The following is a 115,343-nucleotide window of genomic DNA, read 5'->3' on the forward strand; positions in this document are numbered from 1 at the left end:
TAGCGTAAAACTTCCGGATTTTAAGGGGTTCTTATCTCAGGAAATAGAATCAAACCGAAACATTACATTTGAATTAGAACATTATAATGGGCGTAATTACAATGCGGGTATCTATCGACAATTTGTGTTGTTTCCTCAACAAGCAGGAGAATTAACCATTGAACCTGCTCGTTTTGATGCATCCATTGCCAAAGCTGTACGTTCAGTCGACCCATTTGATGCCTTCTTTAACGGAGGAAGTAATTATGTGGAAGTAAAGAAAACCCTTTATACACCTAAAGTTAAAATAAATACAAATGCATTACCTGCCGGAAAACCTGCGGGTTTTAGTGGTGGAGTAGGGAACTTCAGTATAACATCGTCGATTAATAGTAATGAAATAAAAACGAATGATGCTATCACCATCAAATTGGTTATTTCAGGAACTGGAAATCTTAAATTGATTTCTAATCCTAAAGTAGAATTCCCAAATGATTTTGAGGTATATGATCCCAAAGTAGATAATAAAGTTAGATTAACAAGAGACGGCAATACCGGAAATAAAGTTATTGAATATCTGGCTATTGCCAGACATCCCGGAACTTATAAAATTCCAGGAGCTACATTCAGCTATTTTGATATAAAATCTAAAGCCTATAAAACCTTGAAAACCGAAGATTATGAAATTAAGGTTGAAAAAGGAGAGGGGAATGCCGATCAAATTGTTTCTAACTTCACAAATAAGGAAGAAATTAAGGTGTTGGGAGAAGATATCCGCTTTATAAAAAGAAATGATGTCAATCTTCATTCTGTAGGAGATTTCTTTTACGGTTCACTTACCTATTGGCTATTCTACATTATACCATTAGCAGTTTTCATAATATTCTTTATTGTACATCGTAAACAAGCTATAGAGAATGCAAACGTAGCTAAGGTTCGTACCAAGAAAGCTAATAAAATAGCAGTTAAGCGCTTAAAAGTAGCCGGTAAATTACTTGCTGAAAACCAAAAAGAAGCTTTCTATGATGAAGTATTAAAAGCTTTGTGGGGATATATTGGAGATAAACTAAATATGCCTGTATCTAAGCTTTCTAAAGATAATATCGAAGAAAAATTAATTAAACGTGGTGTTAGTGAAGAACTGATAAAAGAGTTCCTGAATGCTTTAAATGAATGCGAATTCGCTCGCTTTGCTCCGGGTGATGAAAATCAGGCTATGGATAATGTGTACTCTGTAGCACTCAATGTAATTAGTAAAATAGAAAACTCAATCAAACACTAACAATGCAGGATTTTATTATGAAAAAAATATTATTGTTTACCTTGAGCTTATGTATAGCTGTTTGTTCCTTTGCTCAGGAATCATGGAATCTGGATCAGGTAAAAGCACAAGCCGATAGTGCTTACATGAATAATGATTATGCTACAGCTGTTCAACTCTATGAATCTATGTTAGAGCATGGGGAAGCAGCAGAAATATACTATAATTTAGGTAATAGCTATTATAAATCAGATAATATAGCGAAAGCCATATTGAATTATGAACGCGCATTACTATTAAATCCAAGTAATGATGACATTCAAGCTAATCTTGAAATTGCGCGTAGTAAGACTGTAGACAAGGTGGAGGAAGTACATGAGATTTTCTATATCAGCTGGATTAAATCTTTAATTAATACAGCAAGTATAGATACTTGGGCTAAATGGGCCATTACGTTTTTTATTCTTTTCATACTTGCCATGTATTTCTTTATCTTCTCCAAGCAATCATTGTTAAAGAAGTTAGGTTTTATAGGAGGAATTGTTTTTCTTCTGTTTACAATTTGCAGTAACTCATTTGCATCCTATCAAAAAAACATTTTGCTGAATAGAAATACAGCCATAGTCGTTACTCCAAGTGTTACTGTTCGAAGTACTCCTGACGGAAGTGGTACTAGTCTATTTATTTTACATGAAGGTAGAAAAGTCAAAATAAAGGATAATTCGATGAAAACATGGAAAGAAATCACGCTTGAGGACGGCAAAGTGGGTTGGATTGCTGCATCGGATATCGAAATTATTTAAAATTGCCCCATCTGATAAACAGTCTTTTTTTATCAAAAATATATATAAATAATTTGATTTATCCTTTTTTTTTCCTAAGTTTATAGCGTGATACTTTTAGTATATAGTATTAACCAGTTAAATTTAGGTAATCATGAGAACAATAACTTTCAATGAACTTCGTAAGATCAAAGACTCATTGCCAAACGGTAGTATGCACAGAATAGCTGATGAATTAGGGCTTAGTGTCAGCACAGTCAGAAACTTCTTCGGTGGTCACAATTTCAAAGAGGGGAAAAGTGTCGGAATACATCTTGAGCCTGGTCCGGATGGGGGGCTTGTGATGATTGATGATACAACAGTCTTGGATCGGGCACTGAAGATATTAGATGAACTAAATATAGAAATGCAAAAAGAAGAAACTACCGAAGCAGCTCAAGTCTAAAAAATATATGAATAATAAAAATCCCAATTGTAACAAGTTAATAAACAATTGGGATTTCTTATATATTATCATTTCAATATCTCATTAAATAAAAGAAATCTTATGGAAGAAAAATTAGTAACTTTAGCCATTCTGACTTATTCAAAAGCTCAGATTCTTAAAAGTGTACTGGAAAATGAAGGTATAGAAGCATATATTCATAATGTTAATCAGATACAACCGATCATTTCATCAGGAGACGTGTTCGAATCAAAGAAAGTGATTTACCACGTGCATTGAAGATTATTGAAAGTTCAGCATGGCTCTCAGAGGATGTAGTAGGAGAGAAGGAACCCGAAAATAAGTTTCTGGGCACTCCCAAAATATTAGTACCTATCGACTTTTCCGATTATTCGATGAAAGCATGTGAGATAGGATTTAATTTTGCCCAAACAATAGATGCAGAAGTAATTCTGTTACATGTATATTTTACGCCCATATATGCTTCATCATTACCTTACGGAGATGTTTTTAATTACCAAATTGCAGATGAAGAGAGTTTGAAAAACATCATTCAGAAGATTAATCACGACATAAATGAACTCTCCAATAAGATAAAGGAAAATATTCAAATAGGTAAATTCCCAGATATTAAATTCCAATGCTTATTGCAAGAAGGCATTCCGGAGGAAGAAATATTAAGATATTCCAAGGAGGAACATCCGCTGTTAATTATCATGGGAACACGTGGTAAGAATCAAAAAGATATTGATCTAATTGGTAGCGTAACTGCCGAGGTTATAGACCGAAGCAAAGTTCCATTGGTTATCAAATAAGAAGAGTGCCTTACTTCGACAAGTGGATAAAAACACATTGAGGGGTAAGGTCTTTTTTATATCATTATTCTAATTAAACATAATACGAATTATATTTTTTCATATTGTTATAATATAACTCTTTGATTCTGAAATAGATACGAAAAAAGGGATCTGCTTTTGTAGATCCCTTTTCAAATTTATTTTTTTATCATTGAATTTACAGTCCTAAGATTTTTTCCATCTCTTCGAACTCTTTACCCATATTCAAATTATAATAAATTCTATAAAGTCCATTTGCCCAAAGTCCGCTTTCATCTGGCTTCAATTCTCTAACCTTTTCATAATAAGGTCTTGCCAACTCGTAGTATTTCTTAATTTCAGCCTGATCTTTAGCATATTTAGGACTATTTATATCAGTAGTTGCTTTATCAGAATAATCTTGCGCTAACTGACAATAAACCAAACCTAAATTTGAATTAGCTTCTGCATTATCAGAATCTAATTCAATTGTTTTCTTATATGCTTCAATAGATTTATCATAATCCTTCATATTATGATAAAGGTAACCTTTTACATAATAATTGAAAGGACTGCTAGGATCAGTAGCGATCATCTTATCTACGAACTCCATTGCTTCACCATATTTTTCATTTTTGCTGTAGTAATCAATCAAATTACCAAAGAAATACTGATGAGTTGGAAATTTCTGCAAACCGGTTTTCAATGTTTCAATCCATTTAATAGAGTCTTTAACAGTACTTTCTTCTGCACTATATGCCACTGCCGAAAATTCTAAAACGAATTTACCTACTTCCGGGTCTTCTACTGCATAAGGAGCATACTTTAAAACTGCAACATAATCCTTTTGTTTAGCAGCAGCTAAAGCAGCATAATATGCAACTTGCGCAAGAAGAGTATCATTTGCCAGAATATTTTCTCCCTCGAATATAGGATGCGAAGGCCCGTCAATATACATAGCAAAGAATTCTAATGCTTTTTTATTACCTTCGTCGTCACCTTTATTGAAATATTGAATTCCTCCATTAATAAGATTGGCACGCTCTGGTTTCAGATATCCAGCATTTGTTTTTCTATATTTATTTTTAATTTTACCTTTTTCATTAGGTACTTGTGCCAAATCATCGCATTTTAAAAAGTAATTATACATGCCCAAAGCGCTATTATATACACCAAGTTCATCATAAGGTTTCTTTAAATATGCTTTCTCCATTTCCTTCTCATTGTACTTCTTTTCAATAAGACCAGCTACATCCCAAGTATCTGCATTATCTTTAGTTTCGGGATTTTTCAGTGCTCCGGAAATAAGGTCTCTCGCCTTTTTTAAATCTGGTTTTACTTCATTTAAAATAGCTTTAGCCTCTTTCACAGCTTTAATTTGACCAAAAGAAAGAGTCGTTGTCACCATTAAAGCAATTAAAAATAATACTCTTTTCATAATCTTTTAAATTAGTAATTAATAATATTATGTGTGCCTATTCTTCGTTATTTTCGTCGATATTCTCATTCACATCTTCTCCTTCAGGAAGTTCTTCCTCTTGTTCGGATGTTACCTTACACACAGAACCAATCTGATCGTTTCGTTTTTCAAGATTAATTAAACGAACTCCTTGTGTAGCACGTCCCATAATACGAACATCTCCCACCTTCAAACGAATAGTAATACCTGATTTATTTATAATCATTAGGTCATTTTCATCGGTTACTGACTTGATGGCAACCAATTTACCCGTTTTATCTGTAATGTTCATGGTTTTAACACCTTTACCACCACGGTTTGTCTTACGATAATCTTCCAGTTCAGAACGTTTTCCATATCCTTGCTCAGAAACTACCATAATAGATTCAGTTTCAGGATCTTTAATACAGATCATTCCTACTATTTCATCTTCACCATCTTCATCAAGTATCATACCGCGAACTCCGGTAGCTGTACGTCCCATTACACGAACTGCACTTTCATGGAAACGTATTGCACGACCATTACGGTTGGCTATAACTATTTCGTTGTTTCCATTCGTCATACGTACTTCAATAACCTGGTCGTCTTCACGAATAGTGATTGCATTCACCCCGTTTTGACGTGGACGAGAATACTGTTCCAGCAATGTCTTCTTTATTACACCTTTCTTAGTACAGAACAATACATAATGACTGTTGATAAATTCAGTATCTCCTAAATTCTTCACACGCAAATAAGCATTTACTGCGTCGTCAGAATCGATATTCAATAAGTTCTGAATAGCACGTCCTTTGGAATTCTTAGTTCCTTCCGGTATTTCATACACTTTAAGCCAGTAGCATTTACCCTTCTGAGTAAAGAACATCATGGTGTTATGCATAGTGGCCGGATATATATGCTCTACAAAGTCTTCATCCCTTGTTTCAGTACCTTTGGAGCCCACTCCGCCCCTATTCTGAGAACGGAATTCAGCTAATGGAGTACGTTTAATATATCCCATGTGCGAAATTGTTATAATCATCTCATCATCGGCATAGAAATCTTCTGGATTGAATTCTTCGGAAGAATAAACGATCTCCGAACGACGTTTATCGCCATATTTAGCTTTAACTTCCAACAATTCTTCCCTGATAACCTCTTTACAACGTTCTTCATTGTTCAGAATTTCTTCGTATCCGGCTATTTGCTTCATTACTTCATCATATTCTGCATGAAGCTGATCTTGCATCAGACCAGTTAACTGACGCAAACGCATTTCAACAATAGCGCGGGCCTGTATTTCTGTCAGTTCAAATCGCTCAATCAAGTTATTTATTGCATCTGCCGGCGTTTTGGCAGCACGAATAATACGAATAACTTCGTCAATATTGTCAGAAGCAATGATTAAACCTTCCAGAATATGAGCACGTTCTTTGGCCTTGCGAAGATCATATTGAGTGCGACGAATAACCACTTCATGTCTATGTGCCACAAAGTTGGAAATCATATCAAGCAAATTCAATGTTTTTGGACGACCATTTACGAGTGCTACATTATTCACCCCAAATGATGTCTGCAAAGCAGTCATCTTATAGAGTTTATTCAATACCACACTTGCATTAGCATCGCGTTTAATATCAATAACGATACGCATACCTTCGCGGTCGGATTCATCATTTGCATTCGAAATACCCTCTATTTTCTTATCATTAACTAAATCTGCAATGTATTTAATTAACTCAGCCTTATTTACATTATAAGGTATTTCAGTAACAACTATCTTATCATGATTATTTCCGGTTTCTATTTCTGCACGTGCACGCATAATTACGCGCCCACGACCGGTTAAATACGATTCGCGTACTCCGCTTATTCCATAAATAAAGCCACCTGTCGGGAAATCGGGAGCTTTTACATACTCCATCAGTTCTTCAACTTCTATATCTTGATTGTTAACATAAGCAATACAAGCATCGATTACTTCCGATAGATTGTGAGGTGGCATATTGGTGGCCATACCTACAGCAATGCCCGATGCCCCATTAATCAACAGGTTTGGTATACGGGTAGGCATTACTTTAGGTTCTGACAGTGTATTGTCAAAGTTTGGCTCAAAATCTACAGTTTCTTTATAAAGATCCTGCATCATTTCTTCACCAAGCTTATTCAGGCGGGCTTCTGTGTAACGCATAGCTGCCGGACTGTCGCCATCAACCGATCCGAAGTTACCCTGCCCGTCAACCAAAGGATAACGCATTGCCCATTCCTGAGCCATACGTACCATGGCAAAATATACGGATGAATCGCCATGTGGGTGATATTTACCCAATACTTCACCTACAATTCTGGCGGATTTTTTATATGGTTTATCTGAAGTATTTCCCAGTTCCATCATTCCATAAAGGATTCTCCGATGAACGGGCTTAAATCCATCTCTAACATCAGGAAGAGCACGAGATACAATCACAGACATCGAATAATCGATGTACGATGACTTCATTTCTTCCTCAATGTTAATCTTTATAATTCTGTCTTGTTCAAGCATTTAAAAAGATTATTAATTATACATTTTTGGGCTTATAAAAAACCTCGCTAAATTACTGCTTTTTTACGATATACAAAAGGGTTTCGGAGAAAACTTTCCCCTATAAATAATGACATTTTTAAGATTATAAAAGATTTTTCGTTGTATACTATCTGATAAGATGAAAATTTAATAATAAAATTCAATTAGTTAACAAGCGAAATAATTTACATATTTTGAATTGATTCAAATTTTATCTATGAGTGAGGATATACCCTTCTATTACTTACACTACAAAGGTATCAACTACGAGATTTTGTCAAGAGCATTTCGATATCTTAAGAATGACAATCGATCGATTATCAGAAAATAGTATTAAAATCTCTTCCAGAAGAATTGTGGGTATAATTAAAGCTTATTGCTTTTCAAACCCCTTCAATATGAGCATCTAGCACTAAATCCCCAATCATAAAGGGCTAAACTTCCAGACATATAGCTCTATATGTTTTGCAATATAGGGCTAAATGACAAAAACTACAGGGCTATATATCTGGGAATTTAGTGCTAAATGCTGGCATAGTTAATCATCGTCAAAAAACTATTGCTTTTCTGATAGTAATAAGAAGATTGCTTATCTTTATATAAAGATATCTCATCACATATAATTAACGAGAAGTAAATATTCAATATAAAATAAGTATTTTTCTTGTCTTCTATATTGATATATTGATATCTACATCACCCCTTCACTTTATTTTAAATTAAATAAAAACAGAAGAGTTATTTGATCAATTATGGCACGATGTTTGTTACATCATTATAAAACAATAAAATAGTGCATATAAACAGAAATATATTATATTTGTATTGAACAACAACTAAACCTTTTAATATAAGGAGATATTTATATGAATAATCAATTCTCACAGAAAGTTTCGGAAATCATCATATATAGCAAAGAAGAAGCCAATCGCTTAAAAAATGGCTATATAGGACCGGAGCATCTATTGCTCGGGTTGATTCGCGGCGGTGAAGGAAAAGCCGTCGAAGTCTTGTCAAGACTCAATATTGACTTTGCTGATATAAAGACACGCATTGAAGCTATATTAAAGAAGTATCAAGATGAAATGCTACTTCCAAATGCGGACATACCTTTATCTAACGAAGCAGCCAAAATACTGAAAATGTGTATATTGGAAGCTCGATTATTGAAAAAAGATGTAGCTGACACAGAACATATTCTACTCGCTATACTTAAAGATAAGAATAATGTGGCTGCCAACGTTTTAGAGGAAAACGACGTGGATTACAAAAAAGTATTTGAACAAGTATCGTTGCAACCTGATATTACCTCGGGCATGAGTTTTGACGATGAAGACGACGACGATATGGACGCACCTCATTCCGAAGGTCGTCAACAAACCGCTGCTCCAAAGAAACCGACTAATGAAACTCCCGTACTGGACAATTTTGGTACGGATATGACAAAAGCGGCCGAAGAAGGCAAACTTGACCCGGTGGTAGGAAGAGAGCGCGAAATAGAACGTTTGGCGCAAATTTTGAGTCGCCGTAAAAAGAATAATCCGGTACTGATAGGTGAGCCGGGAGTTGGAAAATCTGCCATTGTTGAAGGATTAGCTCTCCGCATTGTTCAGAAAAAAGTATCGCGTATCTTATTCGACAAACGTGTAGTGGCTTTGGATATGGCTTCTGTTGTAGCAGGAACAAAGTATCGTGGCCAGTTTGAAGAGCGTATACGTTCTATACTTAATGAGTTACAGAAAAACCCGAATGTAATCTTATTTATAGATGAGATACATACAATTGTAGGTGCAGGTTCTGCTGCCGGCTCTATGGATGCTGCCAATATGTTGAAACCTGCTTTGGCACGTGGGGAGATACAATGCATCGGCGCTACCACTCTTGATGAATATAGGAAAAACATTGAAAAAGATGGTGCTTTGGAGCGCCGTTTCCAAAAGGTATTGGTAGAGCCAACTACTCCGGAAGAAACATTGCAGATTCTTCGAAATATTAAAGAAAAATATGAAGATCATCACAATGTTACCTATACAGATGCCGCTTTAGAGGCTTGTGTGAAGTTAACCGACCGTTATATCACGGATCGCAATTTCCCGGATAAAGCAATTGATGCACTCGATGAATCAGGATCACGCGTTCATTTAACTAATATCAATGTACCTAAAGAAATAGAAGAACAAGAGCATCTGATAGAAGAAGCCAAAATAAAGAAAAATGAAGCTGTAAAATCTCAAAATTATGAACTTGCCGCCAGTTTCAGAGATAAAGAAAAAGAACTTTCTTCTCAACTGGAAGTAATGAAAAAAAATTGGGAGGCAAAACTCAAAGAACATCGTGAAATTGTTGACGAAGAAGAAATTGCAAATGTCGTTTCAATGATGTCCGGAGTACCTGTACAGCGTATGGCTCAAGCAGAAGGCATCAAATTATCAGGGATGAAAGAAGATCTGAAAGCAAAAGTAATTGCTCAAGATACTGCCATTGACAAGTTAGTGAAAGCTATACTACGTAGCCGTGTTGGCTTGAAAGACCCTAACAGACCTATTGGGACATTTATGTTTCTGGGACCTACCGGTGTTGGTAAAACACACTTAGCAAAGGAATTAGCCAAATATATGTTCGGATCATCTGATGCCTTAATACGCATTGATATGAGCGAATACATGGAGAAATTTACCGTGTCTCGTTTAGTCGGAGCACCTCCGGGATATGTTGGTTACGAAGAAGGTGGACAATTAACAGAGAAAGTTCGTCGCAGACCTTACTCAATCGTATTACTTGATGAGGTAGAAAAAGCACATCCTGATGTATTTAACCTCTTGCTTCAGGTGATGGATGAAGGACGTTTGACTGACAGTCTTGGCAGAATTGTAGACTTCAAAAATACCGTTATTATCATGACTTCCAATATTGGTACACGCCAGTTGAAAGACTTTGGTAAAGGTGTAGGATTTGCTGCTCAGATACGTACGGATGATATGGAACATTCGAGAAGTGTGATACAAAAAGCTTTAAATAAATCTTTTGCTCCCGAGTTTCTGAATCGTGTTGATGAGATAATTACCTTTGATCAACTACCTTTGGAAGCTATCAAGAAAATTATCGACATTGAGCTGAAAGGACTTTATGACAGACTTGAATCTATTGGGTACAAATTGGCCGTAGAAGATAAAGCCAAAGAATTTATCGCCATCAAAGGATATGATGTTCAATATGGTGCACGCCCATTGAAACGAGCCATACAGACATACCTGGAAGATGGAATTTCTGAACTAATAATATCTTCTTCGTTAAAAGAGGGCGATACAATTAATGTCTCTTTAAACGAAGAAAAGGGTGAATTGGATATGAAAGTAAAGTCTGTTAAGAGCAGAAAAAAGGAATAAAAAAGAGTTTGTAATACGTCAAAATGTCAGGCCAATTGGTCTGGCATTTTTTTTGCAATTCGTTGTATGGAAAATTAATTATAAATTAAATAAACTATGAGTAAGCAAAAAGGTAATATTGGGGTTACTACGGAAAATATTTTCCCCATTATCAAAAAGTTTTTGTATAGTGATCATGAAATCTTTCTTAGAGAATTAGTTTCGAATGCTGTAGATGCTACCCAAAAGCTAAAAACACTGGCATCCATGAGTGATTTTACAGGTGAATTGGGCGATCTTGCTGTTCGCGTTTCATTAGGAAAGAAAACAATCACCATTTCCGATCGTGGTATCGGACTTACAGCCGAAGAAATTGATAAATATATCAATCAGATTGCCTTCTCGGGAGCTAATGATTTCCTTGAAAAATACAAGAATGATGCAAATGCCATTATAGGTCATTTCGGACTTGGTTTTTATTCAGCTTTTATGGTATCTAAAAAGGTTGAGATCATTACAAAATCATACAGAGAAGGTGCCCAAGCTGTTAAATGGACTTGCGATGGAAGCCCTGAATTCACTCTGGAAGAAGTTAAGAAAGAAGATCGCGGAACCGATATTATTCTTTATATTGATGATGAATCTAAAGAATTCTTAGAAGAAGATCGCGTATCCTCGTTATTGAAGAAGTATTGCAGCTATTTGCCTACCCCCATTGCATTCGGCAAAAAGAAAGAGTGGAAAGATGGCAAACAAGTAGAAACCGAAGAAGACAATATCATCAACAATACTAATCCGCTTTGGACACGTAAACCAAGCGAATTAACAGATGAAGACTATAAGAAATTCTACCGCGATCTTTACCCAATGTCTGATGAGCCTTTATTCTGGATTCATTTAAATGTGGACTATCCATTCCATCTGACAGGTATCCTCTACTTCCCAAGAGTTAAATCAAATATTGATCTGACAAAAAATAAAATTCAGCTATATTCTAATCAGGTATATGTTACAGACTCTGTAGAAGGTATAGTTCCCGACTTTCTTACGCTTCTCCATGGAGTTATCGACTCTCCGGATATTCCATTGAACGTATCTCGTTCTTATCTACAAAGCGATTCAAATGTGAAGAAGATTTCAGCTCACATAACCAAGAAAGTTTCAGATCGCTTACAATCTATCTTCAAAAACGACAGAAAGCAATTTGAAGAAAAGTGGAATGATCTTAAAATATTCATCAACTACGGAATGCTTACACAAGATGATTTCTACGAAAAAGCACAGAAATTTGCTTTATTCACAGATACCGACGACAAGCATTATACTTATGAGGAATATAAAGCATTAATCAATGATAATCAAACAGATAAAGATAAAACTCTTGTTTATTTATATTCAAGCAATAAGAATGAGCAATACAGTTATATCGAAGCTGCTACCAATAAAGGATACAATGTATTATTGCTCGACGGACAATTAGATGTAGCATTAGTCAGCATGTTGGAACAGAAATTTGAGAAATCTCGTTTCACCCGTGTAGACAGTGATATTGTCGACAATCTAATCGTAAAAGATGAACAAAAGGCTGATAATTTGGCATCTGATAAGCAAGAAGCCTTGTCTGCTACATTCAAAAGTCAGCTTCCTAAAATAGAAAAAGTTGAATTTAGTGTAGTTACACAGTCTTTGGGCGAAAATAGTAACCCTGTAATGATTACCCAAAGCGAGTATATGCGTCGTATGAAAGAAATGGCCAATATACAAGCCGGCATGAGTTTTTACGGTGAAATGCCCGATATGTTCAACTTGGTATTGAATGCTGATCATAAATTAATTAAAAATGTTCTGGAAGACGGAGAAAAAGCATGTGCTACTGAAATTTCTCCCATAAACGAGGAAATGGCACAAGTTGACAAGCGTCGTAATGAGTTAAGAAAAGAACATGAGAATAAGAAAGATGAAGAAGTTCCAACTGCCGAAAAAGACGAATTGAACAATTTGGATGGCAAATGGGATGAACTGAAAAATAAAAAAGATTCTGTGTTTGCTCAATACGCCACAAATAATAAAGTGGTTCGTCAGTTAATAGATTTAGCCCTTTTACAAAATAATATGTTGAAAGGAGAAGCTCTTAACAACTTCGTAAAACGAAGCATAGATCTGATCTGATTATAATCAGAATACTAATAAATATAAAAAGAGCGTTATACAACAAAGTATAATGCTCTTTTTATTGGAATAAAACCAAAGCTTTTGAAAACTATTTTCTATATTTGAGCCACAAAGCAATAGCAGCATTGTAATATGAAAAAGGTACTCTTAACTATACTGTTTTTTTTACTCCAGATTCCTACTCTACATGCACAAAAAGTAGGTTTGGTACTTAGTGGAGGGGGTGCTAAAGGAATGACTCATATTGGCATTATCCGTGCTTTGGAGGAAAACAATATTCCAATCGATTATATAACAGGTACTTCCATGGGGGCAATTATCGGCTCCATGTATGCCATGGGATATTCTCCTGATGAAATGGCTGAATTAATTTCTTCTGAAGATTTTAAGCGCTGGTACACTGCTGTTGTCGAAGAGGATTACAGGTATTATTTCAAATCTAACAGACAAACTCCGGAATTTTTTAATATTCGCATGTCTCTTAAAGACTCCCTCAACCTCAAACCGCAAATATTGCCTACACACATTGTAAACCCCATTCAAATGAATTTGGTTTTTATTCAGTTGTTTGCATCGGCTACAGCGGCATGCCAAGGGAGTTTCGACAATCTGTTTGTTCCATTTCGCTGTGTAGCGGCCGATGTATACAATAAAAAACAGCTTATTTTAGGAAATGGAGATCTGGGAGATGCTGTACGCGCCTCTATGAGTTTCCCTTTCGTTTTTAAACCCATTCCTATAGATGGCGTTCTTGCTTACGATGGCGGAATCTACAATAACTTTCCTGTAGATATTATGCAAGATGAGTTCAACCCTGATATAATTATAGGTTCTGTAGTTGCTAAAAATCCTCCTAAACCCAAAGAAGACGATTTGATGAGCCAGATTGATAATATGGTGATGCAAAAAACCGATTACACGATGGCCGATTCTCTTGGTGTGCTCCTGACCTTTAAATATACGGATGTTACTTTATTAGATTTTCATCGTCTTGAAGAACTTGAAAAGATAGGTTATGATAAGACTATGAGTATGATGGACTCCATAAAATCCAGAATTCCTCGCAGAGTAAATGCAGATAATATACGCCTGAGAAGAATGGTGTATCGCAGTAGCTATCCTGAATTACGTTTCAAAAATTTGTATATTGAAGGAGCCAACTCTCAGCAACAATCTTATATCAAAAAAGAATTCAGAGAATCAGAGAACGAAATTTTTGATTATGAAGACATAAAACGCGCTTATTTCCGCCTATTATCCGATAACATCATATCCGAAATTATTCCTAAAGCTGTTTATAAAAAAGAGGAAGACATCTTTGACCTATACTTAAAAGTCAAAATGGAACATAAATTTTCGCTTAAATTTGGAGGTAGTGTATCCACTACAAGTTCTAACCAAATTTATGTAGGATTAAGCTATCAAGACTTAAATTATTATTCGAAAGAGTTCATGTTAGACGGTCAAATCGGTAAAGTATATAATAATGCACAGTTTATGGCCAAAGTTGATTTTCCGACTTCTATACCGACCTCTTATCGACTTATAGCATCTCTTACAACATTTGATTACTTTAAGAATGATAAAATATTCGGTAGAAACAAACCAGCCTTCAACCGCAAAGATGAACGATTTATAAAACTATACCTGGCACTTCCTTTTTTATCGAGTAAAAGAGCTGATTTCAGTATCGGTTTAGCTGAATTTAAAGACCGATACTTTCAAAATAATGTTATCAACTTTGAAGAGGACAAATATGATAAAAACTCTTATATGCTTTTCGGAGGGTCTATCAGTATCAATGGAAGTACATTAAATAGCAGACAATATGCAACCAGAGGATATCGCGAATTCCTTACTGCTCAAATATATACAGGTAAGGAGAAATATATACCAGGATTAACCACCCTTGATCCGAGTCTTCCTTTTAAAAAGCATCATGCGTGGTTACAATTGTCTTATTTGCGAGAAGATTATCATAAAATAAGTTCCAAATTCACTTTGGGAAGTTATGTGCAAGCCTTATATGCTTCGAAAAATTTCTCCGAAAATTATACGGCTACTCTTTTGCAGGCAGGAGAATTTGCTCCCACTCCTTATAGTCAACTAACTTATAATGAAGCTTTCCGGGCAAATCAATTTGTCAGCGCAGGAATAAAACCAATCTATCACTTAAATGATTTATTTCATCTAAGAGGAGAATTTTATGGTTTCATGCCTATTTATCCAATAGAAAGGAACAGTTTAAGCAATGCTTATTACGGAAAAGCATTCTCTAAGTTTGAATACATTGGAGAGGTATCTGTTATTTGTCAGCTTCCTTTTGGTACGATTGCTGCCTATCTCAATCATTTCAGCTCACCGGCGAAGGAGTGGAATGTAGGGCTAACCATCGGTTGGCAGCTATTTAATAACCGTTTCATCGATTATTAATAAAAAAAACAGGAAAAAGATTTGTATAATTACAAAAAAGCCCTATCTTTGCACCCGTTAAAGAAATGGCCGCGTAGCTCAACTGAATAGAGTAGCTGACTACGGATCAGCCGGTTACAGGTTTGAATCCTGTCGCGGTCACCATTCAGAAACAAAAACGGTCGCGTAGCTCAACTGAATAGAGTAGCTGACTACGGATCAGCCGGTTACAGGTTTGAATCCTGTCGCGATCACAAAGATCCTCTGCATTTGCAGGGGATTTTTTGTTTGTTCGCCCAGCATGGATATATTGACAGGCCGTAACAAGATTCTTTCACGGCCGCAACAAGTTTTTTCTACGGCCGTGACAAAACTCTGCCGCGGCCGTGGAAAAAACTGACATAAGAAGTTATGTGATAAATATGTGATTCATTTCCGAATCAACACTTAATATTCAAGTTGTTCAATACCTTTCTGATTGCCTCGAAAGTAGTAATGCGAGTAGGTACCAATGGCAAACGAAGTTTATTTTCAATCATTCCCATCGCGCTTAATATTGATTTTACTCCGGCGGGGTTCCCATCAACAAAAAGCAAATCAAATAGCTCAGTAAAACGATGATGTATTTGCAGAGCATTAGCATAATCTCCTTGCAGTGCTAATCGGGTCATGCGACTGAATTCTTTGGGAAATGCATTACCTATAACAGAAATCACACCTACAGCTCCTAAAGTGATTAAAGGAAAAGCTACACCATCATCACCAGATATCACATCAAAGCTCTCCGGCTTATTTTTAATGATATCATCCATCTGGCTGATATTGCCTGAGGCTTCTTTAATAGCTATAACATTTTTAAATTCACGAGCAATGCGCAATGTAGTGGCCGCTGTCATATTGACCCCTGTACGCCCAGGAACATTATATAACACAATTGGAAGTTCTGTAGCTTCAGCAATTGCTTTATAATGCTGATAGATACCCTCTTGTGATGGTTTATTGTAATAAGGAACCACAGATAATATGGCATCAACCCCGGTGAAATCGTCGTTTTTTAGCTGTTGAACAAGAGCACGGGTATTATTTCCACCTACACCTAACAAGATAGGAACTTTTCCATTGACACGTTCAACCACCAGCTCTTTGATTTTCTTTTTTTCTTCTTCTGTCAATGTGGGGGTTTCGGCAGTGGTACCAAGCACGCATATATAATCGGCATTGTTTTGCACCAAATAATCTACCATACGAATCAAAGCATCATAATCTATGCTTTCATCTTCTTTAAATGGAGTAATTAAAGCTACTCCCATTCCTTTCAATCGAGTTGTATGTATCATGACTCTTATTAATCCCTCTTTTTTGAATTAGTGGCAAAAGTACGATTATTTTTATTTATTTCTCGTATTATCATTGCATAAATTCAGATAAACTTAGTTTTTTGTGTCAAAATCATAACGAGAGAGGAATTCATCTTCACTAAGAATCTCTACTCCGAGCTTTTGAGCTTTCTCAAGTTTGGCGGGTCCCATATTATCGCCGGCTAATATAAAGCTTGTTTTGGACGAAATACTTCCCACATTCTTTCCACCATTCTTTTCTATCATCTCTTTATATTCATCTCTGGAATGATGCATAAACACCCCACTGATAACAATAGAAAGTCCTGAAAGCTTATTTGTATAGCTGCTCATATCTTCCTCGGAACGACTAAATTGCACTCCGGCATTCTTCAGAGCATCTACAAGTTCTCTGTTGGAAGGATTAGAAAAATAAGCAATAATGCTTTGTGCTATTTTGGTTCCAATCTCATCTACGTTCGTTAATCTTTCAAGATCGGCATTTTCAAGTTCTTCGATATTGGCAAATGAACGACTCAGTTTTTTAGCCACAGTTTCACCTACAAATCGAATACCTAAGGCGAATATCGTTCTTTCGAAAGGTACTTCTTTACTGTTGTTAATGCCTCGGATGATATTTTCAGCAGATTTTTCGCCCATTCTTTCCAGACCTTTTATATCATCTACGGTTAATTTGTATAAGTCGGCTGTATTCTTTATCAATCCAATTTTATAGAAAAGATCTACTGTTTCAGGTCCTAAACCATCAATATTCATGGCTTTACGACTGATGAAGTGTTCTATCTTACCTTTTATTTGAGGGGGACAAGCTGTTTCGTTGGGACAATAATGAGCCGCTTCTCCTTCATAACGAATTAATTTACTGCCACATTCCGGGCAAACGGTGATAAAATGCACCTTTTCGCCTAACATAAAACTTCGTGCAGCCATATCGACCTCTGTTATTTTCGGTATAATTTCTCCTCCTTTTTCTACATATACCATATCACCAACATGTAAATCGAGGTTTTCTATAATATCTGCGTTATGCAAAGAAGCACGTTTCACTACGGTACCCGATAATTGCACTGGCTCCAGATTGGCTACCGGAGTAATTGCACCTGTACGCCCTACCTGATAAGTGACCTTATTTAAACGAGTTACAGCACGTTCTGCCTGAAACTTATAAGCAATGGCCCAGCGAGGAGATTTAGCTGTAAAACCAAGATTCTTTTGCTGAATTAAGTTATTTACCTTTAAAACAATGCCATCTGTAGCTACCGGAAGATTCTTTCTTTCTATATCCCAGTACTTTATATATTCCAAAACCTCTTCCAACGTTTTACATTTACGCATGGTATCGGGTGTTTTGAATCCCCATTTAGCTGCTTCTTGCAAGTTCTCGTAATGACCATTGCAAGGCAATTTTTCGCCTAAAAGATAGTAAAGGTATGCATCGAGCTTTCTGGAAGCCACAACAGAAGAATTCTGTAATTTCAAGGTACCCGAGGCTGCATTACGCGGATTAGCGAAAAGAGCTTCTTCACGCGCTTCTCTATCTTTATTAAGTGCTTCGAAAACTTTCCAGGGCATTAATATTTCACCTCGTATTTCAAAAGAGGAAGGATAAGTATTACCATGAAGCAATAAGGGAATGCTTCGAATTGTTTTTACATTATCGGTTACATCATCACCTTTTTCACCATCTCCACGAGTAACCGCACGAATCAATCTGCCGTTCTCGTAGGTGAGGGAAATGGATGTTCCGTCATATTTCAATTCACAACAAACCTCAAAATCTTCATTCAGAGTCTTATAAGCCCGATCATAGAAATCTCGCACTTCCTCTTCGGAATATGTATTTGCCAAAGAAAGCATGGGGTATTTATGAGCTACCTGAACGAAATTTTTGTTTAAATCGCTACCAACACGCATCGTAGGAGAACTTTCGTCTTGATATTCAGGGTATTGCTGTTCCAGATCTTGCAATTCCCTCATTAAATCGTCAAATTCCTTATCGGATATTTCGGGCGTATTTAATACATAATAATTATAGTTGTGCTTGTGAAGATCTGCACGTAATTGTTCAATTCTATCTTTTGGAGTCATATAAAGCCTGATTGTTTTAGGCAAAAATACATGTTTATCTTTGAATATTCGTAATTTTGCAAAAAATTAAAAAGCATGCGTATTGATATTATAACTGTTTTGCCCGAAATGATTGAAGGATTCTTTAATTGCTCAATCATGAAACGTGCTCAGAATAAAGGACTTGCCGAAATACATATTCATAATTTAAGAGATTATGCGGTCGATAAACACCGTCGGGTAGACGACTATCCATTTGGAGGATTTGCCGGCATGGTGATGAAAATAGAGCCCATAGAGAGCTGCATTAACAAACTGAAAGCTGAAAGAACCTATGATGAAGTGATTTTCACAACTCCGGATGGGGAACAGTTCGATCAGAAAATGGCTAATACTTTATCCTTATCGGGTAATCTCATCATTCTTTGTGGGCATTTTAAAGGTATTGACTATCGTATACGCGAGCACTTAATAACCAAAGAAATCAGTATCGGCGATTATGTACTTACAGGAGGCGAACTGGCAGCGGCAGTGATGGCTGATGCCATTGTGCGCATCATCCCCGGAGTTATTTCCGATGAACAATCAGCTTTATCCGATTCCTTTCAGGATAATTTGTTGGCAGCACCCGTCTACACACGTCCTGCAGAATACAATGGATGGAAGGTTCCTGATATTTTACTTTCAGGCCATGAGGCTAATATTAAAGAATGGGAACTGCAACAATCTTTGGAGCGAACAAAAAGATTAAGACCGGATTTGCTAGAAGAATAATTTTGAGAAAAGAAAAGAGGCATGAAAAAAAATGAATCATACCTCTTTTTTTATTTAGTCGAGAATAATGTTTTTCTATCACACCTCAAGTGCACCTATAATCTCTGTAATAGACTTGTGATTATGCTTATCTAAGTAATCATTTACACCATCAATTACTTTCATGGTAACTGTCGGGTCTATAAAATTTGCTGTACCAATTTGAACAGCAGATGCACCTGCCAAATGAAACTCAACGGCATCTCTCCAATTCATTATACCGCCCAATCCAATGATTGGAATTTTTACCACTTTAGAAACTTGCCATACCATACGTAATGCGACCGGTTTTACGGCGGCTCCGGAAAGACCTCCTGTAATAGTGGACAGTACAGGACGTTTAGTATCCGCATTGATAGCCATCCCTAACATTGTATTAATTAAAGAAACACTATCCGCACCCGATTCTTCGACCGCACGAGCTATTTCGGTGATGTCGGTAACGTTGGGCGAGAGTTTTACGATAAGTGTCTTTTTGTAAGCAGAACGCACGGCTTTAACAACTTCTGCTGCTCCAGATGCAGTGACTCCAAAAGCCATTCCACCTTGCTTCACATTGGGGCAAGAGATATTTAATTCTATAGCAGGAATTTTGTCAAGTTCATTAATGATTTCAGCCGTTTTTACATAATCTTCAATGGCGGAACCGGAAACATTCACAATTATATTTGTATCGATCTCTTTTATACGAGGATATATTACATTTGCAAAGTGTTCTACTCCCTTATTTTGCAGTCCAACCGCATTTAGCATACCCGAAGGAGTCTCTGCCATCCGAGGATAGAAGTTTCCTTCACGCCTGTGAAGAGTAGTACCTTTAACTATAATACCACCTATTCGCGCTATATTAATAAAATCGGAAAACTCTTCTCCATATCCAAATGTACCTGAGGCCGTCATTACAGGATTATTCAATTTTAATCCACCAATATTTACATTTAAATCTGCCATAGTAGTTTATTTATATTAAAAACAGGACCTTCTGTACACACACATAGATGACCTTCCTGAGTGTTTTCAACACAACACAAACAAGCACCTATACCACATGCCATTGTGTTTTCTAATGACACTTCACAGTTGATATTATTCGCTTTGGCATATTTAGCCACGGCTACCATCATAGGTTTAGGACCACATGTATAAATTTGATCAAATTTTATTTGCTCTAATATAGAATGCTGAGTTACATAACCTTGTTCTCCGTAACTTCCATCTTCGGTAGTAGTATATACATCTCCATAAGCGGCAAAAAGGTCTAATTGAAGCAAATCTTTTTTACTTCGGGCTCCCAACAGAAAAACAGGTTTAAAACCTTGTTTAGAGAGTTGTTCTCCCAAGAAAAGCATAGGAGCAGTACCTACACCGCCACCTACTAATAGAAGCTTATCTGACGTTTTTTGGGGGGTAGTGAACGTATTTCCCAAAGGAAGCATTACATTTAAGAGATCACCACTACGTAATTCAGCCAAACGCTTGGTTCCGTCTCCAACAAGTTGTACCAGAAACCAGACCTCGTTTAATTTTTTATCTACAAAATTAATAGAAATAGGACGGCGTAAAAAAGTAGTAGGAGATCCGTCAATTCTTAATTCAGCAAACTGCCCCGGAAGCATATTGGGCAAGTTATCCTGAGAAGTCATTTTAAGCAAAACATTGGTATCGTTGAGCTTAACATTCTCTTTGACCATCAGGTCCAAAATAAATTTCTTCATGTAATAGAGAAAGTATATTAATTGTATTCAGACAACAAAGATACGCTAAAATGATCTACCCAACAGAGTTTATACCTTATTTTTCACCCTTAAAGATTTCATAAGTATTATCATCAAAGAAAATTCTTATTTCAGTAATTTTTCTGGGAGGCCTTTCTATATATCTAACTTCCTGTATAACAGTCTCTTTTGAGATGTTTTCAGCCTTTTCTAATGCCTTTTCCTTGCGATTTTTCGAATCATCTGATGAATCGGTCGGATTTATAGGATTCTGATCAAATAAAGAAGGTAATATTCCTTTGTTTTCTTTATTAAGTTCTTTATTTAATATAGAAGGTGATGAAAAAGGTATATTTTTAGATGAATCCGAAATTTCACCAGTACCATATAATAACCACTCCAAGTTTATATGGCTATATGCTTGATGAACTTTCATTATTACATCTAAGCTTGGTTTATTTCGTCCATTAAGAATATGAGAGAGAGTAGATTGCTGAACTCCAATGCTTTCAGCAAATGTTCCAGACTTCATATTCTCATTCTCCATGATTAAATTAATCCTATCTTTTATGTCCATAAATTCATATTTTACATATATAATGCATAATGCTGAAAATGCTGATACAAATGTAATGATAAGATTTCACAAAAGCAAATTCATAATTCACAAATATAAATATCACAAATCTAATCACTATTCACATTTGTAGCATTGTGGAAATGTAAAGATACGAATGTATAATAATCTCAACCCAAAAACAACTTAAAGTAAAACTTTAATTATATGGTATATAACATTCATTATATGCACATTAGAATAAACAAATAATGATTATTTATTTGATTTCACAAATGTAACAGTTACATAAATGGCAAATATAAAGTAACACTTTAAACACCGTATTAGTATATAGCTGATTTTAAGGTACTTAATTATTCAATATAGAACAGTTAAATACAAATGGGATCATTATAGAAACTATAATACAATAATGAACAAACCGATATATAAATTTGTATTATTCTACGATTATTCATGTATACATTTGTAATATTAGCATGTTTACGCTTGTAAACAACGCGCAGTATACATTTGTATTAGTAATATTGTTCTATATGCAACTATTATTACTCTTGTAATTTGAAGAAATCTACAAATTCGCCCCCTTTGGTTCTACTTGGTTAACAAGCATATCAATTCTCCGACTACCACCTCATACAGTCTGACTACACCGCATTAATGTGGTTAGGTAAATCTGAATAAAAAAAATTACCTTGTCCTTTTTTGAGTGAATAGTCTCTTCTGAGTTTTTTAACCACTCTATTTTTCATTTTTTACGTGTAAAGGGTCAGATGAAAGAGAATATCGAAAAATAGGAGCCTTTAAAATCGGATAAATCACTGAATATTAAATATTTACCCCCAATTTTAATACTTTAAAAAAAGTATGTTCCAGAAAATTTATGGCTAAGAATAATATAAAGAAGACTTTAACTAACAAAATGAAAGTTTTAGCATCAAATATAGAATTCAGAATATAGGAGCTTCATCGAAAAGTTTATCATTTTTGGCAAATAGCATGAAAGCTTCTAAATAATTAAAGATGTAAAAAATGAGAAACTACTTATTCGTAAAAAAAGGTTCGTAAAAAAAGAAGAGAAGAAGGGAATTTGAATAGAGAAAAAGACATATTAAAACGGAGAAAATTCAAATAAAAAATCGTAGAATAAAATGGCTTTCTATTGTAAAGGATTATTCTGCATAAAGCAATATACTAAAAGAAAATCTTATAGAAAAAACAGACATATACCTAAGCATAATCTGGCTTTACCTTTCTAATGAAAGGTAATTACAAGCAAATGGAAGAAAAAGCCTTCCGTATTAATGTAGAATTTTAAACACCAATTCTCTTAAAATATCAGCATCTGACATTGAAGAATTCCCTACTCCTTTAGATTTAGCATCAGCATATCTTATTTCTCCAACAATTTCCATAACCTTTACTCCATTGAATTTTCTCATACCAGCAACATAATCTTTAGCCTGCCATGGAGTACGAAGCCCTAACATAGCAGCTATTCCCTGATCGGATTTATCGGGAGCATAATAAGCCAACATTAAATTTGAAAAGAAACCAAATAATAAAGAAAGTGTCATTTGAATTGGATTTGTCTTTGGATTTTCTTCAAAGTATTTTATTATTTTATTAGCTTTCAATATGTCTTTTTCAATCAAAGCACTGCGCAATTCAAAATTATTATAGTCTTTACTAATACCAATGTTTCTTTCTATAAGCTCAGGGGTAACACGAGTTTGTCCGGCAGGAAGTGTAATCGCCAGCTTTTCCAATTCTCCGGTAAGTCGGCTGAGATCTGTCCCCACAAAATCAGCGAGCATGGCTACAGCTTTAGGCTCTATATCAATTGTTTTTTGTCTAAGATAAGAAGTGATAAACGCTGGTAGTTGAGCTTCTTTTATCTTTTTAGATTCGAAAAGCACCCCGGCTTTCTCTATTTCTGCGGATATTTTTTTACGTCTGTCTAATGTTCCATGTTTATGGCAAAACACCAATATGGTAGAAAGCAAAGGTTTTTGCAAATAATAAACCAATTCATCTATATTACGCATAGATTGTGATTCTTTCACCACAACTACCTGGTAATTAGACATCATCGGATAACGTTTAGCAGCATTTATTACGGTAGAGATATCAGTATCCATTCCATAAAGTACCGTTTGATTAAACTCTTTTTCTTCTTCCGTAAGTATACAATCAATGATATAATCAGAAATCTTGTCAATAAAGTAAGACTCCTCTCCCATCAAATAATATACCGGCTGGTATTTACCTGCTTTCAAATCTCTGATTATATCATCGTATGTAAGTTCTTGCTTTGCCATAAATTAGGATAAATGTATTTACCAATCAAATTTTAGATGTTTTACTGTCTTCTGCTTATCAATTATCATTCGAAGAGAAGCAATTCCCATTTCCACATGCTCCTGAACAAATGTTTTGGTTACAATTGTATCGCTCTTTTCGGTTTTTACACCTTCCGGAATCATAGGTTGATCGGATACCAAAAGCAACGCTCCGGTGGGAATATGATTGGCAAACCCAACACTAAATAGTGTAGCAGTTTCCATATCTACAGCCATAGCCCGGGTGGTACGCAAATACTCTTTGAAAGCGTCATCATGCTCCCAGATACGACGGTTGGTGGTATAAACTGTCCCTGTCCAATAATCAAGCCCATTGTCACGGATAGCCGATGATACAGCACGTTGCAACATAAAAGCAGGAAGAGAAGGCACTTCGGGAGGAAAATAATCATTGGATGTACCTTCACCTCGAATAGCCGCTATCGGTAGAATCAAGTCTCCGATTTTATTTTTTTTATCAATACCCCCGCATTTCCCCAAAAACAAACAAGCTTTAGGTTTTACAGCGCTCAATAAATCCATAATGATAGCTGCATTAGGACTACCCATACCAAAATTAATAATGGTAATTCCCTCTGCAGTGGCAGATATCATATTAGCGTCTTTACCATGAATCGGAACATCAAATATCTCCGCAAATATTTCTACATACTTATTGAAATTAGTCAACAAAAAATATTTACCGAAGTCTTCCAGGTTTCTTTTTGTGTAGCGAGGAAGCCAGTTTGCTACAATTTCTTGCTTTGTTTTCATTATAATCCATTAAATTTGTGTTCCTGAAATTACAGGAATCATTATTTAACTTACAAAAATAATAAATGTTATCGTTAAACCTACCTGAATGTAGCACGAAAGTTATTCTTCAAAACGGGAAAGAAGCAATTTTTGATATTATTCGCAAACGATATGTTGCGTTAACTCCTGAGGAATGGGTGCGACAGCATTTTGTCCATTTTCTTATTTCGCACAAAGGCTATCCTAAATCACTAATGGCGAATGAGGTAAAAGTTAAACTCAACGGTACTTGTAAACGCTGTGATACTGTTTTGTTCGGAAAAGATTTATCAGCACGGATGATTGTAGAATATAAAGCTCCTTCGGTAGAAATCACCCAAGCAGTGTTTGATCAGATAACCCGCTATAATATGGTATTAAAAGTCGAATATCTGGTGGTTACCAATGGATTGGATCATTATTGTTGCAAAATAAACTACTCAGATATGAGCTATAGCTTTTTGAGAGAGATACCTCAATACGAGGAGTTAAAAGATAAGAGTTAAAAGAAAAAAGTAAAGAGAGGAAGATAAAAGTTACTGAATTAAACTTATACTTTCCTCTCTTTACTTTTAACTATTATATTTTAGTTCTTAACTTTCCTTGCTTCTGCTTGTTCTCTTCTTTACCGGTGCTTCTTCTTTTACCTCTAAAGTAATTCCAGCCAATTCCGGGTCAATCATGATACGACCGCAATATTCGCAAACAATGATTTTTTTACGAGAACGAATATCCAACTGTCTCTGAGGTGGAATTTTATTAAAGCAACCACCACAAGCATCACGCTGAACATATACAATTCCCAATCCGTTTCTTAAATTCTTGCGAATACGTTTAAAAGATTGAAGTAAACGAGGTTCAATGGTTGTTTCCAGATTTTTAGCTTTTTCTCTGAGTTTTTCTTCCTCTTGCTTAGTTTCAGAAACGATTTCATCCAACTCGTTTTTCTTTTGTTCCAAATCTTTCTTTCTTTCTTCCAAAGCTTCGGCACTGGCAACAATTTCTTCCGATTTTATTTTTTCCTCTACAGTAAACTCTTTGATGCGTTTTTCGCAAAGTTCCACTTCCAAGTTTTGGAATTCGATTTCTTTAGTTAAGAAGTCATATTCGCGGTTGTTACGAACATTTTCCTGTTGGTCCTGATATTTTGCAATTGTAGCTTTAGCTGTTTCTATTTCAATTTTCTTAGCAGCGATTGCTGATTTCAGTTCTGAAACTTCTGCTTTAATTTTATCTATACGGGTTGACAGACCTGCAATTTCATCTTCAAGGTCTTGCACTTCAAGTGGTAATTCTCCGCGTAAAGTTTTAATCTTGTCTATTTCTGACAACATTGTCTGCAACTCGTACAAAGCTTTGAGCTTTTGTTCCACTGTCAACTCTTTCGGATCAGTGTTTTTAGTTTCTTTTGCCATTTAATTTATAAATATTTAATAGGATTCGTATTTACTTTACTATAATGAAGGTCGAAGTTTGGCAATAGCCCTTTTATAATGGAATAAAAAATTTCTTTTGTATATTGTTCACTTTCGTAATGTCCGATTTCAGCTATCAGCAAATCCGATTCATGACCAAAATATTCATGATACTTCATCTCTCCAGTAATAAAAACATCTGCTTGTCGAGCTATGGCTTGAGGAAGTAGGAAGGCACCGGAACCACCACAAAGAGCTACTTTCTCTATTAATCGGCCGGATAGTTTATTATGTTTCAGACAATCTACTTCAAAGATTTTCTTGACGCGTTTTAGAAAATCGAGCTCCGTTTCCGGCTTTTCTAATTCTCCAATAATACCGGAACCTGCCTGTTTCCAGGAGTTCTTTAAGGGATAGAAATCAAAAGCAGGTTCTTCATAAGGATGCGCAGTTATCAAAGCCTTCAATACTTGCGACTTTTTATATGCAGGAAGTATGGTCTCTATACGCAATTCATTTTCGCGATGCAATTCACCAACGGAACTGATATGACCGCAACCTGCATTAAAAAGGGCTTCGCGAACAATTTCACTTTGCGCAACCGGAACAAATGTTACTAATTTAAGTAAACTGTCTTCTTTTTCGGACAGGAAACTTATATTTTTCAATCCGATTTTCTCTGCTATTTTGTAATTGACTCCGCCCACAGCGTTATCCAAATTGGTATGGGCAGAGTAAACAACTATATCATTCTTGATAGCTTTCATGATACAGCGTTCCACATAATCCCTTCCGGTAATGGATTTATAGCCTCTAAAAATTAGCGGATGATGAGATATGACAAGATTGCACCCTAATGAAATAGCTTCATCAAGTACAGATTCAGTAACGTCAAGACACAACAAAGCCCCTGTTGTTTCCGCATCTGTTAGTCCGATTTGCATGCCGGCATTATCAAATCCGTCTTGCAAGGGCAGAGGCGCGAACCGTTCAAGGGCGCTTACTACTTCTTTAATTTTCATTATTATAGAAAATTGAAATGCAAATATACATATAAAGACTGAGAATCCACTCAGGAGCAACAACAATTACTTGTTTTTTTAACTTTAAGCGTATAAAAAGTCATGGTTTTAGCATCTATCAGGAGCAATTTATTGGTAAGCAGCTCTCCTACTCCCGTAAAGTATTTTACCACTTCCGTAGCTTGAATGCTTCCAACAATTCCAGCCACAGCACCTAAGACACCTATTTCGGATGACGTTGCCACATCACCTTCTGCCGGAGGTTCAGGAAAGGCACAACGATAACAGGCACTTTCCGGAAGAATAGTCATAACCTCCCCTTTCATTGCTGTAACCGCGGCATGGCAATAAGGTGTTTTAGTCTTCACACATATATCATTAATAAGGAATTTGGTATCATAATTATCGCTGCAATCCACAATGAAATCATAATTCCGGGCTAAGTTTTCTCCATTTTGAGCTGAGAATAATTCTATATATGTATGAAATTTGATATCCGGATTTAGCTTTTCTAATTTTTCTTTGGCAGAGTCCACCTTATAATTATATAGATTTTCTGTATAGTGCAGAATCTGGCGTTGAAGATTAGATATATTCACCTTGTCACTATCTATCATACCAATTGTTCCCACTCCGGCCGCTGCCAAATAAAAAAGAACCGGAGAACCCAAGCCCCCCACTCCTATTACTAACACTTTGGCATTCTGCAATTTATCCTGTCCTTCTTTTCCAAAACCGGGTATCAGAATGTTACGATAATATCTCTCCATTATTTTTTATATTTGTAATGACCGATTATTTTAAAACTGAATAAACAATCTTCCACTACTTGTCCATACCCAATGTTGTGAATAACCTTATATCTGTTGCCTGCTGCATTCTTCTCCTTGACGACTAGCCCTATATGTGTCATTCCATTTGAAAGTCGCCAGCAAACAACATCGCCGGGATTATAATCTTCTCCTTTTTCCGACATTGGAAGAATGGTTCCTTTCCGAGAGAAAAATGTCATTAAATTAGGAACCCGTCGATGATCTATATTGGTATCCGGCTTCTTGAGTCCCCAAATCTTGGGATAAAGAGAAAAATTAGCCCTCATATCCGTATGAACTTCTTTTTGCAAATCTATATTTTCCAAACGGTATGTCCGGATTATTACATCGGTACACACTCCTTTAGATGAAGCTACGTCTCCATTGGGATAAGATATTCGTGTATATGCCGGATCATAAACCACGTTAGGATTTACAATTTTCATGGCTGCATCAGCCAAACGGGAATAAAAATCTTCTTGGGCAACCAGATTAAAAACGAAGACCCAGCCAAAAATAAGTAAGACAGATAATCTTTTTCTCATGACTTTTATTTGCTTGAAGAATGATTATAAGCGATTTATATTATTTCGAACCGCAGAGTTTCGCAGATTAACGCAAAGTTAATATTTATATATAATAATACATAAAACTCTGCGTTAATCTGCGAAACTCTGCGGTTTAAAAAGTAAAAAATATGATTATTAAAGCCTGATTATTGCAAGCTAAGATCCCAATCTTTCCAAATCACTTCATATCCCTGTTTCTTTACAGCACTCAATACTTCCTCTGGAGTGCGTCCGTCATTTATCTCAAATTGTTCCAGTTCATTTTTATAAACGGCATATCCTCCGGGATCAGTTTTAGAGCCTGCACTTAAGGAAGTTATTCCTAAAGTAGTCATACAATCTCTTAATCTGCTTTCTTCTCGGGTGGACATAGCTATCTCAATATCATGGTCGAATATCCGGAAAGCAAAAACTAATTGTGCAAATTCTTTATCACTCATAATTACATTCGGTTGAAAACCATTTCCCATATAGGGGCGCATTCGTGGAAATGATAAAGAATATTTCGTCTGCCAATATGTTTTTTGAAGATATCGAAGATGAAGAGCCATCATTGTTGTATCTGTTCGCCAATCCTCTAAACCGATCAGTACTCCCAGCCCAATCTTATGTACACCCGCTTTTCCCATTCTTTCATAACCATCAATTCTCCAATCGTATTTGGATTTCATGCCTTTCGGATGATATATTTTATACCGTTCTTTATTATAAGTTTCCTGATAACAATACACGGCATTCATTCCGGCATCCGTGAGTTGTCGGTATTCATTTTCTTTCAGCGGTTGTACTTCAATAGAAATAGAAGAAAAATAAGGCTTTACCAACTCAATGGCGTGTGCAATATAGTCTGCGCCGGCATCCCGGGGATTTTCGCCGGTAACTAATAAAAGATGTCGAAAGTCTCCTATTTTCTTAATGGCTTCTACCTCTCGGAGGATTTGCTCATCAGTCAAAATAATTCTTTGTATGTCATTGGAATGATTAAATCCGCAATACACACAATGATTGATACACGAGTTGGTTAAATACAATGGCACATAAAATTGAATCGTTTTTCCAAAGCGTTGTTGGGTGTACTTTCTGCTCAATACAGCCATCTGTTCCAGATAAGGTTGAGCGGCCGGAGAGATCAAAGCCATAAAATCTTCTATGGAACACTTACTTTTACTCAGGGCAAGTTCTACATCTCTTGTGGTTTTGGAATAAACAGAAGCTTTGATATCTTCCCATTTATAATTATTTATTAATTCTTTAAACTCCATTTCCTATCCTTTAATTGATGCAATCGTTCATTTCTTTGGTTAGCTTCATGGCACAAAAATGGGGACCGCACATGGTACAATGTCCGCTTTCATCATCCAGTCTGCCTGCCTTATAATATTCGAGGGCTTTTTCGGGGTCCAGAGATAAATTAAACTGATCTTTCCAACGGAAATCGAAACGAGCTTTGCTCAATGCATTGTCTCTGACTTCTGCTCCCGGATGTCCTTTAGCCAAATCGGCTGCATGGGCGGCTATTTTATAGGCCACTACTCCTGCCCTCACATCTTCTTTATCCGGCAGAGCTAAATGCTCTTTAGGAGTTACATAACAAATCATGGCTGTGCCATAACGAGCGATTTGTGCTGCTCCGATAGCAGATGTGATATGATCATATCCCGGGGCAATATCGGTGGTAAGAGGTCCTAAGGTATAAAAGGGTGCTCCATGACAATGCTTGATTTGCTCGTCCATATTTGCTCGAATCTTATGCATGGGAACATGTCCGGGGCCTTCAATCAAAACTTGTACATGATGTTTCCAAGCTATTTGAGTTAATTCCCCCAAAACGGAAAGCTCCGCAAATTGCCCGGCATCGTTAGCATCGGCAATACATCCCGGGCGTAATCCGTCTCCTAAAGAAACAGCTACATCATATTGTTTTAATATTTCGCAAATCTCCTCAAAGTGAGTGTAAAACAGATTTTCTTTTTTGTGTTGAGTCATCCAATTAGCTATAATAGAACCCCCACGCGAGACAATACCCGTAGTACGATTTTTCAGTAAAGGTAAATGCGATCGGAGTAAGCCGGCATGAATAGTAAAATAATCTACTCCCTGTTCACATTGTTCTATCAATGTATCCCGATAAATATCCCAATTAAGATCGGCAGCTTTTCCATTCAATTTCTCTAAGGTTTGATAAAGAGGCACAGTTCCCACAGGAACCGGTGTATTACGGATAATCCATTCGCGGGTTTCATGAATATGATCTCCGGTTGAAAGATCCATCAAGGTATCCCCTCCCCATTTGCAACTCCAAATGGCTTTTTCTACCTCTTCATCAATGCCGGACATCAAAGAAGAATTTCCGATATTGGTATTAATCTTTACCAGAAAGTTTGTTCCAATAATCATTGGTTCAGCTTCCGGATGATTGATATTGGCCGGTATAATGGCTCTTCCTGCAGCAATTTCTTCCCGAACAAATTCAGGAGTAATATGGCTTTCGATGCCAAGTTCTTCATTTTGCAAATTCTCTCGGATAGCCACATACTCCATTTCAGGGGTGATAATTCCCTGTTGTGCATAATACATCTGAGTGATTGTTCGACCCTGCTTTGCTCTTCGTGGATGGTTAATCACAGGAAAACGAAGATCATCCAAGGAGGAGTTAAAAAGTCGCTCATTACAATAATTGGAAGAGAAAGCAACAAGATGTTCCGTATCTTTTCTTTTTTCAACCCATTCTTCCCGAAGTCGAGGAAGTCCTTTAGTGATGTCTATTTCTATGGAAGGATCCGAGTAAGGTCCGCTTGTGTCATAAATAGTCACCGGGGAGTTCTCTTCTGTTTTCTTTTCTCCATCTGCTATACGAATAGTATCCAATAAGGACACTTGACGCATGGCTACCTTAATATCATGTATCTTCCCCACCTGATATATTTTATGGGAAGAAGGATAAATAATTCGTTGTTCTTTTTTCATGGTTTCAGTTTAATCGTTTAAAAATGAAGTTAAGGGACTACTTGCAATGGCCGTATTCGTTTGTCCTGCCAACCCAGCTTCATACCCGATCCTACCGGCTTCCACTGCCATTTGAAATGCTTTGCCCATTGCAACAGGATCTCCGGCCACGGCAATGGCTGTATTTACCAATACGGCATCTGCTCCCATTTCCATTGCTTCGGCAGCATGAGAAGGTGCTCCGATACCTGCGTCAACAACCACCGGAATATTGCTTTGTTCAATAATGATCTCCAATAAATCGCGCGTACAAAGACCTTTATTTGTGCCTATAGGTGCCCCCAAAGGCATAACTGTAGCAGCTCCGGCAGATTCCAGGAGTTTGCATAACACCGGATCGGCTTGAATATAAGGTAGAATTACAAAACCTAATTTGGCCAGTTCTTCGGTTGCTTTCAATGTTTCAATGGGATCCGGAAGTAAATAGCGCGGATCGGGATGAATTTCCAACTTCAACCAATTTGTTTCAAAAGCATCACGCGCAAGTTTAGCTGCAAAAACAGCTTCTTTAGCATTTCGTACACCGGATGTATTAGGCAATAATTGGATATGAGGTTTTTGAATATGTTTCAACATATCATCTTCTTTATTTTCAGGGTCTAACCTTTTCATGGCTACGGTCACCATTTCGGTTTGAGAAACCTCAATAGCTTTACTCATTACATCATTTGAACTGAATTTTCCGGTCCCAAGAAAAAGACGAGAGTTAAACTCTTTTCCTGCTATCACTAACTTTTTCATTGTTGATATGTATTTATTAGATTTACAATTCGTTGTGTTTCTGCCACAGGATCTGCAGCATTCAAAATGGTGGAAGAAAGCGCGATACCCGAAACACCTGTTTGCATAATCTCAGGAATATCATTTATAGTTATTCCTCCGATGGCTAATATAGGTAAGTGTATGTGACGCTCTCTACAGTTGTTTATAATCCGACGATATCCTTCCAAACCGATTATCGGACTTAAATTCTTTTTGGTAGAAGTAAACCTGAAAGGACCTAAACCTATATAATCAACTCCCTCTTCATCTAATTTTCGGATATCCTCAAAGGTATTGGCCGTTCCACCAATTATAAACCGATTTCCTAATATAGTACGTGCTGCAGAAGGAGACATATCTAATTTCCCCAGATGAACGCCCTTTGCTCCGATTTCCTCACAAACACTCACATGGTCATCAATGTAAAGTTGTGCCTCATATTGATTACATAGTTTTAAGCTTTCTGTTCCAGTTTTTTGGATTTCTTCCAGATCAGCCTCTTTCATTCTTAACTGTATTTGTTTGCAACCACCTTCTAAGGCTATTTGCACTGATTGCAGATAAGAATATTTTTCTGTTTGATGAGATATAAATAATAGTCCTTTCATATTATAGTAATGTTTCACATATATTTTGCAATGCAACAAAACGTTTTTGTAATGCTTTCACATCTTTGTCTTTTTCAAATTCCTGCCAAAGAGTTCCCAATACAGCCACTCCTCCAAATCCATAGTTATGTATTAATGGTATATTGTTGATCGTAATTCCTCCCAGAGCGATAGTTTGAGAATGAATAATTCCTTGTTTATGAGCTTCGGATAATTGCTCTCCTGTAAAAGAACTCTCATAGCCCGCTTTGGAAAGGCTATTGAATATCGGACTCAGAAACACATAGTCGCAAACATTCAACTGTTGTGTACATTCATCTAAAGAATGACAGGAAGAACTTAACATTCTGTTTTTATAAACAGGAGCTACAGGGTTTCTTCTATTTAAATGAAGTCCTTTTACAGTATAAGAATCAGCCAATTCAAAATGATCATGTAACATGATTCTCGAATGAAATTCAGACGAAATACTCTGCAATAAATTTTCAGTCTCTTCCAGTGAAACCTGCGGCTTTCGCAAATGCAATGTAGATAATCCCACTCTAAAAAGAGCGTTTAGTACATCTCCTTCTTTAGGAAACAAATTCTCAGAGGTAATTACAATTAGTTTCATAATTTACCCTCCTGAAACAGCATGTATCAACATCAACTCCATATCGTTCGATAAAATAGTTGTTTCCCATAACTCTTTCGGAATAACCTCATAATTAATCGCAATAGCAATTCCTTGCGGTTTAATTTCAAGGCTTTCTATAAATGAAATGAGCGTTGTACCCACTTCAATCTTATATGGTTTGTTGTTTAACTGAATGGTAATCATATTTTTAGTTTTAATGATTGAGGATGAAAGAAGTGATTGATGGGACCATTCCCACCATTAAAATCAGCATGAGATCCGGATTTAATCGCTTCAGTGATATATTCTTTAGCATTTTTTATAGCAACAGTCATTTCATCTCCCAATGCCATATATGCAGCAATAGCAGAAGCCAATGAGCACCCTGTGCCGTGCATATTGAGTGTACGAATAAAACCGGAAGAAAAAGACTGAGGAGCCGAATCTTGAGAAAAAAGAACATCTACTGATTCTTTGTTATCAGTCCAATGCCCGCCTTTAATCAATACAGCTTTGCAACCTTGATTCAAAAAATAATCTCCGGCTTGGGCTCTGTCTTTCTCGTTTTTGATAGGTATGCCTGTTAGCAATTCTGCTTCGGGAATATTGGGAGTCAACAAACTAACACGAGGGTATAGTAGTTCCTGATAGGCATTTGCCAAATCGGCTTTAGTTAAATTTGCACCAGTAGTAGCAACCATCACAGGGTCTACAATAACCCTCTTTACCTGATATTTATCGATGGCTTGGGCTACAATTTCTATAATTTGTGGAGTAACCAACATACCGGTTTTAAGAACATCCATCTGAAGATCGTCAAGTACAGTTTCCAATTGTTGACGAATGATATTGACAGATAAAGCTTCTACGGCACGTACTTCATGTGTATTCTGTGCTGTGATAGCTGTAATCACCGATGCTCCAAATACACCTAAAGCAGAAAATGTTTTCAGGTCTGCCTGAATACCGGCACCCCCTCCACTATCCGAACCCGCAATGGTTAATGCTGTGGGATATCTCATAATTGTTGCATTTAATTACAAATAAGCAACCAAGAGATATCTTTACTAAGAAGAGAATCTTATCATTCCTACGTCGGTATTATCCGCATCAGGTTATAAGGGTATAATCTCAGCCTTTGGTAGGGCACCCCTTGATTGTTGTTGCGCAAAGATAGTGTTTTTATTTAAACACCTTATTTTTCAATGCATATTTTTCATCAACTACTTCATCTTTTAATTCATTCATTTATCTTCTTTCATTATATGAAGGAGATTTCCGAAGCTATCAAATGATTTGCGTGAGGCAAGTGAAATGGTAATCATTAACGAAAGCATAGAAGCAGAGAATGTAATTACCATAATCATCATTTGATATTTAATGGCTACATTTGGATTACTTCCTCCCAGAATCTGCCCAATCATGGTACCCGGTAAAGCTACCAACCCCATCACTGCAATATTAGCAATGAGAGGACTGAATGCTTTTCGAAGAGCTTCCCGAATAAAAGGCGCTTGGGCTTCTTGTCGGGTAGCTCCGTTACCAAGCAGATAGTAATATTGTTGGTGTTCTCGTTGTAGCCCAGTATAATAGGCGTTCAAAGCAATTACATTAGAAGAAAGCATATTGCCCATCAGAATACCAAATATAGGTATAAAATATCGGGCACTGAAGATATTGTCTAATTGAAGTACAAATCCTAAAAAGTACAATCCGATAAGGACAACAGAAGTCAGAAAGCCAATGCAAATAGGCAACAAAAGAATCTTTGTCTTTATTCGTGTGCGGGATATAGCGGTTTGGGAAGCCACTAAAATCATGATAACCACCCACAGAAAGTTAATCCACGGATTATCCCATATAAAAAGATATTGAAGATATACTCCTACCAGAAGTAACTGAATAATCATTCTTACAACTCCTATAATAGTTGCTTTAACCAATCCTGTTTTAAACTTCCAAAGATAATAGATGGGAATAATCAATAATAATAACCCTATTCCTAAACTTAGATACGAAATATCTATTGTACTCATTCTTCAACTATTCTTTATTTATAAATAAATTGTTTTATCACAACCTGACGCAAATCCTTTGTCATGAGAAACCGACAAAACAGCCGTTCCCTGAGCTGCTGTCTTTCGAAAAAAAGCTAATACCCGATCCATAGATATACCATCGAGTGCCGAAGTTGGTTCATCAATAATTATCAGAGGTTTATTGAGCATGGCAGCTACAATTAGCATAATGCGTTGCCGTTGCCCGCCTGATATTTCAGTAACACGTTTATTATATAAATCCTGGTTTAAGCCTAACTCAACAAAGTTCTCCATAAGTTTATCTTTGGAAAAACCGGCTTTCTTTTTATTGGCTTTCAATTCAAAAGGAAGTTTAATCATTTCGCTGACCCATTCAGCAGGAAGTGAAAGTTCCTGTGGTATCCAAGCTATTTGTTTCCTGATTGTATCAATAGTGAATTTATCGAGTTTGATTCCATTTACTTCAATTTCTCCTTCTCGTAAAGGAATAAAGCCCATAATAGCATTTAATAAGGACGTTTTCCCTCTACCCGACTCTCCAGAGATACAAATCATCTCACTTTGGTAAAGGTGCATATTTAAACCTGAAAACAGGATGTCTTCTCCAAAAGCAATACTTGCATTGGTAACTTTCAACATACAACATAATTATTAGCCTGTAAAGTTAATGGGATTTTGAGATTAATAAATACCCAAGAACCTCTTTTTAATTATTGTTTAGAGATAAACGAAAGCATCCTATAATAGTTATTCTGTGGAAAACTTAAACGGATTTAGAGCCAATTCTTGCAAAAAGTACCTGTACTTATACAAAATATAGCACTAATTTTGGGGTACTATTAATCGGTACAATTCATCAATATGTAACAATATACAACTTTAGAATAGTATATAAATCGATTTATTTCAAACCTTGGGATTACCTGTTTTAAAGTGGCAAACAAATTGTTTTCCGGTTTCAAACTACTTGTTTCATAGTAGCAAACAAGTAGTTTCATACTGGCAAACTGATAGAAACTACTCGGCAAATTCCCCAGTAAATAGTACACTAATTTTATCAAATCACAAGCGTGCTGGCAAATTTGCCGTCACGCTGCCAACACGGGTTGCCAGCACGCTTTAACTGATTAAATATCAATTAGATACAAGCGAATCGTGCTGGCGTGCTGGCAAAAATGCAAAAAACAAAATCATGGGAGGGAAAGAAGAAATAACTAAAATAGAATAATTTCTTAATAAAGCATATTATAATTTTAATTCCACAGGCAAGGGTTATACTAATACTATTTTTTATCTTTGCCCGTTAATTTATAAAGAGACTAAGTTATGATATTGAATGAACGCGATTGTCGTCACGAAGAAGCAGTAAATGTAGGCAGACAAATGATGGTTGCTGCCCGTACAGCCCCCAAGGGCAAAGGTGTTGATATTATAGAAACAGCACTCATTACAGGAGAGGAGATACAGATTCTTTCCGAAACTATGATTGAAATTAATAAAGAAAACGGTTTCAAATTCTTTCTTCGGGATGCCGAAAACATTCTAAATGCCGAATGCATTATATTAATAGGTACAAGAGAACAAGCTCAAGGACTGAACTGCTCTCATTGTGGTTATAATACTTGCGCAGAAAGACCCAGCGGCGTTCCCTGCTCTCTGAATGCAATTGACTTGGGTATTGCCATAGGTTCGGCCTGTGCAACAGCCGCCGATCATCGGGTAGACAGCCGCGTTATGTTTTCTGCCGGGATAGCCGCGCAACGATTAAACTGGTTGGAAGACTGTAAAATGGTAATGGCTATCCCTATCAGTGCATCTTCTAAAAATCCTTTTTTCGATCGAAAACCTAAAGATATTAATAAATGAGACAAGCTCATTTGCCTGCCGAATGGTATCCGCAAAGCGGGGTACAACTGACATGGCCCCATAAAGAAACGGATTGGGATTATATTTTATCTGAAGTTCAGGAGTGTTTTATTCGCATAGCTCATGAAATAGCTAAAAGAGAACTACTTTTGATAGTAACCCCCAATCCCGAAGAGGTAAAAGCACAGATTGAAGAGCGTGTTAATATGAAAAACGTTCGTTTTCTTACCTGTGATACCAATGACACATGGGCAAGAGATCACGGTGCTATTACAATTATAGATGGAGATACTCCCATTCTACTTGATTTTACATTTAATGGTTGGGGACTAAAATTTGCGTCTGATAAAGACAATCTGATTACTCGCCATGCCGTAAAAGAAAAAGCATTGAAAGGAATATACGAGAATTGTTTGGGATTTGTATTGGAAGGAGGATCAATCGAAAGCGACGGAATGGGCACCTTACTTACATCATCTGCTTGTTTGCTTTCTCCAAATCGAAACGGGCAGATGAATAAGGTAGAGATAGAAGAATATTTAAAATCAGTATTCCATTTACAGCAAATTCTATGGTTAGATTATGGTTATTTGGCCGGAGATGACACCGATAGCCATATAGATACATTGGCCAGATTTTGTTCTCCGGACACAATTGCATATATACAATGTACAAATCCTGAGGACGAACATTACGAAGCATTGCAGCAAATGGAAAAACAACTCAAAAGCTTCAGAACATTATCTGGGAAACCATATAAGCTATTTGCTTTACCTATGGCAGACAAAATTGTGGAGAATGGGGAAAGATTGCCGGCCACTTATGCTAACTTTTTGATTATCAACGAAGCTGTACTATTCCCAACTTACAATCAAGCGGAAAATGATTTAAAAGCCGAAGAAGTATTAAAAAAAGTTTTCCCTAATCATGCAGTAATTGGCATAGATTGTCGTTTATTAATAAAACAACATGGTTCATTGCATTGTGTAACTATGCAATATCCACTAAATGTTATAGGATGAAAAAACTAAAAGTAGGGTTGGTTCAGCAGGCAAATACATCCGACGTAGAGAAGAATTTGGAGAATCTGGCAAAGAATATAGAGCTGTGTGCACAGGAAGGTGCGCAACTCATTGTCTTGCAAGAACTTCATAATACACTTTATTTTTGCCAGACAGAAAATACTCAGTTATTTGATTTAGCGGAACCCATTCCTGGTCCTTCTACTGAGTTCTACTCCAAATTAGCAAAAAAATACAATATAGTATTGATTACCTCCCTGTTTGAGAAACGAGCACCAGGATTATATCATAACACCGCAGTTGTATTTGATACTAATGGAGAGATAGCCGGAAAATATAGAAAGATGCATATCCCCGATGATCCTGCATATTACGAAAAATTCTATTTTACTCCCGGTGATATTGGATTTGAGCCCATACAAACATCTTTAGGGAAATTAGGAGTACTTATTTGCTGGGATCAATGGTACCCGGAAGCGGCCCGATTAATGGCATTAAAAGGGGCAGAAATTCTAATCTACCCAACTGCTATCGGCTGGGAAAGCAGTGACACCCCCGAAGAACAAAGTAGGCAATTAAATGCATGGATAATTTCGCAACGTGCTCATGCCGTAGCCAATGGAATTCCGGTTATTTCTGTTAACCGTGTAGGTCACGAACCCGATCCTTCATCACAAACAAATGGTATCTCATTCTGGGGAAATAGCTTTGTTGCAGGTCCTCAAGGGGAAATTTTGGCGCAGGCAGGCAATGAGAACCCAGAGAACATCATTGTAGATTTAGATCTTACACGTTCGGAAAATGTACGTCGCTGGTGGCCTTTCCTCCGAGATAGAAGAATTGATAAATATCAAGGGATGATGGAAAGATATTTGGATTGAATATTAAATAACTAATAATACTACAGAAATAACTCTCAAATGACATAAAATAATCTGGTTATTATACACACACATTACTCAGTATTGAAATTTTATGTTACTTTTGCGGATTTATTATGAGTAGTTAGTAAACTACTAAATTTGCACTATAGATTTTTATATATATATTTTAATGGAAACTAAAAGCACTGATCTGAAAGACCAAATATTATCTTTAGTATCTGAATACTATAAACAGAAGTTTGGTGAAACCAAAGCATTTGTCCCTGAGAAAATGTTCGTAAATTATGGAGGACGATATTTTGATGAAAAAGAACTAATAAATCTTGTTGACTCTTCGCTGGATTTCTGGTTAACAGCCGGTCCGTGGGCACATAAATTTGAAAAACGATTTGCACAATGGCTGGGGGTTTCTTTCTGCTCATTAACAAATTCCGGGTCTTCAGCTAATCTTCTTGCCTTCATGGCACTAACAGCCCAAGAACTGGGTGATAGACGCATCAAACGTGGAGATGAGGTTATTACTGTGGCATGCGGTTTCCCTACTACTGTAACCCCATGTATTCAATATGGAGCAGTTCCGGTTTTTGTTGATGTTACAATACCTGAATATAATATTGATGTAACTCAGCTTGAAGCAGCTCTTTCACCTAAGACCAAGGCTGTAATGATAGCCCATTCATTAGGAAATCCTTTTAACTTAGCTGCCGTAAAAGAATTCTGTGACAAACATAACCTTTGGTTAGTTGAAGATAATTGTGATGCATTAGGTTCTACCTATACTATAGGAGGAGAAAAGAAAAAAACAGGTACTGTGGGGCACATTGGCACCAGTAGCTTCTACCCTCCTCACCACATGACTATGGGAGAAGGCGGTGCTGTATATACAAACGATCCACTACTACATAAACTCGTAAATTCTTTCCGCGACTGGGGACGTGACTGCTGGTGTGTAGGAGGTATTGATAATACATGCAAACATCGTTTCGATAAACAATTTGGCGAGCTTCCGGTAGGATACGATCATAAATATGTTTATTCTCATTTCGGATATAATCTGAAAGTAACAGATATGCAAGCAGCCATTGGTTGTGCACAATTAGATAAACTGGATGATATAGTAGAAGCCCGCAAAAGAAACTTCTCTATATTGAGACAAGGTCTTGAAGGCATTGAAAGTCTGATACTTCCCGAACCTCAAACAGATTCAGAGCCCAGTTGGTTTGGCTTCTTGATTACAGTGAAAGAAAATGCAGGATTCAGCCGGAATGATTTAGCCAAACATCTGGAAGAAAAGAAAGTTCAAACCAGAAATCTTTTTGCCGGCAATTTGTTGAAACACCCTGCCTTCGATGAAATGAGAAAATCGGGAGAAGGCTATCGAGTGGTTGGAGATCTTAAAACAACTGATTACATAATGAATAATACATTATGGATTGGAGTTTATCCGGGAATGACTGATGAAATGTTGCAATACATGATATCTGTTATAAAAACTTTTACTTTAAAGCACACTAAATAATTTTAATAATGAAAGCCGTAATTCTTGCAGGTGGCTTCGGTACACGATTGAGCGAAGCTACTACATCGATTCCTAAACCTATGGTTGAAATTGGAGGTAAACCTATTCTTTGGCATATCATGAAAGCTTACAACTACTACGGCATTAATGAATTTATTATTTGCTGTGGATATAAGCAATATATAATCAAAGAATATTTCGCCAACTATTTTCGACATAACTGTGACCTGACAGTAGACCTATCGAATAATACAGTACAAGTACATGACTCCCACTCCGAGAATTGGAAAGTTACTATGGTAGACACCGGTTTAAATACAATGACCGGAGGACGCATTAAGCGTATTCAACAATATGTAGGCAATGAACCATTTTTGTTGACCTATGGTGATGGAGTATCCGATTTGAATATAGCCGATTCAATAAAAGCTCATCAAGAATCCGGATGTATTCTTTCTGTTACTGCTTATAAGCCGGGAGGTAAATTTGGAGCCTTACAAATAGATTTGGAAACTGATAAAGTCCTTTCTTTTCAAGAGAAACCCGATGGAGACCGCAACTGGATTAACGCAGGATTTTTCGTTTGCGAACCAGAAGTTTTTGATTTTATCCCAGATGGAGACAATGTAACCTTTGAACGAAAACCCTTGGAAAACATTGCTCGTGCAGGTAAAATGCATGCTTATCGTCATAACGGATTCTGGAAACCAATGGATACTCTAAGAGATAACAACGAGTTAAATGAAATGTGGGATGCCGGAGAAGCGCCCTGGAAAGTATGGTAAACATGTCTATAGATTTATATAATAATTTCTATCGAGGCAAACGCGTTCTAATTACAGGACATACAGGATTTAAAGGATCTTGGATGGCTATTTGGCTACACCAGCTTGGAGCCGAAGTAATTGGGTTTGCGCTTGACCCTGCTACTGATAAAGATAATTATGTTCTTTCCGGCATTGGGAGCAAGATTACAGATATACGAGGAGATATTCGCGATGGTAATCTCTTAAAAGACGTTTTTCAACAATACCAACCGGAAATTGTATTTCATCTGGCAGCTCAACCCTTAGTTAGGTTAAGCTACGAGATACCCGTTGAAACATACGAAACCAATGTAATGGGTAGCATTCATGTAATGGAAGCCATCAGAGTAACCCCCAGTGTAAAAATTGCTGTTATGATAACCACAGATAAATGCTATGAAAATAAAGAGCAGATCTGGGGGTATCGTGAGGATGAACCAATGGGAGGATATGACCCCTACTCCAGTAGTAAAGGAGCAGCAGAAATTGCTATTGCTTCATGGCGTCGCTCTTTCTTTCATCCCAACAGTTATTCCAAACACGGAAAATCAATAGCCAGTGCTCGTGCCGGTAACGTGATTGGTGGTGGCGACTGGGCACTGGATCGAATAATCCCCGATTGCATAAGAGCATTGGAAGCGAACAAAACAATTGATATTCGCAGTCCCAAAGCTATCCGTCCGTGGCAGCATGTATTAGAACCTTTAAGTGGATACATGCTATTAGCTCAAAAAATGTGGAATGATCCCATCAGCTATTGCGAAGGTTGGAACTTTGGTCCTCATGCCGAATCCATAGCTAATGTATGGGAAGTAGCTACACAAGTTATAAAAAGCTACGGAAAAGGCGAATTAAAAGACCTCTCCGACCCTACAGCCGTTCATGAAGCTAAATTGTTGATGCTTGATATTTCGAAAGCGGTGTTCAAGTTAGGATGGAAGCCTCGATTAAATCTTTCGGAAACGGTTGGGTTGACAACTGAGTGGTATAAGAGGTATAAGAAAGAAAGTGTGTATGATTTGTGTGTGGAACAGATAAAATCTTTTACTTTATAATGAAGAATATTTTATTAACTGGAGGAAATGGATTTATTGGTAAAAATATTCTTGAGAGTTTTTTAGCTGATAAATATTCTATAAAAGCCCCCTCAAGTAAGGAATTAGATTTAGTTGATGAAGAAAGTGTAGAAAAGTATTTCTCAACATATTCTCCAGACATTGTAATTCATGCAGCAGTAAAGCCAAGTCATCGTAATGCAATAGACTTTAATAATATACTCTATTCAAATACAAGAATGTTTTTCAACTTGGAAAGATATTCACAGTATTTTGAAAAGATGTTAGTTATAGGATCTGGTGCTATTTATGATATGCGATATTATCATTCTAAAATGAAAGAAGAAGATTATATTAGGCATATCCCTGTTGATGAACACGGCTATTGCAAATATATCTGCGAAAAGGTTATAGAAAAGTCTTCAAATATTTATGACTTACGAGTTTTTGGAATTTATGGAAAATATGAAGATTATGCCATTCGATTTATTTCAAATGCTATTTGCAAAACAATATTTAATTTACCAATTACCATTAAACAAAACAGAAAATTTGATTATCTTTTTATAGATGATTTAATGCCTATATTAGATTGGTTTATTACACAAAATCCTCTGTACAAATCCTATAATATTACTCCAGACAATTCTGTTTCCTTACAAGAATTAGCTTTTTTAGTTAATCAGAATGCCAATAGAGAATTACCAATTAAAATAGTACAAGATGGTTTAGGATTAGAGTATAGTGGTGATAATTCAAGACTAAAGAATGAGTACCAGAGTATACACTTCACATCTCCATCCGAAGGAATTAAAAAATTATTCAAATGGTACAATAGTCGTAAAAACATAATCAATAAAGAGTTACTACTGATAGACAAATAAAAAAAATGATTCAACGTTATTTATATAATTATAAAGTAGGAATTGCAATTTCAATTGCTTTCTTTTATCAATTAATCTGTATTATTCAAGGATTTGATCTATCAGATGAAGGCTGGTTAATGTACTTCTATCAACAAATATTTAGAAATCCAGAAAGTGTAGAAGCACAGATGCCCTACTGGTTTACTGGAATTATTGGAGGTCTATGGTATAAACTATGGCCAGAAGGTGGTTTTTTCTCTATGCGCCTATTAGGTATAATGATTAATACTTTTATGCTTTATGTTATCTATCGGTTTCTAAAACGATTTATAAATACTCCTTTATTATTAATTGCTTTGTTAGCTCAGGTTTTAATAGTTTCCGGAGACCCTAAGCCTTTTGGCTATAACCCATTATCAGCTTTTTTAGTAATATTTGTCATTATCATATTCTATTATGGGGTTGAAAAGAAAAATGTTTTTTATTTCATAACAGGCGGTTTTATTTTAGGCTTAACCTTTTTTGTTCGATTACCTAATGTAGTATATTCTATTTTCTTATTATTAATACCATTTTATCAATCAATAAAAGAGAAAAAGTTGATTCTCATAAATAAGCAAATTATATCAGCAATTCTAGGGGTTATTATAGCGATATTTTTTTGTTTAGCTTTAATGAAAGTTCTGGGGCATTTTGAGATTTATGTAAATTCAATATCTGATATAATAAACACTTCTTCAGATGAAACTAATTCGCATAAATTAGGGACAATGCTATCAATTTACATTAAAAACTATGTTAGTATATTGTACATAGCATCTTTTTTTCTTGGACTAGGATTGATTTATATTGTTCTTAGATATTATATCTCAATAAAAATATTTAGCTATTTTCTTCAAAGTTTGATTACTGTTTTTATAGGATATTTATCTATAAAATATAATCAAGCGCTAAGAGACTATGATATGTTTTTTATTAATTTCATATCCTTATTGGGGATTATTCTTTTATTTTTTAATTGGCGTAAAGAGCAAGTTAGCATTAAATATATTGGAATAGCATCTTTACTTATGGTATTATTCACATCTGTAGGAAGTGATCATGGTATACTTACTATGTGGACATCAACATGGTTATCATTGCCTTTCGCTATAGCATATATATATAAATCTATTCAGGATTTTAAAATTAAATTCAAAAAGATTCAGCTTATTATTCTCAAAAAAAGTATTATAGAGTATTCAATTATTATTATTGTAGTCTTTTTTATTACTGGTATTTATAAAGTAGATTGTTGCGCATACTATGATCCTGGTTGTAGAAAAGAAAAAATATTCTCTATCAACAATAAATTTTGCCATAATATCTACACTAATGAATATAGAACCAAACTAACTAATGAATTATTAGTTGGTTTATCATTGTATGTTAAGCCAAATGATTATTTATTGGCATATGATTTTATTCCGGGAATAAATTATCTTACAGAAACACGTTCTTATACATCAAATTCATGGATACATTTTTATTCAGATAATAGATTACACTTAGCATTAGAAAAAGCTGTAATAGAGAAAAAGACTCTTCCTGTAATTGTTAGGCATCATTTTCTACCCTGTAACAAATGGAGCGAATATGATCCAGACTATTATAATGAAAATCGTCCGGAAAGTCCTCATTTCAAAAATAAACGTACTCAAGCTATAAATAGATTCATATCAAGTTATGATTATAAAACAGCTTGGAGTAATCAACATTTTGAGATCCTAATTCCACAAAACATATATTGATAATAGATATAATATAAATAAAACTTCTTATGGTTCAATTCATTAGTAAACACAAATTGGCAATTACTTTATTAATAGCTTTCCTATATCAATTATTGTGTATCATCCAAGGATTCGATTTATCCGATGAAGGATGGTTAATGTATTTCTGCCAACAAATATTTAAAAATCCGGAATGCGTAGAAGCACAAATGCCTTATTGGTTTACAGGAATAATAGGGGGAGCATGGTATGAGCTATGGCCAGGAGGCGGTTTTTTCTTTATGCGCTTTTTAGGAATAAGTATAAATACTTTAATGGCATATTTGATTTATACATTTCTAAAACGATTTATAGATAATCCATTATTGTTACTAGGTTTATTAGTTCAGGTAGTAGTTGTAGCAGGTGATCCTAAACCATTTGGATATAATCCACTATCAGCTTTCCTAGTAATCTTCGTTATTATTTTATTTTTTAGTGGAATGGAGCAAAAGAAACTGTCACATTTATTTTTAGGTGGCATCATATTAGGATTAAACTTTTTTGTTAGACTACCTAATATCTCTTATTTAGTATTCATTCTGCTTATTCCAATTTACCATTACATAAAATATAATAAAATTGTTATTATAAATAAAGAAATGCTCATTTCAATATTAGGAGTATTAACAGCTGTTTTAATTTGTATAGTTTCAATGAAGTCACTTGGTCACTGGAATTTGTATCTAAATTCTTTAACTGATACTATTGCGAGTGCTTCTGATGAGACAAACTCTCACCAGCTAGGTGCAATGTTGCTAGTATATTTGAAAAACTACAAAGGAATTTTTCTTGTTGGCCTCTTTTTTATTGGAATAGGTGTTTTTTATTCTTATTCTACAAACAAAATAAAAAGCATATATTATAAACGAATTATTCAAATTATACTCCTATTTTTTATAAGCTATTTATCCATAATGTTAAATAAGGCTTTGAGGCATAATGATATGTATTTCGTTAATTTTATTTCTTTATTAGGAATTATCCTACTTTTTATTAACCGAAAAAAAGAGTCGTACAGATTAAAATTTATTGGACTTGCATCTTTGTTTATGGTTTTGTTTATATCTATTGGTAGCGATAAAGGCATAAAAACAATGTGGACTTCTACATGGCTTTCACTCCCATTTGCTACAGCATATATTTATAAATGTATCAGAGGATTTAAATTTAAAATAAGAAACACTGAAGTTCTCGTTTCTCGGAAAAGTATCATTGAATATTCATTAATTGTTAGCATAGTCTATTTTGTTACAGGTATTTACAAAGTTGATTATCAGGCATATTATGATCCTGGCAGTAGATGTGAGAAACTATATGCTATAGATAATAAGTTCACAAGATTGGTTTATACAAATGAATATAGAGCGAAAATAACTAATGAGTTATTAGAAAAGCTACCTGAATATATAAAACCAAATGATTATCTGCTTGCCTATGATTTTATTCCCGGAATCAATTATATGACAGACACTCGTTCATATACTCCCAATTCATGGATTTGGTGTTATTCAGGGCATAAATTTGAATATGAACTTAAAAAGGCTGTTATCCAGAAAAAAGAATTACCTGTAATTGTTAGACAACATTTTATTGCAACGAATAGATGGGGGGATTATGATAAGAATTTCTATAATGAAAACCGAATAGAAACCGGATATTTCAAGAAAAAGAGAACACAAGTTATCAATTCTTTCATTTTAGAAAATAAATATATATCAGTATGGAATAATAAAAATTATGAAATACTTATTCCTTCTAAAAAATAAATCATGAATATTTTTTTAAAAAAGGTCAATACTGAGATTATTCGTTTTATTTGTGTTGGAATTATCAATACATTATTTGGTGTTGGCCTATATTGTTTATTCATATATCTAGGTTTATCTTATAAATTCTCTGTGCTTTTAAGTACAATATTAGGAGTTTTATTTAATTTTAAAACAATTGGTACTTTTGTTTTTAAGAATAAAGAAAACAAATTAATTTTCAAATTTATAATTTCATATACTATTACTTATTTTATAAATATTGGATTAATTAGAATTCTTCTTATGTTTGAAGGAACCAACGAATATACTGCAGGTATCTTTTCAACACCTATCGTTGCGATTATATCATACATTATCCAAAAGAATTTTGTATTCAAAAAAGCCTAATTTAACATGAAAAAGAAAATAAGCATTGTTACTCCTTGTTATAATGAAGAAGAGAACGTTGAAGAACTTTCTAAAGCCGTAAAATCAATATTCGAAAATCTCAATTATGATTACGAACATATATTTATTGATAATGCATCGACAGATAATACAATAAAAAAATTGCGACAATTAGCCCAAAATGACATTAATGTTAAGGTTATATTGAACACAAAGAATTTTGGGCATATTCGTTCTCCTTACTATGGTTTATTACAAGCATATGGTGATGCTGTGATATTAGTGGCAGCTGATTTTCAGGATCCTCCCAATCTAATCCCCAAACTTATCGAAGAATGGGAAAAAGGTCATCCATTAGTTTTAGCTATCAAAAGTAAGAGTGAAGAAAGCCCTTTAGTTTTTGCTCTTAGAAAATTATATTATAAAGTAATAGCAAAAACATCTTCATCTGAGCACATCAGTAACTTTACAGGATTTGGTTTGTATAATCAATCTTTTATTGAGACTTTAAGAAAAGTAGATGATCCTTACCCTTATTTTCGTGGAATGGTGGCTGAATTAGGTAATAACTATTCTAAAATAGAATTTACTCAACCCATACGTACTAAAGGAAAAACTAAAAATAATATAAATACACTTTATGATATGGCTATGCTCGGTTTTGTGAATCAATCAAAATTACCTCTTCGAATGGCCTGTTTCATTGGTTTTATATTAGCAATATTGAGTTTATTAACAGGTGTTGGATATATGGTATATAAACTAATGTATTGGGATAGTTTTAGTATAGGAATAGCTCCTTTAATAATAAGTTTATTTTTCTTTTCTTCAGTACAGCTAATATTTATTGGAATTATAGGAGAATATATTGGAGCAATTTATACTCAAGTACATAAACGTCCTTTAGTTATAGAAAAAGAAAGAATAAATTTTTAATAGAACATTATGATAAAGATTAGCGATTATATATTTAAGTATTTAAGAGATGCTTACCAAATTGATCATGTTTTTCTAGTCACGGGTGGTGGAGCTATGCATTTAAATAATTCTATTGGACGTACTACAGGTGTAAAATATATTTGCAACCATCACGAACAAGCATCAGCAATAGCTTCTGAGGGTTATTATAGAACATCTGGTAAGTTATCTGTTACTAATGTTACAACTGGTCCAGGGGGAACCAATGCAATAACAGGGATTCTTGGACAGTGGTGCGACTCAATACCTGGATTATATATTTCTGGACAAGTAAAAGAAAGTACAACAATTGCTTCTTGTCCTCACATAAAACTTAGACAATTAGGAGATCAAGAAGTAGACATTGTAAGCATAGTAAAACCCATCACAAAATATGCGGTAATGATTACAAATCCACTTGAAATTAAATATCATATTGATAAAGCAATTTATATAGCTCTGAATGGTCGTCCTGGTCCTGTATGGATTGATATTCCATTAGATGTACAAGGCACAATGATTGACGAATCCAAATTGAGAGAGTTTGATGTTAATGAAATAAAAATAGAAGAAGACAATAATACACTCTCACTTCAAATTGATCAATTAGTAAATAAAATATCTAAAGCATCAAATCCTGTAATTTATGTTGGTAATGGAGTAAGACTAGCCAATAAAGTAGATGAATTCATAAGTATAGCAGAACAGCTTGAAATACCTGTAGTAACTGCTATTAGTGGTTCAGATATATTGTGGTATGACCATCCTCTATACTATGGTAAACCGGGTATTTGTGGAGATCGTATTGGGAACATCATGGTGCAGAACTCTGATTTAATTATTATTTTAGGTACCAGATTGAGCATTCGCCAAATTAGCTATGCATATGATTTATTTGCACCTCATGCTTATAAAGTAATGGTAGATATTGATAACGCTGAATTGAATAAACCAACATTATCAATTGATCTTAAAATCAATGCTGACCTACGTAATTTCTTTACTATATTAAAAGAAAAGTTGAAAAATTTCACATCTCCAAGATTTAAAGAATGGAGAGAATGGGGAAAAGAATGTGAATCAGTGCTTCCTAATTTATTCACAGATAATCCATCCAGTTCTGATTATGTTAGTTCCTATATTTTTGCGGATGAATTATTTAGTCAATTGCAAGCTGGTGATGTTGTAGTCACAGGAAATGGAACTGCATATACTTCTACTTTTCAGGCTATGAAAGTTAAAAAAGGAATAAGAGTATTTGCTAATCAGGGTTGTGCAGCTATGGGGTATGATTTACCTGCGGCTATAGGAGCAGCAGCAGCTAATACATCAGGCCAAACAATTTTAATAACAGGAGACGGTAGTATACAAATGAATTTGCAAGAACTGCAAACTTTAAAAACCTACAATCTTCCCATTAAAATATTTATTTTAGAAAATCAGGGATATTTGGCAATAAAAACTACACAAGAGTCATTCTTTGAAGGTTATTACACTGGTAGTGATCCAAGTAGTGGCGTTATTTGCCCTGATATGGAGCGTATTGCTTATGCATACGACATTCCTTTTATACGTATAAAGCAAGAAGGAGAGGATTTAGTTTCTTCAATAAAAAAAGTGTTAGACGCAAAAAGTTCTATGATATGTGAAATAAAAATGAATCCTATGCAAACACTTTTCCCTAAATCAGCTTCTTTCATGGATGAAAATGGAAAAATGAGTTCAGCACCTCTAGATAAAATGGCTCCATTTTTGCCCGACGAATTACAGATAAAGTGCATTTTTCCCACAAAAAAATAAAAGAGAAATGTTACAAAAATTAAATATCAAGAAATATACTGTTGCATTTCGATTAAAAATAGCCATATTATCCAAATACTTAAATTAAGTGAAACTATATCTGAGAGTATTTTAATTATGAACAAAATATTAGCACTTCTTCGAATTCATCAATGGGCTAAAAATTTTTTTATCTTTTTACCCTTGTTTTTTGATAAACGATTTGGAGACCTAAAATTACTCACAACATGTTTCATTGTTTTTCTAGGATTTTCTTTTATAACAAGTGCTGTTTATTGTTTTAATGATATTATTGATAGAGAAGATGACAAAAAGCATCCTTTAAAGAAAAAAAGGCCTATTGCTAGTGGAGATATTACAACACTTTCAGGTTGGATAATATCTTTTTGTTTAATAATATCAGGTGGTAGCATTTTATTTTTGGCTTATAGAAGTATATCTGTAATTTTAATTGTTTTGTTATATTTAATCCTTAACATAGCATATAGCATAGAATTTAAAAGAATAGCAATTATAGATGTTTTTATTATAGGAATCGGATTTGTAATTAGAATAATCATTGGTGGAATCATAGGAGATATCACTCTTTCTCACTGGATCGTTATTATGACATTCTTATTAGCTATATTTTTAGGATTTGCAAAACGTTTAGATGATGTGCAAATTTACACCAAAACAGGGGTTGCAGGAAGAAAAAATATTATTAGATATAATGTACCTTTTTTATACGCACTTTTAATGATAACTTCAACAGTTACAGTTGTTGCATATCTAATGTATTCTATATCTGATGAAATTACTAATCGTTTTGGAAGTAATTATATTTACCTAACCTCTTTATTTGTAATCCTTGGTATATTTAGATATTTGCAATTAACAATAGTTGATAAAAAAGGAGGAAGTCCAACCTTTATATTATTAAAAGATTTTTTCATACAAGGTTGTATCATTGCATGGCTATTATCCTTTGCTTTAATAATATACTTTATATGAAAAAAGTAGTCGCTTTTGATTTTGATGGAACAATAACAAAACAAGATACACTTCTTGAATTTCTCAAGTTTACTCATGGATGGAAGAGCTATTTATATCTTCTATTTTTATCCCCAATTCTTTTAGCCTATAAATTAGGTATTATAAAGAATTATATTGCAAAAGAGAAATTATTTTCTCTTTTTTATAAAGGTTGGACAATTGAAGATTTTAATTCTTCATGTTCTTTATTTGCTAGTACTATTGAAACTTATTCTAGTGCATTAGAATGCATTAAAGAACATATTAGTAATAATAATGATGTTATTATAATTAGCGCATCACTTGAAAACTGGATTTATCCATGGGCAATCTCTCATAACATTCATAAAGTATTAGCAACTCAAGTAGAAGTAAGTGAGGGAAAAATCACAGGAACATTTCTGAGTAAAAATTGCTACGGGCAAGAAAAAGTTAATAGACTACTTCAATATTTTCCAATGCGAGATAACTATTATTTAATTGTATATGGAGATAGCAAAGGAGATAAAGAACTTCTTGAATATGCAGACGAAAGACATTTCAAAAAATTCAATATTAAATAATTATTTCATCAATGAATAACAATTTAAAAGAACAGCGTAATCGTACTTTTGATATCTTAAAAGGAATAACAATTATTTTTGTTATTATTGGACATGCAAATCCTCCTATTTCATTATCAAGCTTTATATACAGTTTCCATTTACCTCTTTTCTTTATTATTTCGGGTTATTTTTATAACAAAGAAAAATACTCAAATATATTCTTCCTGATTAAAAAGAAAATCAAATCATGCATTATTCCTGCATTAATTACAACCATTATGATATTTCTCTTATGGTTAATTTTCATGTGCCCTTCCCCATTCAAAGACACGCCAACAATCCATATATTAGAAGTGCTACTTGAAAATTCAAAAACTTTTCTATGGGGAAATGGAATTAATTGTAATGGAATTACTGCTGTTGGTCCCGCTTGGTTTCTTTATTGTCTTTTTTGTGGCTTAATTATTCTTAATTTAGTATTAAGAATAAAAATCCTATTTATACAAATCTGTGTCATTCTATTCTTAGCCCATTTAAAATATATATTCCCTAATATTCCTGTTTTGCCATGGAGTTTGGATGTTTCATTTTGGGCAGTATACTATTTATTTGTAGGATACTGTATAAATCATTTTGATTTTTTATCTATATTAAATATGAAATTGGGGTTAGTTCTAATACTCCTATTTTTAGCAAATCCGCTATATACTTTTGTTTCGTTAAACAACAGAGACATTGAAAACATTTTACTATCTGCCATTCCTGCTATTTCATTTCTATGTTGTTTTTGTTATATCAACAAAGTTGCGCCTAAAATATTTAACAACAAAATCGGAGATATATTAGTCTTATTCGGGAAAGAGTCTATTATTATTCTTTGTTTTCATTTACTTTGGAAAGATTGGTTATTCCCTCTTTCATTTATAAAATATAATTGGGTAATTTTATCTGTTTATATGTGTTTCACATCATATATAACCATTATTATTATATCAAATCTAAAATTTATTTATAAACTATATCATAAATAAAATTATTAAGACTAAAAAAAATGGTCTATAGGTAATAATTCCTATTAGACCATTTCTCTATCATCAATTTTCTTTCACCTTCACCACCAAATTCAACTCTTCCAACTGTGCCGGTTCAAGCACTGAAGGAGCATCCAGCATCACATCACGTCCTGAATTATTCTTTGGGAATGCTATACAGTCGCGAATAGAATCTAAACCGGCAAACAAAGACACAAAGCGATCTAATCCATAAGCTAAACCACCATGAGGAGGTGCACCATACTTAAATGCATTCATCAGGAAGCCAAATTGCTCTTCTGCTCTTTCGGGAGTGAATCCTAATAATTCGAACATTTTATTTTGTAAAGCACTATCATAAATACGGATAGAGCCCCCTCCTACTTCAACGCCATTAATAACCATATCGTAAGCATTAGCACGTACCGCTCCCGGATCGGAATCGAGTAAATGGATATCTTCCGGTTTAGGAGATGTAAACGGATGATGCACAGCCATGAATCGTCCGGATTCTTCGTCCCACTCAAATAATGGGAAATCTACTACCCATAAGCAAGAGAATTGGTTTTTATCACGTAATCCTAACTGAGAAGCAACTTCCAGGCGAAGCTCACAAAGCTGTTTGCGAGTCTTCATAATATCTTCTCCGGAAAGAATTAAGATCAAATCGCCCGGTTTAGCTCCAAAAGCTTCTTTCATCTTTTGCAATACCTCTTGCGAATAGAATTTATCGACACTTGATTTTACATTTCCATCTGCTTCTACACGAGCATACACCATTCCTTTGGCACCAATCTGCGGTCTTTTCACAAAATCGGTTAGGGCATCCAGTTGTTTGCGCGTATAAGAAGCGGCACCTTCTGCACAGATACCACCTACATAAGCTGCATCGTCGAATACAGAGAAACCATGACCTTTCATAATCTCCATCAGCTCAACGAATTTCATTTCAAAACGCGTATCGGGCTTATCGCTTCCGTAATACTTCATCGCATCATGCCAAGACATACGTTGGAAAGGCTCTTGAATATCTATACCTCTCAAGGATTTGAAAAGATGCTTAGACATTCCTTCAAATATACCGAGAACATCCTCCTGATCTACAAAGCTCATCTCACAGTCGATCTGAGTAAATTCCGGTTGACGGTCGGCACGTAAATCTTCATCGCGGAAACATTTCACGATTTGAAAATAACGATCGAAGCCGGAAACCATCAGTAATTGTTTCAATATCTGTGGAGATTGTGGTAAAGCATAGAACTGCCCGGGGTTCATGCGCGAAGGAACTACAAAGTCGCGAGCACCTTCGGGAGTTGACCCCACCAATACAGGAGTTTCAACTTCCAGGAAGCCCAATTTATCAAGATAACTACGTACCTCAATAGTCATTTTATGACGAAGTTCCAAGTTGGCACGAACAGCATTACGACGCAAATCCAGGTAACGGTACTTCATGCGGATATCATCGCCACCATCTGTATTATCTTCAATGGTAAATGGAGGAACTATGGAAGCATTCAATACTTTCAATTCAGATACAATGATTTCAATATCACCGGTAGGAATATTGGCGTTTTTATTAAAACGCTCGTTCACCGAACCGGTTACTTGAATTACAAATTCGCGTCCCAGCTTATTGGCCTGGTCACAAAGTTCGGCATCTACCTCTTCATTGAATACTAATTGAGTAATTCCATAACGGTCGCGCAGGTCAATGAAAGTCATTCCACCCATTTTACGAGAGCGTTGTACCCACCCTGCCAAGGTAACCATGTTATTCACATCGGAGATTCGAAGTTCTCCGCACGTATGCGTTCTATACATATATATATTATTTTGATTTATTCAAAGTTGATGCAAAAGTACATATTTATTCGATATAGATTATTTGAGTGCATCTTAATTTCATTCTTTCTTGGTCAGTTTCTTTATCAAATCTTTATTTCTTTGGGCTATATCGCCTACAATTGCTTCATTCAACAAGCGTAATCCGCTAATATAATCGGAAGCTCTATTCAATACGTTAGAAACCTGTTTTTGTTTCTCCGAGGGAGTCAACATATACAAACCATCTTTAATTACTTCTACATAAATATCTTCTCCGGTCATCATTGGGTCGCCGTCAAAATGTACCACTCCTTTTTTAGATCGGTGAATATGTAGCTTCTTACAACGAAATGTCTTTATCCGGCTGTTATGATCGATGGTTCTATTAAATAGCTGAAAAGAAAGCGAAGGAATATCGAGCACGGTAAACGGCTCTAAGATAGTTACATCCAGCAAACCATCGGTAATAGTGGCCTGAGGAGTTATATAAGCATTATTTCCATATTGAGAAGCATTGCCGCAGGCTATCAGAAATGCTTTATACTTTACCATGCCGTCTTCTGTTTCCAACTCGTAGGTTTCCGGTTGATATTTCAGGCTTTCCTGAAGCGTTTTCTCCAGGTAAGTTAACACCCCTCTTTTACCGGCTTCGGCAAATTTCAGACTGACAAAAGCATCAAACCCTACTCCACAAGTACAAAAGAAAGGAGTATCGTTTATCTTTCCATAATCTACCAATTCAATTATTCCGTTGTTAATGATCTCAAGTGCTTTCTTGGCTTCCATCGGAATTTGCAGATGCCTGGCCAATCCGTTTCCTGAGCCAAAAGGTATGATTCCAAGGGCGGTCTTTGTATGAACCAGCGAGCGAGCTATTTCATTAATTGTGCCATCTCCTCCTACTGCAACTACCAAATCTACTTTATCTTCAGTGGCTTTAATGGTAAGTTCGGAGGCATGTCCTGCATATTGAGTATAAATAACCTCCCATGTAAAACGAGTTTTATCTATCACCTCATTAATAAGAGAGGTGAGAGAGTTTTTACTTTGTGTTCCGGATTTCGGGTTTATTATAAATAGTACCTTCTTCATAAAGTACAGTTTCTGTTTTTTAGTTTTAAAGTAATATGCTGCTTGTTTTTGAACTACAGATTAACACAGATGTCCACAGATCTTTAGTAAGAAATTCACCACAGAAGACACAAAGGGTACAGAGTTTTAATTTAATAATCTGTGAAAATCTGTGTTAATCTGCGGTTCATTTAATAATATCAACTATTCCGTGGTGTTTATCATTGTGTTATATTCAAAAATATGCAATGACAAAAATAGTATAAATCTCTCAAAAGTAAGGCAGGAGCCATCATTTAAAATAGAAACAGAATATTTTCATGTAAAAAAGAAACAGGCAAATACATATTTTACTATCTTTGACCCCGATTTTGAAAACAGATTCAAAAGGAATTAATAAATTTATTTATAGGGAAATAAATAATGGGATTATTACAAGATAAGTTAGCTAAGTATGATATTCCTCAGAAAATAAAAGCAAAGGGTGTATATCCATACTTTCGCTGTATTGAGAGTGAGCAACATACAGAGGTGATGATGAGCGGAAAAAAAGTGCTTATGTTTGGCTCAAATTCATACTTAGGGCTAACCAATCATCCAAAAGTTATTGAAGCTGCGATTGAAGCTACTAAAAGGTATGGTACAGGATGTGCCGGATCAAGATTTCTGAATGGAACACTCGACCTCCATATTCAATTAGAGAAAGAATTAGCCGAGTTTGTAGGTAAAGAAGATGCCCTTATATATTCTACCGGGTTTCAGGTGAATTTAGGAGTTGTATCTTGCATTACCGGCCGCGAAGACTATATTATATGCGATGAACTCGATCATGCTTCTATCGTAGAAGGTCGTCGTTTGTCATTCTCTACAACATTTAAGTTTAAGCACAACGACATGAACTCGCTGGAAAAGGAATTGCAGAAGTGCAGGCCCGAATCCGTGAAGCTCATTGTAGTAGATGGCGTTTTCAGCATGGAAGGAGATATCACCAACCTACCCGAAATCGTTCGCTTAGCCAAGAAGTACAACGCCAATATCATGGTAGACGAAGCTCACGGACTTGGCGTATTAGGTCGTCAGGGAAGAGGGACTTGCGATCATTTCGGATTGACTGGCGACGTAGATTTAATTATGGGTACTTTCAGTAAGTCGTTAGCTTCTTTGGGAGGCTTTATTGCTGCCGACGAATCTATTATTAACTATCTTCGCCATAACTCTCGCTCTTATATATTCAGTGCAAGTAGCACTCCTGCCGCCACTGCCGCTGCCCGTGCCGCTTTGCATATCATGAAGACTGAGCCGGAACGCCTCCAACAACTTTGGGATAATACCAACTACTCATTAAAACGTTTCCGCGAACTCGGATTCGAGATCGGTCATACCGCCACCCCTATCATACCGCTATATGTAAGAGATATAGATAAGACATTTATGGTAACCAAAATGTTGTTCGACGAAGGCGTATTCGTTAATCCGGTAATTCCTCCGGCATGTTCTCCGGAAGATACATTGATTCGTTTCTCTCTGATGGCTACTCATACCATCGATCAGATAGATTATGCTATAGAGAAACTGTTTAAGTGTTTCAAACAACTGGGAATCATTTAAAAAATAAAGGGAAAAGCTTGCTTTCCCTCTCCCAATGTAGTATATTTGTGAAACAATCGTGAATTAGATTTCAATCAATTCACCCATATAAGAGGAAAGCTGTTGCTTTCCTCTTTTTTTACGCCTACCCCTTCCAAAAGCCTTCTAAACGAGGTGAAAGACGGTTTCATTCCATCAAAGAAACACTTTTATTCAATTTAAAAGGTAGCACCTTTTCATTGGTTAAGTGCCACCTTTTGATAAATTAAGTCCGACCTAACGAACAATTAGGTCGGACTTAAAGAAAAGAGAGGAAGTTTAGTTAAGAATATATAAAGTTGCTATTGACACCCTAAACCGTTACTTCAGTAACCACCTGCCCGTCAAACAGATTAATAATACGTGTGGCATAACCGGCATCGTGCTGAGAGTGTGTTACCATTACAATAGTGGTTCCTTCATTATTCAGTTCGCTTAATAATGCCATCACCTCTTTACCATTTTTCGAGTCGAGATTACCGGTAGGCTCATCTGCCAGAATCAACTTCGGATTGGCCACCACCGCGCGGGCTATTGCCACACGTTGTTGTTGCCCTCCTGAGAGTTGTTGCGGAAAATGCTTGCTACGATGAGTAATATCCATACGCTTCATTGCTTTTTCTACTCTTGATTTTCTTTCTGCCGAAGAAATACCCATATAGAGCAAAGGCAGCTCTATGTTTTCGTAAACATTTAGTTCATCAATCAGGTTAAAGCTTTGGAATACGAAGCCAATAACCCCTTTCCGAAGATTTGTTCGCTGAGATTCGGTATAGTTGGATACTTCGATTCCATTCAGATAGTAAGCTCCGCTTGTTGGATTATCAAGCAACCCTAAAATATTCAAAAGCGTAGACTTTCCACAACCCGATGGACCCATAATAGCCACAAATTCTCCTTCGTTAATCAGGATACTTACATTATTCAATGCCCAGGTTTCCACTTCTTCCGTACGGAATATTTTCTGTAAGTTTTCTGTTTTAATCATAATCTTTTCGTTTTATAAATAATTTATTATTCTGATTTAATCACTTCTGCCGGATTCTGCACAGCCGCCTTCCAAACCCTCCAAAGAATAGTCAGAGCCAATACAAGGAGCGTAAAGCAAAATATTACCGCATAAATCCACCAACTTATTTCTGTTTGTAATATAAATGATTCTATCCAGGAGCTCATTATAAAATAACCTACCGAGAAAGCTATAACTGAGGCTATAACCAATAGCACAAAGTATTCATCAAAAAACATCAATAGAATATTGATACGCTTTGCACCATTTACCTTGCGTATAGCAATCTCTTTACGACGCTGCTCGCAAGTTAACGTAATCAAAGAGAACACACCAAATACAGAGATGAGCATACAAACAAAAGCAACAAAAATAAGCATTGTCAATAAGGCATTTTCCGACTTTAAGGCTTCATCATATACTTCTTCTATATTTCGAATATAAAAACTTTCGTTTTTATATTCCTGTTTCATCCATTCTTCAATAATCTTTTTACATTCAGACCAAGTATTTTCCTGATACTTGAATAATACCACAGGAGGAATGTATGTATATTCTGATTCTCTTGGAAGAACAAAACCAATTGGAGTTGACGGAGTACTATAAGAAGCCAAATAAAAATCTTTAATTACCCCTATCACTGTTTTATCTAATATTTTTTTGCCAATAGGCTTATGCCATCCCAACACCTTCACCGCTTTTTCATTAAGCAGAATACTTTCTTTGGGACTCTTATCACTCAGCATTTCTCCTTCTAACAAAACCAACCCGTGAAACTTTAAATATTCCTCATTTGTTTCGATAAGTTCTATTTGAAAAGACTCAGCATCTTCAGGCTTTCCTTCCCAATTTACTACTTGTTCATAATATTTAGGTCTTCCAATTAAAGGATAACTACCTTCTATCATATCTGTAACCATTGGGAGTTCTGTTACTTTTTTCACAAGAACATCATTCTTTATAGGGAAAAGCGCACCGAACATTGCACTATTTTTTCTTTCCATGCCTATATCTGTATTTTTCCAAAACTGCAACTGCTTTATCATCACAACAGAACAAAACATAATACCCAAACCAACTATCAATTGAAGCATGATACTGGATTTGCGGAAAATATTTCTGCGTCTTCCATCCGATGTTTCTTTTATAGAGAGGTAAAGCGCCCGTTTGTTTACATAATAAATAGAAAAACGAACTATTAACAAGGCTATCAAAACGATTACGAACATATAGCCAATGGCTTCTAAATAAATCTCTCCCTTTGTAGAACTAACCGATGAAAGTTCTTTAAATGCAGGCAATGCAATTTCAAGAAAAGCCATTCCTATAACTGTAGATAACAACAAAATAATTAATAGCTCCACCGAATAAAGCATAAATAAACTCCCATTAGTTGACCCACAGATTTTGCGCAAGGCTGTTTCTCTTAAACGCATATACAGCCTGCTTACAAAGATGGTAAGGTAGTTAAACAATGCACAAAAAATAATCAGTGCACTTACAATAGAGAAAATGATTAAATGATTGAACTTAACATTTAAAATAAACATTGCACCACTGTAATGTAATTTACTAAGAGGGAGCAACGTTAATGAGTTGATAACTACATGTTCTTTTCTGATTTCGTGAGCAGCCAATTTAGTTGCAAATTTCTCGAAATCCTCTCCTTTTTTTAGTTTTATATAGGTAATCCAAGATGCATACCCCCAAGAATAACTTGCTTGTTCATAACCGGATATAAAATCATAATACATATTAGAATGTTCACTCCAGCCTGTTATTATAGCCGAAATGGTGTACAGAGTTCCGTAACTACTTACTTCTTTTCCTATAGGACTTTCATCTCCAAAAAAACGGGCAGCAGCTTGTTGGGTTATTGCTATCTTTTTGCTGTTGGGTGCCAGAAAATCTATGCTTCCTTCTACCGTTTTAATGTCGAACATATCAAGATAGCGTTCATTGGTAAACATTATACAGCTTTGTTGCTTTATTCCATCTATGATAACATCATTCATGTAAGGATGATGATTATTAGAACTACTTTCTATCTCCGGAAAGGTTTCCTTTAAATAAGCTGCCAAAGCATGCGTTGTAGTTGTAGTTTGCCTCGTTCCTGCCATATCTTCCATTTGTACTAGATAAATCCGGTCTGCACCATCATGGAAAGAGTCATAGGTTAGTTCATAATGTATCCAGAGCATGGATAATGCAAAAAAAGTAAAGCCTATGGCTAATCCTAAAATACTAATGATACTTTGTGTTTTATATTTCAGTAAGTTTCGAACTGCTATTTTTATGTAATGGTATAACATGATTTCTTTTTTTATAAATATTCTTAATTAGTTATTATAATCCCTCTGCTCTTCGGGCATCTCCCTTGCAGGAGAGGTATTCCTGCGGCATCGGGAATCTGGCTTCGGCACCTCGCCGATTATTCACTCTTTATTGTTTCTGCCGGGTTTTGCCTTGAAGTAAGATATATGCGAGATGCAATAGTTAGAATGATAATAAAAGTTGCTATTGCTAATGCATAAATCCAAAAGAGTGGATTCTTGTAATTAAACATTTCAAAACTCTCAGAAAGCTTAATACATACTGCCAAGCCAAGAATAACGCATAAGCAAGATACTATAACAAACAATCTTATATATAACTTAGCAAAAAGCAAATAAATATCCTTTATAACGGCTCCGTTTATTTTACGAATAGCTACTTCTTTTTGCCTTCTCTGCGTATCAAGAGTTATTGCACTGTAAATACCTAATACAGTAATCATTAAGCATACAATAACACAAATTAGAAATAAAATTTTCAGCAGCACCAATTCAAGAGATTCATTGTGTTTTTCTAATGTTGTTACTTCATAGTAAGAACCTGCCGGCAAAAAACTTTTTATGTAGTTGGTTAAGCTGTCGGCTATTTCTTCGCTATCTATTTCCGGTTTCACTTTTATATAAATTGTTCTTGGTGATTTCTCCCAAAAAGGAATGAAAGCTACTTCTGTAAGATAAGAATTTCGTTCTTTATAGTTTATTAATCCTGTAACTGAATAATATTTGTTTTTTACTCTAAAACCACTCAGCAATGAATCCTTTTCTAATTGATCTTTCAGGCTATGGTTAATGTAACAATAGGGTTTATTCTCCAAAGGTAGCTCTATCGGATAATTCATTATAGAAAAATATTCCGGAGAAACGCCTTTCAGTTGAAGGTCTGTTGTCCCATTAGCAGATTGGTACTCTGTATAATCAGCAGAATAAAATGCTATCTTTTCTACCCAATTTGTATTCTTTATATAATGAATGATTTCATCGGCATGGTCATATAGTTTGTGCTCATTCTCAAAAGACATAAATAGAATTTGCTTCTGCTCCTTCAATGTTAAATAAGGGTTGTATTGAGTTTTTATATAATCTGATTGCAAGATGGCACCTACTGTAGCCAGAAGAAACGCAACACAAATAAATAGTTGAACACCCAATAGTATATTTCTTAATTTATGCCGATTGCCATTCCGAATCCATACCATAACATTCTTTTTGTTCTTTATTCTCCAGACGTTTACAAGGGCTACCAATAAGCAAATAATAATAATGCATATAAAATATTGACCTTGATGAAACATTAATTCCTTTATATCAAGTGAAAAATCGGCTTGAACTTTATAAGGAAGAATAGATAGAATATATGATATCAGCGATTCGGTTAAAGACACAGTCAACAAAAAAGAGATGAGAGTTAATAAGCACAATTCAGTAAATAGCAATCCGAATAAATTCTTTGAAGTTGCCCCTAAAATTTTGCGTAAGCTGATTTCTTTAGACCTGTTCAGGAAAGAACTCACTGTAAAACTCAGAAAGTTTATTAATCCGGCAAACAACACTAAAAATCCAATAAAAGACAGATACATGGCGGTCGGGTTGCGAACTCTCATATCTGAATATAACTGCACTTCCAGTGTTTGCTCTCTTAAATCTCCACCCCCAAATATCTTTCCTTGCAATCGTTTGTTTATGCTCTCTACATTTACTTCCGGAAACATTAATAGAGAAATATCACCGGAGGCTTTATCATTCCGGGTTATAACATCTATTTCTCTCTGAAGGTTTGTCCATAAAGGATAATCCTCAATAACCCCAACAATTATACAGAACTTGGGCTGATCAAACTTCATGTATCTAAAAGAATTAACCATTAGCTGTTTCCCTACAATAGAATGATTGTCTAATCCCAATCGGGCTACGAACGAACGCGTAACTAAAGCTGCATCAAGTCGCTCGGAGAACGAAAAAACAGTTCCCTCAATCACTTTAGGAGGATATACTTTAAAGAAATCCCGACTTCCTTCAAAAAGACGAACTCTATATTCATTGGATAAAGTATCTGATATTTCAAGCTCTATATTTGCAGAAGTTGAAGTATTATAACGAGCTACATACTCAACTTCCGGAAATCCTAATTCCAGAAACTGATCAATGACGCTTCCTGCTGCCTGATGATATTTATAAATTCCATTACCTCCATCAGGGATACCCTCATAATGAGTAAAAAGCCCTGCCATTCGGTTGTAAGTGGAGAAACAACTATCTCCACGAAACATCGCTCTTCCATAATAAGAACAAACACTAAAACAGAGCACACCTGTTGTTAGCCCTAAAACACAAATAGTAGTTTGTATTTTATGCCTTATTATATTACGGAATGCATTCTTTATATAATTATATAACATGATTTCTTTTTTTATTAGTTATAAGTCCCTCGCTCTTCAATAACTATTGTTTTATTTTACTATCAACTCCTGTGCATCCCCAAAAGTATCATACCCGGTAGTTACCACATAATCGCCAACTTCTAAGCCACTTGTCACTTCATATTGCTGTGGATTTTGTCTACCTATAGATAATGGTATACGGGTGGCTTTTGTTTTTGAAGCATCCAGCTTATAAATCCATTGTCCGCCGGTGTACTGATAAAAGTTTCCACGAGAGATAACTATAGCTTCTTCGGGTTGGCCAAGCTCTATCTGTATGCGGTAGCTTTTGCCGATACGTGCATTGTCCGGAATTTCATCGGTAAATACCAAGTCGACCTGAAACATTCGTTCTTTTACTTCCGGCACTACTTTTGAAATCTTTAACGGATACTTTTTACCTTGATAGTTAACAGATGCCGGTAAACCCGTTACTATACGGTCAATATAGTATTCGCTCAATGATGTTTGTATCTTAAACTGATCCAGGATTTTAATCTCTGCAATAGCTTCATTCTGAGAAACAATCTGTCCCGGGGTGACTTTTACGAAACTAAGTTGCCCATCAATGGGAGCTCTTACTACTAAATCTTCAAGTCTTTCTTTGCTTCGTTCGTATTTCTTTTGCTCCCACTCCATCTCGTTTCGGATAAGGTTTTTACGAATAATGGCAACGGCAGAATCTCTTTTCAGGGTTTCTCGTTGTAGCTCGGCACTTTTTGTTTTGAAAGTATATTCATCTTCGGCTACTTCCAGTTGTGCTTTGCTCTTAATCCCCATCTTGTATTCTTCTTTATCCAGTTCGTAGCTTTTCTTTAGCAAAGCCAGTTCATATTCGGTTTGCAAAGATTGCTTTTGCAAGTTCAGGCTTTTTTGCTCCATTTCAATTTCTTTTTCCTGAAAAGATATTAATTGCTTCTGCCATTCATCTTGCTGATCTTCAATAGCACGGATTAAACTTGGGTTCGACAATACAAGAATAGTATCTCCTTTATGAAGCATACTGCCCTCCTCGCCTATTATACGAGCCACACTCCCCGTTTCGCGACTATTTACTTTGATGGTTAAAATGGGTTGCACAACGCCTTCCGCATCTACATACTCCATAAACTTATCGTTTTTTACTTCTACTATCTGAATTCTGTCTGCTTCAACACGCAACCTCCTCGGACTCAAAGATAGAGTGATTACGTAAATAAAGAAAGCAAAAAACAACACCCCAACCATCAGGTAATACTTATACCGAATATACCAAGGTTTCTTTTTAAGTTTTATATCCATTGCTTTTTTGAAGATTAGTTGTTTTTAATTATAGCTCTTAAGTTAATGTTCGCAATTAGTCATAAGTTCTGTGCACTTTTATCATCGGAATCCCGAGGGGATTCAATTTGAATAACCCCCAGTGAAGCGAAGCGACTGGGGGATAGTAAGTCGCCACACACAGCCTGAACCCCGAAGTGGGTTCAACACCTTCAGCGTTGAGAGGCGTTGGCACGTTACCCCCCCCCAGTCGCTTCGCTTCACTGGGGGTTATTCAAGGTTCAATCCCTGCGGGATTTACTGAAAGTATATAAAAATGTCTCAAACTTCTTCTTAAAACAAATTCTTTTCTTGATTTCATAATTGTATTCTTTTAATTTATTGTTCTAATTCTTTTATATTAACCATTAATTCTCTCTGAAATTCAAAATCATATAAAGTAATACTACGTAGTGTATAATAGAGGCTCCAATATTTATAAAGAGCACTTACGTAACCTTTCCGGGCATTATCTTTCTCTACAATAGAGGCATTCAGATCCAGTATAGTAGATTTCCCAAGAAGATAAAGCCTGCGAGCTACATCGTTTCTGCGTTGAGCAGTTTCATCTGTACGCACAGCTATCTTCACACGTTGTGCCTGCAAATTGAATTGCTTTACCAGTTTGCGGATATTCAGTTCGAAGTCCGTTTTATTTTGTTCCACCTGCGTGTAGATCAGGTCGCGCTGAGAACGTGCCACACGAATCCTTCCTTTTCCTCGTCCCCAATCAAGGATAGGTAATGAAATGCCCAAGCTAATATGTTGTTGCTCAATCGGATTCTTGTAAGCCTCTCGCAATTTATCTGCGGTTTGAGTTAACCCAAACTTTATATAAATGTCTGCTTTAAGCCCTGCATTGGCTTTTGCTTGTGCCACTGCATTTTCACTTTCCAGCTTGCGACGTATCATATTTTGTATATCCGGACTATTTTCATTAGCCATCAACAGTGCTTCGCTCAACCCTATTATAAAATCCGGTACAGAATCGTTTATTACTACTTTCAACTCTATATCTTCCTGAATACCCAAAAAGGAACGAAAGTTCTGCATAGAATTGTCAACCTCATTACGCGCGTTCATCCGATTCGTTTCTTCCGAAAGTTTATTTAACTCCAATTGCAACATTTCATTTTCGGTAATTGTACCTATCTTATATCTGCCTTCTGCATATTTGTAGAGCGTATCTGCATTGGCATAGTTAAAACAAGCTATTTCATAATTGCTTTGTGCGTTAGCAAGATCAAAGAATCTGTCTACAGCTCTTGAGGCAACCAGCTCCAGCGTTTCCATATAACTCTTCTTGGCTTCCAGATAACGTACAGGTTCAATCCGCCTGCTCCACTTCAACCCATTATACCCGAATATAGACTGACGATAAACGATATTTACCGGTGATGTTTGCCAGGAAACGGTTTTATCGCCCAACATGTCCATTCGTTGCACTTCTGTTTGTAGTGAAAGGCTTCCACCGGTCCATGGAATATTTTGGGTGATAGACAAGGAAAGATCGGTACCCAACATGTTTTGTTCTACAAACTTCATCTTTCCATCCTGCAAAGAAATTTTGTTTATAGACCTGTTTAAGTAAGGGTCTGACGCTAATGTAACTGACGGCAAATAGTTTGCCTGATAATATTTGTAATTCCAATATTCCGACCGGAAACTATGCCGTGCCGTCTGAGCATCAGGAGAAAACTTTTGTGCTCTGGTTATTGTTTCCTCAAGAGTCAGTTCCCATACTTTTTGCGCATTGCTTTGTATGGAGAATAAAGAAATGAATAATATTAATAACGTTCTGATCATAGTTTCTTTTAAATTTTTAATATGGTATCTTTTGAAAGTAGCGCTTATGATAATAATATTCACATACTATAATATACAAACCTAAAAGATTGTAGTATCACAAGCATATTGCTACTTTGTACAATTAGTGTTTAAAAATTAATCTTCGGTTATTAATAGTCAAAAGCTGTGCCAAAGTCGTAATCAACTTATAATCAGGACTATTCGAAAATAGATAGAGAGAAAACAATGTGCGTATGTGCACAAATTACGTGCAATAACGCACATACAGCACAGGGGAATAATACCTATATTTGCATTATTAATTGAACCACGGAGTTACGCAGATTAACGCAGAGTTTTTCTAATTTTCTTGCGGCAACGTAACTTAAAACTCCGCGTTAATCCGCGTAACTCTGCGGTTCAAACATTAAAATAAACTTTGGATATGAATAAACAAGGGAAAATATTAATTGTAGACGACAATGAAGATGTACTTTTTGCTCTTAACCTACTATTAGAGCCCTATTTCGAAAAAATAAAGGTAGCCACTACTCCGGAAAGAATTGCCCACTTTATGCATACGTATGATCCTGACATTATTCTGCTGGACATGAATTTCAGAAGAGATGCAATCAGCGGACAAGAAGGTTTCGAAAGTTTAAAAGAGATTCTTTCTATAAATCCGCAAGCCATAGTTATTTTTATGACTGCTTATGCCGATACCGATAAAGCCGTAAAAGCAATTAAAGCAGGAGCCACAGATTTTATATCCAAACCCTGGGAGAAGGAAAAGCTGCTGGCTACTTTATCGTCGAGCATTAAGTTAAGCAACTCGCGCAAAGAGGTATCCATACTCAAAAAACAAGTGGAAGTATTAAGCAGCTCTTCTTATACGGAAAATGAAATTATAGGCGAATCGACCGCCATGCAAAATGTTTTCTCTACCATCCAAAAATTAAGCGATACCGATGCCAATATACTTATATTAGGAGAAAACGGCACCGGAAAGGATGTTTTTGCGCGATTATTATACCGGTCTTCCTCTCGTTTCGGCAAACCCTTCATTACTATAGATCTTGGAAGCATACCCGAGCAGTTATTCGAAAGCGAACTCTTTGGGTACGAAAAAGGAGCTTTCACCGATGCCCGGAAGTCAAAAGAGGGTCGTATGGAAATGGCAACCGGCGGCACGCTGTTTTTAGATGAAATAGGCAATCTGTCTTTACCCATGCAAGCCAAGCTGTTAACAGCTTTAGAAAAACAACAAATCAGCCGGTTAGGAAGCACGCAAATGCAATCTATTGATGTAAGACTTATCTGTGCAACCAATGCGAATATTCATCAAATGGTTAACGAGGGAGCTTTCAGGCAAGATTTACTATATCGCATCAATACAATCGAAATTCATATCCCTCCCTTACGCGAACGGGGGAATGACATTATTCTGCTTGCGGAACACTTCTTAAAAATCTATACCACTAAATACAAGAAGAAAATCAGTGGTTTTAATAGAGAAGCCAAGAATAAGCTATTAAAATATGGTTGGCCGGGCAATGTACGCGAGCTTCAACACAGTGTGGAGCGAGCCGTTATATTAAATGATAATTTGCAATTGCGTCCTAATGATTTCATGTTTCAATCTGCTTCGCAACAGTCACACAAGGAGATTGAAACACTGAATTTAGAACAATTGGAGCGTAAAGCTATAGAGAAAGCCATGAAAATAAGCGAAGGAAACATTACACGTGCGGCCGAATACCTGGGCATAACCCGTTTTGCTTTATACCGGAAACTCGAAAAATTAGGTTTATGAAGAAATATCCTTTGTCAGTAGCCATACATATATTGCTTATTATCTCCCTTTCCATCGTAAGTTTTATGTGTTTGCAAAAACAGCTATGGTTTAGCTCTATTGTATCCACAGTTATTCTTATTGCTGTCTGCATACATCTGTACAGCATGCAAATAAAGCATATCAATTCGATGTACAGAATCACAGAGAACGTGCGCGCCAGAGAAATAGAACTTAAACAACGAATGGCAACCGAAGAAATAAAGCATCAATATTATGAAAACCTGCTAAACAAAGTAGATACGGCCGTTTTGGTTAGTAACATACACGGAAAAGTGGAATGGTCTAACCAAGCAGCCAAAGAGCTGTTGGGAATTAAACCACAAGTTCCGGATATATTGCTCTCGCTTTCCACACACGAAACACGAATTATCCGTTTGGAAGTAAATAAAACCATTCAGGAAATGGCGGTATCCTCTACTCTTTTCTCGGCACAGGGCAAAGAACAGCTTATCATCAGCTTGAAAAACATTCATTCTGTGCTGGAACAAAATGAAATGGAAGCATGGCAAAAGCTGATTAGGGTATTAACCCACGAAATTATGAATTCCATTACTCCCATCATTTCCCTCTCAGAAACAATCAGCGAGCGCCAAGCAGAACTAACCGAGAACACCAAAGAATCTAAAGTAATGCTTCAAGCCATACAGGTTATCCACCGAAGAAGTAAGGGGTTATTAAACTTTGTAGAAAACTACAGGAAGCTGACAAGGCTGCCTGCTCCCACTTGTTCCGACGTACGCGTGGAAGATCTGTTGGGCGATATCAAGAGATTATTTGCCAATAAGAACTTGGTATTCGAAAACAATTACCCAAACCTTACCTTACATATAGATCGTTCTCAGATAGAGCAGGTGCTGATTAATTTGATAAAGAATGCTCTTGAAACTACAGAGAAAAAAGAAAATCCACACATCCTAATTAGCACCGAAGTAAAGAAGACAGAAGAAATAAGCATTCATGTAAAAGATAACGGAGAAGGCATTTTGCCGGAAGTAACCGACAAAATTTTTGTGCCGTTCTTTACTACCAAAACATCTGGATCGGGTATTGGACTCAGTCTTTGCAAACAAATCATGAGTGCTCACCAAGGTACTATTCAGGTGAAATCGGAACTGAAAAAAGGGAGCTGCTTTACACTGAGATTTTATATGCGCGGACTCCCATAACCCTTACTAATATTAAGGTCTCGAATTTTTGTGTAAAGATCAAACATTGTTCCTTTATTCGATATCCAATCCATTATTATATTAATCAATTCATTAATATCCGGAATATATGCCATTCTGCCATCAGCGCCTCTAATTCCTTTTTCGTTTTTTCTATGACCTCTGGTTAGAAAAGTATTCTTTTCTTCATAAATCAATTCTCTTGCATCTTTATTTTCTTCACCTTTAGGAAGATGCTTTTTTAACAAACGATTCACTACATTATAATACAAATTAAATTTTTCCTCAGGATCGTCTATTTGTTCTAACACCAAATCCGCAATTTCATTTTTAAACTCAATTTGACCATCCATGTCAAAGATTAAAGTTTCTTCTTTAACTTCATCGGCTTTCATAAGAATAACTTCACGCTCCATCTCTTGCTCACGTTCCTTTTTTATCTTTTCAAGCTCTTCTTTAGAGAGTTTTTTTCTTTTTTCTTCCATTCTTTATTATATGGCTATTATTTTTTTAATTTGTTTGGCAGATTCAATTAGAGTCTCTCGTTCAAATGGATGCGTATTTAATAACTGTAACGCACTATCCATTTTAGGTATATATTTATTATAAAAAGCCCACTCGCTTGTTTTATAGCAGTAAATAGAATAAATTATAGAAGAATGAACCCCCCACTCTTTTGCGAGTTTCTCAATGCTTAAAGGTGACGAAATATACCCTGAAGCAAATTTTAGCCGAGATTCATTCAGCAAATACTCCTGAGCAAAGCTATCAGCTTTTTCTTCATTCATCAAAAAAAGATCTCCTTCTCCACTACTAATATGATATGTTCTTTTTTCTATTTCTTCTATATCATACAAAACATGGTGCAATTCATGCAGCAAAGTAAACCAGAGTGTAGGATAATTATTTTGTAAATCAGACAAAACAATACAAGGCTTACTGTTTACAACCATAGTTGCTCCTCTTACTTGGAGTTTCTCAACACTGGGTTGAAAAAGAACAGTTACACCAACTCTGTATAATGCTTTTAGTACCTTGATAAGACCATTTTCAATATCTCTTGTATGTGGACGAATTTTGGGAATCAAATCAATCAGTTCTTTCCTGTCATAATTATAGGGATTTGCAATTGTTTCAAATTGAACAAATGCAGATTTCACCCAGAAATTACGCATTAAATCATTGGAATTCCTTTTAGTTCGACTGAAAGCAGACTGCAATGAGTCCTCTGAATAGTTATACAAAGTTTCTATATTGAAAAAAGTTTTTATTTTTTCAGCCATTTCATAAGAAGATGATCCTGATTTAAAAAACTTTATCTTATTTAAAATCGAAACATCAAAATACTCTACAATATATCCAGCTTCTCTCGCTCGCTGGATATCGCCTATTTGTTTACTATCCAAATCCGGCACATATACTTTAATTAGATCATTAACCGAAATGCCAAGAAAATGAGCCAGCTTTATTACATTAACAAAATTAATCTGTTTAGCCTCACCATTGAGTATAGGGTTAAGGGTCTTGGCATCCATCCCTAACATCTTCTGTATTTGTCTGTCAGACAATTTTAGGCTATTTCTTTTGGAAATATATAGTTCTTTCAGTGACTTAACTTCATCAATGTTGACTGATGATTGAATAGCTGCATCAATAACTTTTCTAAGTTCTATATCTATATTATCCATATTTATGAGGAATATTTTCCACAAAAATACAAAAACAAATCAAATCCATGCCATTCAGTGAGGAAAATCTTCTTCACTAAGTTGTTAATCTACCCCTTTTTATCCACCACCGTTTTCCCAAACGGAGCTAACGCTAAAGCTGCCAGTTTAAAATGCTGTCTTCCGAAAGGAATGCCAATAATGGTAATGCAAAGCACTATGCCAAATACAAGGTGAGAAAGACTGATCCAGATTCCACCTACGAAAAACCATAATATATTCATAAATACACTCAAACATCCTCCGGATTGAGGAGAAGTTCTCACTTCTTTTCCAAAAGGAAGCAAAGCCAGCCCTGCCATTTTGAATGTTTGAATACCAAAAGGAATACCTATAATGGTAATCATCATCAATAAACTGGAAATTATATACTCGATACAGGTAAATATACCTCCTAAAAGCAGCCAAAGGATATTTAATAGAATGTTCATAATACTATAAAATAAAGGATTAAATGATGATTATATGTACACAAATGTAACAGATTAATTTATCTTACCCAATAATTCGTCAACAGAATTCACTTTTACAGTTTCTCCGGTTGCAGTAATATAAATACTGAAAGTAGTTTCATTTATTATTTCAATCACATACTCCTGATTAGTTGTGCTCTTTGTTGCCCGAATTCCATTTCGTAAAAGCGCCTTCCGAATCATGGTATATGCTTGCCCTTCTCCTATTAATGCCGCTTCTTTCTTTATTTCAGTATGAATGCGAAACAACCCGGTTTCTAAATCAAAAGCCAGCCCTTTGCCCGAGAAGGAATGTGCCAAAGTGCCGTCTAAGGAAAGATCTTCGGGGGTTCCCACCGTAATGCCCCCCTGGTTCATAAGCCATATTTTATCGGCTATCTGAAGAGCCAGTTCCAAATCATGGGTAGACAGGAAGATGGTTTTATGGGTGTGCCGACTTAATTCATGCAGTAATTGCATCATCTCTACTTTACTTGGGAAATCGAGAAAGGCAGTAGGCTCATCTAAGAATATGATAGGCGTTTCTTGTGCCAATGCCTTGGCTATTAGTGTTTTTTGCTTTTCACCATCACTTAAAGTATGCACCATTCTCCGAGAGAGGTGGGTGATATTTACCAAACTCAAAGAACGATCTATTACGGCATCATCTTCTTTATTCAGCGACCCAAAGAATCCGGTATAAGGTGTTCTGCCTAAAGCTACCAGTTCTCTTACAGTCATGTTTCGTACATCTATTTTGTCGGTTAGCACCACACTGATTAAAGAAGATAATTCTTTGCCGGAATAGCTTTCAAGTTCTTTACCCAGGAGGGATATTTTTCCATCTATTTTAGGTTGAAAAGCAGATAAGGTACGAAGGAGGGTTGATTTCCCAATACCATTAGCACCAAGCAAACAGGTAAGCTCTCTATTATACAAGGTAGCATTGATATGTTGGGCAACGACCTTCTTATGAGAAGAAGAACTCTGATATCCAATAGATAAAGAGTCTATTTGTACGGTCTTTTGTTTCACCTTTTATCTTTTAGTTGCAAAGATAACGTCAACTTATTGATTTTGCCCAATCTTGGTTGAATAAAATGGTCTGAGTAGGTATTCAAAATTAATTCATCTAAGTAGATGCTCATAATTAGTTGTATGATACCCCCTCCGCCCTTTGGGCACCTCCCCCTTGCAGGGGAGGATCGGCGAGGCGCCGAAGCCAAGTCCTCGATGCCGCAGGAATTCCTCCCCTGCAAGGGGGAGGTGCCCAAAGGGCGGAGGGGGTACTTTATAAATTAATCCCGAACACTTACCTATAAAACAATCCATGAAAACCGCTTTATTTGTATCAAAATAATCAAAAAGCATAATTTCTCCCTCAGAAAGTTTTTCCTAAAAAAAAGTCCCATAAGTTCCACCGAACGAATAACTAATTGGTATACAAAAAGATATATTGATGGAAGTTCCTAAAAAAAGTTCCACCAAGTACCACCAAAGTCCCACCTTTTTCGATATTATTACATAGATTATCTTTTTATGACCTATACTATTTCTTTCGTTTATTCATTTTTTTTATTTTTCTGCCGATAGAAAAGGCTTTTGTACACCCGGGTGTACCAGGCTTGTAGACGGGGATGTCCGCTATCCGTACATCCGGGTGTACTGAATTTCTCCACCGGGGTGTAGAAACCACCAAGAAATTTTCATAAAAAAAGAACAAAATATCATTCCATCCTTATTGTTGCTTCTTTATCTTCTTTGTTCTTTGCCCGTATATAGCCCCGGTAGTTGCTAAATCCGGCTTTTTGTACAAGTTCCATTCCGCTAAGATTCTCATAATCGGGATGAACGCGTAGTTTGGCCAACTCTTTGAGGCGCAGCTGGTTGATGTAGCGACTGAAATTCATTGCATACTCCCGGTTGATGAATGCAGAGAGGTAAGTGCGGTTGGTCAGCAATTCGGTAGCCATATCGGTTATGTGGAGGTCGGGGTTCAGATAAGGTTTCTTTTGGCGGATGTAGCGTTCAAAGTTTTCTTTATCAATCTTTTTATCTCTTTTCTCTTTCTCTGTAACATCGCTCTTTGAGCCAAGAGGCACAGGTGCAGATGCAGAAGTATGCAACGCTTCTTCCGACTCTATGATCTTAAAATTCACAACCACTACATTGTAGCAAATAATCACATCCTGAAAAACAGATAACATGAGTGGAAATATAAGTGCAATGGTGTTAAACAATGGATTTCGACCTAAAAAAGAACCCAACAGCACAAGTGGAAGAGTACCCAATGAAATGAAAAACAGCAGGTAGAGCCACCGAATGGGTGAGCGACCTTCGTCGGCCGAATAATCTTGTATTGCCTGCCGATAATGCCGGATGCGCCGAAGGCTGAGCAAGGAATAAATAATATTGTAAACGAAAAATGCGAAAGATTTAGAGGTCATCAGTAATGCATACAATCGATAATCGCCATAAACCCTCCCATGACTCTCGATAATGGTTAACTGAACATCAAAGGGAACGAAAAAAGATCCGGCGAAAATGCCACCCACAACAAATAGGGGAATGAGGAAGTGCCATACACAAAAACGCTTATCGCCTTTTGTGCGAGTGATGCAACAAACAATATAATAGAGCAACACCTCAAAATAAAGCATCGCCAGATACAGAGCAGGGTGTATAAAAACAAATACCCTCGGATGCAGCAGGTAGACCAACATCGAAAACCAACAAAAAGAGGAACAAAAAAACATAACTGCCACCACCGTGGAGATCTTCTTCGATTGACTTCCTTTATTACGTGCCTCAAACCGGTTGACCAGCATCACCACACAACTGAAAAGCGTAATGAAAGCGGCTCCTGCAAGGGATATGAGTACGATAATGTTCGATGTATTCGTCATTCTTCGGTATGTGTTATGGGGGTTGAAGCACGGTGGTAATGCCTTACGTCGGTAAACCCTGCTATTTTCACCAGCTTAGCCAAGTCGGTATTTACATTGGATGGTAGTTTTTGCAACCGCCTCACTTCCTTCAACCGCAGTTGGTTGATGTAGCAATTGAAGTTGATGCCATAAGTAGTATTCACAAAGTTAGATATGGCCGTGCGGTTTGCTTTGAGCGGTTCTATCAGGTCGGTTATCTTCATTTTGGGGTTCAGATATGGCTTGTTATTTCGCATATAGGCTTCAAAGTGTTTCTTTGTGATGGGTGTTGATACCAGTTTTCCTTGCGGAGAGAGTGTTACTTCGGATGTTCGTTTATATTCTCTCTTCTTTAATTCCGGTTTCTCTGCCTGTTCCGGAATATCGGGAGTAGCTTCGCCGGCTTCTTCTTTTACCATATAAATAAGGAAATTCCGGCATATAGCATTGTATCCCAATACTATATGCTGACAGCAAGAAAGCAATACCAATCCCAGGAAACCTCCGGTAGACGTTAGCCGCGAACGAGGAACCAAAAGCATAAAGACCGCAAACAGAAGTATAGTCAACGCAATAGCCATCAGTGCCACCACCCAACGCTTCAGCTTTATGGGTACATCTTCTTTGCTCTTTGCAGTTGTATAATAAGCAAACAACCGGCGGATGGATGCAACTGTATAAACCATTCCATAGACAAATAGTAAGATGGGTTTTGACAGGAAAAGAAGAGAGTATATTTTATACCCCTCGTATAGCTGTCCACGCCCTGCTACAAGAGCTTCTTGCACATCAAACGGAATAAAAAAAGAACATACAAACAAGGCTCCCGGCACAATAGCGGCTATGATATAATGCCATACAGAAATATTTTGCCGTATATCTGATGAAGTTAACTGAAATATATAACGATAATAGCTAACCACCGTTAACAACACAGCAGCATACACAAAACTATTTAAACAAACAAATCCGGCAGGGTGATAAGTATAGATAAAAAAAGAAAACCACACAAATGTGCATAAGCCATAGAACCAAAGCAAAGTATGTTTTATGTTTCGTTCGGGTATCGTAAAGCTGTCGTACCTCGGGGCTGAAGTCCAAATAAAACCAGAAGGAGAAATATCTACATCGGATTTTAAGCACTTGTCTTCGCTTTTCCGTTATACGCTGCATAATAATACAGGCACAGAACTGAAAGTGAAAAATATTACAGCAACCATGACAAGCCCACTTTTCGTAAAACACGCTTCATTTTGCCCTTATAATAAATTGGGATTTACTATGACTGCAGAAATATCAAGTAACAGTAGTACACTTAAATTCTCGAATGTCAATAATAACGATTATGCCACAATCGCTAATAATGAGAGTTATGATGCTTTTATGCCATTCTTGACAGGAGCAGGTATGAAAAATAGTGAAAATATTACTTTTGCCGAAGATGAAAAACTTGTTATTTCTGCACAAATAATCGTCGGAGACGAAGAAAAAGATATTACACTCCTTACAATAGATGCATCCCAAATAGCAGCTGCTAATAATGGTGTTAACTATTTTGAAAGAGGAAAACGTTATTGGTTCGATTTGCATTTTGATCCTATACAATAATAGAATTGGGCGATTATTATGACTAAAGTGTAGCAGATCGTATTTACACAACGAAAATAGAGATAAAGTGATAAAAGGAGATTTACCTTTTATCACTTTTTTTGTTGTTAGAAAAGAGAAGTACAATAATCAGTTCTATCCTTCGTGATATGGTACTGGCTCAACACCAGGCAAACACCTACAGAAAAATCCCCCCTACCGGCTGTTGCTTTGGGAGAGGTAGATTTAGAAATTCGTTATGGCGTACAAGATGCTCTTGCACAATGCGAACAAACAGAGATTAATTATGTAGAATTCCGCAAATTGAGCAAAAGCATGGCTTTCCGTTTGGCAGAAGTAGTAATCGGCAGGGTGGCATCTTCTATACTGACTTCCTTGCAAGACAATCCTTACATAGACCGCGCATTGCCTACACAACTTGCCAAAGAAACAGAACTATTCAGTAAATACTGTTCCTTTTTAAGCAAAAAGTTTCATCGCTCCATTAAAAACGACTTTACCAACCTGATGAAAGAAGATGGTATGCTCGATGGCACTAAACTAACAAAGAACATCATGCAGATAAGCGAAAACGAATTTCTCAATCACAAAGAAATCACTCCGTTTTTTGCCGGCGAATATACGGTTAACATCAAAGAAAATGCTAAAAAGGAGGTACAAGCTGCTTTGACCGAAATCATCCCCGGTTTAATTAAAGATTCCAATTTCCTGCGCAAAAGGCTACTTCCCTCTATGGATGTAGTGATTGCAGCCGACGAACTGGCGAAACTTCCCGAAGAATGTATCCATACTTTCAAACTAAAAATATCTCCTCGTGAAATACCTTTCTACACAGAAGAAGACGAACACGATGAATAAAAACAATGATTATGACAAAGAAAAACAATAAGATTAAACAAAGCAGTAGCCATGTTATGGACTTGAAAAACCTGATATCGGGGCCACTGATTGCAACCATTGATGCCGATTCTATTTCTTCGCAAAGATATCTGCAATACCTGTTTGAGATTGCTTTCGAAAGCTATAATAAAGAAACCGGCGAAGTGGGTGCGCTGCGAATGCTGACATTTAGCTATATGAATCATGATGTGAACGGCAGCCGTCTGCAGAAAGTTTCTATTCCGTTGCTGACACTGGTTCCGTTGCCACTTTTACAAGTAAAGGAAGCCGACTTCGATTTTGATATAAAAATCATAGATGCCATTAACGAAGAACGTGAAGAAACCTTCTCATTCAAAAACGAAGAGGCCGTGCAAGAGGAAGGAAATACTCGTAACAGTACAAGACTGCGTGTTGCCCTCACCCCCTCACAAGGTGATGGAAATACCAAACAACGGATGCAACAAGGCTTAAATAGCAACATGAAAGTAAAAGTAAAAATGCAGCAGGCAGATATTCCCGGAGGACTGGCTAACCTACTCCACCTAACGGCCAACAATATATTGATGGAAGAAGAGAACAGTAAAGAGAACGAATAATAGCACTAAATATACTATAAAATGAACCAAACAAACAAAACACCCGGTATAACTTGCCCCCGATGTAACAAAACCATTCCTGTATCTATAGAACAACTTTTAACCTCACATTCGGTTATTTGTTCCTCCTGCTGCCTTGTACTTACCATCGACAAACAACAATCGAAAAAAGCAATGGATGCCTTATCCAAAGTAAAAAAAGCGCAAGACGAAGTGGAGAAAGTAAGTACATTTATTGCAAAGGCGGCCTCAAAGAATACGACCGATTGGAGCAGGCAAAGAAGATTAACATAATTGCTGCCTATAGTTCTGCCAGTTGGGGCATGTTTCAGATTATGGGATTCAATTACGCAGCTTGCGGCTGCAAAGATGTTATAGAATTTGTAGAGCGAATGTCGGCAAGCGAAGGCGAACAGTTGACTTTGTTTATCCGTTTTCTGCAAGCAAACAAATGGAGTCAATATCTACAATCGCTTAATTGGAGTGAATTTGCCCGTCGTTACAATGGTCCCGGCTATACTCAAAACCGATACGACGAAAAGCTGGCTGCTGCCTACCAAAAATATGATGCAAACAAAGAGTGATTTATTAAAGAACATTGGAATGATTGCCCTACTGATAGCCCTGATAACCGGTTCTATATTAGCTTATAGAAGAGAAAGCCGTATTAAACCCTGCGAATATGAGAATGACCCTGTATTACGGGTTCTGTTTCCAAAAGGCAAACCAATAGGGCAAGCATTCAGCCGTTTTCAACCGGATAAACGCATGGTGCGAGTGGATTCGTATCAGGAAGCTTACGAAATTTCTCTTAGTATGTGTGTGGATAATAAACAAGTGGTTCCGGCTCTGCCGGAATTTCCGCATACTTGCTACCTCTACCCCCTTTGTGGAAAGGATGGTTATTTGTGTTTCACGGATAAAGCAGAACTGAACACTTATGAGGTAGCTGTTATTTGGGTAATGTCGGATTCGATTAGTAAGCTGGGAATAAGGGAGATACGGTTTGTAGAGATGAGGAAAAAAGAGTGAGTTTATTGTTGCAGAAAGTGAAGCAAAATATGGTCAGACCTAACGAGGCAAAAGGTCGGACCTAATTACTCAAAAGGTCCGACCTAATGTAGCGTTAGGTCCGACCTTTTAGAAGGGCTATCCCAGCCCCTCTATCTCTTCTATCGACAAGCCGGTTGCTTGAGTTATGATGTCAGCAGATACACCAAACTGTTTGAGCTTTCGTGCGTTAGCTATATTTTGATTTTTGGCTCCTATTTCCATTCCTTTTTCCATTCCTTTTTCCATTCCTTTTTCCATTCCTATTTCCATACCTTTTTCCATACCTTTTTCCATACCTTTTTCCATTCCTTTTTCCATTCCTTTTTCCATTCCTCTTCGCTCTGCACTACTATAAAGTGTTTTTTCAACGCTAATGATGTCCCAAAACTTTTCATATTCAAACAGTTGGTCTTCGGTAAAGGCAGATACCTCTAAAGTATTAAGAGCCTTCTTGATTTGAGGATTTTCCAATAATTCTTGGGATACCTCGTGTGTTTTCTGACTGATTTCTGTTAGATAGCGAAGCCATAATACATGCATTTTCTTTGCGGCATAAGTTTGCGGCGTAAATTTAGGAAGTTCTACAAATATCAGATGAAGGCCTTCTATTACCTTTTTGGTATGTTCTGCGTGTACCAATTGATAATAATGGTAATACCCCTCCAGGTCCGATTCGAACACTTCGTTTACCAGATTGAGCGAATATACCGGTTGCAACAGTTCATATTGTTCGCCACTATCTATCTGACGGGCGTATGCTTTGGAGGCATTGAATAGTACGCGCTGTTTAAACTCGGGCGACCAGATCATCTGCATTTCTACAATAAACTGCCTGCCTTGTTTATCTTTGCAACGCACATCTACAATACTGTTTTTACGCAAAGGGTTTTCAGGAACCAATTCAGAAGAAAGGTATTCAATATCGGTTATCTCCTCTCCTTCGTTAATAGGAAGAAGTGCGTTCAAGAGGCTCATCACCAAGTCGGGATGCTCGCCAAACACACGCTTGAATGTCAAATCGGCTTTAGGGTCGAGGTATCGCATAAGAGTTTAAATAACTGTGTAATTACTATTTTCGTTATTACAAAAATAGTACTTTTATTTGTAGAGGCAATGAATTTAATAGACTTTCCTTAAATACGAAAAAAAGCACTACCTTTGTTATCATAACGCTACAAAAACGAAGCATCTATGGCACGATACATCAACCCTTATACCGATTTTGGTTTCAAGAAGCTATTTGGCACAGAACTCAACAAAGAGTTGCTAATCAGTTTTCTAAACTCCCTACTTCCTGATGGTCAAACCGTAAAGGACATAACTTACCTCAACACTGAGAAACTGGGCACGCAAGAGATAGATCGCCGTGCCGTGTTCGATGTTTATTGCGAAAATGAGCAAGGTGAGAAATTCCTTGTAGAGATGCAAAAAGGCGAGCAGCAATTCTTTAAAGACCGCAGCCTGTTCTACAGTACTTTCCCTATTCGCGAACAAGCAGAAAAAGGTAAGAATTGGAACTACGAGCTTAAAGCAGTCTACACCATTGGTATACTCAACTTTACTTTCGACAACAGTAGTGACGATTATTTTCACCACGAAGTAAAACTTGTAGATATGGGCAGTCAAGAGGTATTTTACGACAAACTGACCCTCATCTACCTCGAAATGCCCAAGTTCAACAAAGCAGAAGAAGAGTTGGAAAATATGTTCGACAAATGGATGTTTGTACTTCGCAACCTATCCGGACTAATGGAACGCCCAGCCGCATTGCAGGAACGCGTATTCAATCGTTTGTTCGAAGCTGCTGAGATAGCTCAATTCGACCGTCGGGAATTAGTGGAGTACGAAGATAGTTTAAAAAACTTCCGAGACTGGTATAGCGTGATGGAAACAACACTGAATAAAGGACTTGCGCAGGGAAGAGTAGAAGGCAGAGTAGAAGGCATTATTGAAGTTGCTCGAAACATGAAATCTAAATCCATCCCATTGCAAACAATTCAAGAACTAACCGGGCTTTCTTTGGAAGAGATAGAATTATTGTAAGCCGAAGGAAACAGATACAAAAAACCTCCCAAACTCACTTGTTTGAAAGGTTCTATTGTTGAGCGAAAGACGGGATTCGAACCCGCGACCCTAACCTTGGCAAGGTTATGCTCTACCAACTGAGCTACTTTCGCAAATAATAAGTGAAGGAAATGAGACTCGAACTCACACGACCGACCGGTCACTACCCCCTCAAAGTAGCGCGTCTACCAATTCCGCCATTCCTCCATCTTTTCAAAGAATAATTTATTTTTAATCTCTGTACCCAGAACAAGACTCGAACTTGCACACCTCGCGGCACTCGCACCTGAAACGAGCGCGTCTACCATTCCGCCACCTGGGCGAGAGTTAAAACAATTATGGAGCGAAAGACGGGATTCGAACCCGCGACCCTAACCTTGGCAAGGTTATGCTCTACCAACTGAGCTACTTTCGCGTTTGCGGATGCAAAGGTAAATAATTTCTGTAAACCTCCAAATAATAAGATTACTTTTCTGCTCAACTCATCCGATTTTTATAATCTTCGTAAGTAAACTCTTTATAAATATCCGCCTTTCCATCCCGAGTCCACAAAGCAATGGCCGGATGATGAATACCATTAAACATATTGGTTTTCACGATTGTATAGTGAATCATATCTTCGAGAATAACCTGCTCTCCAATCTGTAACTCATGATCGAAGCTCCAATACCCCATATAATCGCCACTCAGGCAAGAATTTCCTCCCAGTCGATACACAAAAGCACCCTCCTGCCCCATTGTTGCGTTTCGCACAGCAGGCTGATAGGGCATCTCTAAACAATCGGGTGTATGGCAGGTAAAGCTTACATTCAGAATAGCTGTTTTAATTCCTTTATTCTCTACAATATCAACTACCTTGGAAGATAAGACACCCGTTTGCCAGGTAAAAGCCGAACCGGGTTCGAGTATAATATGTAGGTGTGGGTAACGTGCTTTCAGTTGTTGTAGCAACCCGATTAAATGATTTACATCATAATCTTTGCGAGTCATTAAGTGTCCGCCTCCTAAGTTCAACCATTTAATTTGCGGAAACCAACGCGAGAATTTCTCTTCAATATGTTTTAAAGTACGCTCCAATTCATAAGAGGAAGACTCGCAATGGGTGTGACAATGAAAACCTTCGATACCTTCGGGAAGGCGATCGGGCAATAAATCGGCCGTAATACCGAAACGGGTGCCCGGAGCCGTAGGGTTATAGAGTTCTGTTTCTACTTCCGAATATTCGGGATTGATACGTATTCCACAGGAAATGCCACTTCCTTCTTCAACCGTTTGCCCGTAAAAACGCTGAAACTGAGATAAAGAATTGAATGTGATATGGCTACTGCAACGCATTATCTCCGAAAAATCTTCTTCGGTATATGCCGGAGAGTAGGTATGCGCCTTACTGCCAAACTCTTCTAAAGCCAAACGCGCTTCGTATACCGAGCTTGCCGTAGAATGATCTATATATTCCCGAAATATAGGAAAGGAACGCCACATAGCAAATGACTTGAAAGCAAGGATAATCTCTACCCCGGCCCGGTCTTTTACATTACGAATTAATTCGAGGTTCTTTCTTAACAGTTCTTCTTCCATGATATAACAGGGAGAAGGGAATTGAGTGAAATTTATCATTTGAGTTTATAGTTTGGAGTTTATAGTTTGGAGTTTTGGGGGTTAGATTACTTTAAAACGGGCGAAGCGAAGTAGCAATTGCTTATCACCTGCATTCCGAAAGCGGATGGTGGCTTTTGTATTATCGCCATTGCCTTCTATCTTTATCACCTCTCCTATTCCAAAGCGTTCGTGTTCGATGGTTTGCCCTATTTGCAAATCAGTAACTTCCGATGTATTTGATGCAGTCGATGAAGTAGCAATGGGGCGAGGAGGCAATGAGGATACCCTCTTCATGGTGGCTCGTGGAGGGGGAACACTTACGTTCTTATTTGCATTTACTTGCCTGCTGATGCCGGCTTCTTCCGGCAATTGCAAGAAACAGATATCAATATCTCTCAGGAAGCGACTTGGGTTACTAAACTCCATCTTTCCATAACGGAAACGCGCCTTGGCGTAAGACAGAAAGCAGTATTGCTCGGCTCGGGTAATGGCTACATAAAACAAACGGCGTTCTTCCTCTAATGCAGCATGAGAATTTCCCACCATGCCGCTCGGAAACAAGTTTTCTTCCAGTCCTACTACAAAAACGTTTGGGAATTCAAGTCCTTTGGCAGAGTGTACAGTCATTAATGTTACTTTCTTACTATCGCCTTCTTTATCAGAATCCTGATCGGTGAGCAAAGCCACTTCGGAAAGGAAATCAATAAGCGATACATTGGTATTTCCTTCCTCTAAGCGTTGGGCGCAGAAATCGTGCATACCATTTACCAACTCATCAATATTCTCTTTTCTACTCAAGCTTTCCGGAGAATTATCCTGACTAACATCATTCATAATACCCGACCGGCGTATGATGTCGCTCCCCATATCATAAGCATTCTTCTCGGTAGAATCGGACATAAAGCCCTCTATCATTTCCCGAAAAGCCTGTAATTTAGTATGAGTGCTTTTGGATATCATTAAATTATAGGTTAAAGGTTCTGACATAGCTTCCCATAGACTAACTCCATGTTCTACCGCTGCACCTACAATTTTACCGATTGTGGTATTCCCTATCCCACGAGCCGGATAGTTAATTATGCGCTTAAACGCTTCTTCGTCATTAGGGTTAACCACCAGCCGGAAGTAAGCTATTACATCCTTTATCTCTTTACGTTGATAAAAAGAAAGACCACCATAGATTTTATAGGGTATCATCCGCTTGCGCAAAGCTTCTTCAAAAATTCTACTCTGCGCATTGGTGCGATACAGAATGGCAAAGTCGGCATATTCATACCCTTTTCTACGATGCATTTCGGCAATTTTATTGGTTACAATCTCGCCCTCTTCAACATCGGAGTATGCCTGAAACACACAAATGGCATCTCCCCTTTCTTTCTCGGAGTATACCGATTTAGGAATCTGCCTGATATTCTTTTCTATTAAACTATTGGCAGCACTAACAATTGTTTGTGTAGAACGATAGTTCTGCTCCAACTTGAACACCTTTGTATTGGGATACGTATTTGAAAACCCTAATATATTATCAATGTTTGCTCCGCGAAAAGAATATATACTTTGAGCATCATCTCCCACCACAAAAACTCGTTGATTTATTTTCGACAACTGCAATACAATGGCGTGTTGGGCATAATTTGTATCCTGATACTCATCTACAAGCAAATACCGGAACTGAGAACGATACTTATCCAAAACCTCCGGATGATCTCTGAAAAGAAGGAAGGTATAAAAAAGCAAATCATCAAAGTCCATAGCCCCTGCTTGCCGACATCTACTCCAATAGCGACTGTATATATCTCTGGTAGCCGGCATCTTAGCTGCATTATCATCTGTATATATTTCGCGATCGGCGGCATATTGAGTAGGGGCTATCAGGCGGTTCTTTGCATTAGATATTCTTGTTTGCACCGCTCCCGGTTTATACACCTTTTCATCCAGTCCCATTTCTTTGATAATAGAACGAATCAAGCTTTTGCTGTCGGCAGAATCGTAAATTGTAAATTGGTTGGTAAAGCCTATACTATTTGCTTCGGCACGCAGAATGCGAGAAAAAACAGAGTGAAAGGTACCCATCCAAAGATAACGGGCACGCTGTGCTCCTACTTGTTTGGCAATACGCTCTTTCATCTCTCTGGCGGCTTTATTGGTAAAAGTAAGAGCCAGTATATTCCAAGGCTCGTATCCGCTTTCGAGCAAATAGGCTATTTTGTAGGTCAGTACGCGTGTTTTCCCCGATCCGGCTCCGGCAATAACCAATGAGGGACCATCGTTATACAACACAGCTTCTCGCTGATTTTCGTTTAATTCTTCTATATAATTTGCAGACATTCGAATCTATCTTCTATGTAGTAAATAAGAGACAAAGATAGATAAAATTCAATCACTGAAGAACAAATTAAGTTTGTTGCCGTTATATTTATACTAAACTTAAAAACATAAATGATATGATTTCGTTATTAACATCTTTACTATTAACCATTATGACCTACGATATGCCTAAACTTCCTTATGCAGAAAATGCATTGGAACCTGTAATCAGTCGGCAAACCATAAGCTTCCATTATGGAAAGCATTTAAAAATGTATGTAACAAACTTAAACAATCTTGTTCCCGGAACACAATATGAAGGGAAAGCATTGGAAGAGATTGTAGCAACAGCACCCGATGGTGCAATTTTCAATAATGCAGGACAAGTTTTAAATCACTCTCTATATTTCTCTCAGTTTACCCCCGATCAAAAGCAGGCAATTCCTACCGGAAAATTAGCCGAAGCAATTAAACGTGATTTCGGTAGCTTCCAAAATTTTAAGAAAGAATTTACAGAAGCTTCTATTTCTCTTTTTGGCTCAGGTTGGGCTTGGCTCTCTGAGAATAAAGATGGTAAATTGGTAATTACCAAAGAAATAAATGGCAGCAACCCTCTACGTGCCGGTTTAAATCCATTACTCGGATTTGACGTTTGGGAACACTCCTATTATTTGGATTATCAAAATCGCCGTGCCGACCACATCGAAGCTCTGTGGACTATTATTGACTGGCCAGTGGTAGAGAAACGATTAAGGAAATAAATAAGAACAAATAATCTAAACCTTACAAAGAGTACAGCCATGTAGTTTAAACATACGGCTGTACTTTAAATACTCAAGCCGTTAAGTATAAATCTTCTCGGTGTTATTGTTTTCTTCCGGTTTTTCTGTTTCTTTGTTTTCTAAAGCGATAAAGAATATGAAAAGAGTAACTGATTTTTTCGGAAAACTTTCGGATCCTATCTCAAAAAGCAATATAGATGATATTGTTGAGTCCGTACACCATCATCCGGAAGATTTCAAATTAATATATGATTATACCAACCACGAAGAGCTTAAAATATCCTGGAGGGCTTTATGGGCATGCGAAAAATTAGCAGAATTACATCCGGATTGGTTCGACTCTCTAAAAGAGGAAGTAATTCATAAACTATTAAATTGTACACATGCCGGGAGTAAACGTATTCTTTTGTCTATTTTATACAATCTTCCGGTTTACAAACCTATTCCGATTCCCTTGCTTGATTATTGCTTTAGCCACATGCTCGATATGAATGAATCTATTGGGGTGCAATCTCTCGCAATAAAAATGGCTTATAAAATATGCTGTGTAGAACCGGAGTTATTATACGAATTGAAGCTGTATTTAGAGAATGCAGAGCCGGAATATTACTCTACCGGAGTGAAAACCTGCATAAGAAATACACTGCGACGTATTGAATAACAACTTTTCACAATAAACTTGCATAGTAAAAGCCTTAATTAGTTAACTTTGTTTATATAAAGGTTGATGACATGAAATTGATAGTAATAACTCCTCCTACTTTCTTCATTGAGGAAGATAAAATAATAACTGTTCTGTTTGAAGAAGGGCTGGATATTCTTCATCTCCGAAAGCCCGAAGCATCAGCCATGTATTCGGAAAGACTTCTTACTCTCATTCCGGAGAAATATCATAAGCGTATTGTTACGCATGAACATTTCTATTTGAAAGAGGAATTTAAACTAATGGGTATTCACCTGAATACGCGTAATCCTAAAGAACCTCATGATTATGCAGGGCACGTCAGTTGTTCTTGCCGTTCTTTAGACGATCTTGGCCGGAAAAAGCATTTTTATGATTATGTGTTTCTGAGGCCCATGTATGATACCGAATCCGGATTGCTCACCGATTATACCGCCGAAGATCTTCGACAGGCAGCCAAAGAGAAACTTATCGACACCAATGTTATGGCATTTGGAGGTATTACCCCCGAAAATATATTAGAAGTAAAAGACTTTGGATTCGGGGGCGCCGTAGTAATGAATAATTTGTGGGATAAGTTCGACACACAAAGGGATAAAGACTATGTAGGCATTATCGAGCATTTTAAAATGCTGAAAGAGATGGCAGACTAAGAAATCTTTCTAAAATTGCTCCAATACTTTTATTCGTTTTCCAATTGGTGGATGTGTAGCAAATAATCCACTGAGTCCACTGAAAATTCCTTTTGCTTGTTTACCGGGATGCTCTATAAAAAGTTGAGCAACATCATCACGAGTTACGGCTTCAATATCCGGATCTCTTGATATCTTACGAAGTGCACTGGCTAAAGCTAAAGGATTCTTTGTCATTTCCGCTGCTCCGGCATCGGCCAGATATTCTCTTTTACGAGAAATGGCAAAACGCATCAAAGAAGAAAAAAGATAACCAATGGCAGCAACTAAGGCAGCTATTAATAATATAATTACTCCACCACCATTATCTTTACTGTTTCTGCTACGGGAATAATTAGAGTAATATACCATCCGCATAGCCATTTCTGCTACCATGGCAAATATCCCTACAAAAACAATGGATATAATAAGTAAACGGACATCATGATTGCGAATGTGAGATAGCTCATGCGCTATAACTCCTTCCAATTCATCATCATCCAGTTTATCAATAATACCTCTCGACAAGGTTACTGTGTATGTTCTTTTATTAATACCACTTGCAAAAGCGTTCAAAGAATCATCATCAATTATATTTACTTTAGGCATCTGCATTCCCTGAGACATGCACAGATTCTCTACCAGATTATATACTCTCTTATTTTCTTTTCTGGAAAGTGTGTATGATCCCGTTGCTTTGTTTATAATACTTGTATTGGCAAAATAAGCAATCATAAACCAAATAAATACTCCTCCGATAGCATAAGGAGCTATTTGTACAAACATTTCGATAGAGGTTTGCCATATAGAAACGTCCACATATTCATCTCTACCCAAATAAGATAATAGATAGCAAAACAGAAATACAAGTCCAACTACCAAGCATGGAAACAAACAGAGCAGAATCAATGAACGCACATTGTTTCTGCTCTGTTGAGTATGTATACCAACGTATTCCATCGTTAGAATTGAATTTTCGGTGCTTCCTGAAGAGTAGCTCGTTGATCTCCTAAATCGAACATAATTTCTCTGTGAAATCCAAACATACCTGCAATAATATTCGAAGGGAATGTTTCTACCGCATTATTCAACTCACGAGTAGCTGAATTGAAATAGCGTCTTACAGAAGATAGTTTGTTTTCTAAATCGGATATCTCTTCTTGTAACTGAAGGAAATTTTGATTTGCTTTTAAATCCGGATAGGCTTCTAAAGTTACTTTAAGTCCCGAAAGCGCCGATGTCAACGCACTTTCTGCTACTATTTTCTCATCAATTGTTCCGGCTCTCATGGCACCGTTACGAGCGCTAACCACTCTATCCAAGGTTTCCTTTTCATGAGCTGCGTATCCTTTAACTGTTTCTACCAACTGAGGAATAAGGTCGTGGCGCTGTTTAAGTTGCACGTCTATATCGGCAAAAGCATTTTCTCTGTTATTTCTTAGTTTCACTAAGGTATTGTATTTGGATATCAACATAATAACCAAAAGAACAACTACAACTATAATAACGATTAATGATGTACTCATAACTTTGAATTTTTTATTTATTTGTTAGTTAAATATTATCTTTTCTTAGAAAGTACCCTTGATAAAACTATATATCCCAATATACCCGAAACTACCGACCCTGCTATAACACCCAGTTTAGCCTGATTTAATAATATTGGTTCTTCTCCAAATGAAAGGTTTCCTATAAACAGAGATACAGTAAAACCAATACCACCCAGTAAAGAAACACCTGCGATATTTTTCCAGTTCATACCTTCTCCCATAGGTGCCAATTTGGTTTTAATGGCCAACCAGGTAAACCCAAAGATACCCACAAACTTACCTATAATAAGCCCAAGCATAATTCCCAGACTTACATTGCCTATAAGATCGCCACTACCGCCACCAAATACAACTCCGGCATTGGCAAAGGCAAACAGTGGAAGTATCAGGTAGTTCACTGAATTATGCAAACTGTCTTCCATGGCTTGCAACGTACTTATCACACGGTCGGAAGCAGATTCAACTCGCTTTAGTTTAGATATTTGCTGATTGGTAAGTACAATATTGTCTTTTCCTTCTTCGCACATAGTAGGAAAAGAGTTAATTAGTCTTCTTATTCTTTCAACATATTTACCGGCATTCAACCTTGGGCGAGCAGGAATCACAAAAGCAAGCAATACTCCGGAAATAGTACTATGTACACCCGACTGCATAAATAAATACCAAGCAGCTATACCTCCTATCAGAAAAACCACTTTATTTACCGTCCTTCTTTTGCCTATAAAGTATAAGAAGGCATAGATAAGTGCCGCCCACAGAAAATAGATGAGGTGCACATGAGAACTATAGAAAATAGCAATAATTAAAATACCTCCTATATCATCTACTACGGCAAAAGCGGTAAGGAATACTTTCAACGATACCGGCACACGCGTACCCAACAAGCTTAACACCCCTAAAGAGAAAGCAATATCCGTAGCCATAGGAATAGCCAATCCATGATCGCCACTCGTTCCCGGTGGACAGATTGTTGCATAAATCAGCACCGGAAGTATCATACCTCCACAAGCCGCAATGAAAGGCAAAGAAGCTTTACGAAAAGAAGATAGTTCTCCTACCAACAACTCTCTTTTTATTTCCAAACCTACAATCAGGAAAAAGACAGTCATTAGCCCATCATTAATAAACTGGAGCATCGTCATATTATGCCCACCATGAGAAAGCAGATTGAAATTACCTATCTGCAAACAAACCTCCATATTGAGGAAAGAATGGTAATATTCTGCCAATGGTGAATTGGCAAGAACAGCAGCAGCTAATGCTGATATGAACAACAAAACACTCGCAAAAATATTCATTGAAGAATAATATCTTCTTGAGCTGATTAAAGGCATAGTATTAGTATTTAGGGATTAATCAAGTTTCAACACGGCAAGGAAAGCTTTCTGAGGAACCTCCACATTACCAATCTGTTTCATTCGTTTCTTTCCTTTTTTCTGCTTTTCCAAAAGCTTACGCTTACGGCTAATATCACCCCCATAACATTTTGCTGTTACATCTTTACGAACAGCTTTTATTGTTTCGCGAGCAATAATCTTTGAACCAATAGCTGCTTGTATGGCAATATCAAATTGTTGACGTGGTATTAGTTCCTTCAGCTTTTCGCACATACGCCGACCGAAATCGACAGCATTGTCAAAATGGGTTAAGGTAGAAAGTGCATCTACAGATTCTCCGTTCAATAGGATATCTAATTTCACCAATTTAGACGGACGGAAACCATCCATGTGATAATCAAAGGAAGCATACCCTTTGGATATACTTTTTAGTTTATCATAAAAGTCGATTACAATTTCGCCCAGTGGCATACTATAATAGATCTCCACACGGTTGCCCGAAATATATTCTTGTTTTAAGAGTTCGCCTCGTTTTCCAAGACACAACGTCATGATAGGACCAATATAATCGGTTGTTGTAATCACAGATGCCTTGATATAAGGTTCTTCAATATGATCTATCAAAGTAGGGTCGGGCATTCCACCGGGATTGTGCACCTCCGTCATATTACCATGTTTATCATAAATCTGATAAGAAACGTTGGGCACGGTAGTAATCACGTTCATATCGAACTCACGATCGAGGCGTTCCTGTACTATCTCCATGTGAAGCAACCCGAGGAAACCACAACGGAAACCAAAACCAAGGGCTAACGACGACTCCGGTTGGAAAGTCAATGAAGCATCATTTAGCTGCAATTTCTCCAGAGAAGAACGCAGATTTTCATAATCTTCGGCTTCAATCGGGTAAACTCCGGCAAACACCATTGGTTTTACTTCTTCAAAACCGGATATTGCTTCTTTGGCAGGTCTTGCCACATGAGTAATGGTATCTCCTACTTTTACTTCTTTAGAGGTCTTGATCCCTGATATAATATACCCTACATCACCTGTACGAAGTTCTTTTCGAGGAACCATTTGCATTTTAAGCACTCCGATTTCATCGGCAACATACTCTTTTCCTGTATTTATAAACTTCACTTTGTCGCCGGAACGAATTACACCGTCAGTAATTTTAAAGTAAGCAATGATTCCGCGAAATGAATTAAAAACAGAGTCAAAGATTAATGCTTGCAGGGGAGCTTCTTCATCTCCTTTGGGGTGTGGAACTTGCTCTACTACAGCAGCCAGAATATTATCTACCCCCATACCGGTTTTTCCGGAAGCACGAATTATTTCTTCGCGTTTGCAACCGAGCAGTTCAATAATCTCGTCTTCTACTTCTTCGGGCATGGCATTGGGCATATCGCACTTATTCACAACCGGAATAATCTCCAAATCGTGTTCAATAGCCATATATAAGTTCGATATTGTTTGGGCTTGTACGCCTTGTGTGGCATCTACAATCAGTAGAGCACCTTCGCAAGCGGCAATAGAACGAGAAACCTCATAAGAAAAGTCAACATGCCCCGGAGTGTCTATAAGATTCAGAATATACTTTTCATTGTTATAGATGTACTCCATTTGTATGGCATGGCTCTTAATGGTAATACCTCTTTCTTTTTCCAAATCCATGTTATCCAGCATCTGTCCGCTGGTAATCTGAACGGTTTTGGTATATTCAAGTAATCTGTCTGCCAAGGTTGACTTCCCATGATCAATATGGGCAATAATACAAAAATTCCTTATATTTTTCATCACTAAACCTAATCTTCAATTGTTGGAGGGCAAAGATAATTAAATGGAAGAACAAAAAAAAATGCGTTGATAACAATAAATCTTGTATCAACGCATTTTTTAATTCGTAGTTTTAATCTTCGCTTAGATTAACTTTACAAAAAGTTCACCTTCTACTTCAGACGTAGCGATTTTGTCTTCTCTAAGCAACCATCCAAGGCCAAGGAAAAGGTCTTTGTCTACTAATTTAGTAGCTTTCTTGATTTGTTTAGCTGTTAATCCCTCGGTCTCATTCAATGCATTCCAGATTGTACCTGCAATGTTACCGGCTTTTTCATTCAACATTTGCTTAATGTTTTTTTGTTCAACATATTAGTTTAAACCTGATTTATGAATGTTATTCTGGTTTAATCACGATGCAAAGATACACATTTTGTATGTTATACAACATATAAGCCCCTGCTTTTCAGCTCTTTTTCAACAAAAACAGCCATTTAACGAGCATTGGAAGATTCTTTAAGATATTCCGACCATATCCTTGCTGCTTCTTCTACTATTTTTGCGCAGGGCCTTTTCTTATAATATGCCTCTGTTCGGGCTTCGGGCGTAGAAACAATGGGAGTACCTTTTTGAAGCTGAAGCAAATCGGCACATCTTAATGCTCCATTTCTCTCTTTGAACGTATCGGCTAATTGCTGAACCAGCTCGTAGTTGGCTTTTTTCCCTTCGGCATCTTTCCCATCGGTGGCACCGGTTTCGAGTCCTGCCAGAATAAACATACCACAAGCTGCCCCACAGGTTTCGCGCATACGTCCTATGCCACCTCCAAAAGAAGCTGACATACGAAAAACTTGCTCCTCGGTAAAGCCATACCTGTCGGCAAATGCTGCTGCAACAGATTGCGAACAGTTATATCCACTCTTAAAAAGATCTACAGCCTTTTGAATACGAGTATCTTCCATATATTACAAATCTTTTATTTCCAATTCCATCGGGCAATGATCGGAGTGAACCGCCTCATTGAGTATCCGTGCACCTTTTATGGATGGTACTAAAGACTCACTCACCATACAGTAATCAATACGCCATCCTTTATTCTTCGACCGGGAATTGAATCGATAACTCCACCAGGTGTACTTCTGTTCGTCCGGATACAGGTAACGGAAGCTATCTGTAAATCCTTCTTTTAGAAATCCCGTCATCCACTCACGCTCTTCAGGGAGGAAGCCACTGTTTTTAGCATTCCGAATGGGGTCGTGAATATCTATGGCTTCATGACAGATGTTATAATCGCCACACAAAATTAAATTAGGACGGGGTTTACGTAACTCTATCACATATTTCTGGAAAGCATCTAACCAATTCATTTTAAAAGCCTGCCGTTCATCGCCGCTGGTGCCCGAAGGATGATACACGCTTACAATAGATAAGTCTCCATAATCTGCCCGAATGAAACGTCCCTCGTTATCGTATTCCTCTATGCCCATACCATACTCTACATGGTCGGGTTCTTTTTTGGTAAGAATGGCTACTCCACTGTATCCTTTCTTTTGAGCCGAATACAAATAACCTTTGTATCCTAATGATTCAAAAGTTTCAGCCGGATACTGATCGGGTTGCAGTTTGGTTTCCTGCAAACAAAGTACATCCGGGTTCTCGGCAATCAGCCACTCGTCTAAGCCTTTGCTTGCGGCAGCACGAAGTCCGTTTACGTTATAGGTTATTATTTTCATTGTTTTATACCTTCTTGCCTTAACTAAGGCCCTCTATTTCTCCATTTATGATATCAATATGTTTGGCTTGAGGTTCTTTGGGCAGCCCCGGCATACGCAATATCTCTCCGGCAACGGCTACAATCATCTCTGCTCCGTTATTTATAACAATATCTTTGATGTGTAGTTCAAAATCTTTGGCTACTCCGTAAGCTTTCGGATCTCCGGAGAAGGAATATTGTGTTTTTGCTACACAGATAGGATAATGAGAGATATTCATTTTCTCAATCAGCTTGATCATTGAACGAGATTTACTGCTATACGTAACCAATTCGGCACCATACAGTTGTTTAGCCACTTTCTCAATCTTCGCAGGTATGCTATCAGATTCTTCGTAGGTAAACCGCATCGGTTGCGAGGGTTGCTTTTCAATGGTGTCTACCACCAACTGCGCCAATTCCTTGGCTCCTTCTCCACCTTGTGCAAAGGCATTGTTAACGGCAAACCCTACTCCTTTTTCCAAACAATGACGGCGAACCAGCTCTATTTCTTCTTCCGTGTCGCCCCCATACTTGTTGAAAGCCACAATGACGGTTTGTCCAAATGAACGCAGGTTCTCGATATGCTTATCCAGGTTCTCGAATCCTTTAATTATTCCTTCGGCATGAGGCTCTTTTATAGCTTCAACAGCTACTCCACCGTGCATCTTCAGTGCTTGCAAGGTAGCTACGAGCACAGTTAAACGAGGCTGTAAACCTGCTTTCCTACACTTTATATTGTAGAACTTTTCTGCACCGAGATCGGCTCCAAAGCCAGCCTCCGTCACCACATAATCTCCGTAAGTCAAAGCCATTTTGGTTGCCAATATGGAATTACAACCATGTGCTATATTAGCAAACGGACCTCCATGCACAAACGCTGCCGTATTCTCGGTGGTTTGCACCAAATTAGGATTGATGGAATCTTTCAGTAATACAGCAATGGCTCCTGCCACTCCAAGATCTTTTACGGTAAACGGCTTATCGTCATGAGTAAAGCCAAGCAAAATGTTTTCAATGCGACGACGCAAATCTTCCATATCCGTAGAAAGACAAAGAATAGCCATAATCTCCGAAGCGGTGGTTATATCAAAGCCTGCCTGATGGGTTATTCCATTTGTTTTAGGTCCTAATCCTACCACAATATCCCGAAGAGAACGGTCGTTGACATCAAGCACACGTTTCCAAAGTATTTCCTTCAAACCGAAGTTCGCCTGGTTCTGATACAGATAATTATCGAGCAAAGCAGTTATCATATTGTGTGCAGAGGTAATGGCATGAAAATCTCCGGTGAAATGAAGGTTGATTTTCTCCATCGGAAGCACTTGGGCGTAACCTCCTCCTGCTGCTCCGCCTTTCATTCCGAAACAAGGACCTAAAGAGGGTTCGCGCAGAGCCACAATGGCATTTTTACCAATCTTATTTAATCCGAGCGTTAAACCGATTGATACAGTGGTTTTACCTATTCCTGCCTTAGTAGGTGTAATGGCAGTAACAAGTATCAGGTTATTCTGCTGTACTTTTTCCTCGTCAATCAATTCTACAGGAATCTTAGCAATATGACGACCGTAGTTTTCCACTTCTTCGCGAGGAATACCGATGGAGGTAGCTACCTGTTTTATCTTTTTCAGCTCTATGCTGCGAGCTATTTGAATATCGGATTTCATGAGCAAATTATTTGTTACTTACTACTTTTGAGTTCTTCAACACTGTAAGCTTAGCCGGAAAAGCATAATACTTATCACCACGTGCATTCAGTTCTTCTTCGATATTGGCTAATGTACGTGCTACTTTTCCTTTATACAACTCTGTGCCCTGATATTGAAGAGTAATAGGTTTATCCAGGTTGAACATCTCATCATTCAAATGTATGGTTAGTTCCGGATAATCATTTTTCTCAATATTGATTGTGTTGCCCGAACGGGTTACCACTACTTCCATCGTATGTTTGGCATCTTTCAACGGAACAGACAACCAATACAAGGCAGGCAGAACTACATTTTCCTGTCTCCAAACCACTTTATCGGGGTATGGATTTCTTTTATATTGCTCCATCCATGTAATGGCAACTGTATCTGCTCTTTCCATCCAATGCCCTTTACCTTTAACGATATGGGTTTCGTGAATATAGTTTTCGGGGTCAAGACGTTGCAAAGAATCCAACCGTTGTCCGCAGACAGCAGCCAATTTGTTACGGTTGTAAGCACCATCTTTCTCGCCCATCCAAATCATAAAAGGCAGGTTACGCAGGTTTACTTGCGAAGCCTCGCCCGGATGTCCTGCCATCATGGATGCAGCCGCCCAACGATCTGCCATACGCGGAGCCATACGATAAAGCCCGTCGCCACCGGCAGAATAACCTAACAAATAAACTTTGTTGGGGTTTACTCCTTCAAGGGTAACGGCTGTTTGGATAATGGCATCATACAGAGAATCGATTCCCGGTTTAAACCACATATTCCAATCGTCCCAAGGAGCTCGCGGAGCTACATAAACACCTTCTTTAGGAGTGTATAATCTGATCTGGTTTCTCCATTGCTGATCATTTACCGCCGGAGCTGTGTTTCCTCCTCCGTGCAATGATATGAAAAGGCTGCGACCATCGGCCGGTGCTTCGCCAATTATTTTATAATCGATAGGCATCTTTTTGCCATTGCGCACAAACACTTTCTCTTCCCAGGCTTTGGCATTTTCTTCTTTTACTGCCTCCAACCATTTGGGATATACTGTGTTAAGGTAGGCACTTGCTTCTTCTTTCGACACGCCTTTACCATCTGTAGGTTGAGCGCTTTTGCATGCACCAAATAAAAGCGGTAGGATAACTAAATAAGCGATTTTCTTCATAGATCAATTTGTTTATATTTTAAAAGAGATTTGATTTCATTTTCAAGCAGCTTTATCACTTCATGCCTTTCTGCCTCTTTGTTCAGTTCCTTTTGCAAGGAGGTTACGCCCTTGTCCATAAACCCACAAGGATTGATATAGCTGAAATAGCGAAGATCCGTATTGAGGTTTAAAGCCAATCCGTGCATGGTTACAAACCTGCTGCTTCGTACACCTATTGCACAGATCTTACGGGCACGCGGAGTACCTACGTCGAGCCACACACCGGTTGCCTTTTCAAGCCTGCCGGCAACTACCCCGTAATGAGCACATACCCGGATTACGGCTTCTTCTAAAAGATGGATGTATTCCTTCAACCCTAAATTGAAGTCTTCAAGATTTAAAATAGGATAGCAAACCAATTGCCCGGGACCATGATAAGTAATATCTCCTCCCCTGTCGATATGGTAAAGGGTGGCTTGTATGGCTTTAAGTTGCTCTTCGCCCAAAAGCATATTGTTTTCTTTTCCGCTCTTGCCTAAAGTATAAACATTCGGATGTTCACAAAACACCACTTGATTCTTGTAGACACCTCCGGAGATTTTTGCGGCAATCAAAGCATCAAACAATTCCGTCTGACGCTTCCAGGCTTCTTCGTAACTAATAAGCCCCCAATCAATAAATTCAACACTAACCACCTTCGTTTTCTACAATTTACTTTTCGAATTACATTCTTATAACTTCTTTCTTCCCAAGCTCAAACTATTCAATACTACAGATACAGAGCTGAATGCCATTGCGGCACTTGCCAGCATCGGACTTAAAAGCAATCCGTTTATCGGATAAAGTATTCCGGCAGCAATGGGAATCCCTATCAGATTATAGATGAATGCCCAAAAGAGATTCTGCTTGATTAAACGTACCGTCTGTTTGGATAAAGTAAAGGCTTTGGGAAGCAGCATTAAATCAGAGGTCATGAGTGTAACCATCGCTACATCCATCGCAATATCCGTGCCTTTACCCATAGCGATGCTGACATCTGCACGGGCCAATGCCTGCGAATCGTTAATGCCATCTCCTACCATAGCCACCATTTTGCCTTGTGCCTGGAGTTGCTGCACATACTTCTCTTTATCATCGGGCAATGCATCTGCCATATATTGCTGAATGCCTAAGCGTTCTGCTACTACCGAAGCCGTACGTTCGCCATCTCCGGTAAGCATACAGATTTCTATACCTTGCCTTTTCAGCTCTTTCACTGCTTCGATAGAGGTTGGCTTTATTTGGTCGGTAATTGTGATGATAGCCAGCAATTCATCTTCGCGCCCAAAGTAGGTAATAGAATTGCCATCCTGCTCATACTTTAGTTTCATTTCATTCATTAGTTTGGGAACTTCGGAATGATACTCTTTCAGCAGTCTATGGCTACCCGCCCAATAGCGTTCTTTCTGATAAATTACTTCAATACCCTTTCCGGTAATGCTTTTAAAATCTTCAATCGGAACGGAAAGCGTTACACCTTCTTCGTGCAGAGCGGTAACAATGGCTTCTGCCAAAGGATGTTCCGATTTCAATTCGGCAGCCAATAACACCGGTTTAAAATGATCTTCCTGGGTGCTGTTCCAAAGAATGCTTGTCACCGTAGGGTGTCCTTCTGTTAATGTGCCGGTTTTATCGAGTACTACCACATTAACCCTGCGCATTTGTTCCAAGGCCACTGCATCTTTTACCAATATATGATAATCGGCAGCTTTGCCTATCCCCACCATCAAAGCAGTTGGCGTGGCCAACCCTAATGCACACGGGCAAGCAATAACCAACACGGAAACAGCAGATAAGAGAGCATGAGAGAGATAACCGGTTCCTCCTACGGTCAACCAAATTACGAAGGTCAGTATAGCAAGCCCTAAGACTACGGGCACAAATACCCCTGTTATTTTATCTACAATGCGCTGAACGGGAGCCTTGCTTCCTTGTGCTTCTTGCACCATCCGGATAATCCGACCCAACAATGTTTCTTCGCCCACTTTGGTGGCTTCGATAACAAACGATCCTTTTTGATTGATGGTTCCTGCAAGCACGCAACTGCCTTCTTTTTTCTCTACCGGAACAGGCTCGCCGCTAATCATGCTTTCGTCTACATAAGAATCTCCGCTAATCAGGTTGCCATCTACCGGAATCTGTTCTCCGGGGCGCACCACTACGCGGTCTTTCAATTGCAGTTGTTCAATGGGGATGTCTACTTCCACGCCATCACGCAATACGCGTGCTGTTTTAGGTTGCAGCCCCATTAGTTTTTTTATTGCAGTTGATGTGTTTCCTTTGGCACGCTCTTCCATCAGCTTGCCGGTAAGCACAAAAGCTATAATAACGGTGGCAGCCTCATAATAAACGTGCGGTTCTAATCCTCTATCATACCAAAACTGAGGAAAGAAGGTATTGAACACGCTAAAAATAAATGCAATGGAAGTGCTCAGTGCCACCAAGGTGTCCATATTGCTACGCCCTTGCTTGGCTTGTTTCCAAGCATTTACATAGAAAGAACGTCCGAAAAACAGAAGTACGGGGAGAGAAAGCAGCAGCATAATCTCATTTGCATACTTCATATCCATAAAAACCATGGAGAGCAGCAACATTGGAATGGCAAATATCCAAGTTACAATTACCCGACGTTTTAACGATTGGTAGTGCCTTTGTTGTTCTTCTTCCTGACGCTCCATTTTATGATCTTCTTCAATGATCAGGTCATAACCTCCGGCAAGCACGGCGGCTCTCATTTCTCCGGGAGTAATCAGGTGTTCTTCGTAAGATACGGAAAGCGTATTTGCAGCCAGGTTTACCGAAGCATCGGCAATGCCGGGCAGGTTCTTAATAATTCTCTCTACGTTATTGGCACATCCTGCACAGTGAAGGTTTAGTACAGGAAACGTTTTCTTTATTGTATTTTTACCCATAAAAATTAGCTGTTAGAGTTGATATCAACTACAGATTAAACAGTAGATATGGGCGTTTGTTCGGTTACTTTTTAGACTCTTTTACTTTGTCTTCCACCAAAACCGCCTCATATTTGAATTTCTTAAAGCCTTCCTGCAGTTTCTTCACATCTGTTTTTTCGGAATCATACGTGATGGTTACCGTCTTCTCTTTCAGGTCGGTAGATAATTCTTTCAATCCTTTTTCAAATCGGATATTGGTTTTTACTTTCTTCTCGCAGTTGGCACACTCCATTTGTTGCACTTTGAAAGTAACAACACGAAGTTCTTTGGCAAATGCAGTAGAAATACCTATAATGAGTATGGCAAATGCCATTATTAGTTTCTTTTTCATTTTCGTTATCATTTTAAACTTCCCACAAAGGTACAAAAAAACAATGGAAGAAAAGCACTTCGCTCAAGAAAAAAGTGAGCTTCATTCAAGTCGAGAGAAACGCCCAACCAGCCCTTATACCCCCTTTATTCGAGGTTGCCGGTAGCATTTGCTTTGATTGCCGGTAGCATTTGCCCTCGAAGACAGTAGCACTTTTTTTCATTGCCGATAGTAATTTGTTTCTTTGTGTTTTTTCTTTTTCGTTTTTAGTTCTTCTGTATTATCATCATCATCAGTATATATATTGCTATAGGGTCGCTATAGCGTTCGCTATAACTAAGTTCTATCCGAAATACGTACTTTTCATCAATAATTAAACCTTACACCTACGTAAAATTTAACTCCATGCATCGGCCCCCAGATCATAGTAGAATCGAAGTTATCTCCCCAAGGGTCGGAAGCACCTATAATAGGGTTCTTTTGTCTGAAATTAGTCAGATTCTCTCCGCCTGCATAGATTGACCCTTTACGGAAATAACGGGTAATTTGCGCACTCAACTGTTCGTAGGCTTTATAGCGTTTATCCCAAGACAGGGAGCCATCTGATTGCGTATACGGATCGGGCATACGACCGCTTCCATTCAACTGAAATGTGGCATCAAATTGCCAAAGCCCCAATGGAGTTTGATAAGAAGCCGTCAGCAATCCTTTATACTTTCCGGTCAGGGGTTTCTCTCTCAATACGTTATTGCAAGTTACTTTTGCATCCGTCCACCGATAGGCACCAGTTAAAGAAAAGCCTTCAAAGAACGGATAGGTTGCCTCCACCTGAAACACTTGCGAATAAGAACGGCCATTCAGGTTATAGAATGAAACCGCATGAGGGTTGCTATCTACATCAATAACCACCTGCTTAGAGAAGTCGGTGTAATAGTATTCGGCATTCAGATTCAGCGTTTTACCAAACAAAGGAATGTAAGAAGAGATGCTTGCACCATAATTCCAGGCTTCTTCCTGATCCAGACGATCGGCTATGTGTATCTGCCTGCTGCTTGCCAGCAAATAGTTGCTTTCGGCCAAAACATGGTTGGTGCGATAGCCTTTGCCGGCCGAAACCCGAAAATGTACATAATCATTGGGATTGTATTTAATATGAGTACGGGGAGTAACAAAGAAATCGTACTCACTGCTGTAATCTCCGCGGATTCCGGCTAAAACCATCAACTTATCATTCAAATTATATGTATACTGAGCGTAAGCTCCATAAACAGATTCTTTAACAAATTCTTTTTTAAAAGAATCGTTTTCATTCTTATTTAAGTTGTAATTCTGATCAAAACCATCATAGTTAAAACTCAGCCCGGTAGAGAGGCTATGTTGCTTGGAAAACTCGGTTTCGAAAAGCAAAGAAGCATACCCATTGCTTTGATCTACGTTGTAGAATTTACGCCCATACCCGGCATCCTGGTTATGTATACTACCCGAGAGTATCAAGGCAATATTCGTATTCTTTTCTTTGTTGAGGATGAAAGCATTCTTGGTGAAAGCTTCGTAACGATCGGTTTCAATATTTATTTTATAAGGATCGGTTAGTGCTTTTTCGGTTCCGTGAGATGTTTGCCCGCTTCTCCGCTCCTCCTTCATGCCTTTGATGCCTGCCTGAAACACATAACGGTCGCCCATATACACCCAACGGTTCCACAGGTTGTATTGCTCCACTTGGGGAATATCGGCAAAGCCATCATTATTGGAATCGTGCGCTTTGGTTTCGTTTTCATAATGGGCAAGCAGCATGGTGCTCCATCGGTTATTCAATTTAATGGCGGCATCCGCATTGGCCTCCAACCGATTGGTAGATGACGCAAAGAGGTTTACGGCAACAAAGTCTTCCGTTGTTTGGGGCTTTTTGAACTCTACGTTTATCTGTCCGGTAAGTGCTTCGTACCCATTCTTCACCGAAGAGGTTCCTTTAGACACTTGTATACTCTCCATCCACGGGCCGGGCACATAGCCAAGCCCGTAAGGGGCAGCGGCTCCGCGATAGTTGGGAATGTTTTCGGTAAGCATCTGCACGTACGTGCCCGATAGTCCTAAGAGCTTTATTTGCTTGGCTCCCGTTGCCGCATCGGAGTAACTTACATCTACCGAGGGGTTTGTTACAAAACTCTCTCCCAGATTACAACAGGCAGCACGACTTAACTCGGCACTGGTAATCATAACTCCATTCATTACGCTGTTGCGGAGTTGCATGGTGCCAAGTTTGCGGCTAATGACTTGGACTTCGTCCAACTCTACCCCATCACGCAATATTATATTTAGTACTTCATTTTTACCGGTTACTGAAACTGTATCATTTTCATAACCCATAAAACTTACCACCAACCGACTACTATTGTCCGGCTTTGATATAGAGAAACTTCCGTCGGCACGAGTAGTAACCCCCGTGGAAGTATTTATCCAAACTACATTCGCCCCGGGAACAGGCATTCCTTCCCGATCTTTTACCATTCCTTTCACTTGTCCATAAGAAACAGATGAAAACGCAGCGAACAGTATCAGTGTACAAATTGTTATTCTTGTTTTCATAAGTGGCGCAAAGATAGAGCGTTTTGTGCTCATACGCCCATTATTTTTGCTTTTTATTCTTTCTTTTCGCCAATATGTTCTATATTTGTAGTACGGAATAGCAGTAAATAATTTCAATTAAAAAACTAAAGCCTGATGAATAAACATTATATTACTTTGGCAGGACTTATGCTTCTTGTAGGTTTGTTTTTGTTTTCATGTAATAAGAACACTGGTGCCCTGAAGTTTGATAAAATAAAACTAAATGATACCGTTCATCTCTTCGGAGACACAGCCAATCCCGCTTCTAATTTTGTTATTGAGTACACTTACCCCATAAAGTCGTCCGATAAGAAATTGAAAGATAGCTTAAACAATATTTTTCTATCTGCATGTTTGGGAGAGAAGTATATTGGAGAATTTCCCCAAGAAGCGATAAAGCTTTATGCCGAAAATTACTTCGATCAAAACCGTCGGGATCTGGAACCGATGTACGCAGAAAACCTCAAAGACATAGAGAACAAAGATGTCATTCGGTCTTGGTACTCTTATTATAAAAACATAGAAAGCAAGGTACTCTTTTACGAAAAAGACTTACTGGTATACAGTGTTCACCTCAATGAATATACAGGAGGTGCTCATGGCACTTACACAACTACTTATATTAATATAGACCTGAAAAACATTCATATTCTTTCTTTAAATGATATTTTTGTAGGCGAATATAAGGAAGCCTTAACCGATTTACTTTGGAATCAGTTAATGATGGATAATAACGTAGCCACCCGCGAAGAGCTTGAAGAAATGGGATATGGCCTCACAGGCGATCTTATTCCTACCGAAAACTTCTATTTAGATAAAGAAGGTATTACATTTCATTATAATGTATACGAATTTACCCCTTATGCAATGGGGCCAACCATTATTAAATTACCTTTCGACATGATTCTGCATATTATAGGAGAAGAAAATCCTATCATCGGTCAACTTAGAAAATAATATGGATATTATTCAAAAATACTTCCCTGATCTTACGGAAGAGCAACGCGGCCAATTCGCCGCGTTGTATGATTTATATATAGATTGGAACGCTAAGATTAACGTGATTTCCAGAAAGGATATTGAAAATCTGTACGAACACCATGTACTACATTCTTTAGGCATAGCCAAAATGGCTAAGTTCAGTTCCGGCACTAAAATAATGGACTTGGGTACCGGTGGAGGTTTTCCCGGTATTCCCCTCGCTATTCTTTTCCCGGAGGTATCTTTCCACTTGGTAGACAGCATCGGCAAGAAGGTGCGCGTGGCCACAGAAGTAGCCAATGCTATCGGACTAAAGAATGTTACTTTCCGGCATGCACGTGCCGAAGAAGAGAAGCAACTCTTCGACTATGTAGTTAGCCGCGCAGTAATGCCCCTTACCGACCTGATTAAGATTATCCGAAAAAACATCTCACCCAAACAGCACAATGCATTGCCAAACGGGTTGATTTGCTTAAAAGGTGGTGAACTGGAACACGAAGCCATGCCATTTAAGAATAAAGTCTTAATGCACGAGTTAAGCAAAGACTTTGAGGAAGCCTTTTTTGAGACTAAGAAAGTAGTATATGTTCCTATACCCTAATAGTTGAAACCATGAAAATAAAACGTTTTGAATTCAATATGTTTCCTGTTAACTGCTATGTACTTTGGGACGAAACCAAAGAAGCAGTTGTTATTGATCCCGGTTGTTTCTACGAAGAAGAAAAACAAACGTTAAAGAATTATATTGCAAACAATGATTTAAAGTTGAAGCATGTGCTTAATACCCATCTGCATCTCGATCATATCTTTGGCAATCCTTTTATGAAACAGGAGTTTGGGTTGAGCCCCGAGGCCAACAAAGCCGATGAGTTTTGGTTGGAGATGGCCCCTCACCAATCCCGTTCGTATGGTTTTAAATTGCCCGACGATCCTATTCCATTGGGTAAATACCTTTGCGATGGAGATCAAATTACTTTTGGAAATACAGTGCTCGAAGCCATACATGTGCCCGGACACTCTCCCGGAAGCCTGGTGTTTTATTGCAAGGAAAGCAATTGCATGTTTGCCGGAGATGTTTTATTCCAAGGGAGTGTGGGACGTGCCGACCTTACCGGCGGGAACTTCGATGAACTGATAGAGAATATTTGCAGCAGATTATTTGTTCTACCTGCCGAAACCGTTGTATATCCCGGACATGGTGCAGCAACCACCATCGGCATTGAAAAAGTAGAAAACCCTTTCTTCAGATAAAACTTAATACACAATACCATGAAAAGAGATTTATTAGCTGATCGCCACATTGGCATTACCCCCCAAGATGAAGAATTCATGCTAAAGAAGATAGGCGTGAACTCATTAGACGAGCTGATTGAGAAAACAATTCCGGCGAATATCCGGTTGAAAGAGCCAATGAAGCTCACTGAAACCCTCACTGAGAATAAATTCGCCGAACATATCTGGGAGTTAGCTTCCAAAAATAAAATCTTTACTTCATATATAGGAATGGGATGGTATAACACCATCACCCCGGCCGCTATCCAACGAAATGTATTCGAAAACCCGGTATGGTACACTTCTTATACTCCTTACCAGGCAGAAGTATCACAAGGACGCTTGGAAGCGCTCATGAACTTTCAGACAGCTATTAGCGACCTGACTGCCCTTCCTCTTGCAAACTGCTCTCTGCTTGACGAAGCTACTGCAGCAGCCGAAGCTATCAACATGATGTATGCTCTCCGCACCCGGGAACAGCAAAAATCAGGAGCTAATGTAGTTTTCATTGATGAGCAAATTTTCCCACAAACGTTGGCAGTTATTCAAACGCGTGCCATTCCTCAAGGAATCATTATAGAAACAGGAAAGTATAAAGAGTTTGAATTTACCCCGAATGTATTTGCCTGTGTATTACAATATCCTAATTCAGCCGGAAATGTAGAAGACTATCGGGCATTTACCGAAAAGGCACATACAGCCAATTGTAAAGTAGCCGTAGCCGCAGATATAATGAGTCTTGTAATCCTTACCCCTCCGGGAGAATGGGGAGCGGATATTGTATTCGGAAGTTCGCAACGCTTAGGAACACCCATGTTCTATGGAGGTCCATCGGCAGCCTTCTTTGCCACTCGCGATGAATACAAGAGGAATGTTCCGGGACGCATCATAGGATTGTCTAAAGATAAATATGGCAAGCTTTGTTACCGCATGGCTTTACAAACCCGCGAGCAACATATTAAACGAGAAAAGGCAACATCTAATATCTGTACTTCTCAGGCATTGCTTGCCACGATGGCCGGCTTTTATGCTGTATATCATGGAGAAGAGGGTCTTAAAAACATTGCAAACCGCATACACAGTATAGCTATTTGCTTAGATAAAAACATTACTCAATTAGGGTACACTCAAGTAAACAATCAATATTTTGACACATTACGTTTTACCTTGCCTGCTCATGTATCCTCTCGCGAAATCCGTACCATCTCGCAAAATAAGGAAGTGAATTTACGCTACTTCGAGAATGGCGATGTTGGCTTAAGTATAGACGAAACCACCGACTTAGCGGCTGTAAATACGCTACTGTCTATTTTTGCTATCGCAGCCGAAAGAGATACAATTAAAGTAGATCGTATTACTCCAAGCACAATTCTGGCCGAAGAGTTTCAACGGAAAAGTTCTTTCCTTACTCACGAGATATTCCGGAAGTACCGTACCGAAACGGAATTGATGCGCTACATTAAACGCTTAGATCGCAAAGATATCTCGTTGGCTCATTCTATGATTTCTTTGGGCTCCTGCACAATGAAGCTAAATGCAGCATCGGAAATGCTTCCATTAAGCCGTCCGGAATGTATGGCTATGCATCCATTAGTGCCCGAAGAACAAGCAGCCGGATATCGTGAACTGATTAATAACCTCTGTGAAGACTTGAAAGTAATCACCGGATTTGCCGGAGTTAGCCTACAACCCAACTCGGGTGCCGCAGGAGAATATGCCGGATTGCGTGTAATCCGCAGTTATTTGGAAAGCATCGGACAGGGGCATCGTAATAAGGTGCTGATTCCGGCATCGGCACACGGCACCAACCCGGCATCGGCTGTTCAGGCAGGCTATACAATAATAACCTGTGCTTGCGATGAGTTGGGAAATGTTGACATGGCAGATCTTTGTGAGAAAGCAAAAGAAAACAAAGAGGATCTTGCTGCTTTAATGATTACTTATCCGTCTACGCATGGTATTTTTGAAATCGAGATCAAAGAAATATGCGAATGTGTACATGCCTGTGGAGCACAAGTCTATATGGATGGTGCCAACATGAATGCTCAGGTAGGACTTACCAATCCGGGAGTTATTGGTGCAGATGTATGCCACCTCAATTTACATAAAACATTTGCTTCTCCTCATGGCGGCGGCGGTCCCGGTGTAGGGCCTATCTGTGTGGCAGAGCATTTAGTTCCGTTCTTGCCCGGACATGTACTCTTTGGAAATACACAAAACGAAGTATCTGCTGCTCCTTTTGGCAGTGCCGGAATATTACCCATTACTTATGGATATATTCGTATGATGGGTGCCCAAGGCTTAACCCAAGCCACCCGAATAGCCATTCTTAGTGCTAACTATCTGGCAGCTTGTTTGCAAGATACTTATGGCATTGTTTACCGGGGTGCCAATGGATTTGTAGGACATGAAATGATTCTTGAATGTAGAAAAGTACATGAAGAAACCGGCATCACCGAAAGCGATATTGCGAAACGATTGATGGACTATGGATACCATGCTCCTACTCTCTCCTTCCCCGTTCACGGCACATTAATGATTGAGCCTACGGAAAGCGAAAGCCTGGCAGAGTTAAACAACTTTGTAGATGTAATGCTGAACATCTGGAATGAAATAGAAGAAATAAAGAGCGGAGCAGCAGATAAGTCTGATAACGTGTTAGTTAACGCACCGCACCCGGAATACGAGGTTATTTCTTCCGAATGGAATCATTCCTACTCGCGCGAGAAAGCTGCCTATCCGATAGAGTCTGTTAAAGAGAATAAGTTCTGGATCAATGTAGCTCGTGTAGATAATACATTGGGAGATCGAAAATTGCTGCCTACACGGTACGGAAGCTTTGAATAAAAGAAAACTTAGCCACAGATCTCACGGAATGACGCGGATTTAGGAACACGGATTTTGTCTATGATATCTCAAATAGAGATAATTTATCCGTGCTTTAGAATCCGTACAATCTGCGAAATCCGTGGCTAAAAAACGTTTCGGGTTATACTATCTAAAGTTTATACGATAGCTAATTCCCCCTTTTATCCAGATACCCGGTTGAGGAATATTCCCAATATCATAATAAGCACGATTCAGCACATTATTAGCTTCTGCAAAAACAGCGTACTTAGGATGATTCCAGAATAGCTTTACATCTAACAGGCAATAAGACGGGTAAGGAATAAGTTTTTCGGTAGCCGTCAGATTTATATATTCCTGATAACTACCCATCCGTTTCTGCCAACGAAATCCCCAGGATGCATGTAACTTATTCCATATATGGTGTTCCAATCGAGCCACAAATTTATGGCGTAAATACTCAAGGGCGTAGTTCGATTTATAGATTTCCGTTTTATCATGACGTTCCTGATAAATATAGGTATATGCTACGGAAAGAGTATTTATAAAACAGTTCTCTCCCCATTTACGACGTGGGTTCATAACTAAAGAAGTTTCCACGCCCATGTTATCTAATTTAAAATTAGCGGAATGAAATAATTCATCATTCTCGGTGTACTTTACCCAGTCTATCATATTCTTACCTTTATGGTAAAATCCGCTAATGCTTGCATCTATCAATTCATTTCTGTATTTCGCACCTAAATTAAACGCTTGCGTTTCTTCGGGTTTCAGATTATTATTGCCTTCGATAACTGCACTCGTGTAATATAGATCAAAGAAAGTAGGCATACGTAATGCTTTATTCCATGAAGCGTAAATTTTCCATTGGGGAGCCGGACGATAGGAAACATCAATACCCGGATAAAGGCGATATTTATGATCCAACCCCGTATTCATATTAGCCATTACTCCCATTGAGATGGTTAAATCCCGTAATAGAATATTGTGTTCCAGGTAATAGCCAATGTTTGTACGATTGTCCTTTTGAGTAAAATAGATGCCCTCTTCACCGGGAACTTTTACGTATTCATCTTCATGCAATCTCTTTCCTGAATTTGTACTTAAGATGCCCTCATTACGGAACTCGGCACCGAAAGCCGTTTTACCAATTACAGAGTTAAAATAAGCATTCAGGTTTACTCCATAGATATCATTCAGATGGAAGTTTTCACCGTTTTTCGATCCGCTAATCCCTCTTATCAATTGATAATGATCGTGCATCCTGTTCCAATAAAGAGTAGGTGCAAAACGTAACTTACCTTTTGTTTCGGCTTGTACAGATGCAGAGTAACGTCTTAACTCTTCATACTGATTGTTATACTTAGCCGAATAATAGGTATTGGCTCCATACTTTGTATCACTCATACCTAACTGCCAACGGATATCTACCTCGCGGGAAGTATAAGTACCTTGATAATAAGTACGTTTTACGGCGAAATCGCTGTTCTTTTGATCTCCATCGGCACGATGATAGCCTCCGGATAGTTGATTACTGAGTGCACCTTTGGTATAATTTACCCGCGCTCCTGTACCCAAAAGTCCGTAACTCCCTCCCATTACATTGGCGGAAACATGACTCTGGCGGTCGTTGCGAGTAACAATATTGATGGCACCTGTAAAGGCAGAGGTTCCAAACACACGAGCAGCCGGTCCTTCAAGGACTTCAATTCGCTCAATATCTTGCATGGAAACCGGAAAGTCGGCCGTGTTGTGGCCTGTTTGGGGATTGGTGAAGTTTACCCCATTGAGAAGAATAGTAACTTGATCAAAGGTTCCTCCGCGTACTGAGATGTCGGTCTGGATACCAAATTCGCCCCGCTGGCGAACATCCACTCCCGTAACATACTCAAGGAGGTCGTTAATACTGTGTACTGCCGCCGCTTGAATGTCATTGCGGGTAAGTACAGTTACCATTTTGGCCGACTGTGCTTCAGTCAGCGGAACGCGTGTGCCCGTCACTTCAACCTCTTCCAACTCATAGTTTTCGATTTGAGCTTTGGTAGTGTTCTGTGCAGATAAAGTGTCGACATTGGCAAAGCCTAAAGTGGCTGTAGTCAATACACCAATACAGAACTCCTTCCTAAAACTCAAACTAACGAAAGCAGAGTAAGCCTTGCGGTTGAACTGTTTCCAACGGAAAACGCGTTGCTTGGTTAACTTGTTTTCTTTCATTAAAAAATTGTTTTAGTTAAAAATCCGGGGGCAAATGTATATAAAAATAAGGATTTATAAGCAAGTCGAATAAAAATAATATTGAACACAGAGACACGGAGATACAGAGATTATATTAAAACCTCTGTGTCTTCGTGTCTCTGTGTTCAATTTATTTATAGAGGAAAGATAGCATTATTCCTTGCAATTTGTTTTCTTTGCAAAAAGAAATGAAATGTTGAAGTTTTTAAAAGACTGGACTCTTCCAGTAGCTATGCTGGCAGGAATTATTGGATTCCCTTTATTCAGCAAATTGACTTTTCTTACACCGGCATTGATTTTTATTATGCTGCTGTTGACTTTTAGTAAGATTAGGCCTCAAGACTTGAAGCCTAAGCCATTACATATCTGGTTAATAGTTATACAAGTCATTGCTGCCCCCCTTGCCTATTTGCTATTACGTGGAGTGAATGAAATCCTCGCCCAAGCTATTATGGTTTGCCTGATATGCCCTACTGCAACCTCGGCTGCTGTAATTACATCTAAACTTGGAGGAAGTGCTGCAAGTGTATCTACTTATACATTTCTCATTAATATAGTTGTTTCTATGATCGTTCCGATCATGTTTCCTTTGATAGAATCGCATCCGGAAATAAGCTTCTTTCAATCCTTCTCTATTATCTTGTATAGAGTATTCTTGTTATTGATTTGTCCATTGATTGCTGCCTGGTTAATACAACTCCTTCTGCCAAAGGTGCACAAGACTATTTCAAACATGCCCGACCTCGCCTTTTATCTGTGGGCTTTGGCATTAACAATTGTCACGGCGCAAATTATTTCTTCTTTCTCCGACTATTCTGCGGGATGGGAAACAGCTGTCTACGTATGCATAGGCACTTTTATAGTTTGTTGTCTTCAATTCTTTGTAGGTAAAACATTGGGAAGTGTTTATAACGATCGAATCAGTGGTGGGCAATCTTTAGGACAGAAGAATACGATTCTGGCTATCTGGATGGCTCATACTTATCTAAACCCCATAGCAGCAGTAGGTCCCGGCTTTTATGTATTGTGGCAGAACATAGTGAACTCCTGGCAATTATGGAAGAAGCGGAAAAGAGATGGTAAATAAAAGGTAGGTAGAGGATTAAGTCCTAAAATAATTTATCAATCACTAAATTCATAGTAAATATAACATTTGGTTTTGAGGTTTTAACCATAGAATTACTACTTTTGTTTATTCATTCTTCAAAAGTATGCGGAAACTTCTTTTTATCCTATTAATTTTATGTCTTTCTCCTGCCTTTTACTCGATAAACAAGGAGAATAGCGAAATGCTGCAAAAGCTAAATGCCGACTCTGACATAGAGAGGCTTTACTATGAAATGAACCTGAATAAAACCATTAATTATTCAGCCTTTGAACAAGCCATGAAAGGCTACTATCAAATTAAAAAAAAGAAGAAAGAGATTCTTACGCTGATTGATTTCAGTAAACCTTCTACAGAAGAACGACTTTTTGTACTCGATATTAAAGCTCAAAAGCTTCTCCACTCTTCATTGGTTTCTCACGGAAAAAACAGTGGAGGACTATATGCCACCTCTTTCTCTAACCGAAATGGTTCTTTCCAAAGCTCATTGGGTTTTTATCTCACTGAAAATACGTATACCGGAAAAAACGGTTATTCGCTGATTCTGGAAGGGCTGGAAAAAGGAATCAACGACAAAGCCAAAGAGAGAGCCATTGTTGTGCACGGTGCCCCCTACTCCAACCCTTCGGTGATTGCTTCATCCGGACGTTTGGGGAGAAGTTTAGGTTGCCCGGCTCTTCCTGAAAATGTAAGCAGAGAGATTATCAACACCATTAAAGGCGGTTCTCTTCTTTTTATTTATGCAAAAGATAAAAAGTACCTTTCACAAAGCCCTATCTTTAGGAATCGGAAGCCAGTAGCATAGTTCTTTTCTTACGGCCGTTCCAATATGTTCGCACGGCCGCAACACAATTTTCGCACGGCCGTGGAAATATATTGAAACGGCCGCAAGAATTTCTTCCAGCGGCCGTAATAAGAGTTAGATAAGTACTTAGTAAGATTTATAGCTCTATTGAATCAAAGTTATACCCTTCTGCTATTATATTAAAGTTCTTAGGTGCATTTGCCGGCATATCGAGCTTAATGGTTCTCTTCTCACCGGGTATTAGGTTGATGTATCCTTCTGAGAAATAAGCCGGTAATATTATTTCGCCGGTCGATTTATCTTTGGCATTCAATTTAACGGCTACCGCAAGCTCACTCGACACATTTTGTAGTTCATAAACCAGCGTTGAACCTTTTCCTGCCTTTTTCACCAATTTCAACATGGGTTTGCCTAAACTATTCAATTCTTGGTTTGCTTGCATATCACCCCAGTTTTTCCAATAATCATTGGTTGAAAGAACTCTCCCTTTACTATCTTTTAATTCCAAACGAGCCAATGTATAAGGAGTATCTTCTATTTTCAATTCAGGGATAAAACAATCTACTTTCGAATTGGCAGGTACATTATATCTTTCTGATTTCGTGTAATAGGCTTTACCGGAGGTATTATAATAGCGTACAGTTAAAGTCATATTCTTATAAGCCTGACGGGTAGAATTCACTATCACAATTTTATCATCAGGCATATTCATCTGAACATGAACAGGTTCCTGCGCTTTCTTTGCCCCAAAGTACGAACCCGGAGTTTCATAATCATACGTATAAGTTTGCCATGTCATGCTGGGCCATGCCGGGTGACTCATCCACATAATCAATCCGGTAGTATTATCCCACATCCGGCTGTTCCATGATTCAATCATCGCTCTCCAGGTATTATAAGTAATCATCTGTGCTTTCTTGGCAAACTCATCCATACTGCTTGATTCCCCATAGCTGTTCACAGCATCCATAAAGTCATGGAAGAAATGGGTGGTATGGTGTAAGTCATGATATGCCCATACATCATTGATTGGCCATAAATCTTCGGGTGCTATAAATTTACGAATCGTGTTTGCCGTAGGAATAGCCTGTGCTCCGAATTCGGTATTGAATCCTTCTGCATATTGAGTAAAGTAGCGCGATTGATCTTTAATATATCCATAAGGACCGCTATTTATGGCATTCAAGAAACGGGAATTACCATGATAATGACGGGTAGGATCTTCTTTGGCCATCATTCTTGCTAATCGGGGTTCCATGCCCTGAGGTGCATATCCTTCATTACGCGGACACCATAAAGCAATGGAAGGATGTGTTCTGAAACGGCGAACCACGTCGGTGGCATTTTTCATAAACAAATCATAATCGTTAGGTTCTACGGTATCATCTGTAGTAATCCAAAAGTCATTCCAAACCAACATACCGTATTCATCTGCCAATTCATAGAACAATTCTTCTGTAGTTTCTCCTACCCAATTGCGAATCAGATTAAAGTTAGCGTCTTTATGTAGTTTGAAGTAGGGCTCCATTCTTTCGTGAGATACGCGCTTCATGCCATCGTCCATTCCAAATGTTCCTCCTTTAATGAATATGCGCACCCCATTTACGCGGAATACGAAGTATTGACCTACAGGATCATCATTAGATAATTGTTCGAAGATAGCATCTTCGTCTACATTATTATATAAGGTGGGAATGGTTCTTTTTTGTTTTGGATTACCAACAAGAACTACTTTTTCATAATCGAATATCGGTTGGTTCTTATTATCCACATCTACGGGTGTATAGGCTACCCTATGATCTCCTTTGGCGGGTGTATGAATCATTAACTCGTATGATAATTCACGAATACCGAAGCGCATCTTCTTTAAGTCCGAAAATCCCGCATTTGTGTTTGCTTGCAATTCGAGATGGTACAGATTAGGCTGCCCATAACCATTTGGCCACCACAACCGAGGATTCTTAATAGTTAATTCCTTGAAGCTTATAGGATCGAATACTAATTCCTTTTCCTCATGAGCATTCAGTGTATATGGCATGTTAATGTTTACACCTTCGAATTTAGCAGATACGGTTCCTGAAACTGAACGGTTCGTTACATTCTTGAGCGGAGTAACAATTTTAACTGTAGCCTGGGTTGTATCAGGCAAAGCCAAATTGGTAATGATTTGAGGATCACCAATGGTAACATCGCCTCCTACCTTTAAACGAACATCCTGCCAGATACCAGTGTTACGATCGCGAATCCCCGGAATCCAGTCCCAACCAATGGAAGCGATGAAGGTAGGGCCGTCAAGACTTAACTGACCGCCATTTAATCCTTGTCCGGCCAACATAGATTGTTCGTGAGAGATACCCGGATTATCAGGAGGAGAAACCAACAGAGCTAATATATTTTTTCCATTGGGTTTTAATAAAGAAGTAACATCGTATTCGCCACGAATAAAGGCTCCGGTCATGTTACCCAGTTTCTTTCCATTCAAGAAGATCTCTGCTCTGTAATTTATACCATTAAATAACAAACGTACTTTTTGATTAGCTGCATCTGCCGGTGTATCAAAACTTACACGATACCACCATTTGGTATATGCAAGCGTATCGGGGATAGCCATGTTATTAAGTCCGAAGTACGGATCAGGGAATTCTCCCTGATTAACCAAAGTAGTTAATACAGTTCCGGGAACGGTTGCATTATACCAGTCTTTGGTATCAAAACCAGTACTAAATATAGATTCCTTTGATTCAATAACTTGGGTGGAAGTGCCTAATTCCCATCCATCAGTAATAATCCATTCGCCTTGCTGAACCGGAATTAGTTTGGTAGGAATGTTTTGTTTGGCTTTACGGGTAGCTGTTTGAAAAGGTGCTTTTCCGTGTGGCATTAAACTATCTGGTTGGCTTTGTTTCATGCCGTCCCAGAGTTTGGTTAGTCCTGTTTTCCCCATCATGGTTTGGGCCTTCATGGTTAAAGGACTAAACAATAGGGCTAATAACAAAGAATAAAAAATAAAGTAATTACGTTTCTTCATGAGGTTTTCAATATGAATATTAGTGATGGCAAAGATACATATTGGTATTTTTCTTCCCAAAGAAAAAGTTGAAAATATAATATGAACACAGAGGTACAGAGACACAGAGTAATTGTTTTTCAGTAAATTAAAAACCTCTGTGTCTCTGTACCTCTGTGTTCAAATCTAAATAGCTTACTGACAAACTCCCTACACGAACTTCTCCCTCTTCTGCAAATTCAAAGACCCTATCATCAGCCACACAACTCCTGCCGTGAATAGGAATATTCTACTTTTAACGACTATGCCTTCCCATATTAACGGATGTATTTCTCTGGGAGCAGAGAATGGATTAAGCATGATGTTCCAGAAGGAGTTTCGTATAAAATCCATATTGATAACGATAAGTAAGCCTATGGCCAGAATAATCATCAATACCGCTGTTCCGTTTCCACTACGGGTAATAGTTGAGAACATAAAAGCCATGTTACCAAAAAATAAGATTGGAAACATCAACTGTATGGACATTTCGAATGGATTGACGGGAAACAGCAATAAGGTAGCCACATAAGAGAAGAAGATAACAGCTACATATACAATCAGGTAGATCATGAGTAGCCTTATCCCCCACACTTTATACCTATAATTCGGAATACCAAACAGGATTTCCAAAATACGGTTATCTTCATCGTTCTGAATACCAAAAACCGTAGGGTAAAATATAAGTAGCAAACTCGGGAAAATAAGCATATCATAGATAATTCCTTCATTTACTTCGCTACGGTTCCATGCATTCTGAAACATAAAAAACGCCAGAAACCCAAAAGCTGCCAGAAAGAACCAAATGAACTTACCGGCAAAAATAATTTTCATATTATACTTTATCAGTTTGGGTATGATAGAGAAAACTTGTCCAAGCGTCATGACTTCATTTTTTTTAATTCATGTTCTTTAATAAACACAGATAGGCATCTTCCAGGTTGGCTTCCACCTGTACAGCTCCTTCGTATGGTTGTTCATAAGAAAGATAACGTACCTGAATAATGTTCTCATCCTGCATGTGATGAATAACCATCGACTTATCCAATACTTTTTCGAATTCGGTTTTA

The 115,343-nt window shown here is 37.5% G+C and carries 95 protein-coding genes, 6 tRNA genes, 4 pseudogenes and 1 riboswitch (2 of these 106 cut by a window edge); of the genes and pseudogenes, 45 read left to right on the top strand and 60 right to left on the bottom strand.

Annotation, left to right across the window (positions count from 1 at the left end; all coding sequences use genetic code 11):
- The 4 genes and pseudogenes from D0T60_RS04000 to D0T60_RS04015 form a co-directional block, all read left to right on the top strand.
- A protein-coding gene (locus D0T60_RS04000; protein WP_163216865.1) for a BatD family protein crosses the window boundary here: on the top strand, positions 1-1,261 show its 3' portion. It extends 599 nt beyond the left edge of the window; the window shows 1,261 of its 1,860 coding nt (coding positions 600-1,860); the start codon falls outside the window, past its left edge; it ends in the stop codon at positions 1,259-1,261.
- A gap of 17 nt (positions 1,262-1,278) precedes the next feature.
- The gene (locus D0T60_RS04005) at positions 1,279-2,043 is read left to right on the top strand and encodes a tetratricopeptide repeat protein (RefSeq protein ID WP_163216866.1); all 765 of its coding nucleotides are present in this window, start codon (positions 1,279-1,281) and stop codon (positions 2,041-2,043) included.
- Positions 2,044-2,176: 133 nt separating this feature from the next.
- Positions 2,177-2,467 (top strand): DNA-binding protein, encoded by a 291-nt coding sequence (locus tag D0T60_RS04010; RefSeq protein ID WP_163216867.1) that lies wholly within the window; start codon positions 2,177-2,179, stop codon positions 2,465-2,467.
- A 102-nt stretch (positions 2,468-2,569) separates the two neighbouring features.
- A pseudogene (locus tag D0T60_RS04015) lies at positions 2,570-3,273 on the top strand (universal stress protein); the annotation flags it as partial.
- A 208-nt stretch (positions 3,274-3,481) separates the two neighbouring features.
- Here D0T60_RS04015 and D0T60_RS04020 read toward each other — a convergent pair.
- Positions 3,482-4,720, bottom strand: a complete 1,239-nt coding sequence (locus D0T60_RS04020; RefSeq protein ID WP_163216868.1) for a tetratricopeptide repeat protein — start codon at positions 4,718-4,720, stop codon at positions 3,482-3,484.
- Between the two features lie 37 nt (positions 4,721-4,757).
- On the bottom strand, positions 4,758-7,268 hold the full coding sequence (gene gyrA / locus D0T60_RS04025) for a DNA gyrase subunit A (RefSeq protein WP_163216869.1): 2,511 nt from the start codon (positions 7,266-7,268) through the stop codon (positions 4,758-4,760).
- Positions 7,269-8,155: 887 nt separating this feature from the next.
- On the opposite strand from gyrA, the gene D0T60_RS04030 reads away from it, so the two are divergent.
- From D0T60_RS04030 to D0T60_RS04050, 5 genes are all read left to right on the top strand, one after another.
- On the top strand, positions 8,156-10,675 hold the full coding sequence (locus D0T60_RS04030; RefSeq protein ID WP_163216870.1) for an ATP-dependent Clp protease ATP-binding subunit: 2,520 nt from the start codon (positions 8,156-8,158) through the stop codon (positions 10,673-10,675).
- 96 nt (positions 10,676-10,771) lie between these two features.
- A complete protein-coding gene (gene htpG, locus D0T60_RS04035; protein WP_163216871.1) occupies positions 10,772-12,823 on the top strand; it encodes a molecular chaperone HtpG in 2,052 nt (683 codons plus the stop codon).
- A gap of 135 nt (positions 12,824-12,958) precedes the next feature.
- Entirely contained in the window at positions 12,959-15,259 is a 2,301-nt protein-coding gene (locus tag D0T60_RS04040; protein WP_163216872.1) for a patatin-like phospholipase family protein, read from the top strand.
- Between the two features lie 67 nt (positions 15,260-15,326).
- A tRNA-Arg gene (locus D0T60_RS04045) sits at positions 15,327-15,403 on the top strand.
- Between the two features lie 15 nt (positions 15,404-15,418).
- A tRNA-Arg gene (locus tag D0T60_RS04050) sits at positions 15,419-15,492 on the top strand.
- Between the two features lie 186 nt (positions 15,493-15,678).
- Here the strand turns inward: D0T60_RS04050 and dapA are convergent.
- Positions 15,679-16,572, bottom strand: coding sequence for a 4-hydroxy-tetrahydrodipicolinate synthase (gene dapA / locus D0T60_RS04055; RefSeq protein ID WP_370524377.1), 894 nt, complete (start codon positions 16,570-16,572; stop codon positions 15,679-15,681).
- Positions 16,573-16,668: 96 nt separating this feature from the next.
- Positions 16,669-18,684: an NAD-dependent DNA ligase LigA gene (gene ligA, locus D0T60_RS04060; RefSeq protein WP_163216874.1), complete on the bottom strand. Its 2,016-nt coding sequence runs from the start codon at positions 18,682-18,684 to the stop codon at positions 16,669-16,671.
- Between the two features lie 75 nt (positions 18,685-18,759).
- Here ligA and trmD point away from each other — a divergent pair, with 75 nt between their 5' ends.
- On the top strand, positions 18,760-19,437 hold the full coding sequence (gene trmD, locus D0T60_RS04065; RefSeq protein ID WP_163216875.1) for a tRNA (guanosine(37)-N1)-methyltransferase TrmD: 678 nt from the start codon (positions 18,760-18,762) through the stop codon (positions 19,435-19,437).
- A gap of 78 nt (positions 19,438-19,515) precedes the next feature.
- On the opposite strand, the gene D0T60_RS04070 is transcribed toward trmD, so the two are convergent.
- The 5 genes from D0T60_RS04070 to D0T60_RS04090 all read right to left on the bottom strand — a co-directional run bounded on the left by D0T60_RS04070 (position 19,516) and on the right by D0T60_RS04090 (position 24,887).
- Positions 19,516-20,427 (bottom strand): dihydroorotate dehydrogenase, encoded by a 912-nt coding sequence (locus tag D0T60_RS04070; RefSeq protein WP_163216876.1) that lies wholly within the window; start codon positions 20,425-20,427, stop codon positions 19,516-19,518.
- The gene (locus tag D0T60_RS04075) at positions 20,415-21,191 is read right to left on the bottom strand and encodes a dihydroorotate dehydrogenase electron transfer subunit (protein WP_163216877.1); all 777 of its coding nucleotides are present in this window, start codon (positions 21,189-21,191) and stop codon (positions 20,415-20,417) included. Before D0T60_RS04075 ends, D0T60_RS04070 begins: the two co-directional genes overlap by 13 nt.
- 76 nt (positions 21,192-21,267) lie before the next feature.
- Positions 21,268-21,768 (bottom strand): helix-turn-helix domain-containing protein, encoded by a 501-nt coding sequence (locus tag D0T60_RS04080; protein ID WP_163216878.1) that lies wholly within the window; start codon positions 21,766-21,768, stop codon positions 21,268-21,270.
- 1,304 nt (positions 21,769-23,072) lie between these two features.
- Positions 23,073-24,092 (bottom strand): DNA polymerase III subunit delta, encoded by a 1,020-nt coding sequence (gene holA, locus D0T60_RS04085; protein WP_163216879.1) that lies wholly within the window; start codon positions 24,090-24,092, stop codon positions 23,073-23,075.
- 18 nt (positions 24,093-24,110) lie between these two features.
- Complete coding sequence (locus D0T60_RS04090; protein ID WP_163216880.1) at positions 24,111-24,887, bottom strand: AMP nucleosidase; 777 nt, start codon at positions 24,885-24,887, stop codon at positions 24,111-24,113.
- Between the two features lie 65 nt (positions 24,888-24,952).
- Here D0T60_RS04090 and D0T60_RS04095 point away from each other — a divergent pair, with 65 nt between their 5' ends.
- A complete protein-coding gene (locus tag D0T60_RS04095; RefSeq protein ID WP_163216881.1) occupies positions 24,953-25,414 on the top strand; it encodes a type I restriction enzyme HsdR N-terminal domain-containing protein in 462 nt (153 codons plus the stop codon).
- Between the two features lie 87 nt (positions 25,415-25,501).
- Here D0T60_RS04095 and D0T60_RS04100 read toward each other — a convergent pair whose 3' ends face one another.
- The 13 genes from D0T60_RS04100 to D0T60_RS04160 all read right to left on the bottom strand — a co-directional run bounded on the left by D0T60_RS04100 (position 25,502) and on the right by D0T60_RS04160 (position 36,396).
- Entirely contained in the window at positions 25,502-26,323 is an 822-nt protein-coding gene (locus D0T60_RS04100) for a zinc ribbon domain-containing protein (RefSeq protein WP_163216882.1), read from the bottom strand.
- 5 nt (positions 26,324-26,328) lie between these two features.
- The gene (locus D0T60_RS04105) at positions 26,329-27,345 is read right to left on the bottom strand and encodes a Nif3-like dinuclear metal center hexameric protein (RefSeq protein WP_163216883.1); all 1,017 of its coding nucleotides are present in this window, start codon (positions 27,343-27,345) and stop codon (positions 26,329-26,331) included.
- Between the two features lie 50 nt (positions 27,346-27,395).
- Positions 27,396-28,115 (bottom strand): HesA/MoeB/ThiF family protein, encoded by a 720-nt coding sequence (locus D0T60_RS04110; protein ID WP_163216884.1) that lies wholly within the window; start codon positions 28,113-28,115, stop codon positions 27,396-27,398.
- Positions 28,115-28,702, bottom strand: a complete 588-nt coding sequence (locus D0T60_RS04115; RefSeq protein WP_163216885.1) for a DUF1287 domain-containing protein — start codon at positions 28,700-28,702, stop codon at positions 28,115-28,117. The genes D0T60_RS04110 and D0T60_RS04115 overlap by 1 nt, the downstream gene beginning before the upstream one ends.
- Before the next feature lie 170 nt (positions 28,703-28,872).
- On the bottom strand, positions 28,873-29,988 hold the full coding sequence (thiH, locus tag D0T60_RS04120) for a 2-iminoacetate synthase ThiH (RefSeq protein ID WP_163216886.1): 1,116 nt from the start codon (positions 29,986-29,988) through the stop codon (positions 28,873-28,875).
- A 10-nt stretch (positions 29,989-29,998) separates the two neighbouring features.
- Positions 29,999-31,693: a phosphomethylpyrimidine synthase ThiC gene (gene thiC, locus D0T60_RS04125; protein ID WP_163216887.1), complete on the bottom strand. Its 1,695-nt coding sequence runs from the start codon at positions 31,691-31,693 to the stop codon at positions 29,999-30,001.
- Positions 31,694-31,702: 9 nt separating this feature from the next.
- Complete coding sequence (locus D0T60_RS04130; RefSeq protein ID WP_163216888.1) at positions 31,703-32,473, bottom strand: thiazole synthase; 771 nt, start codon at positions 32,471-32,473, stop codon at positions 31,703-31,705.
- Positions 32,470-33,102 carry a thiamine phosphate synthase gene (locus D0T60_RS04135; RefSeq protein ID WP_163216889.1) on the bottom strand — a complete coding sequence of 211 codons (633 nt, stop codon included), beginning with the start codon at positions 33,100-33,102 and terminating at the stop codon, positions 32,470-32,472. The genes D0T60_RS04130 and D0T60_RS04135 overlap by 4 nt, the downstream gene beginning before the upstream one ends.
- A gap of 1 nt (position 33,103) precedes the next feature.
- Positions 33,104-33,715, bottom strand: a complete 612-nt coding sequence (locus D0T60_RS04140; protein WP_163216890.1) for a thiamine phosphate synthase — start codon at positions 33,713-33,715, stop codon at positions 33,104-33,106.
- A 3-nt stretch (positions 33,716-33,718) separates the two neighbouring features.
- Entirely contained in the window at positions 33,719-33,922 is a 204-nt protein-coding gene (thiS, locus tag D0T60_RS04145) for a sulfur carrier protein ThiS (RefSeq protein WP_203558276.1), read from the bottom strand.
- Positions 33,919-34,740, bottom strand: coding sequence for a bifunctional hydroxymethylpyrimidine kinase/phosphomethylpyrimidine kinase (gene thiD, locus D0T60_RS04150; protein ID WP_163216891.1), 822 nt, complete (start codon positions 34,738-34,740; stop codon positions 33,919-33,921). Before thiD ends, thiS begins: the two co-directional genes overlap by 4 nt.
- Before the next feature lie 48 nt (positions 34,741-34,788).
- Positions 34,789-34,882: riboswitch (TPP riboswitch) on the bottom strand.
- Positions 34,883-34,962: 80 nt separating this feature from the next.
- Positions 34,963-35,754 (bottom strand): ABC transporter permease, encoded by a 792-nt coding sequence (locus D0T60_RS04155; protein WP_163216892.1) that lies wholly within the window; start codon positions 35,752-35,754, stop codon positions 34,963-34,965.
- A gap of 18 nt (positions 35,755-35,772) precedes the next feature.
- Complete coding sequence (locus D0T60_RS04160; RefSeq protein WP_163216893.1) at positions 35,773-36,396, bottom strand: ATP-binding cassette domain-containing protein; 624 nt, start codon at positions 36,394-36,396, stop codon at positions 35,773-35,775.
- Between the two features lie 687 nt (positions 36,397-37,083).
- Between D0T60_RS04160 and D0T60_RS04165 the strand changes: the two genes are divergently transcribed.
- The 15 genes and pseudogenes from D0T60_RS04165 (at position 37,084) to D0T60_RS04235 (ending at position 53,092) form a co-directional block, all read left to right on the top strand.
- Entirely contained in the window at positions 37,084-37,623 is a 540-nt protein-coding gene (locus D0T60_RS04165) for a ferredoxin domain-containing protein (RefSeq protein ID WP_163216894.1), read from the top strand.
- Positions 37,620-38,645: pseudogene (locus D0T60_RS04170) on the top strand (agmatine deiminase family protein); the annotation flags it as partial. The gene D0T60_RS04165 and the pseudogene D0T60_RS04170, both read left to right, overlap by 4 nt.
- Positions 38,642-39,526, top strand: a complete 885-nt coding sequence (locus D0T60_RS04175; protein ID WP_163216896.1) for a carbon-nitrogen hydrolase — start codon at positions 38,642-38,644, stop codon at positions 39,524-39,526. The pseudogene D0T60_RS04170 and the gene D0T60_RS04175, both read left to right, overlap by 4 nt.
- A gap of 172 nt (positions 39,527-39,698) precedes the next feature.
- Positions 39,699-41,048: a lipopolysaccharide biosynthesis protein RfbH gene (gene rfbH, locus D0T60_RS04180; RefSeq protein WP_163216897.1), complete on the top strand. Its 1,350-nt coding sequence runs from the start codon at positions 39,699-39,701 to the stop codon at positions 41,046-41,048.
- Between the two features lie 8 nt (positions 41,049-41,056).
- A complete protein-coding gene (rfbF, locus tag D0T60_RS04185; RefSeq protein ID WP_163216898.1) occupies positions 41,057-41,833 on the top strand; it encodes a glucose-1-phosphate cytidylyltransferase in 777 nt (258 codons plus the stop codon).
- 2 nt (positions 41,834-41,835) lie between these two features.
- On the top strand, positions 41,836-42,909 hold the full coding sequence (gene rfbG, locus D0T60_RS04190; protein WP_163216899.1) for a CDP-glucose 4,6-dehydratase: 1,074 nt from the start codon (positions 41,836-41,838) through the stop codon (positions 42,907-42,909).
- On the top strand, positions 42,909-43,793 hold the full coding sequence (locus D0T60_RS04195; RefSeq protein WP_163216900.1) for an NAD(P)-dependent oxidoreductase: 885 nt from the start codon (positions 42,909-42,911) through the stop codon (positions 43,791-43,793). The genes rfbG and D0T60_RS04195 overlap by 1 nt, the downstream gene beginning before the upstream one ends.
- Before the next feature lie 5 nt (positions 43,794-43,798).
- Positions 43,799-45,565: a hypothetical protein gene (locus D0T60_RS04200; protein ID WP_163216901.1), complete on the top strand. Its 1,767-nt coding sequence runs from the start codon at positions 43,799-43,801 to the stop codon at positions 45,563-45,565.
- A 29-nt stretch (positions 45,566-45,594) separates the two neighbouring features.
- Positions 45,595-47,355 carry a hypothetical protein gene (locus D0T60_RS04205; protein ID WP_163216902.1) on the top strand — a complete coding sequence of 587 codons (1,761 nt, stop codon included), beginning with the start codon at positions 45,595-45,597 and terminating at the stop codon, positions 47,353-47,355.
- A gap of 3 nt (positions 47,356-47,358) precedes the next feature.
- Positions 47,359-47,745: a GtrA family protein gene (locus D0T60_RS04210; protein WP_163216903.1), complete on the top strand. Its 387-nt coding sequence runs from the start codon at positions 47,359-47,361 to the stop codon at positions 47,743-47,745.
- A 6-nt stretch (positions 47,746-47,751) separates the two neighbouring features.
- Positions 47,752-48,681, top strand: coding sequence for a glycosyltransferase family 2 protein (locus D0T60_RS04215; protein WP_163216904.1), 930 nt, complete (start codon positions 47,752-47,754; stop codon positions 48,679-48,681).
- Between the two features lie 9 nt (positions 48,682-48,690).
- Positions 48,691-50,502, top strand: coding sequence for a thiamine pyrophosphate-binding protein (locus D0T60_RS04220; protein ID WP_163216905.1), 1,812 nt, complete (start codon positions 48,691-48,693; stop codon positions 50,500-50,502).
- 117 nt (positions 50,503-50,619) lie between these two features.
- Positions 50,620-51,495 (top strand): UbiA prenyltransferase family protein, encoded by an 876-nt coding sequence (locus tag D0T60_RS04225; RefSeq protein WP_163216906.1) that lies wholly within the window; start codon positions 50,620-50,622, stop codon positions 51,493-51,495.
- Complete coding sequence (locus D0T60_RS04230) at positions 51,492-52,079, top strand: HAD family hydrolase (protein WP_163216907.1); 588 nt, start codon at positions 51,492-51,494, stop codon at positions 52,077-52,079. Before D0T60_RS04225 ends, D0T60_RS04230 begins: the two co-directional genes overlap by 4 nt.
- An 11-nt stretch (positions 52,080-52,090) precedes the next feature.
- The gene (locus D0T60_RS04235; protein WP_163216908.1) at positions 52,091-53,092 is read left to right on the top strand and encodes an acyltransferase family protein; all 1,002 of its coding nucleotides are present in this window, start codon (positions 52,091-52,093) and stop codon (positions 53,090-53,092) included.
- 63 nt (positions 53,093-53,155) lie between these two features.
- Here the strand turns inward: D0T60_RS04235 and aspS are convergent, their stop codons facing one another.
- Positions 53,156-54,916, bottom strand: coding sequence for an aspartate--tRNA ligase (gene aspS, locus D0T60_RS04240; protein ID WP_163216909.1), 1,761 nt, complete (start codon positions 54,914-54,916; stop codon positions 53,156-53,158).
- 81 nt (positions 54,917-54,997) lie between these two features.
- On the bottom strand, positions 54,998-56,011 hold the full coding sequence (locus D0T60_RS04245) for a diacylglycerol kinase family protein (RefSeq protein ID WP_163216910.1): 1,014 nt from the start codon (positions 56,009-56,011) through the stop codon (positions 54,998-55,000).
- A gap of 402 nt (positions 56,012-56,413) precedes the next feature.
- Here D0T60_RS04245 and spt point away from each other — a divergent pair, with 402 nt between their 5' ends.
- Positions 56,414-57,598 (top strand): serine palmitoyltransferase, encoded by a 1,185-nt coding sequence (gene spt / locus D0T60_RS04250; RefSeq protein ID WP_163216911.1) that lies wholly within the window; start codon positions 56,414-56,416, stop codon positions 57,596-57,598.
- A 331-nt stretch (positions 57,599-57,929) separates the two neighbouring features.
- Here spt and D0T60_RS04255 read toward each other — a convergent pair whose 3' ends face one another.
- The 5 genes from D0T60_RS04255 to D0T60_RS04275 all read right to left on the bottom strand — a co-directional run bounded on the left by D0T60_RS04255 (position 57,930) and on the right by D0T60_RS04275 (position 66,480).
- Positions 57,930-58,604, bottom strand: coding sequence for an ABC transporter ATP-binding protein (locus tag D0T60_RS04255; protein ID WP_163216912.1), 675 nt, complete (start codon positions 58,602-58,604; stop codon positions 57,930-57,932).
- Positions 58,605-58,630: 26 nt separating this feature from the next.
- Positions 58,631-60,937, bottom strand: coding sequence for an ABC transporter permease (locus D0T60_RS04260; protein WP_163216913.1), 2,307 nt, complete (start codon positions 60,935-60,937; stop codon positions 58,631-58,633).
- Positions 60,938-61,056: 119 nt separating this feature from the next.
- Positions 61,057-63,354: an ABC transporter permease gene (locus tag D0T60_RS04265; RefSeq protein WP_163216914.1), complete on the bottom strand. Its 2,298-nt coding sequence runs from the start codon at positions 63,352-63,354 to the stop codon at positions 61,057-61,059.
- Positions 63,355-63,405: 51 nt separating this feature from the next.
- Positions 63,406-64,656, bottom strand: a complete 1,251-nt coding sequence (locus D0T60_RS04270) for an efflux RND transporter periplasmic adaptor subunit (protein ID WP_163216915.1) — start codon at positions 64,654-64,656, stop codon at positions 63,406-63,408.
- A gap of 357 nt (positions 64,657-65,013) precedes the next feature.
- Entirely contained in the window at positions 65,014-66,480 is a 1,467-nt protein-coding gene (locus D0T60_RS04275; RefSeq protein ID WP_163216916.1) for a TolC family protein, read from the bottom strand.
- Positions 66,481-66,907: 427 nt separating this feature from the next.
- On the opposite strand from D0T60_RS04275, the gene D0T60_RS04280 reads away from it, so the two are divergent.
- Positions 66,908-68,275: a sigma-54 dependent transcriptional regulator gene (locus D0T60_RS04280; RefSeq protein WP_163216917.1), complete on the top strand. Its 1,368-nt coding sequence runs from the start codon at positions 66,908-66,910 to the stop codon at positions 68,273-68,275.
- Entirely contained in the window at positions 68,272-69,483 is a 1,212-nt protein-coding gene (locus tag D0T60_RS04285) for a PAS domain-containing sensor histidine kinase (protein ID WP_163216918.1), read from the top strand. Before D0T60_RS04280 ends, D0T60_RS04285 begins: the two co-directional genes overlap by 4 nt.
- Here the strand turns inward: D0T60_RS04285 and D0T60_RS04290 are convergent.
- The 6 genes from D0T60_RS04290 to D0T60_RS04315 all read right to left on the bottom strand — a co-directional run bounded on the left by D0T60_RS04290 (position 69,462) and on the right by D0T60_RS04315 (position 75,599).
- Complete coding sequence (locus D0T60_RS04290) at positions 69,462-69,968, bottom strand: hypothetical protein (protein WP_163216919.1); 507 nt, start codon at positions 69,966-69,968, stop codon at positions 69,462-69,464. The two genes, D0T60_RS04285 and D0T60_RS04290, sit on opposite strands and share 22 nt — an antisense overlap.
- A 6-nt stretch (positions 69,969-69,974) precedes the next feature.
- A complete protein-coding gene (locus tag D0T60_RS04295; RefSeq protein WP_163216920.1) occupies positions 69,975-71,171 on the bottom strand; it encodes an XRE family transcriptional regulator in 1,197 nt (398 codons plus the stop codon).
- Positions 71,172-71,260: 89 nt separating this feature from the next.
- Positions 71,261-71,641 (bottom strand): YccF domain-containing protein, encoded by a 381-nt coding sequence (locus D0T60_RS04300; protein WP_163216921.1) that lies wholly within the window; start codon positions 71,639-71,641, stop codon positions 71,261-71,263.
- Positions 71,642-71,695: 54 nt separating this feature from the next.
- Positions 71,696-72,697, bottom strand: coding sequence for an ABC transporter ATP-binding protein (locus D0T60_RS04305; protein ID WP_163216922.1), 1,002 nt, complete (start codon positions 72,695-72,697; stop codon positions 71,696-71,698).
- 692 nt (positions 72,698-73,389) lie between these two features.
- Positions 73,390-74,568 (bottom strand): helix-turn-helix transcriptional regulator, encoded by a 1,179-nt coding sequence (locus D0T60_RS04310; protein WP_163216923.1) that lies wholly within the window; start codon positions 74,566-74,568, stop codon positions 73,390-73,392.
- A complete protein-coding gene (locus tag D0T60_RS04315) occupies positions 74,565-75,599 on the bottom strand; it encodes a hypothetical protein (RefSeq protein ID WP_163216924.1) in 1,035 nt (344 codons plus the stop codon). The genes D0T60_RS04310 and D0T60_RS04315 overlap by 4 nt, the downstream gene beginning before the upstream one ends.
- A 40-nt stretch (positions 75,600-75,639) precedes the next feature.
- Here D0T60_RS04315 and D0T60_RS04320 point away from each other — a divergent pair, with 40 nt between their 5' ends.
- From D0T60_RS04320 to D0T60_RS04340, 6 genes are all read left to right on the top strand, one after another.
- Entirely contained in the window at positions 75,640-76,197 is a 558-nt protein-coding gene (locus D0T60_RS04320) for a hypothetical protein (RefSeq protein ID WP_163216925.1), read from the top strand.
- Positions 76,198-76,341: 144 nt separating this feature from the next.
- Entirely contained in the window at positions 76,342-77,055 is a 714-nt protein-coding gene (locus D0T60_RS04325; protein ID WP_163216926.1) for a hypothetical protein, read from the top strand.
- Between the two features lie 11 nt (positions 77,056-77,066).
- On the top strand, positions 77,067-77,675 hold the full coding sequence (locus D0T60_RS04330; protein WP_163216927.1) for a DUF2589 domain-containing protein: 609 nt from the start codon (positions 77,067-77,069) through the stop codon (positions 77,673-77,675).
- 21 nt (positions 77,676-77,696) lie between these two features.
- On the top strand, positions 77,697-77,969 hold the full coding sequence (locus D0T60_RS19015) for a hypothetical protein (RefSeq protein ID WP_370524371.1): 273 nt from the start codon (positions 77,697-77,699) through the stop codon (positions 77,967-77,969).
- Positions 77,906-78,259 (top strand): N-acetylmuramidase family protein, encoded by a 354-nt coding sequence (locus tag D0T60_RS04335; RefSeq protein WP_407925788.1) that lies wholly within the window; start codon positions 77,906-77,908, stop codon positions 78,257-78,259. The genes D0T60_RS19015 and D0T60_RS04335 overlap by 64 nt, the downstream gene beginning before the upstream one ends.
- Positions 78,240-78,707: a hypothetical protein gene (locus D0T60_RS04340; RefSeq protein WP_163216928.1), complete on the top strand. Its 468-nt coding sequence runs from the start codon at positions 78,240-78,242 to the stop codon at positions 78,705-78,707. The genes D0T60_RS04335 and D0T60_RS04340 overlap by 20 nt, the downstream gene beginning before the upstream one ends.
- Before the next feature lie 117 nt (positions 78,708-78,824).
- Here D0T60_RS04340 and D0T60_RS04345 read toward each other — a convergent pair whose 3' ends face one another.
- The gene (locus D0T60_RS04345; RefSeq protein ID WP_163216929.1) at positions 78,825-79,772 is read right to left on the bottom strand and encodes an Rpn family recombination-promoting nuclease/putative transposase; all 948 of its coding nucleotides are present in this window, start codon (positions 79,770-79,772) and stop codon (positions 78,825-78,827) included.
- A 147-nt stretch (positions 79,773-79,919) separates the two neighbouring features.
- Here D0T60_RS04345 and D0T60_RS04350 point away from each other — a divergent pair, with 147 nt between their 5' ends.
- On the top strand, positions 79,920-80,771 hold the full coding sequence (locus D0T60_RS04350; protein WP_163216930.1) for an Rpn family recombination-promoting nuclease/putative transposase: 852 nt from the start codon (positions 79,920-79,922) through the stop codon (positions 80,769-80,771).
- Between the two features lie 61 nt (positions 80,772-80,832).
- On the opposite strand, the gene D0T60_RS04355 is transcribed toward D0T60_RS04350, so the two are convergent.
- The 7 genes and pseudogenes from D0T60_RS04355 to D0T60_RS04380 all read right to left on the bottom strand — a co-directional run.
- Positions 80,833-80,905 (bottom strand) — tRNA-Gly (locus D0T60_RS04355).
- A 10-nt stretch (positions 80,906-80,915) separates the two neighbouring features.
- A tRNA-Leu gene (locus D0T60_RS04360) sits at positions 80,916-80,999 on the bottom strand.
- A gap of 34 nt (positions 81,000-81,033) precedes the next feature.
- Positions 81,034-81,114 (bottom strand) — tRNA-Leu (locus D0T60_RS04365).
- A 17-nt stretch (positions 81,115-81,131) separates the two neighbouring features.
- A tRNA-Gly gene (locus D0T60_RS04370) sits at positions 81,132-81,207 on the bottom strand.
- 62 nt (positions 81,208-81,269) lie between these two features.
- A complete protein-coding gene (nspC, locus tag D0T60_RS04375; RefSeq protein WP_163216931.1) occupies positions 81,270-82,409 on the bottom strand; it encodes a carboxynorspermidine decarboxylase in 1,140 nt (379 codons plus the stop codon).
- Between the two features lie 42 nt (positions 82,410-82,451).
- A pseudogene (locus D0T60_RS19020) lies at positions 82,452-82,607 on the bottom strand (hypothetical protein); the annotation flags it as partial.
- A 129-nt stretch (positions 82,608-82,736) separates the two neighbouring features.
- A pseudogene (locus D0T60_RS04380) lies at positions 82,737-84,719 on the bottom strand (ATP-dependent helicase); the annotation flags it as partial.
- Between the two features lie 116 nt (positions 84,720-84,835).
- On the opposite strand from D0T60_RS04380, the gene D0T60_RS04385 reads away from it, so the two are divergent.
- The 3 genes from D0T60_RS04385 to D0T60_RS04395 all read left to right on the top strand — a co-directional run bounded on the left by D0T60_RS04385 (position 84,836) and on the right by D0T60_RS04395 (position 86,815).
- Positions 84,836-85,459 (top strand): superoxide dismutase, encoded by a 624-nt coding sequence (locus D0T60_RS04385; RefSeq protein ID WP_163216933.1) that lies wholly within the window; start codon positions 84,836-84,838, stop codon positions 85,457-85,459.
- Positions 85,460-85,616: 157 nt separating this feature from the next.
- A complete protein-coding gene (locus tag D0T60_RS04390) occupies positions 85,617-86,141 on the top strand; it encodes a hypothetical protein (RefSeq protein ID WP_163216934.1) in 525 nt (174 codons plus the stop codon).
- A 71-nt stretch (positions 86,142-86,212) separates the two neighbouring features.
- Positions 86,213-86,815 (top strand): thiamine phosphate synthase, encoded by a 603-nt coding sequence (locus D0T60_RS04395; protein WP_163216935.1) that lies wholly within the window; start codon positions 86,213-86,215, stop codon positions 86,813-86,815.
- 9 nt (positions 86,816-86,824) lie between these two features.
- On the opposite strand, the gene D0T60_RS04400 is transcribed toward D0T60_RS04395, so the two are convergent.
- The 13 genes from D0T60_RS04400 to D0T60_RS04460 form a co-directional block, all read right to left on the bottom strand.
- The gene (locus D0T60_RS04400; protein ID WP_163216936.1) at positions 86,825-87,793 is read right to left on the bottom strand and encodes a M48 family metallopeptidase; all 969 of its coding nucleotides are present in this window, start codon (positions 87,791-87,793) and stop codon (positions 86,825-86,827) included.
- 2 nt (positions 87,794-87,795) lie between these two features.
- Positions 87,796-88,359 (bottom strand): LemA family protein, encoded by a 564-nt coding sequence (locus D0T60_RS04405; RefSeq protein WP_163216937.1) that lies wholly within the window; start codon positions 88,357-88,359, stop codon positions 87,796-87,798.
- A gap of 35 nt (positions 88,360-88,394) precedes the next feature.
- Positions 88,395-89,717 (bottom strand): Na+/H+ antiporter NhaA, encoded by a 1,323-nt coding sequence (gene nhaA, locus D0T60_RS04410; protein WP_163216938.1) that lies wholly within the window; start codon positions 89,715-89,717, stop codon positions 88,395-88,397.
- 18 nt (positions 89,718-89,735) lie between these two features.
- The gene (gene lepA, locus D0T60_RS04415; protein WP_163216939.1) at positions 89,736-91,517 is read right to left on the bottom strand and encodes a translation elongation factor 4; all 1,782 of its coding nucleotides are present in this window, start codon (positions 91,515-91,517) and stop codon (positions 89,736-89,738) included.
- 123 nt (positions 91,518-91,640) lie between these two features.
- Positions 91,641-91,841, bottom strand: a complete 201-nt coding sequence (locus tag D0T60_RS04420; protein WP_163216940.1) for a winged helix-turn-helix domain-containing protein — start codon at positions 91,839-91,841, stop codon at positions 91,641-91,643.
- Positions 91,842-91,990: 149 nt separating this feature from the next.
- Positions 91,991-92,458, bottom strand: coding sequence for a C-GCAxxG-C-C family protein (locus D0T60_RS04425; RefSeq protein ID WP_163216941.1), 468 nt, complete (start codon positions 92,456-92,458; stop codon positions 91,991-91,993).
- Positions 92,459-92,461: 3 nt separating this feature from the next.
- Positions 92,462-93,229, bottom strand: coding sequence for an exodeoxyribonuclease III (locus tag D0T60_RS04430; RefSeq protein WP_163216942.1), 768 nt, complete (start codon positions 93,227-93,229; stop codon positions 92,462-92,464).
- Between the two features lie 19 nt (positions 93,230-93,248).
- Complete coding sequence (locus D0T60_RS04435) at positions 93,249-94,913, bottom strand: formate--tetrahydrofolate ligase (RefSeq protein WP_163216943.1); 1,665 nt, start codon at positions 94,911-94,913, stop codon at positions 93,249-93,251.
- Between the two features lie 7 nt (positions 94,914-94,920).
- The gene (locus D0T60_RS04440) at positions 94,921-96,090 is read right to left on the bottom strand and encodes an alpha/beta hydrolase (RefSeq protein WP_163216944.1); all 1,170 of its coding nucleotides are present in this window, start codon (positions 96,088-96,090) and stop codon (positions 94,921-94,923) included.
- On the bottom strand, positions 96,087-96,767 hold the full coding sequence (lipB, locus tag D0T60_RS04445; RefSeq protein ID WP_163216945.1) for a lipoyl(octanoyl) transferase LipB: 681 nt from the start codon (positions 96,765-96,767) through the stop codon (positions 96,087-96,089). The genes D0T60_RS04440 and lipB overlap by 4 nt, the downstream gene beginning before the upstream one ends.
- A 36-nt stretch (positions 96,768-96,803) precedes the next feature.
- Positions 96,804-99,023, bottom strand: coding sequence for a heavy metal translocating P-type ATPase (locus D0T60_RS04450; RefSeq protein ID WP_163216946.1), 2,220 nt, complete (start codon positions 99,021-99,023; stop codon positions 96,804-96,806).
- Positions 99,024-99,087: 64 nt separating this feature from the next.
- Positions 99,088-99,396 (bottom strand): heavy-metal-associated domain-containing protein, encoded by a 309-nt coding sequence (locus D0T60_RS04455; RefSeq protein WP_163216947.1) that lies wholly within the window; start codon positions 99,394-99,396, stop codon positions 99,088-99,090.
- 345 nt (positions 99,397-99,741) lie between these two features.
- Complete coding sequence (locus tag D0T60_RS04460) at positions 99,742-101,883, bottom strand: TonB-dependent receptor (protein ID WP_239059490.1); 2,142 nt, start codon at positions 101,881-101,883, stop codon at positions 99,742-99,744.
- A 213-nt stretch (positions 101,884-102,096) separates the two neighbouring features.
- Between D0T60_RS04460 and D0T60_RS04465 the strand changes: the two genes are divergently transcribed.
- From D0T60_RS04465 to gcvP, 4 genes are read left to right on the top strand one after another with little or no spacing between them, the layout of a single operon-like run.
- Positions 102,097-102,939, top strand: a complete 843-nt coding sequence (locus D0T60_RS04465) for an RsiV family protein (protein ID WP_163216948.1) — start codon at positions 102,097-102,099, stop codon at positions 102,937-102,939.
- 1 nt (position 102,940) lies between these two features.
- Positions 102,941-103,564: a 16S rRNA (guanine(527)-N(7))-methyltransferase RsmG gene (gene rsmG, locus D0T60_RS04470; protein WP_163216949.1), complete on the top strand. Its 624-nt coding sequence runs from the start codon at positions 102,941-102,943 to the stop codon at positions 103,562-103,564.
- A gap of 11 nt (positions 103,565-103,575) precedes the next feature.
- Positions 103,576-104,214 (top strand): MBL fold metallo-hydrolase, encoded by a 639-nt coding sequence (locus D0T60_RS04475; protein ID WP_163216950.1) that lies wholly within the window; start codon positions 103,576-103,578, stop codon positions 104,212-104,214.
- A gap of 18 nt (positions 104,215-104,232) precedes the next feature.
- A complete protein-coding gene (gene gcvP, locus D0T60_RS04480) occupies positions 104,233-107,082 on the top strand; it encodes an aminomethyl-transferring glycine dehydrogenase (RefSeq protein WP_163216951.1) in 2,850 nt (949 codons plus the stop codon).
- Between the two features lie 147 nt (positions 107,083-107,229).
- On the opposite strand, the gene D0T60_RS04485 is transcribed toward gcvP, so the two are convergent.
- Positions 107,230-109,296 carry a TonB-dependent siderophore receptor gene (locus tag D0T60_RS04485; RefSeq protein WP_163216952.1) on the bottom strand — a complete coding sequence of 689 codons (2,067 nt, stop codon included), beginning with the start codon at positions 109,294-109,296 and terminating at the stop codon, positions 107,230-107,232.
- A gap of 214 nt (positions 109,297-109,510) precedes the next feature.
- Between D0T60_RS04485 and D0T60_RS04490 the strand changes: the two genes are divergently transcribed.
- Both D0T60_RS04490 and D0T60_RS04495 read left to right on the top strand, forming a co-directional pair.
- Positions 109,511-110,404 carry a bile acid:sodium symporter family protein gene (locus D0T60_RS04490; protein ID WP_163216953.1) on the top strand — a complete coding sequence of 298 codons (894 nt, stop codon included), beginning with the start codon at positions 109,511-109,513 and terminating at the stop codon, positions 110,402-110,404.
- 124 nt (positions 110,405-110,528) lie between these two features.
- Positions 110,529-111,227, top strand: coding sequence for a murein L,D-transpeptidase catalytic domain family protein (locus D0T60_RS04495; RefSeq protein WP_163216954.1), 699 nt, complete (start codon positions 110,529-110,531; stop codon positions 111,225-111,227).
- A gap of 136 nt (positions 111,228-111,363) precedes the next feature.
- Here D0T60_RS04495 and D0T60_RS04500 read toward each other — a convergent pair whose 3' ends face one another.
- From D0T60_RS04500 to D0T60_RS04510, 3 genes are all read right to left on the bottom strand, one after another.
- On the bottom strand, positions 111,364-114,255 hold the full coding sequence (locus tag D0T60_RS04500; RefSeq protein WP_163216955.1) for a glycoside hydrolase family 2 protein: 2,892 nt from the start codon (positions 114,253-114,255) through the stop codon (positions 111,364-111,366).
- Positions 114,256-114,444: 189 nt separating this feature from the next.
- Positions 114,445-115,158 (bottom strand): hypothetical protein, encoded by a 714-nt coding sequence (locus D0T60_RS04505; RefSeq protein ID WP_163216956.1) that lies wholly within the window; start codon positions 115,156-115,158, stop codon positions 114,445-114,447.
- Positions 115,159-115,171: 13 nt separating this feature from the next.
- Positions 115,172-115,343, bottom strand: partial view of an efflux RND transporter permease subunit gene (locus D0T60_RS04510; protein ID WP_163216957.1) — the final stretch only. The gene runs 4,532 nt beyond the window's last position; only the last 172 of its 4,704 coding nucleotides appear in the window; the start codon falls outside the window, past its right edge; it ends in the stop codon at positions 115,172-115,174.

Source organism: Bacteroides sp. 224, from assembly GCF_010500995.1.
In the GTDB taxonomy this organism is placed as follows: Bacteria; Bacteroidota; Bacteroidia; order Bacteroidales; family Bacteroidaceae; genus Bacteroides.

Coding starts and splice junctions, on each gene's coding strand:
- D0T60_RS04005 (WP_163216866.1), top strand. CDS start 1,279: ATGAAAAAAATATTATTGTTTACCTTGAGCTTATGTATAGCTGTTTGT.
- D0T60_RS04010 (WP_163216867.1), top strand. CDS start 2,177: ATGAGAACAATAACTTTCAATGAACTTCGTAAGATCAAAGACTCATTG.
- D0T60_RS04020 (WP_163216868.1), bottom strand. CDS start 4,720: ATGAAAAGAGTATTATTTTTAATTGCTTTAATGGTGACAACGACTCTT.
- gyrA (WP_163216869.1), bottom strand. CDS start 7,268: ATGCTTGAACAAGACAGAATTATAAAGATTAACATTGAGGAAGAAATG.
- D0T60_RS04030 (WP_163216870.1), top strand. CDS start 8,156: ATGAATAATCAATTCTCACAGAAAGTTTCGGAAATCATCATATATAGC.
- htpG (WP_163216871.1), top strand. CDS start 10,772: ATGAGTAAGCAAAAAGGTAATATTGGGGTTACTACGGAAAATATTTTC.
- D0T60_RS04040 (WP_163216872.1), top strand. CDS start 12,959: ATGAAAAAGGTACTCTTAACTATACTGTTTTTTTTACTCCAGATTCCT.
- ligA (WP_163216874.1), bottom strand. CDS start 18,684: ATGACTCCAAAAGATAGAATTGAACAATTACGTGCAGATCTTCACAAG.
- trmD (WP_163216875.1), top strand. CDS start 18,760: ATGCGTATTGATATTATAACTGTTTTGCCCGAAATGATTGAAGGATTC.
- D0T60_RS04070 (WP_163216876.1), bottom strand. CDS start 20,427: ATGGCAGATTTAAATGTAAATATTGGTGGATTAAAATTGAATAATCCT.
- D0T60_RS04075 (WP_163216877.1), bottom strand. CDS start 21,191: ATGAAGAAATTTATTTTGGACCTGATGGTCAAAGAGAATGTTAAGCTC.
- D0T60_RS04080 (WP_163216878.1), bottom strand. CDS start 21,768: ATGGACATAAAAGATAGGATTAATTTAATCATGGAGAATGAGAATATG.
- holA (WP_163216879.1), bottom strand. CDS start 24,092: ATGGCAAAGCAAGAACTTACATACGATGATATAATCAGAGATTTGAAA.
- D0T60_RS04090 (WP_163216880.1), bottom strand. CDS start 24,887: ATGAAAACAAAGCAAGAAATTGTAGCAAACTGGCTTCCTCGCTACACA.
- D0T60_RS04095 (WP_163216881.1), top strand. CDS start 24,953: ATGTTATCGTTAAACCTACCTGAATGTAGCACGAAAGTTATTCTTCAA.
- D0T60_RS04100 (WP_163216882.1), bottom strand. CDS start 26,323: ATGGCAAAAGAAACTAAAAACACTGATCCGAAAGAGTTGACAGTGGAA.
- D0T60_RS04105 (WP_163216883.1), bottom strand. CDS start 27,345: ATGAAAATTAAAGAAGTAGTAAGCGCCCTTGAACGGTTCGCGCCTCTG.
- D0T60_RS04110 (WP_163216884.1), bottom strand. CDS start 28,115: ATGGAGAGATATTATCGTAACATTCTGATACCCGGTTTTGGAAAAGAA.
- D0T60_RS04115 (WP_163216885.1), bottom strand. CDS start 28,702: ATGAGAAAAAGATTATCTGTCTTACTTATTTTTGGCTGGGTCTTCGTT.
- thiH (WP_163216886.1), bottom strand. CDS start 29,988: ATGGAGTTTAAAGAATTAATAAATAATTATAAATGGGAAGATATCAAA.
- thiC (WP_163216887.1), bottom strand. CDS start 31,693: ATGAAAAAAGAACAACGAATTATTTATCCTTCTTCCCATAAAATATAT.
- D0T60_RS04130 (WP_163216888.1), bottom strand. CDS start 32,473: ATGAAAAAGTTAGTGATAGCAGGAAAAGAGTTTAACTCTCGTCTTTTT.
- D0T60_RS04135 (WP_163216889.1), bottom strand. CDS start 33,102: ATGAAAGGACTATTATTTATATCTCATCAAACAGAAAAATATTCTTAT.
- D0T60_RS04140 (WP_163216890.1), bottom strand. CDS start 33,715: ATGAAACTAATTGTAATTACCTCTGAGAATTTGTTTCCTAAAGAAGGA.
- thiS (WP_203558276.1), bottom strand. CDS start 33,922: ATGATTACCATTCAGTTAAACAACAAACCATATAAGATTGAAGTGGGT.
- thiD (WP_163216891.1), bottom strand. CDS start 34,740: ATGAGATATCCCACAGCATTAACCATTGCGGGTTCGGATAGTGGAGGG.
- D0T60_RS04155 (WP_163216892.1), bottom strand. CDS start 35,754: ATGAGTACAATAGATATTTCGTATCTAAGTTTAGGAATAGGGTTATTA.
- D0T60_RS04160 (WP_163216893.1), bottom strand. CDS start 36,396: ATGTTGAAAGTTACCAATGCAAGTATTGCTTTTGGAGAAGACATCCTG.
- D0T60_RS04165 (WP_163216894.1), top strand. CDS start 37,084: ATGATATTGAATGAACGCGATTGTCGTCACGAAGAAGCAGTAAATGTA.
- D0T60_RS04175 (WP_163216896.1), top strand. CDS start 38,642: ATGAAAAAACTAAAAGTAGGGTTGGTTCAGCAGGCAAATACATCCGAC.
- rfbH (WP_163216897.1), top strand. CDS start 39,699: ATGGAAACTAAAAGCACTGATCTGAAAGACCAAATATTATCTTTAGTA.
- rfbF (WP_163216898.1), top strand. CDS start 41,057: ATGAAAGCCGTAATTCTTGCAGGTGGCTTCGGTACACGATTGAGCGAA.
- rfbG (WP_163216899.1), top strand. CDS start 41,836: ATGTCTATAGATTTATATAATAATTTCTATCGAGGCAAACGCGTTCTA.
- D0T60_RS04195 (WP_163216900.1), top strand. CDS start 42,909: ATGAAGAATATTTTATTAACTGGAGGAAATGGATTTATTGGTAAAAAT.
- D0T60_RS04200 (WP_163216901.1), top strand. CDS start 43,799: ATGATTCAACGTTATTTATATAATTATAAAGTAGGAATTGCAATTTCA.
- D0T60_RS04205 (WP_163216902.1), top strand. CDS start 45,595: ATGGTTCAATTCATTAGTAAACACAAATTGGCAATTACTTTATTAATA.
- D0T60_RS04210 (WP_163216903.1), top strand. CDS start 47,359: ATGAATATTTTTTTAAAAAAGGTCAATACTGAGATTATTCGTTTTATT.
- D0T60_RS04215 (WP_163216904.1), top strand. CDS start 47,752: ATGAAAAAGAAAATAAGCATTGTTACTCCTTGTTATAATGAAGAAGAG.
- D0T60_RS04220 (WP_163216905.1), top strand. CDS start 48,691: ATGATAAAGATTAGCGATTATATATTTAAGTATTTAAGAGATGCTTAC.
- D0T60_RS04225 (WP_163216906.1), top strand. CDS start 50,620: ATGAACAAAATATTAGCACTTCTTCGAATTCATCAATGGGCTAAAAAT.
- D0T60_RS04230 (WP_163216907.1), top strand. CDS start 51,492: ATGAAAAAAGTAGTCGCTTTTGATTTTGATGGAACAATAACAAAACAA.
- D0T60_RS04235 (WP_163216908.1), top strand. CDS start 52,091: ATGAATAACAATTTAAAAGAACAGCGTAATCGTACTTTTGATATCTTA.
- aspS (WP_163216909.1), bottom strand. CDS start 54,916: ATGTATAGAACGCATACGTGCGGAGAACTTCGAATCTCCGATGTGAAT.
- D0T60_RS04245 (WP_163216910.1), bottom strand. CDS start 56,011: ATGAAGAAGGTACTATTTATAATAAACCCGAAATCCGGAACACAAAGT.
- spt (WP_163216911.1), top strand. CDS start 56,414: ATGGGATTATTACAAGATAAGTTAGCTAAGTATGATATTCCTCAGAAA.
- D0T60_RS04255 (WP_163216912.1), bottom strand. CDS start 58,604: ATGATTAAAACAGAAAACTTACAGAAAATATTCCGTACGGAAGAAGTG.
- D0T60_RS04260 (WP_163216913.1), bottom strand. CDS start 60,937: ATGTTATACCATTACATAAAAATAGCAGTTCGAAACTTACTGAAATAT.
- D0T60_RS04265 (WP_163216914.1), bottom strand. CDS start 63,354: ATGTTATATAATTATATAAAGAATGCATTCCGTAATATAATAAGGCAT.
- D0T60_RS04270 (WP_163216915.1), bottom strand. CDS start 64,656: ATGGATATAAAACTTAAAAAGAAACCTTGGTATATTCGGTATAAGTAT.
- D0T60_RS04275 (WP_163216916.1), bottom strand. CDS start 66,480: ATGATCAGAACGTTATTAATATTATTCATTTCTTTATTCTCCATACAA.
- D0T60_RS04280 (WP_163216917.1), top strand. CDS start 66,908: ATGAATAAACAAGGGAAAATATTAATTGTAGACGACAATGAAGATGTA.
- D0T60_RS04285 (WP_163216918.1), top strand. CDS start 68,272: ATGAAGAAATATCCTTTGTCAGTAGCCATACATATATTGCTTATTATC.
- D0T60_RS04290 (WP_163216919.1), bottom strand. CDS start 69,968: ATGGAAGAAAAAAGAAAAAAACTCTCTAAAGAAGAGCTTGAAAAGATA.
- D0T60_RS04295 (WP_163216920.1), bottom strand. CDS start 71,171: ATGGATAATATAGATATAGAACTTAGAAAAGTTATTGATGCAGCTATT.
- D0T60_RS04300 (WP_163216921.1), bottom strand. CDS start 71,641: ATGAACATTCTATTAAATATCCTTTGGCTGCTTTTAGGAGGTATATTT.
- D0T60_RS04310 (WP_163216923.1), bottom strand. CDS start 74,568: ATGACGAATACATCGAACATTATCGTACTCATATCCCTTGCAGGAGCC.
- D0T60_RS04320 (WP_163216925.1), top strand. CDS start 75,640: ATGTTTCGTTCGGGTATCGTAAAGCTGTCGTACCTCGGGGCTGAAGTC.
- D0T60_RS04330 (WP_163216927.1), top strand. CDS start 77,067: ATGACAAAGAAAAACAATAAGATTAAACAAAGCAGTAGCCATGTTATG.
- D0T60_RS19015 (WP_370524371.1), top strand. CDS start 77,697: ATGAACCAAACAAACAAAACACCCGGTATAACTTGCCCCCGATGTAAC.
- D0T60_RS04340 (WP_163216928.1), top strand. CDS start 78,240: ATGATGCAAACAAAGAGTGATTTATTAAAGAACATTGGAATGATTGCC.
- D0T60_RS04345 (WP_163216929.1), bottom strand. CDS start 79,772: ATGCGATACCTCGACCCTAAAGCCGATTTGACATTCAAGCGTGTGTTT.
- D0T60_RS04350 (WP_163216930.1), top strand. CDS start 79,920: ATGGCACGATACATCAACCCTTATACCGATTTTGGTTTCAAGAAGCTA.
- nspC (WP_163216931.1), bottom strand. CDS start 82,409: ATGATAAATTTCACTCAATTCCCTTCTCCCTGTTATATCATGGAAGAA.
- D0T60_RS04385 (WP_163216933.1), top strand. CDS start 84,836: ATGATTTCGTTATTAACATCTTTACTATTAACCATTATGACCTACGAT.
- D0T60_RS04390 (WP_163216934.1), top strand. CDS start 85,617: ATGAAAAGAGTAACTGATTTTTTCGGAAAACTTTCGGATCCTATCTCA.
- D0T60_RS04395 (WP_163216935.1), top strand. CDS start 86,213: ATGAAATTGATAGTAATAACTCCTCCTACTTTCTTCATTGAGGAAGAT.
- D0T60_RS04400 (WP_163216936.1), bottom strand. CDS start 87,793: ATGGAATACGTTGGTATACATACTCAACAGAGCAGAAACAATGTGCGT.
- D0T60_RS04405 (WP_163216937.1), bottom strand. CDS start 88,359: ATGAGTACATCATTAATCGTTATTATAGTTGTAGTTGTTCTTTTGGTT.
- nhaA (WP_163216938.1), bottom strand. CDS start 89,717: ATGCCTTTAATCAGCTCAAGAAGATATTATTCTTCAATGAATATTTTT.
- lepA (WP_163216939.1), bottom strand. CDS start 91,517: ATGAAAAATATAAGGAATTTTTGTATTATTGCCCATATTGATCATGGG.
- D0T60_RS04420 (WP_163216940.1), bottom strand. CDS start 91,841: ATGTTGAATGAAAAAGCCGGTAACATTGCAGGTACAATCTGGAATGCA.
- D0T60_RS04425 (WP_163216941.1), bottom strand. CDS start 92,458: ATGGAAGATACTCGTATTCAAAAGGCTGTAGATCTTTTTAAGAGTGGA.
- D0T60_RS04430 (WP_163216942.1), bottom strand. CDS start 93,229: ATGAAAATAATAACCTATAACGTAAACGGACTTCGTGCTGCCGCAAGC.
- D0T60_RS04435 (WP_163216943.1), bottom strand. CDS start 94,913: ATGAAATCCGATATTCAAATAGCTCGCAGCATAGAGCTGAAAAAGATA.
- D0T60_RS04440 (WP_163216944.1), bottom strand. CDS start 96,090: ATGAAGAAAATCGCTTATTTAGTTATCCTACCGCTTTTATTTGGTGCA.
- D0T60_RS04450 (WP_163216946.1), bottom strand. CDS start 99,023: ATGGGTAAAAATACAATAAAGAAAACGTTTCCTGTACTAAACCTTCAC.
- D0T60_RS04455 (WP_163216947.1), bottom strand. CDS start 99,396: ATGAAAAAGAAACTAATAATGGCATTTGCCATACTCATTATAGGTATT.
- D0T60_RS04460 (WP_239059490.1), bottom strand. CDS start 101,883: ATGGTAAAAGATCGGGAAGGAATGCCTGTTCCCGGGGCGAATGTAGTT.
- D0T60_RS04465 (WP_163216948.1), top strand. CDS start 102,097: ATGAATAAACATTATATTACTTTGGCAGGACTTATGCTTCTTGTAGGT.
- rsmG (WP_163216949.1), top strand. CDS start 102,941: ATGGATATTATTCAAAAATACTTCCCTGATCTTACGGAAGAGCAACGC.
- D0T60_RS04475 (WP_163216950.1), top strand. CDS start 103,576: ATGAAAATAAAACGTTTTGAATTCAATATGTTTCCTGTTAACTGCTAT.
- gcvP (WP_163216951.1), top strand. CDS start 104,233: ATGAAAAGAGATTTATTAGCTGATCGCCACATTGGCATTACCCCCCAA.
- D0T60_RS04485 (WP_163216952.1), bottom strand. CDS start 109,296: ATGAAAGAAAACAAGTTAACCAAGCAACGCGTTTTCCGTTGGAAACAG.
- D0T60_RS04490 (WP_163216953.1), top strand. CDS start 109,511: ATGTTGAAGTTTTTAAAAGACTGGACTCTTCCAGTAGCTATGCTGGCA.
- D0T60_RS04495 (WP_163216954.1), top strand. CDS start 110,529: ATGCGGAAACTTCTTTTTATCCTATTAATTTTATGTCTTTCTCCTGCC.
- D0T60_RS04500 (WP_163216955.1), bottom strand. CDS start 114,255: ATGAAGAAACGTAATTACTTTATTTTTTATTCTTTGTTATTAGCCCTA.
- D0T60_RS04505 (WP_163216956.1), bottom strand. CDS start 115,158: ATGACGCTTGGACAAGTTTTCTCTATCATACCCAAACTGATAAAGTAT.